At 36.8% G+C, this 115343-nt stretch carries 111 protein-coding genes, 1 tRNA gene, 1 other RNA gene, 3 pseudogenes, 2 riboswitches and 1 other annotated feature (1 of these 119 only partly in view); of the genes and pseudogenes, 22 read left to right on the top strand and 94 right to left on the bottom strand.

All coding sequences use genetic code 11. The annotated features are described in order from the left end of the window. Nucleotides 1-627, bottom strand: the 5' portion of a protein-coding gene (locus tag FDO66_RS06510; protein WP_141431813.1) for an SDR family NAD(P)-dependent oxidoreductase. 168 nt of this gene lie to the left of the window's left edge; only the first 627 of its 795 coding nucleotides appear in the window; it begins with the start codon at nucleotides 625-627; its stop codon lies beyond the left edge, outside the window. Between the two features lie 10 nt (nucleotides 628-637). Next, nucleotides 638-1603, bottom strand: a complete 966-nt coding sequence (locus FDO66_RS06505; protein WP_141431811.1) for an MBL fold metallo-hydrolase — start codon at nucleotides 1601-1603, stop codon at nucleotides 638-640. Between the two features lie 234 nt (nucleotides 1604-1837). Continuing rightward, nucleotides 1838-2066: a binding site (T-box leader), on the top strand. 34 nt (nucleotides 2067-2100) lie between these two features. Between FDO66_RS06505 and proC the strand changes: the two genes are divergently transcribed. From proC to FDO66_RS06480, 4 genes are all read left to right on the top strand, one after another. Continuing rightward, nucleotides 2101-2979, top strand: coding sequence for a pyrroline-5-carboxylate reductase (gene proC / locus FDO66_RS06495; protein WP_141431807.1), 879 nt, complete (start codon nucleotides 2101-2103; stop codon nucleotides 2977-2979). Nucleotides 2980-3110: 131 nt separating this feature from the next. Beyond that, nucleotides 3111-4130 carry an NADPH dehydrogenase NamA gene (namA, locus tag FDO66_RS06490; RefSeq protein WP_141431805.1) on the top strand — a complete coding sequence of 340 codons (1020 nt, stop codon included), beginning with the start codon at nucleotides 3111-3113 and terminating at the stop codon, nucleotides 4128-4130. A gap of 431 nt (nucleotides 4131-4561) precedes the next feature. After that, a complete protein-coding gene (locus tag FDO66_RS06485; protein ID WP_258535635.1) occupies nucleotides 4562-5140 on the top strand; it encodes a helix-turn-helix domain-containing protein in 579 nt (192 codons plus the stop codon). Nucleotides 5141-5276: 136 nt separating this feature from the next. Continuing rightward, nucleotides 5277-6302: an aldo/keto reductase gene (locus tag FDO66_RS06480; RefSeq protein WP_141431801.1), complete on the top strand. Its 1026-nt coding sequence runs from the start codon at nucleotides 5277-5279 to the stop codon at nucleotides 6300-6302. Between the two features lie 617 nt (nucleotides 6303-6919). On the opposite strand, the gene rnz is transcribed toward FDO66_RS06480, so the two are convergent. Continuing rightward, entirely contained in the window at nucleotides 6920-7846 is a 927-nt protein-coding gene (gene rnz / locus FDO66_RS06475) for a ribonuclease Z (protein ID WP_141431799.1), read from the bottom strand. A 407-nt stretch (nucleotides 7847-8253) separates the two neighbouring features. Between rnz and zwf the strand changes: the two genes are divergently transcribed. Then, the gene (zwf, locus tag FDO66_RS06470; RefSeq protein ID WP_141431797.1) at nucleotides 8254-9756 is read left to right on the top strand and encodes a glucose-6-phosphate dehydrogenase; all 1503 of its coding nucleotides are present in this window, start codon (nucleotides 8254-8256) and stop codon (nucleotides 9754-9756) included. 129 nt (nucleotides 9757-9885) lie between these two features. Here zwf and FDO66_RS06465 read toward each other — a convergent pair whose 3' ends face one another. From FDO66_RS06465 to FDO66_RS06440, 5 genes are all read right to left on the bottom strand, one after another. Next, the gene (locus tag FDO66_RS06465) at nucleotides 9886-10401 is read right to left on the bottom strand and encodes an RNA polymerase sigma factor (RefSeq protein WP_181444466.1); all 516 of its coding nucleotides are present in this window, start codon (nucleotides 10399-10401) and stop codon (nucleotides 9886-9888) included. 46 nt (nucleotides 10402-10447) lie between these two features. Next, entirely contained in the window at nucleotides 10448-12643 is a 2196-nt protein-coding gene (locus FDO66_RS06460) for a sensor histidine kinase (protein WP_141431795.1), read from the bottom strand. Next, nucleotides 12621-13313 (bottom strand): response regulator transcription factor, encoded by a 693-nt coding sequence (locus FDO66_RS06455; RefSeq protein ID WP_141431793.1) that lies wholly within the window; start codon nucleotides 13311-13313, stop codon nucleotides 12621-12623. The genes FDO66_RS06460 and FDO66_RS06455 overlap by 23 nt, the downstream gene beginning before the upstream one ends. Nucleotides 13314-13633: 320 nt before the next feature. Then, entirely contained in the window at nucleotides 13634-14176 is a 543-nt protein-coding gene (locus FDO66_RS06450; protein WP_141431791.1) for a GNAT family N-acetyltransferase, read from the bottom strand. A gap of 475 nt (nucleotides 14177-14651) precedes the next feature. After that, entirely contained in the window at nucleotides 14652-15200 is a 549-nt protein-coding gene (locus tag FDO66_RS06440; protein ID WP_395939753.1) for a histidine phosphatase family protein, read from the bottom strand. 183 nt (nucleotides 15201-15383) lie between these two features. Between FDO66_RS06440 and FDO66_RS06435 the strand changes: the two genes are divergently transcribed. Together FDO66_RS06435 and FDO66_RS06430 are read left to right on the top strand one after the other, a co-directional pair. Next, the gene (locus tag FDO66_RS06435) at nucleotides 15384-15884 is read left to right on the top strand and encodes a GNAT family N-acetyltransferase (RefSeq protein WP_141431785.1); all 501 of its coding nucleotides are present in this window, start codon (nucleotides 15384-15386) and stop codon (nucleotides 15882-15884) included. Between the two features lie 319 nt (nucleotides 15885-16203). Next, entirely contained in the window at nucleotides 16204-16659 is a 456-nt protein-coding gene (locus tag FDO66_RS06430; RefSeq protein WP_141431783.1) for a GNAT family N-acetyltransferase, read from the top strand. Between the two features lie 235 nt (nucleotides 16660-16894). Here FDO66_RS06430 and FDO66_RS06425 read toward each other — a convergent pair whose 3' ends face one another. From FDO66_RS06425 to FDO66_RS06405, 5 genes are all read right to left on the bottom strand, one after another. Further along, nucleotides 16895-17149, bottom strand: a complete 255-nt coding sequence (locus FDO66_RS06425) for a DUF2164 domain-containing protein (protein ID WP_141431781.1) — start codon at nucleotides 17147-17149, stop codon at nucleotides 16895-16897. A gap of 105 nt (nucleotides 17150-17254) precedes the next feature. Further along, complete coding sequence (gndA, locus tag FDO66_RS06420; RefSeq protein WP_141431779.1) at nucleotides 17255-18664, bottom strand: NADP-dependent phosphogluconate dehydrogenase; 1410 nt, start codon at nucleotides 18662-18664, stop codon at nucleotides 17255-17257. 162 nt (nucleotides 18665-18826) lie between these two features. Continuing rightward, nucleotides 18827-20095 carry a DNA polymerase IV gene (locus FDO66_RS06415; protein WP_141431777.1) on the bottom strand — a complete coding sequence of 423 codons (1269 nt, stop codon included), beginning with the start codon at nucleotides 20093-20095 and terminating at the stop codon, nucleotides 18827-18829. A gap of 196 nt (nucleotides 20096-20291) precedes the next feature. Then, nucleotides 20292-20762: a chemotaxis protein CheW gene (locus tag FDO66_RS06410; protein WP_141431775.1), complete on the bottom strand. Its 471-nt coding sequence runs from the start codon at nucleotides 20760-20762 to the stop codon at nucleotides 20292-20294. Between the two features lie 81 nt (nucleotides 20763-20843). Next, nucleotides 20844-21959: a tripeptidase T gene (locus FDO66_RS06405; RefSeq protein WP_141431773.1), complete on the bottom strand. Its 1116-nt coding sequence runs from the start codon at nucleotides 21957-21959 to the stop codon at nucleotides 20844-20846. A 151-nt stretch (nucleotides 21960-22110) separates the two neighbouring features. Between FDO66_RS06405 and prli42 the strand changes: the two genes are divergently transcribed. Further along, the gene (gene prli42 / locus FDO66_RS20740) at nucleotides 22111-22215 is read left to right on the top strand and encodes a stressosome-associated protein Prli42 (protein WP_258535630.1); all 105 of its coding nucleotides are present in this window, start codon (nucleotides 22111-22113) and stop codon (nucleotides 22213-22215) included. A gap of 81 nt (nucleotides 22216-22296) precedes the next feature. Here prli42 and FDO66_RS06400 read toward each other — a convergent pair whose 3' ends face one another. The 4 genes from FDO66_RS06400 to FDO66_RS06385 form a co-directional block, all read right to left on the bottom strand. Further along, nucleotides 22297-22770 carry a L,D-transpeptidase gene (locus FDO66_RS06400; protein ID WP_395939752.1) on the bottom strand — a complete coding sequence of 158 codons (474 nt, stop codon included), beginning with the start codon at nucleotides 22768-22770 and terminating at the stop codon, nucleotides 22297-22299. A gap of 127 nt (nucleotides 22771-22897) precedes the next feature. Next, complete coding sequence (locus FDO66_RS06395) at nucleotides 22898-23620, bottom strand: amino acid ABC transporter ATP-binding protein (RefSeq protein ID WP_141431769.1); 723 nt, start codon at nucleotides 23618-23620, stop codon at nucleotides 22898-22900. After that, nucleotides 23613-24272 carry an amino acid ABC transporter permease gene (locus FDO66_RS06390; protein WP_141431767.1) on the bottom strand — a complete coding sequence of 220 codons (660 nt, stop codon included), beginning with the start codon at nucleotides 24270-24272 and terminating at the stop codon, nucleotides 23613-23615. Before FDO66_RS06390 ends, FDO66_RS06395 begins: the two co-directional genes overlap by 8 nt. An 86-nt stretch (nucleotides 24273-24358) precedes the next feature. Beyond that, entirely contained in the window at nucleotides 24359-25132 is a 774-nt protein-coding gene (locus FDO66_RS06385) for a transporter substrate-binding domain-containing protein (RefSeq protein WP_141431765.1), read from the bottom strand. A gap of 351 nt (nucleotides 25133-25483) precedes the next feature. Here FDO66_RS06385 and FDO66_RS06380 point away from each other — a divergent pair, with 351 nt between their 5' ends. The 3 genes from FDO66_RS06380 to FDO66_RS06370 all read left to right on the top strand — a co-directional run bounded on the left by FDO66_RS06380 (nucleotide 25484) and on the right by FDO66_RS06370 (nucleotide 27388). Next, nucleotides 25484-25981, top strand: coding sequence for a GNAT family N-acetyltransferase (locus FDO66_RS06380; protein WP_141431763.1), 498 nt, complete (start codon nucleotides 25484-25486; stop codon nucleotides 25979-25981). Between the two features lie 440 nt (nucleotides 25982-26421). Beyond that, on the top strand, nucleotides 26422-26988 hold the full coding sequence (locus FDO66_RS06375) for a TetR/AcrR family transcriptional regulator (RefSeq protein ID WP_141431761.1): 567 nt from the start codon (nucleotides 26422-26424) through the stop codon (nucleotides 26986-26988). A 16-nt stretch (nucleotides 26989-27004) separates the two neighbouring features. After that, nucleotides 27005-27388, top strand: a complete 384-nt coding sequence (locus FDO66_RS06370) for a nuclear transport factor 2 family protein (RefSeq protein ID WP_141431759.1) — start codon at nucleotides 27005-27007, stop codon at nucleotides 27386-27388. A gap of 224 nt (nucleotides 27389-27612) precedes the next feature. Here FDO66_RS06370 and FDO66_RS06365 read toward each other — a convergent pair whose 3' ends face one another. From FDO66_RS06365 to FDO66_RS06315, 11 genes are all read right to left on the bottom strand, one after another. Further along, the gene (locus FDO66_RS06365) at nucleotides 27613-28458 is read right to left on the bottom strand and encodes a class I SAM-dependent methyltransferase (RefSeq protein ID WP_141431757.1); all 846 of its coding nucleotides are present in this window, start codon (nucleotides 28456-28458) and stop codon (nucleotides 27613-27615) included. Nucleotides 28459-28662: 204 nt separating this feature from the next. Further along, entirely contained in the window at nucleotides 28663-29307 is a 645-nt protein-coding gene (locus tag FDO66_RS06360) for a response regulator transcription factor (protein ID WP_141431755.1), read from the bottom strand. Nucleotides 29308-29324: 17 nt separating this feature from the next. After that, a complete protein-coding gene (locus FDO66_RS06355; protein ID WP_181444464.1) occupies nucleotides 29325-31478 on the bottom strand; it encodes a sensor histidine kinase in 2154 nt (717 codons plus the stop codon). 47 nt (nucleotides 31479-31525) lie between these two features. After that, nucleotides 31526-32308, bottom strand: a complete 783-nt coding sequence (locus FDO66_RS06350; protein ID WP_141431751.1) for a hypothetical protein — start codon at nucleotides 32306-32308, stop codon at nucleotides 31526-31528. A gap of 303 nt (nucleotides 32309-32611) precedes the next feature. Then, nucleotides 32612-33040: a BrxA/BrxB family bacilliredoxin gene (locus FDO66_RS06345; RefSeq protein ID WP_141431749.1), complete on the bottom strand. Its 429-nt coding sequence runs from the start codon at nucleotides 33038-33040 to the stop codon at nucleotides 32612-32614. A 225-nt stretch (nucleotides 33041-33265) separates the two neighbouring features. Next, nucleotides 33266-34537, bottom strand: a complete 1272-nt coding sequence (locus tag FDO66_RS06340) for a dihydrolipoamide acetyltransferase family protein (protein WP_141431747.1) — start codon at nucleotides 34535-34537, stop codon at nucleotides 33266-33268. A gap of 17 nt (nucleotides 34538-34554) precedes the next feature. Beyond that, nucleotides 34555-35538, bottom strand: coding sequence for an alpha-ketoacid dehydrogenase subunit beta (locus FDO66_RS06335; protein WP_141431745.1), 984 nt, complete (start codon nucleotides 35536-35538; stop codon nucleotides 34555-34557). A 12-nt stretch (nucleotides 35539-35550) separates the two neighbouring features. Then, nucleotides 35551-36546: a thiamine pyrophosphate-dependent dehydrogenase E1 component subunit alpha gene (locus FDO66_RS06330; protein WP_141431840.1), complete on the bottom strand. Its 996-nt coding sequence runs from the start codon at nucleotides 36544-36546 to the stop codon at nucleotides 35551-35553. Between the two features lie 74 nt (nucleotides 36547-36620). Next, nucleotides 36621-38042, bottom strand: coding sequence for a dihydrolipoyl dehydrogenase (lpdA, locus tag FDO66_RS06325; protein WP_141431743.1), 1422 nt, complete (start codon nucleotides 38040-38042; stop codon nucleotides 36621-36623). Continuing rightward, nucleotides 38021-39166, bottom strand: a complete 1146-nt coding sequence (buk, locus tag FDO66_RS06320) for a butyrate kinase (protein WP_141431741.1) — start codon at nucleotides 39164-39166, stop codon at nucleotides 38021-38023. The genes lpdA and buk overlap by 22 nt, the downstream gene beginning before the upstream one ends. A 265-nt stretch (nucleotides 39167-39431) precedes the next feature. Continuing rightward, entirely contained in the window at nucleotides 39432-41120 is a 1689-nt protein-coding gene (locus FDO66_RS06315; RefSeq protein WP_181444463.1) for a sigma-54 interaction domain-containing protein, read from the bottom strand. A 243-nt stretch (nucleotides 41121-41363) separates the two neighbouring features. Between FDO66_RS06315 and FDO66_RS06310 the strand changes: the two genes are divergently transcribed. Further along, nucleotides 41364-41597, top strand: coding sequence for a DUF2627 domain-containing protein (locus FDO66_RS06310; protein ID WP_141431737.1), 234 nt, complete (start codon nucleotides 41364-41366; stop codon nucleotides 41595-41597). An 89-nt stretch (nucleotides 41598-41686) separates the two neighbouring features. Here the strand turns inward: FDO66_RS06310 and FDO66_RS06305 are convergent, their stop codons facing one another. Further along, nucleotides 41687-42421, bottom strand: coding sequence for a glycerophosphodiester phosphodiesterase (locus tag FDO66_RS06305; protein WP_141431735.1), 735 nt, complete (start codon nucleotides 42419-42421; stop codon nucleotides 41687-41689). A gap of 41 nt (nucleotides 42422-42462) precedes the next feature. Here FDO66_RS06305 and FDO66_RS06300 point away from each other — a divergent pair, with 41 nt between their 5' ends. Next, complete coding sequence (locus FDO66_RS06300; protein WP_141431733.1) at nucleotides 42463-42603, top strand: YycC family protein; 141 nt, start codon at nucleotides 42463-42465, stop codon at nucleotides 42601-42603. 82 nt (nucleotides 42604-42685) lie between these two features. Here the strand turns inward: FDO66_RS06300 and spo0A are convergent, their stop codons facing one another. From spo0A to spoIIIAA, 22 genes are all read right to left on the bottom strand, one after another. Further along, nucleotides 42686-43477, bottom strand: a complete 792-nt coding sequence (spo0A, locus tag FDO66_RS06295; protein WP_141431731.1) for a sporulation transcription factor Spo0A — start codon at nucleotides 43475-43477, stop codon at nucleotides 42686-42688. 470 nt (nucleotides 43478-43947) lie between these two features. Beyond that, the gene (gene spoIVB, locus FDO66_RS06290; protein WP_395939755.1) at nucleotides 43948-45246 is read right to left on the bottom strand and encodes a SpoIVB peptidase; all 1299 of its coding nucleotides are present in this window, start codon (nucleotides 45244-45246) and stop codon (nucleotides 43948-43950) included. A gap of 257 nt (nucleotides 45247-45503) precedes the next feature. Next, a complete protein-coding gene (gene yunB / locus FDO66_RS06285) occupies nucleotides 45504-46274 on the bottom strand; it encodes a sporulation protein YunB (protein ID WP_141431729.1) in 771 nt (256 codons plus the stop codon). Nucleotides 46275-46635: 361 nt separating this feature from the next. After that, entirely contained in the window at nucleotides 46636-48324 is a 1689-nt protein-coding gene (gene recN / locus FDO66_RS06280; RefSeq protein WP_141431727.1) for a DNA repair protein RecN, read from the bottom strand. A gap of 17 nt (nucleotides 48325-48341) precedes the next feature. Next, nucleotides 48342-48791, bottom strand: coding sequence for a transcriptional regulator AhrC/ArgR (ahrC, locus tag FDO66_RS06275; RefSeq protein WP_141431725.1), 450 nt, complete (start codon nucleotides 48789-48791; stop codon nucleotides 48342-48344). 270 nt (nucleotides 48792-49061) lie between these two features. Then, nucleotides 49062-49907: a TlyA family RNA methyltransferase gene (locus FDO66_RS06270; RefSeq protein ID WP_141431723.1), complete on the bottom strand. Its 846-nt coding sequence runs from the start codon at nucleotides 49905-49907 to the stop codon at nucleotides 49062-49064. A 3-nt stretch (nucleotides 49908-49910) separates the two neighbouring features. Continuing rightward, nucleotides 49911-51803 carry a 1-deoxy-D-xylulose-5-phosphate synthase gene (gene dxs / locus FDO66_RS06265; RefSeq protein ID WP_141431721.1) on the bottom strand — a complete coding sequence of 631 codons (1893 nt, stop codon included), beginning with the start codon at nucleotides 51801-51803 and terminating at the stop codon, nucleotides 49911-49913. A 276-nt stretch (nucleotides 51804-52079) separates the two neighbouring features. Next, nucleotides 52080-52967, bottom strand: coding sequence for a polyprenyl synthetase family protein (locus FDO66_RS06260; RefSeq protein ID WP_141431719.1), 888 nt, complete (start codon nucleotides 52965-52967; stop codon nucleotides 52080-52082). Nucleotides 52968-52969: 2 nt separating this feature from the next. After that, a complete protein-coding gene (locus tag FDO66_RS06255; RefSeq protein ID WP_141431717.1) occupies nucleotides 52970-53203 on the bottom strand; it encodes an exodeoxyribonuclease VII small subunit in 234 nt (77 codons plus the stop codon). 5 nt (nucleotides 53204-53208) lie between these two features. Then, nucleotides 53209-54555, bottom strand: a complete 1347-nt coding sequence (xseA, locus tag FDO66_RS06250; protein ID WP_141431715.1) for an exodeoxyribonuclease VII large subunit — start codon at nucleotides 54553-54555, stop codon at nucleotides 53209-53211. A gap of 69 nt (nucleotides 54556-54624) precedes the next feature. Further along, nucleotides 54625-55017 carry a transcription antitermination factor NusB gene (nusB, locus tag FDO66_RS06245; RefSeq protein ID WP_141431838.1) on the bottom strand — a complete coding sequence of 131 codons (393 nt, stop codon included), beginning with the start codon at nucleotides 55015-55017 and terminating at the stop codon, nucleotides 54625-54627. A 182-nt stretch (nucleotides 55018-55199) separates the two neighbouring features. Continuing rightward, on the bottom strand, nucleotides 55200-55607 hold the full coding sequence (locus tag FDO66_RS06240) for an Asp23/Gls24 family envelope stress response protein (RefSeq protein WP_141431713.1): 408 nt from the start codon (nucleotides 55605-55607) through the stop codon (nucleotides 55200-55202). 16 nt (nucleotides 55608-55623) lie between these two features. Further along, nucleotides 55624-56982, bottom strand: a complete 1359-nt coding sequence (accC, locus tag FDO66_RS06235) for an acetyl-CoA carboxylase biotin carboxylase subunit (protein WP_141431711.1) — start codon at nucleotides 56980-56982, stop codon at nucleotides 55624-55626. A 14-nt stretch (nucleotides 56983-56996) separates the two neighbouring features. Then, complete coding sequence (accB, locus tag FDO66_RS06230) at nucleotides 56997-57482, bottom strand: acetyl-CoA carboxylase biotin carboxyl carrier protein (protein WP_141431709.1); 486 nt, start codon at nucleotides 57480-57482, stop codon at nucleotides 56997-56999. 217 nt (nucleotides 57483-57699) lie between these two features. Continuing rightward, nucleotides 57700-58266: a SpoIIIAH-like family protein gene (locus tag FDO66_RS06225; protein WP_141431707.1), complete on the bottom strand. Its 567-nt coding sequence runs from the start codon at nucleotides 58264-58266 to the stop codon at nucleotides 57700-57702. Then, the gene (gene spoIIIAG, locus FDO66_RS06220) at nucleotides 58267-58947 is read right to left on the bottom strand and encodes a stage III sporulation protein AG (protein ID WP_141431705.1); all 681 of its coding nucleotides are present in this window, start codon (nucleotides 58945-58947) and stop codon (nucleotides 58267-58269) included. It lies immediately after the preceding gene. Beyond that, the gene (spoIIIAF, locus tag FDO66_RS06215; RefSeq protein ID WP_141431703.1) at nucleotides 58940-59572 is read right to left on the bottom strand and encodes a stage III sporulation protein AF; all 633 of its coding nucleotides are present in this window, start codon (nucleotides 59570-59572) and stop codon (nucleotides 58940-58942) included. The genes spoIIIAG and spoIIIAF overlap by 8 nt, the downstream gene beginning before the upstream one ends. Nucleotides 59573-59582: 10 nt before the next feature. After that, nucleotides 59583-60782 carry a stage III sporulation protein AE gene (spoIIIAE, locus tag FDO66_RS06210; protein ID WP_141431701.1) on the bottom strand — a complete coding sequence of 400 codons (1200 nt, stop codon included), beginning with the start codon at nucleotides 60780-60782 and terminating at the stop codon, nucleotides 59583-59585. Between the two features lie 27 nt (nucleotides 60783-60809). Next, on the bottom strand, nucleotides 60810-61259 hold the full coding sequence (gene spoIIIAD, locus FDO66_RS06205) for a stage III sporulation protein AD (RefSeq protein WP_141431699.1): 450 nt from the start codon (nucleotides 61257-61259) through the stop codon (nucleotides 60810-60812). Further along, on the bottom strand, nucleotides 61213-61419 hold the full coding sequence (gene spoIIIAC, locus FDO66_RS06200; protein WP_079509703.1) for a stage III sporulation protein AC: 207 nt from the start codon (nucleotides 61417-61419) through the stop codon (nucleotides 61213-61215). The genes spoIIIAD and spoIIIAC overlap by 47 nt, the downstream gene beginning before the upstream one ends. Nucleotides 61420-61437: 18 nt before the next feature. After that, nucleotides 61438-61953, bottom strand: coding sequence for a stage III sporulation protein SpoIIIAB (gene spoIIIAB, locus FDO66_RS06195; RefSeq protein ID WP_141431698.1), 516 nt, complete (start codon nucleotides 61951-61953; stop codon nucleotides 61438-61440). After that, nucleotides 61954-62877 carry a stage III sporulation protein AA gene (gene spoIIIAA, locus FDO66_RS06190; protein WP_141431696.1) on the bottom strand — a complete coding sequence of 308 codons (924 nt, stop codon included), beginning with the start codon at nucleotides 62875-62877 and terminating at the stop codon, nucleotides 61954-61956. It lies immediately after the preceding gene. A gap of 238 nt (nucleotides 62878-63115) precedes the next feature. Between spoIIIAA and FDO66_RS06185 the strand changes: the two genes are divergently transcribed. Then, entirely contained in the window at nucleotides 63116-64546 is a 1431-nt protein-coding gene (locus FDO66_RS06185; RefSeq protein WP_258535625.1) for an alkaline phosphatase, read from the top strand. Nucleotides 64547-64772: 226 nt separating this feature from the next. Here FDO66_RS06185 and ssrS read toward each other — a convergent pair. The 5 genes from ssrS to FDO66_RS06160 all read right to left on the bottom strand — a co-directional run bounded on the left by ssrS (nucleotide 64773) and on the right by FDO66_RS06160 (nucleotide 67712). Then, nucleotides 64773-64957: non-coding RNA, 6S RNA (gene ssrS / locus FDO66_RS06180), on the bottom strand. A 69-nt stretch (nucleotides 64958-65026) separates the two neighbouring features. Beyond that, nucleotides 65027-65584, bottom strand: coding sequence for an elongation factor P (gene efp, locus FDO66_RS06175; protein ID WP_141431694.1), 558 nt, complete (start codon nucleotides 65582-65584; stop codon nucleotides 65027-65029). Nucleotides 65585-65611: 27 nt separating this feature from the next. Continuing rightward, the gene (locus FDO66_RS06170) at nucleotides 65612-66673 is read right to left on the bottom strand and encodes a M24 family metallopeptidase (protein ID WP_141431692.1); all 1062 of its coding nucleotides are present in this window, start codon (nucleotides 66671-66673) and stop codon (nucleotides 65612-65614) included. A gap of 8 nt (nucleotides 66674-66681) precedes the next feature. Next, nucleotides 66682-67122 (bottom strand): type II 3-dehydroquinate dehydratase, encoded by a 441-nt coding sequence (aroQ, locus tag FDO66_RS06165; RefSeq protein WP_141431690.1) that lies wholly within the window; start codon nucleotides 67120-67122, stop codon nucleotides 66682-66684. Nucleotides 67123-67190: 68 nt separating this feature from the next. After that, on the bottom strand, nucleotides 67191-67712 hold the full coding sequence (locus FDO66_RS06160; RefSeq protein WP_141431688.1) for a YqhR family membrane protein: 522 nt from the start codon (nucleotides 67710-67712) through the stop codon (nucleotides 67191-67193). Between the two features lie 268 nt (nucleotides 67713-67980). Between FDO66_RS06160 and FDO66_RS06155 the strand changes: the two genes are divergently transcribed. Next, the gene (locus FDO66_RS06155; RefSeq protein WP_141431686.1) at nucleotides 67981-68925 is read left to right on the top strand and encodes a DUF1385 domain-containing protein; all 945 of its coding nucleotides are present in this window, start codon (nucleotides 67981-67983) and stop codon (nucleotides 68923-68925) included. A gap of 57 nt (nucleotides 68926-68982) precedes the next feature. Continuing rightward, nucleotides 68983-69372 carry an SA1362 family protein gene (locus FDO66_RS06150; protein WP_309475263.1) on the top strand — a complete coding sequence of 130 codons (390 nt, stop codon included), beginning with the start codon at nucleotides 68983-68985 and terminating at the stop codon, nucleotides 69370-69372. Between the two features lie 21 nt (nucleotides 69373-69393). Here the strand turns inward: FDO66_RS06150 and FDO66_RS06145 are convergent, their stop codons facing one another. The 18 genes and pseudogenes from FDO66_RS06145 to FDO66_RS06060 form a co-directional block, all read right to left on the bottom strand. After that, nucleotides 69394-70284, bottom strand: coding sequence for a patatin-like phospholipase family protein (locus FDO66_RS06145; protein WP_141431682.1), 891 nt, complete (start codon nucleotides 70282-70284; stop codon nucleotides 69394-69396). Between the two features lie 106 nt (nucleotides 70285-70390). Then, the gene (gene splB / locus FDO66_RS06140) at nucleotides 70391-71416 is read right to left on the bottom strand and encodes a spore photoproduct lyase (RefSeq protein ID WP_141431680.1); all 1026 of its coding nucleotides are present in this window, start codon (nucleotides 71414-71416) and stop codon (nucleotides 70391-70393) included. A 599-nt stretch (nucleotides 71417-72015) separates the two neighbouring features. Next, nucleotides 72016-73698, bottom strand: coding sequence for a glycoside hydrolase family 13 protein (locus tag FDO66_RS06135; RefSeq protein WP_141431678.1), 1683 nt, complete (start codon nucleotides 73696-73698; stop codon nucleotides 72016-72018). Between the two features lie 14 nt (nucleotides 73699-73712). Beyond that, entirely contained in the window at nucleotides 73713-76025 is a 2313-nt protein-coding gene (locus FDO66_RS06130; RefSeq protein ID WP_141431676.1) for a glycoside hydrolase family 3 C-terminal domain-containing protein, read from the bottom strand. A 107-nt stretch (nucleotides 76026-76132) separates the two neighbouring features. Then, on the bottom strand, nucleotides 76133-76969 hold the full coding sequence (locus tag FDO66_RS06125) for a sugar ABC transporter permease (protein ID WP_181444462.1): 837 nt from the start codon (nucleotides 76967-76969) through the stop codon (nucleotides 76133-76135). Next, nucleotides 76969-78312, bottom strand: a complete 1344-nt coding sequence (locus FDO66_RS06120; RefSeq protein WP_141431673.1) for a sugar ABC transporter permease — start codon at nucleotides 78310-78312, stop codon at nucleotides 76969-76971. The genes FDO66_RS06125 and FDO66_RS06120 overlap by 1 nt, the downstream gene beginning before the upstream one ends. Before the next feature lie 110 nt (nucleotides 78313-78422). Then, the gene (locus FDO66_RS06115; RefSeq protein WP_141431671.1) at nucleotides 78423-79526 is read right to left on the bottom strand and encodes an ABC transporter ATP-binding protein; all 1104 of its coding nucleotides are present in this window, start codon (nucleotides 79524-79526) and stop codon (nucleotides 78423-78425) included. A 224-nt stretch (nucleotides 79527-79750) separates the two neighbouring features. After that, nucleotides 79751-81034: a sugar ABC transporter substrate-binding protein gene (locus tag FDO66_RS06110; protein WP_141431669.1), complete on the bottom strand. Its 1284-nt coding sequence runs from the start codon at nucleotides 81032-81034 to the stop codon at nucleotides 79751-79753. A 148-nt stretch (nucleotides 81035-81182) separates the two neighbouring features. Then, complete coding sequence (locus tag FDO66_RS06105) at nucleotides 81183-82202, bottom strand: LacI family DNA-binding transcriptional regulator (RefSeq protein ID WP_141431667.1); 1020 nt, start codon at nucleotides 82200-82202, stop codon at nucleotides 81183-81185. Between the two features lie 731 nt (nucleotides 82203-82933). After that, a complete protein-coding gene (locus FDO66_RS06100; protein ID WP_258535623.1) occupies nucleotides 82934-83752 on the bottom strand; it encodes a histidinol-phosphatase in 819 nt (272 codons plus the stop codon). A 166-nt stretch (nucleotides 83753-83918) separates the two neighbouring features. Next, nucleotides 83919-84283: pseudogene (locus FDO66_RS06095) on the bottom strand (vitamin B12-dependent ribonucleotide reductase); the annotation flags it as partial. A 123-nt stretch (nucleotides 84284-84406) separates the two neighbouring features. Further along, nucleotides 84407-85321, bottom strand: a complete 915-nt coding sequence (locus FDO66_RS06090; RefSeq protein WP_141431665.1) for a nucleoside hydrolase — start codon at nucleotides 85319-85321, stop codon at nucleotides 84407-84409. 42 nt (nucleotides 85322-85363) lie between these two features. Next, entirely contained in the window at nucleotides 85364-86293 is a 930-nt protein-coding gene (rbsK, locus tag FDO66_RS06085) for a ribokinase (RefSeq protein WP_141431663.1), read from the bottom strand. 18 nt (nucleotides 86294-86311) lie between these two features. Beyond that, nucleotides 86312-87289, bottom strand: coding sequence for a LacI family DNA-binding transcriptional regulator (locus FDO66_RS06080; protein ID WP_141431661.1), 978 nt, complete (start codon nucleotides 87287-87289; stop codon nucleotides 86312-86314). Nucleotides 87290-87707: 418 nt separating this feature from the next. After that, nucleotides 87708-89444: pseudogene (locus FDO66_RS06075) on the bottom strand (vitamin B12-dependent ribonucleotide reductase); the annotation flags it as partial. A gap of 297 nt (nucleotides 89445-89741) precedes the next feature. Beyond that, nucleotides 89742-90530: an HNH endonuclease signature motif containing protein gene (locus FDO66_RS06070; RefSeq protein WP_220095151.1), complete on the bottom strand. Its 789-nt coding sequence runs from the start codon at nucleotides 90528-90530 to the stop codon at nucleotides 89742-89744. Between the two features lie 411 nt (nucleotides 90531-90941). Further along, nucleotides 90942-91730, bottom strand: a pseudogene (locus tag FDO66_RS06065) (ribonucleotide reductase N-terminal alpha domain-containing protein); the annotation flags it as partial. Between the two features lie 322 nt (nucleotides 91731-92052). After that, nucleotides 92053-92889 carry a lipoate--protein ligase family protein gene (locus FDO66_RS06060; protein ID WP_141431653.1) on the bottom strand — a complete coding sequence of 279 codons (837 nt, stop codon included), beginning with the start codon at nucleotides 92887-92889 and terminating at the stop codon, nucleotides 92053-92055. A gap of 213 nt (nucleotides 92890-93102) precedes the next feature. Between FDO66_RS06060 and FDO66_RS06055 the strand changes: the two genes are divergently transcribed. Further along, complete coding sequence (locus FDO66_RS06055; protein WP_141431651.1) at nucleotides 93103-93486, top strand: rhodanese-like domain-containing protein; 384 nt, start codon at nucleotides 93103-93105, stop codon at nucleotides 93484-93486. A gap of 799 nt (nucleotides 93487-94285) precedes the next feature. Here FDO66_RS06055 and FDO66_RS06050 read toward each other — a convergent pair. From FDO66_RS06050 to FDO66_RS06030, 6 genes are all read right to left on the bottom strand, one after another. Then, a complete protein-coding gene (locus FDO66_RS06050) occupies nucleotides 94286-94684 on the bottom strand; it encodes a peptide-methionine (S)-S-oxide reductase (protein WP_141431649.1) in 399 nt (132 codons plus the stop codon). A gap of 89 nt (nucleotides 94685-94773) precedes the next feature. Beyond that, nucleotides 94774-94889, bottom strand: a riboswitch (SAM riboswitch). 311 nt (nucleotides 94890-95200) lie between these two features. Then, the gene (locus FDO66_RS06045) at nucleotides 95201-95374 is read right to left on the bottom strand and encodes a stage II sporulation protein P (RefSeq protein ID WP_141431647.1); all 174 of its coding nucleotides are present in this window, start codon (nucleotides 95372-95374) and stop codon (nucleotides 95201-95203) included. Between the two features lie 32 nt (nucleotides 95375-95406). Then, nucleotides 95407-95649, bottom strand: coding sequence for an HNH endonuclease (locus FDO66_RS21100; protein ID WP_258535619.1), 243 nt, complete (start codon nucleotides 95647-95649; stop codon nucleotides 95407-95409). Between the two features lie 74 nt (nucleotides 95650-95723). Further along, nucleotides 95724-96080 carry a helix-turn-helix domain-containing protein gene (locus FDO66_RS21095; protein WP_220095150.1) on the bottom strand — a complete coding sequence of 119 codons (357 nt, stop codon included), beginning with the start codon at nucleotides 96078-96080 and terminating at the stop codon, nucleotides 95724-95726. A gap of 246 nt (nucleotides 96081-96326) precedes the next feature. Beyond that, nucleotides 96327-97817 (bottom strand): DHA2 family efflux MFS transporter permease subunit, encoded by a 1491-nt coding sequence (locus tag FDO66_RS06035; protein WP_258535618.1) that lies wholly within the window; start codon nucleotides 97815-97817, stop codon nucleotides 96327-96329. Next, nucleotides 97790-98713 (bottom strand): SDR family NAD(P)-dependent oxidoreductase, encoded by a 924-nt coding sequence (locus FDO66_RS06030; protein ID WP_141431645.1) that lies wholly within the window; start codon nucleotides 98711-98713, stop codon nucleotides 97790-97792. The genes FDO66_RS06035 and FDO66_RS06030 overlap by 28 nt, the downstream gene beginning before the upstream one ends. A 149-nt stretch (nucleotides 98714-98862) precedes the next feature. On the opposite strand from FDO66_RS06030, the gene FDO66_RS06025 reads away from it, so the two are divergent. After that, complete coding sequence (locus FDO66_RS06025; RefSeq protein ID WP_141431643.1) at nucleotides 98863-99339, top strand: MarR family winged helix-turn-helix transcriptional regulator; 477 nt, start codon at nucleotides 98863-98865, stop codon at nucleotides 99337-99339. Between the two features lie 725 nt (nucleotides 99340-100064). On the opposite strand, the gene FDO66_RS06020 is transcribed toward FDO66_RS06025, so the two are convergent. After that, nucleotides 100065-100643 carry a TetR/AcrR family transcriptional regulator gene (locus FDO66_RS06020; RefSeq protein WP_141431640.1) on the bottom strand — a complete coding sequence of 193 codons (579 nt, stop codon included), beginning with the start codon at nucleotides 100641-100643 and terminating at the stop codon, nucleotides 100065-100067. Nucleotides 100644-100853: 210 nt separating this feature from the next. On the opposite strand from FDO66_RS06020, the gene FDO66_RS06015 reads away from it, so the two are divergent. Continuing rightward, complete coding sequence (locus FDO66_RS06015; RefSeq protein WP_141431638.1) at nucleotides 100854-102086, top strand: MFS transporter; 1233 nt, start codon at nucleotides 100854-100856, stop codon at nucleotides 102084-102086. 597 nt (nucleotides 102087-102683) lie between these two features. On the opposite strand, the gene FDO66_RS06005 is transcribed toward FDO66_RS06015, so the two are convergent. Genes FDO66_RS06005 through gcvT form a run of 4 tightly spaced genes read right to left on the bottom strand, consistent with a single transcriptional unit; the run spans nucleotide 102684 to nucleotide 106794 of the window. Continuing rightward, a complete protein-coding gene (locus FDO66_RS06005) occupies nucleotides 102684-102851 on the bottom strand; it encodes a helix-turn-helix domain-containing protein (protein ID WP_395939751.1) in 168 nt (55 codons plus the stop codon). A gap of 15 nt (nucleotides 102852-102866) precedes the next feature. Beyond that, the gene (gene gcvPB, locus FDO66_RS06000; RefSeq protein ID WP_141431636.1) at nucleotides 102867-104327 is read right to left on the bottom strand and encodes an aminomethyl-transferring glycine dehydrogenase subunit GcvPB; all 1461 of its coding nucleotides are present in this window, start codon (nucleotides 104325-104327) and stop codon (nucleotides 102867-102869) included. Further along, complete coding sequence (gene gcvPA / locus FDO66_RS05995; protein WP_141431634.1) at nucleotides 104320-105666, bottom strand: aminomethyl-transferring glycine dehydrogenase subunit GcvPA; 1347 nt, start codon at nucleotides 105664-105666, stop codon at nucleotides 104320-104322. The genes gcvPB and gcvPA overlap by 8 nt, the downstream gene beginning before the upstream one ends. Before the next feature lie 21 nt (nucleotides 105667-105687). Then, nucleotides 105688-106794, bottom strand: coding sequence for a glycine cleavage system aminomethyltransferase GcvT (gene gcvT, locus FDO66_RS05990; RefSeq protein ID WP_141431632.1), 1107 nt, complete (start codon nucleotides 106792-106794; stop codon nucleotides 105688-105690). A 515-nt stretch (nucleotides 106795-107309) separates the two neighbouring features. Then, nucleotides 107310-107399: riboswitch (glycine riboswitch) on the bottom strand. A 171-nt stretch (nucleotides 107400-107570) separates the two neighbouring features. On the opposite strand from gcvT, the gene FDO66_RS05985 reads away from it, so the two are divergent. Next, nucleotides 107571-109262 carry a DEAD/DEAH box helicase gene (locus FDO66_RS05985; protein WP_141431630.1) on the top strand — a complete coding sequence of 564 codons (1692 nt, stop codon included), beginning with the start codon at nucleotides 107571-107573 and terminating at the stop codon, nucleotides 109260-109262. Next, entirely contained in the window at nucleotides 109231-110025 is a 795-nt protein-coding gene (locus FDO66_RS05980; protein ID WP_141431628.1) for a YqhG family protein, read from the top strand. The genes FDO66_RS05985 and FDO66_RS05980 overlap by 32 nt, the downstream gene beginning before the upstream one ends. An 85-nt stretch (nucleotides 110026-110110) precedes the next feature. Here FDO66_RS05980 and FDO66_RS05975 read toward each other — a convergent pair whose 3' ends face one another. From FDO66_RS05975 to comGA, 9 genes are read right to left on the bottom strand one after another with little or no spacing between them, the layout of a single operon-like run. Further along, nucleotides 110111-110290, bottom strand: coding sequence for a YqzE family protein (locus tag FDO66_RS05975; protein ID WP_141431626.1), 180 nt, complete (start codon nucleotides 110288-110290; stop codon nucleotides 110111-110113). A 53-nt stretch (nucleotides 110291-110343) separates the two neighbouring features. Beyond that, nucleotides 110344-110838: a shikimate kinase gene (locus tag FDO66_RS05970; protein ID WP_141431624.1), complete on the bottom strand. Its 495-nt coding sequence runs from the start codon at nucleotides 110836-110838 to the stop codon at nucleotides 110344-110346. 25 nt (nucleotides 110839-110863) lie between these two features. Then, nucleotides 110864-111247: a competence type IV pilus minor pilin ComGG gene (gene comGG, locus FDO66_RS05965; protein WP_141431622.1), complete on the bottom strand. Its 384-nt coding sequence runs from the start codon at nucleotides 111245-111247 to the stop codon at nucleotides 110864-110866. Then, on the bottom strand, nucleotides 111244-111717 hold the full coding sequence (gene comGF / locus FDO66_RS05960; RefSeq protein WP_141431620.1) for a competence type IV pilus minor pilin ComGF: 474 nt from the start codon (nucleotides 111715-111717) through the stop codon (nucleotides 111244-111246). The genes comGG and comGF overlap by 4 nt, the downstream gene beginning before the upstream one ends. Beyond that, entirely contained in the window at nucleotides 111671-111988 is a 318-nt protein-coding gene (locus tag FDO66_RS05955) for a hypothetical protein (RefSeq protein ID WP_141431618.1), read from the bottom strand. The genes comGF and FDO66_RS05955 overlap by 47 nt, the downstream gene beginning before the upstream one ends. After that, nucleotides 111972-112409: a competence type IV pilus minor pilin ComGD gene (gene comGD / locus FDO66_RS05950; protein WP_258535617.1), complete on the bottom strand. Its 438-nt coding sequence runs from the start codon at nucleotides 112407-112409 to the stop codon at nucleotides 111972-111974. The genes FDO66_RS05955 and comGD overlap by 17 nt, the downstream gene beginning before the upstream one ends. Further along, nucleotides 112409-112717: a competence type IV pilus major pilin ComGC gene (gene comGC, locus FDO66_RS05945; protein ID WP_141431614.1), complete on the bottom strand. Its 309-nt coding sequence runs from the start codon at nucleotides 112715-112717 to the stop codon at nucleotides 112409-112411. Before comGC ends, comGD begins: the two co-directional genes overlap by 1 nt. Before the next feature lie 18 nt (nucleotides 112718-112735). Next, the gene (comGB, locus tag FDO66_RS05940) at nucleotides 112736-113788 is read right to left on the bottom strand and encodes a competence type IV pilus assembly protein ComGB (protein ID WP_258535616.1); all 1053 of its coding nucleotides are present in this window, start codon (nucleotides 113786-113788) and stop codon (nucleotides 112736-112738) included. Beyond that, nucleotides 113754-114824 carry a competence type IV pilus ATPase ComGA gene (gene comGA / locus FDO66_RS05935; protein WP_141431610.1) on the bottom strand — a complete coding sequence of 357 codons (1071 nt, stop codon included), beginning with the start codon at nucleotides 114822-114824 and terminating at the stop codon, nucleotides 113754-113756. The genes comGB and comGA overlap by 35 nt, the downstream gene beginning before the upstream one ends. Before the next feature lie 136 nt (nucleotides 114825-114960). Here comGA and FDO66_RS05930 point away from each other — a divergent pair. Then, nucleotides 114961-115032, top strand: a tRNA-Gln gene (locus FDO66_RS05930). Nucleotides 115033-115343: the final 311 nt, after the last annotated feature.

The following is a 115343-nucleotide window of genomic DNA, read 5'->3' as shown; positions in this document are numbered from 1 at the left end:
TTTCACACTATTTACATACGTTCCCTTTTTATCAGCAATTGTAAAGAAGTTTGTCATGATTGGACCGGGATTGACAGCTGTTACAAAAACATTGTGTTCGGCAAGCTCCAATCTGAGACTATTTGTATAACCAAGAACAGCATGTTTTGTCGCGCAATAGGCACTTGATTTTGGTGTAGCCACTTTTCCAGCCATTGATGCGACATTAATGATGTGACCACTTCTTCTCTCCTTCATCCAAGGAAGAACCATGCTTGTACAAGCCATAAGCCCGATCACATTCACATTAAACATTGCTTTAACCTCATCTAAGCTTATGTGATCTGCTTCCTTAAACATTCCAAAGCCTGCATTATTTACAAGAATGTCGACGTGACCAAGCTCATTCTTAATTTCTAAAAATATCCTCTCAATTTCATCCGAGTTGGAAACATCTAACTTATATACGAAGACGGAAACGGAAAAACGATCTTCAAGCTCATGCTTAATTTGCTCTAGTTTTTCAATGCTTCTTGCTAAAAGAACTAAATTAGCTCCCCTATTTGCACAAAGAGAAGCTAATTCTAAGCCTACTCCGAAGGAAGCACCTGTAATAATAATATTTTTATTTTTTAAACGATCAGACATGTTAAGCACCTCATTTTACAGCCGAGTACAGAAAAGGTATTTGATCTTCATTAATATGTAGTTTTCTTAACGATTCTAAGTAATCTAATTGGGCGACCGTTTTTGAAATGGCTAGGTGAAACTCACTTTCATAAGCATTTGGGAAAAGTCTTTGACAAATTTCAAATGCTGTCATGGCTTCTTTTTCGAGCCAGCTATGAACTTTCATCGCTCGGTTATGCTCTCTAGAAAGTCTTTCCTTTACAAGATCAGGAACTTCAAACACCTCTGGCCCATGTCCGCTATATACTTTTCTTATGGAATAGTCTAAAAGCTTTTTAAGTGACTTATTGTAGTCAAGCTGAGACCTAGGACGCTCTTTTTTTCCAGGAAACGGTGGTTCTATAAGTGGATTTGATGAAACATGTGCAAACAAATGGTCTCCACTAATTAAGATCCCGTCTTTTTCTCTAAAAAGGCATATTTGACTTTGAGCATGTCCCGGGGTCTCGATGACTTTCCATTCAGATAAACCTTTTGGAGACTCACCTTCCTTAACCGTTCCTGTCAAAGATCGTTGACAAGAATAAATAAAAGAGTCTTTTAAAAAGTTTACTCTTGGAGCAAAATTAACTGGCACACCCAGCTCTGTAAAAATCTGCTGATGAAAATCATTAAATTGCTGCAAAAAACTTTTTGTCCGAAATATCCATCGTTCATTGTTCGGATGACCATAAACCTTTGTCGTTGCTGGAAGCTTAGCTAAAAGTCCAGAATGGTCTGGATGATGATGGGTTAACACAACCTGGTCAATATCCTCAAGCTGTAGATTTAACGATTTTAACTGATTCTCTAAAGAAAACCAAGCTTCTTTCGTATTTGGACCAACGTCGATCAAAGTTAAAGCTTCATTTTTTACAAGGTAGATATTGACGTCCCCGACTGGAAAAGGGGTAGGTAAAGAAAGTTTCGCTATTCCATTTTCCCAAACTGACATGATATAAAAAAACTCCTTTTTATAAATACATACTCATTCAACCATTATAAAATTTAGTTTAGCTTTCTTTCTACTTATTGTCATTATTTTCACCAAATAAAGCAAAATATGATGATAGATAAGTCATTTATCCCTTGACAGGCAAGCAGTCTATCTTGCATAATTGGGAAAACAATAAAATCAATTAGAGTAGTTCGTCGATAGACTTCAAATATCGCTCCTTTTATAAAAGCATAAATTGCTATGATTAAGACTAGTAAATGGTGTATGACGATAGAGAGTGAAGCCCACTGGCTGAAAGGTTTCACCGTCCTCTTAACCATTGAACCTTCCTTATGAGCTGTTAGGCAAACCTAAACGTCATCCAGCGTTACATGGAACTAGAGCAGCACCTTTTTTAACTTAATGTGTAAAAAAGGTGAATGAAGGTGGTACCACGGAAGCAAGACCTTTCGTCCTTTTTAGGATGAGGGGTCTTTTTTGTTTTTATTTCGGATATGATATCCATAACAAGTGAAAAAGCAACGGAGGAGATAAATATGAACAAAATGACCTTTATCGGAGCCGGTTCAATGGCTGAAGCGCTCATTTCAGGCATTATAGAAAAAAACATGCTGCCTGCCAACCAAATATGGACAACAAACAGAAGTAATCGTGAAAAGCTCATCGACTTGCAAAATAAATATGGAACAAGCTTCTCTTATGATTTGGATGAATTATTTAAGAATACAGATATCGTTATCCTAGCCATGAAACCAAAGGATGCTGCCGAAGCTATTACTAGATTAAAGCATTATTTAACAAAAGAAACACTTTTAATTTCTGTATTGGCTGGTGTATCCATTTCAAGTATTGAGATGCTCGCAGGCCAGCCTTTAGCAGTAGTGAGAGCTATGCCAAATACATCCGCTACCGTAGGAAAATCAGCAACAGGATTGGCACTAAACCAAAACGTATCTGATCAACAAATAAAGCTTGTAACCGAAATGTTTGAAACTGTTGGGCTTACCACCATCGTGAAAGAAGAACAGCTAGATGCCGTCACTGGTTTATCCGGCAGTGGACCAGCCTATATTTATTACCTAATAGAAGCAATGGAAAAAAGCGCAGTAGAAATCGGATTAGATCGTCAGCTTGCAAAGGATTTAATCGTACAAACATTGATTGGTGCTGCAGAGATGGTATCAACATCTTCAAAAGCACCAGAACAGCTTCGTAAAGAAGTAACAAGCCCAGGGGGAACAACAGAAGCTGGTATAAACGTTCTTGAAGCAAATCATGTCAAACAAGCCTTTATCGAATGCATTAAAACAGCAACGAACAAATCAAAGGATTTAGGAAAAGCATTAAGCAAGGAATTCGAACTTTCCTTATAAAATCGAGCATTGATCTAAATAAACAATTTCTTTCAAAAAAACTAGCAATTAAAAGCTAGTTTTTTTCTATTCTTACTAAAAATTGCTATAATTTATTTTGGTTACCGAAATAAATAAAGGAGGCTTTCCAATTGGCAATGAAATTATTTTCCCCTTATACAATCAAAAATACGACCTTCAAGAATAGGATCGTGATGGCTCCTATGTGCATGTATTCTAGTTATCACGAGGACGGAAAGGTGCAAAATTTTCATTTAACACACTATGTATCAAGAGCTTTAGGGCAAGTCGGACTTATTATTTTAGAAGCTACAGCCGTAGCATCCCAAGGACGTATTTCCCCACAAGATTTAGGAATATGGGATGATGATCATATCCCTGGATTAAAGCAGTTGACAACGATGATGAAGGAGCATGGAGCGAAAACAGGGATCCAGCTGGCCCATGCCGGAAGAAAAGCCGTCCTTGAAGGAGACATTTTTGCTCCTTCTGCCATCCCCTTTAATGAGCAAATGAAAATGCCAAAAGAAATGACCTTAGAAGACATTCGCCACACCATTGAAGACTTTAAAAAAGGTGCTGAAAGAGCCAAAAATGCAGGCTTTGACGTGATCGAAATTCATGCAGCTCATGGATATCTAATTAATGAATTTTTGTCCCCATTATCAAATCAACGAACAGATCAATATGGAGGTACGCTAGAAAACAGATATCGGATCTTAAAAGAAGTAATAGATGAAATAAATACCGTCTGGAACGGCCCTCTTTTTGTCAGAGTATCAGCTTTTGACTATCATGAAAATGGTTTAGGGGTGGAAGAATACATTGCCATGAGCAAATGGATGAAGGCACAAGGGGTTGACCTTATTGATGTTAGTTCTGGCGGGTTAGTGCCAGCTGATATCTCGTCATATCCAGGCTATCAAGTGAAATATGCAGAGGAAATAAAGCAGAAAGCAGCAATCCCAACAGGAGCGGTTGGTCTTATTACGACAGGCATTCAAGCAGAAGAAATTTTGCAAAATGAACGTGCTGATCTTATCTTTATTGCCAGAGCGTTATTAAGAGACCCATTCTGGCCTAGAACAGCGGCTAAAGAGCTTGGCATAACCATTGAAGCTCCAAAACAATATAGCCGTGGATGGATCTAATATTTCTTTTTAGACTAGATTAAATAACTCTGTTGATTTTTGAATCATTTAGCACGATTTTCATGAAAATCGTGCTACCTTGAAACTAGGAAATATAGATTTCCGATTTTCCTTTATAATGAAGTGAATATACAATACAAATTCAAGGGGGAATCAACATCGATAACAACGGACTTGTTCTCAACAGCAATCTTCTAGGCTGGAAAGACCTTTCTTTTTCTAAATGGGAAGATGTCACTCCACAAGAAGCATACGAACCCGCCCTGTCGGAGCATCTAATTGTCATTCATGCTACACCTATACCGGTTAAAGTCTTAGAGCGTACAGACGGCTATTTCGGCGAAGGCATAGCACAACCAGGCAACATCAATCTATTTTCTGCTGGTGAGATGAGTTATTGCCGTTGGGAGGATAAACTTTCTTTTTACCGAATGAATTTGTCTCCGTCTTTTCTCCAAGAAGTAGCCTTAAAAACCGATTTCCATATCTCAGGAAATGTGGAACTTCAACACAAATTACAATTGCAGGATCAGAAACTCTTTCAAATCAGCCAGTGGCTTGCTGACGAATTACAGAATGAAGGAGCAAGCGGCCAATTGTATCTCGACTCCCTTGTCAATCTACTGGCTATCCACTTGCTGCAAAACTACACATCGGGACGAAGCAAACCATCTTTATACCTGAACAAATTATCGAACAAGCAAATTTCCCGTGTAATCGAATATATGCACACCAATTTAGCACGCGACATTTCGCTAGATGAACTCGCTGAAGTTGCAAACATGAGTGCTTCCCACCTGGTTCGGCTTTTTAAGCAAATGACCGGATTGACACCACATAAGTATTTCATCCATTTGCGAGTGCAGAAGGCAAAGGTACTAATTCAAAGCCAAAAATATTCCATGGGTGAAATTGCTGTTCAGCTCGGATTTGCAGATCAAAGCCACATGAACCGCCACTTTAAAAAAATTGTAGGGGCAACACCAAGAGAATTTCTCCTTAACCGTTGACCACAACACCTGTCCTTACGGCTTGTTGTGGTTTTTTTGTACAAAAAACTGCTCATTCTGTTCAAGAAAATTTTTCTTCTATTGTTTAAACTGAAATTGTCGAGAGAATAACATTCCCAAAAGGAGGATCTTAAACATGAAATATACGCTTCTAGGAAATACGGGACTGGTGGTTTCAAAACTGGCTTTTGGAACAATGACATTTGGTTCGGGAAACATCCCGAGCGTATACAAAGTAAACCAGAACGATGCCAAAGCAATGGTTGACCGCGCTTTGGCATTGGGTATAAACTTTTTTGATACAGCCGATGCGTATGCTGACGGACAGAGCGAAATCATGTTAGGAAAACTACTTAAAGAACATAGACACGAGGTAATCATTTCTACAAAAGTCGGCATGCGAATAGGCAGAGGGTTGATCCAGACAGGTCTCTCCCGCAAACATCTCATGGACTCCTGTGAAGCGAGCTTAAAGCGTTTGGGTACCGATACGATCGATCTGTACATCGTGCACAAAACCGATCCGCTCACGCCGCTGGAAGAAACGCTTGAAGCGTTAAATGATCTAGTACGCTCTGGAAAAGTACGCTACATCGGGTACTCGAACTGGCCAGCTTGGATGGCTGCAAAAGCGTTGCAAATGCAAAAAGATCACGGTTGGGCGCAGTTCATCACAAGCCAAATGTATTATTCTCTGGTCGGGCGCGACATTGAGCATGAAGTAGCTCCATTTCTAAAAGCAAGTGGAGTTGGACTCATGGTATGGAGCCCTCTAGCGAGCGGCTTTCTGAGCGGAAAATATAACCGTGATAATCTGACCAATCCAAACAATCGGCTCAGCGGCTTTGATTTCATCCCGCTCAATAAAGAGTGGGGATTCCAAGTGGTTGACAAACTGCGTGAGATCGCAGATTCACATGGCGCCTCGCCTGCACAAGTATCCCTGTCCTGGCTGCTGGCCCAGTCCCATGTGTCCACCGTATTGCTCGGTTCTAGCAACATAAAACAGTTGGAAGACAATCTAAAGGCTGTCAACCTTTCACTATGTTCGGAAGAACTCACTGTCTTGGATGATCTCACCCGTCCAGCGGCTTTGTACCCGAACTGGTTCACGGAAGCTCTGTTAGACCCGCAAGTCATGGAAGCGATTCGCCAAAAATAATATAAAATACTATACGAATCAAAATCGAATCATGCTATCGTTTTTTGATCAAAAAATTCAGAAAATTAAGTTTATCAAACACACTCTTTTTTGATAAGGATTTCCCAGTTTATAAAATCAGATCGTTTATCATAAACTTCTGAATGATAATATAAAACGGGAGTTTTCTTTACTTATTTATTTTACAGTTTGTTGAAGAAGTTGTTTTTGAAAATGTTCTTTAATTAATGAAACGGATAAATAATGTTGATAACAATCGGTATAATCAAAGGACCTCTGTTGGAGGTCCTTATTTAATAGTGTACCGGTTTAGTTCAAATGCAAATTGTTATGAATTAATCATTCCTAGATACAAACCTATATCCTTCATTTAGATGCCTCTCTAGAAGGAGAAACTCGTATCCAGCCTTTATTATTTTTCATAGTATTGACAACTTACTGATTACTACCCTCTTCGAATCCTTAACGAATATGATTTCCGAAAAAAACAAAATTTGCTATAGAGGTACTTTCAATGCTTGAAAATGTTCTTCTTTACGTTTTTCAAAATCTTAGAAGTAACATTTGTACGAATCAGATTGAGTAGACAATCTACATAATTTTCTATTTTTCCAACTTCAGTCTTTTGCAGGAATATGTATTTCTTTGAAATCCTCTGCGATCTCCGTTTGTTCAAATATTGTTTTTGCCTCATTTACAAGCTGCACCCATGAACTGCGATCATACCTTGCACTAATATGTGTTAAACATAGCTTTTTTACTTTCGCTTTTTGAGCCGTTTTTGCTGCCTGATAAGTTGTTGAGTGATAGTATTCGTAAGCTAAGTGTTCCTCACCTTTTGAAAAAGTTGCTTCATGAACAAGAATGTCTGCGTCTTTTGCAAGTAAAGAAGCTGCTTCACAAGTGCGTGTATCTCCTAAAACCGTGACGATTCTCCCCTTTTGATCTGGTCCTACAAACTGATTAGCATCAACCACCGTACCATTTTCCAAAGTAACATTTTCACCATTTTTTATTTTTTTATAGACAGGACCAGGCTTAATACCTGCAGCCATTAATTTATCAACCATCAAAGTTCCCGGTCGATCCTTTTCAACGACACGATATCCGTAGGATGGTATCCCATGATCTAGTAAACGAGCTTCAACTAAAAACTGCTCGTCTTCAAAAATGAACCCTTCTTCTATTTCGATTACCTTCAGTGGGTATTTTAGATACGTTTGACTTATTGAAAGGCTTACATGAATATATTCCTTTAATCCTTTAGGACCAAAAACAGTTACCTCTGTTTCTCCTCCTTGAAAGGATCTGCTAGATAAAAGACCTGGGAGTCCATAAAGATGGTCTCCATGAAGATGAGTAATAAAAATTTTTTCAATTCTTCTCGGCTTGATCGATGTATGTAAAATTTGATGTTGTGTAGCTTCACCACAATCAAATAGCCAAATAGCCCCTCGTTCCTCTAATAGCTTTAAAGCAACTGAGGTAACGTTACGTACCTTTGCTGGAACACCTGCTCCAGTACCTAGAAAAAATAAATCCATAATCTCCGATCCCCTTTAAAGCAATTTCATAATTACTATACCACAGTTCTATGAATTCTTGCTCCGTAATTCTTTAAAGAATACTTGTAGTCTCATTCAAACTCAATTTTCTGTTGGATTTTGTTAGTTTTGTCATACTTACTGATTTTTCTAAAAAAAATTTTCACAACAAACACGATTTTTAGTGTATAATAAAAAAAATTTTGTCAAATGAATATTTTGTGAAAATTTGATTCATTTAAAGAAAAAATCATTTTTTTGTTGCATTATATTTGCTAAATAGCTTAGAAACCGATAAAATTCTATATCTGTACAGATGTTTTTAACACTAGACTCTATCAAGTATGAAAAAGGAATTCATTTGCTATTTACAAATACATATTTTGAATGAAAAGAGGTCCATTAAAGTGAAACAGAATGAAAAACCAACTGCACTAATCATGATTTTTGGCGCAACAGGGGATTTAGCAAAACGAAAGCTGTTTCCTTCGATATATCGATTATATAAAAAAGGAAAGCTATCTGAAAACTTTGCTGTTGTTGGAGTAGGTAGAAGAACACTAACAAACGAAGAATTTCAGCAAAATGTACAAAAATCGGTAGCGAATGAAAATGGAGAAGCAACTCAAAGAGAGCAATTCTCTTCTCATTTTTACTACCATTCCCATGATGTAACAGATTCAAGCTCATATGCTGAGCTAAAACAACTAGCAGAAAAGCTTGATCATCAGTACCAATTAGAAGGAAATCGAATTTTCTATCTAGCAATGGCTCCAGAGTTCTTTGGAACGATCGCGATCCACTTAAAAGAAGATGGATTAACCGATGTTTCTGGCTTTAAACGTCTTGTCATTGAAAAACCTTTCGGTCATGATCTAGAATCTGCTAAAGAGCTTAATAAACAAATTAGACAAGCATTTTCCGAAAAGGAAATTTATCGTATTGACCACTATCTTGGAAAAGAAATGGTCCAAAATATTGAAGTTATACGCTTTGCAAATGCTCTTTTTGAACCTTTATGGAACAATCGCTATATTTCAAATATCCAAGTAACATCAAGTGAGGTTCTTGGTGTTGAAGAACGCGGTCGTTATTACGAAACAAGTGGGGCGCTAAGAGATATGGTTCAAAACCACTTGCTTCAAATGGTTGCGTTACTTGCGATGGAGCCTCCTATCCGCCTTACAACAGATGAAATTAGATCTGAGAAGGTTAAAGTATTTAGAGCCTTCAGACCAATCGAAGGTAAAACCGTGCGAGAGTATTTTGTTCGCGGTCAATATGGATCAGGTCAAGTAAATGGAGAAGATCTTCCTGCCTATAATAACGAGCCTATGGTTGACAAAAATTCAAATACAGAAACCTTTGTAGCAGGAAAGCTAATGATTGATAACTTCCGCTGGGCAGGAGTTCCTTTTTATATCCGAACTGGGAAACGAATGGAGTCAAAATCAACGAAAATCGTGATCCAGTTTAAAGATATTCCGATGAATTTATATTACCAAACAGAAGAAACATTAAATCCAAACTTGCTAGTTATTCATATTCAACCTGAAGAAGGCATTACGCTTCATTTAAATGCGAAGAAATCAGGCCAAAATATGGAAACAACTCCAGTTAAGCTTAACTTTGCAAACAAAGGAATTGACGGAATTAACACACCAGAAGCCTATGAGAAGCTTTTATTTGACTGCATGCGCGGTGATGCAACAAACTTCACTCATTGGGATGAAGTAGCTCTTTCATGGAACTTTGTAGATAAGATTTCTGCAGTATGGGAAAGCACGAAAGCAGAATGCTTCCCGAACTACGAATCAAACACAATGGGTCCTAAAGAGGCTGATGAGCTTCTTGAAAAAGACGGATTCTTCTGGTGGCCTGTCTCTGATTTAGATGTAGAAAGCTGCTAGCATATACAAAAAAAGCTCAAATTCACTCTGCTATGAGATGAATTGAGCTTTTTTATATTAAAAAAGTATTACCGAAAAAAGATTTAACTATATAATAAATAACATAAACTTTCATAATGGCTATTAATGTTAAGCACTAATATGCACAAGAAACAATTGTTTTAGTTGTTTCCTTGCTCTGTAAATCCTTGTTTTAACAGTACTAGGCTTTAAGTTAAGGACGTGGGCGATTTCATTTTCCTTTAAACCATGCCCTAGCTTAAGCATAAGTACATCCTGATACTCAAAAGTTAAGCTCTTTATTGCAATATTAACTTGCTCCACCAACATTTCAACTTCTGCTTCCTCTTCCACGTTTTGTTTCATTTCTTTCCCTAGGCTTTCAAGCATATTCTGCTCCATCGGGATTCCTTTCTTTTTTCTTTCTCTACGCACAAAATCAATCGCAGTTCTAGTTGCAATCATGGAGAGCCAAGCACCTATTTTGCTTTCTTCTTCAATCGTTTCAACTTTCTTCAAGGCTTTTATAAACGTTTCGTGGACGACATCCTCTGCAATATAAATATCTCTTGTAATCGAATAACTTATATGAAACAGCCTTTTATAATACATACAATACACTTCTGAAAAATTTATAGTGCTCATAATATCACCGCTCCCCATCCAGTTCATTTAAAATAAAACCGCTCAGTTATTCCTCAAGGGTTAGAGAAATACAAACTTTAAATAAATCGCCATCCGTCTCAATATCAAGCCTGCCTTCATGAAGGTCTACAATAGATTTCGCAATAGCAAGTCCAAGGCCTGACCCTTCCGTATGGCGCGACACGTCACCGCGCTTGAACCGTTCGAATAGCTCATCACTATTTTCACTAAGCTCATATTTTGATACATTCTTAAACGTAATCATCGCTTGGCCATTCTTTGTCGATATTGTTATATAAACGCGTGAATGCTCCAGTGAATACTTAAGAATATTTCCAATTAAGTTATCAAAGACCCGCCATAGCTTTTTTCCATCAACAAGGGAATAAACTGGCTTCTCGGTATTTGTTACCCTAAACTGCAAGCTAGAGTCGTTTATGGTGTTATCATGTTCTGCAAGTGTCTGTTGCAATAGTTGAACGAGATCTACCTTATCTTTTGATAATTCAATATTACCGCTTGCCATTTTCGAAACTTCAAATAAATCATCAATTAATACCTTTAACCGCTTTGATTTCCGGTCTATAATTTCTAGATAGGCAGCTTTATCTTCGCTTGATAAATCTTTCGTTTTTAACAATTCGGTATACGTAATAATGGAGGTTAAAGGTGTACGCAAATCATGGCTTACATTTGTTATTAGCTCCGTTTTGAGCCGTTCGCTCTTTGCTTGTTCGCTTTGCGACGCTTTTACTCCTTGTTTTAATATGTTAATATTTCCAGCAAGCGTTGCCAGTACAGACTTCCCTGAAACCGGCAGATCCTGTCCTAAATTTCCAACAGACAGTTCATTCGTTTTTTCAAGGATTCGGTTAAAATACCCGATGTTCTTGACCAAGATGATCAAAATTGGAAGTCCTACAATTGCAAGCAAAATCAAATAAAAAAATTGAAAAATGGGATCAAAGATACTCATCGTGGCGGCTAATCCCAGCCCAAATACCGTGATCAAAACAAGAAACAGCTGCGTGCCTGTTCTTCGATTCAAAAAAGCTTCTTTAAGGCTGTGAATGGCTCTATTTATAATAGCCTCTTCCCATTCTTTTTTTGCATTTTTCCAATCCTTTGCTTCAGAAGTAAGGAATTTTCCCTGTATAAAAGTTAAGCCCCAAAGACAGGATGAAATAATCAAAAGGATACACGATTCAAAAGCATCATAAGAAATATCAATTACATATACTATTTGGGTAGATACAATATAAATAGAGATTATGGCTCCAATGCTTGTTAGGATGACAAAGAGTACTCTTAAGTCTATTGGAAGCTTGTTATAATAATGTCTCCATTTTTCAAATTCAGCAGGAATAAATTTCGATTTTTTTGCCAGATAAAAACATAAAATAAGAGCAATTATACTTGCCAAAGTAGAGACCAATAATATGACTTGAACCTGCTTATAGCTTTTATACGTGATCATGAATGAGTTGGATGATGATAAGGCTTTAGGAACTGCAATCTGGCCTACGATTTCTTCTGTCGTTTTTGAAAATAATGAATCGATTACCTCTTCATATCCGGTTATACTTATTGAATAATTCGGCAATGTATAATCTGTTACAAATAGCATGTTTTTTTCGTTTATTTTGTTTTTTGCTGCTTCATCCTCCGATAAATTTGTATAAACTTCACCGGTTTCGCTATTTTCAAAATAAAAACGGAATGCTTTTTTGTATCTCGAATAATCAGCGCGATACTGTTCCCGCACCTTATAGTAATCTTCCATTCTTTTTTCTTTTTCTTTTACAACCTTTGGTCTGACATACTCATCACTTTGAAAATTTTTCGTAATATCATCTATTTTCGAGTCTCTTTCGGCTAAAAAGGCTGCCTCTGCCTCTTTATTTCCCGAATCCAGAGCACCCTTGATTCGGTCTTCATACTGAGCTTTTATATTTGCAACCTGCGCTGACAGACCTCCATACCGATAACGATGCTCCTTAATGTCTTCATCTGTAACCGTTATTGATTTTTTCGCTTCCTCCAATGTTAGACTATTAATTTCAAACATGGTTATATAGGAGGCGAATTGATCGAGCTCGCTTTGAAATTCAGGCGTGTGGAAATAGTCTTGATGAGCATAATAACTGCCATGAGTAAAAAGAGATAAGAGCCCGCTTATTCCAAAAGTAAACAATATAGTCCACACAACAAAGATGGTTTTATTTTTCCATTTTGTATCCAATTCCCCATACCACCTTTAAATATCTTGGATTTTTTGCGTCAATTTCAATTTTTTCACGTATTTTTCGAATATGAACCGCGACTGTGTTCTCTGCGTTATAGCCATGCTCTTTCCATACTCTTTCGTAGATTTCGTTGATCGAGAACACCCTGCCTGCATTTGTCATAAGCAAGTCAACAATTTTATACTCAATTGGCGTCAGTTTCACAGACTCTCCATGAACTTTCACTTCTTTTGCCGCTTGATCTAACGTAAGACCATTTAGGTCAATCACTTTTTGTATTCCTTCAAATGTACCGAATGTTACATACCTTCTAAGCTGGGATTTTATACGAGCAACAAGTTCCATCGGATTGAACGGTTTTGTGACATAATCATCCGCTCCCACCTGAAGGCCTAATATTTTATCAGTGTCCTCACTTTTGGCACTTAAAATAATGATAGGAATGTTTTTCTCCTCGCGAATTTTATATGTAGCGGAAATCCCATCAAGCTTGGGCATCATAATATCTAAAATGATGAGATGGACTTGGTTCTCATTTAAAATCTCTAGAGCTTCAATCCCATCCTTTGCTTTTAACACCTTAACTCCTTCATTTTTTAAGTAAATTTCAATAGCATCCCGTATTTCTTTTTCGTCATCTACAACGAGTACACTATATTGATCCATTATTCCCCCTACTTTCTAACAATCATCTTTCATTATTTTAATAGTAAACGGAAAATCTTAACATTCCATTATTATAATTCTTAAGAATTTCTTAATATTTTTTATGTTGTACTTGATTGAAGTTTGGAAGGTCATCTCTATTGAAAAAGCGTTTTCTTCAATTGATCAGTCCTCAATTCCTTATAAAGTGTTAAAATGCAAAAAAGCTCAATCCTATCCTATGAGATGAATTGAGCTTTCTATTATAAACTGTATAAAGGTTTCTAAATAAGAATTGGGGAATTCCTTCCTAAATCCACCGTTAAGCCATAAGAGATTTTCTATTTATTCCATTCATCAGCTAGCATTCCATAAACAACATGATCAACATAATAGTCATATAACCATTCAGCTTGTCTAATTCTTCCTTCATTCACAAACCCTAATCTTTCTGGAATCCCTCTACTTTTTTTATTTTCTAACGCCACCCTAATTTCCACTCGATTTAGTTCTAAATCATTAATGGCATAATCAGTCAAAGTCTTCACTACTTTAGTCATAATCCCTTTACCTTGATATCTTTCGTCCAGCCAATATCCGATTGATGTATACTTATGAGACCAATTTATATTGTGGTATCCTGCCGTTCCTACAATTTCACCATTATATAGGATAACAGAGGTTAAACTTTGGTTATCAGCGTAACCTTTTAATGACAATTTAATAAAGTCTATAGTATCCTCAATTTTTGTTGTAACATCCAACCAAGGAAGCCATTCTCTTAAATATTCTCTTGAATGATTTGTTAACTCAAAAAGCCGATTTGCATCTTTTAATTCGATTAACTTTAATGAAAGCTCTTCATCAACTTTATGTATAAACATGTATTTCCCCTTTATTTTTATGTTTTGTTATTAATATATTAACATAATGAAATTGAATAAATTTACTTTTTAATAAATGTTACTTGAATAGAAAGCGTGAAGAAGGAAAGTCTTTTAAAGTAGCAGTAATTGCTGGAAGTAAGTTCTTTCATTGGGTTTTTATCCTTATGAACACCAGATCTACGCATTTCACATTCTTGAAGAAGGGGACTTCTAAGCTAATGTTAAAGCACGTTACTTTAGCTATATGCTAACTAGTATTGAATGGACAAATAATGATGCCAAAACAATCCCTATAACATATTTAGAAAAACATTTAAGTCTATCACTTTCAAATGTTTTATTTAACAAATAAAAAAAGCCGATTACCCAAATTCCATTTTGAAAAAAAGTAGAAATTATATTTCTAAACATATTGAAAATAAAAAATAAGTCCATAAAAAATCCCTCCTGCTCAAATGTTATTTTACTCAATTCATTTCCATAAACGTTCATATGTTACTATATTACTTTCTTTTTTTAAAAGAAATACGTCAGGGTTACTAAGATTTTGCCAATCATCAAATCCGAAATCTTTATTAATATAATTTAATAGTAATGACAATAAATTTCCATGTGTAACAATGATTGTATTTTCAATATCACTGTTAAACACTTTCTCAACTACTTTGACAATTCGTTTCATTGCCTCTTGGCTAGATTCTCCACCTTCAAATTTCAGTTTGGTATCCTCAAATGTTGCTCTTAGTTTTTCAAACCAATCAGGAAGATTTTTAGTGCTTAGTATACGTTCTGTTAATTGTCTATCAACCTCTATCTCAACATTTAATCGCTTTGCAAGTGGCTGAATAGATTGAATAGCACGCTTATATGGACTTGAAATAATACGGTCAATTTTAATATCAGAAAAAAATCCAGATAAATCTATCGCTTGTTTTAAACCAATATCAGTAAGCTGAGCTTCAGATGGCTGTCCTTCAGCCTCACAATGCCTTATAATATAAATTTTCTTCAAACAAACCACTCCAATAACTAGTTCTACGTCTACTGATTTCCCACAGTGTTTTAATCTTCTTTGTGCTAACTTGCCTTTTTTTCTGAATCAAAATATCAAAAATGTTTGACGGAATTTCTTACAAATATAATGAACCGCAACGCTTTTACATGTAAAATTAATATGATACTTGTTAAGAAAGGTGGAAGCCTTATGCTAAAAATAAGAGATGCGATCCTTAGTGATTTACCTTCAATGTTAGATATTTATAATGATGCTATCCGAAATCTTACGGCTACATTTGATTTAGAAGAACAAACTCTTGATGAACGTAAAAAATGGTTTAACAAATACGGTGGAAATTATCCACTTATTGTTGCTGAGCTGGAGGGAATTATTGTAGGATACAGTTGTTTGAGTAAATTTAGGGAAAAGCCAGCCTATTCCTATTCAACAGAATTGTCAGTGTATATATCATCAAAACATCAAGGTCAAGGAATTGGAAGTGCCTTGATGAACGAGATTCTAGGGCGTGCAGCCAAACTAGGTTACCACACTGTAATCGGTGGTATTACTGGCGGCAATGAAGCTAGTGTAAAACTTCATGAAAAGTTCGGCTTCGAATATGTAGGATGTTTCAAAGAAGTTGGCTTAAAGTTTGGAAAATGGCAGGATGTCCACTTTTATCAAGTTATGATTAATGAACAATCGTAAAACTGTTGAGGAAATTTCCCAACAGTCTTTCTCTTTACTTTATTTCATAACACTATCCAATTACATAATTTTACACTATTATAACATAAGGCTTATGGAATATTTTACATTAACCTTATTATAAAATTCAAATTGAATAAACCTGCTTGAGCACAATAAGAAGCCGGAGATTTCGCAACAACCTTATTTCGATGTCAACAGCCGTTAAACTGTGAAACCTTAAATTTAGGGGATAAATATTAATCTAATATTATGAAGTTATGGGAGTAAACTGAATCCACTAGTAATAAAAAAAATAGAGAGAAAGGAAAGGGTTTTTATGGAGATAAAAAAAGATGATTTAACTGGTCCTGAAGTAGCTGAATTGTTGATGGATCATCTACATAGTATGGCACAGCATTCTCCTCCAGAAAGTATACATGCACTTGATTTAGAAGGATTGCGAAAACCAGAAATTACATTCTGGAGTGCATGGGAAGGAGAAGATTTGGTTGGCTGCGGCGCACTTAAAGAACTTGATGATCAACATGGCGAAATCAAATCAATGAAAACTTCGCCATTACATCTGAGAAAGGGGGTTGCAAAGCGACTCCTTCAACATTTAATCGAAGAAGCCAGACGACGCGGCTATCTTAGGTTAAGTTTAGAAACAGGCTCAATGGCTGCTTTCGAACCAGCTAGAAGGTTATATGCAAATGTAGGTTTCCAATATTGCAAGCCGTTTTCAGATTACATAGAGGACCCAAATAGCGTGTTTATGACAATGGAATTATAAAGTGAAACTTCAATCAGTGGGGTTTTTTTCATCCCCCACTGATTGTTAGTTGAACCAATCGGGCTTTTACGGGCAGTTATCCCCCACCTAGGAAACCTCGTTTACACTCATTACTTTGAGGAGGGGGTCTTACTGCCCGTTAATGCGGGATAAGATCATTAAGACCGGTCTGTTCGACCGGTTGAACGTCATAATTAAATATTCTCTATAAAGCCACCACAGCTACATAAGGACTTTAATCTCTTCTGTGTAAAATAGGTCTTTCTAGAGACTGTATATCCTCTTCTAAACTCATCATTTTCTGCTCACACACCTCTTTTGCGTCTTTTACACCTTGGTTATAAAAGTAAGGACCAATATTTTTAATCACAAAATCAAGAAGATTTTCTGCTGCCAGATCACCAATTTCTTCTGACCGTTCATTATAAAAAAAGACTTTCAAATTATCGATAATAAGATCTTTATTTTCCTTTGGAAGCTTTATATACATTTCATCCTCCCCTTTACATTTATAGCTACAGAAAGCTCAAACAAGGCTTCAAAAAGCATCTATTAAAAAACAGCGCTCTTAAATAGAACGCTGTTTTTCTTATGATTATTTCATCCAGTTTGTATGGAATACGCCTTCTTTGTCAACACGTTGGTATGTGTGAGCACCGAAGTAGTCTCTTTGTGCTTGTAAAAGATTCGCAGGTAATGTTTCTGTACGGTAGCTGTCAAAGTAAGATAATGCCGCAGAGAAGCAAGGTACAGGGATACCATTTTGAACAGCAACTCCAATGATGTTGCGAAGTGCATCCTGGTAGCTTTCTACGATTTCTTTAAAGTATGGATCAAGCAATAAGTTTTTCAAGCCAGGGTCAAGATCATACGCATCTTTAATTTTTTGTAGGAATTGCGCACGAATGATACATCCTCCACGGAAGATCATCGCGATTTCACCGTATTGCAGATCCCAATTGTACTCTTCAGATGCTGCTCTCATTTGTGCAAAACCTTGCGCATATGAACAAATTTTACTCATGTATAAAGCTTTGCGAACAGATTCAATGAAAGCTCCTTTGTCGCCTGTGAATTCTTTCACTGCAGGTCCTTGTAGAAGCTTGCTTGCATGTACACGCTCTTCTTTCATCGCTGAAATAAAGCGAGCAAATACAGATTCAGTAATAATTGGAAGTGGAACGCCTAAATCTAATGCGCTTTGGCTCGTCCATTTACCAGTTCCTTTTTGACCAGCTGTATCTAAAATAAGATCCACTAAAGGTTTTCCAGTTTCTTCATCTTTCTTTGTAAAGATATCAGCAGTAATTTCGATTAAGTAGCTGTCAAGCTCACCTTTATTCCAGTCTGCAAACACTTCGTGGAACTCATCTGAGCTTAATCCTAAAACGTTCTTTAAGATAAAATAAGCTTCTGAAATTAATTGCATATCGCCATATTCGATACCATTGTGAACCATTTTCACATAATGGCCAGCACCATCTGGACCGATATATGTTGTACAAGGCTCTTCATCTACTTTAGCAGAGATATCCTTGAAAATAGGGGCAACTAGCTCATATGCTTCTTTTTGTCCACCAGGCATGATAGAAGGACCTTTTAATGCGCCTTCTTCACCACCCGATACACCTGTTCCGATAAAGTGAATGCCTAACTCACTTAATTCTTTGTTACGGCGCTGTGTATCAACGAAGAATGTATTTCCGCCATCAATTAGAATATCACCTTTATCTAGATGAGGTTTTAATTGTTCAATTGTTGCGTCAGTCGGAACGCCCGCTTTAACCATTAACATAATTTTGCGAGGTTTTTCTAATGAATCAACAAACTCTTCAATAGAATATGTACCTACAATGTTCTTACCTTCTGTTTCACTTAACACTTCTTCTGTTTTTTCTTTTGAACGGTTATAAACAGAAACAGTATATCCTCTGCTCTCGATATTCATAGCAAGGTTTTTCCCCATAACCGCTAATCCAATAACACCAAACTGTTGTTTCGTCATTTGCTTTACGTCCTTTCTAAACTTGTATATCTTATATTTGAACGACTACCACTTTATATTGATAGAAGAGCCCACTTTACTTTATCAAGATTCTAAATCATATGCAACTGATCAAACTTCTATCTATATTATTTATTTTAACTCTTTTTAACTTGTTTATCATCAATTATTGTCGAATTCATGAAAATTTTTTTGAACATTTGCTTCCGAGGAAGAAATTTTCACATCATTTTTATTTGCATCTAAATGGGAGCCCGCAGTTTCAATGATCAATTCACCATATTTTTTTCGAAGCTGATCAAGCGTTTGAAGTAGTGGTTCTTTTTTTGCATCACCTTCATATGAAAAAAGATCCAGCTGCTTCACAGCATGATCATGATCCATTACATCTGTTCCAGTAATTCCGAGTAATCGAACAGGATTCCCATTCCAATTCTTTATAAAAAGCTCTTTCCCATACAAAAAAATCTCGTCTTCTTGATGGATTGGATTTACAAGCTTTTTACTTCTTGTAATAGTTTTACGATCCTTATAGCGAATCACTATTCCGATCCCTGTTGCAAAAACTCTTTTTCTTTTTAAACGAGCAGACACTTTTATAGCAAGCTCTTCTAATACTTGAAGAAGCTCCTTTTGGTTAGCTATGTCTTTTGGTAGGGTTGTAGAATGGCCAATGCTTTTAAACTCTTGTGCAGCTTCAGGATCAACTAATCGTGCATCAACGCCATTTGCTCGTTCCTTTAATTTTAAACCATTGATTCCAAGCAAGCTTTTTATTTGAAACTCACTTGTTTTTGCTAAATCCTCAATGGTTCGGATTTGAGCTGCTCTTAATTTTTCTCCCGTTTTCTTTCCGATCCCATGCATCTCTTCAACATCCAACGGCCAAAGGACTTGAGAGATATCTCTTTTTCGTAAAACGGTGATTCCCATTGGTTTTTTCATATCTGAGGCCATTTTGGCTAAAAATTTGTTTGGAGCAATTCCAATACTACAAGGTAAATCAAGTTGTTCAAGAATTCTCTTTTGAATTGTATTCGCTATATATAAAGGTGAGCCAAAAGACTTGCATTCTGTAATATCTACATACCCTTCATCAATCGAAACAGGTTCAACTAGTTTTGTATATTGTCTAAGAATCTCAAACATCCCTATAGAGGCAGCTCGATAACGCTCAAAATTAGGTTTTTTTACTATGAGGTGAGGACAAAGCTTTTTTGCTTCCCATAATGGCATCGTTGTTTTCACGCCGAAGCGACGTGCTTCATAGCTGCATGTAACAATGATCCCCCGCCGCTCAGATGCGTCTCCGGCGATGGCTAAAGGCTTTCCCTTTAAGGAAGGATCATAAGCCATTTCAACTGACGCAAAAAAACTATTCATATCAACATGTAAAATGACTCGCCCTTTTTTTGGATACATTTCATCCATGCCGACACTTCCTTTTTCAATCTCGCTTTTTAGCAGAAATCGGTTGCTTTTATCCTATATGTTCACATTTGAACAAACTGTACAAAAAAATGCCTTACTTTATTATAGCATAAAAAAAGAGTGTCCCACTTGAAACAGACACACCCAAAACTTTGAGATTGGCAATCGTCTATTGCTTAATGGAACACCTTTTGTTCTATACATATTCTTGTATATATTCTTCGATCTGCTTCATATCTTCTAATGACGTAAGAAGCTTTAAAGGATCAATGATTGTAATAAGTCTTGAACCTAAATTAGCAATGCCGGAAATATATGGCGTTTGTATATTTACGATCAAGCTTACCTGATTAATTTGCTCTGAAGAAATTTCTAAAATCTCTTTCGCTTCATTAACAGCAATGCTCGCTTTCATTGCTTCTTGATCTGTTTGAATCACAATTAGCTTTGTTGTATCACTCACTTCAATTCTTTTGTGATAAAGAATGCTTTCAAAATCTAGAACAGGAATGAGCGTTTCACGTACCTTTACAATTCCCATAATCGATTGTGGTAATTGAGGAATCGTGTTAATCTTTTCAGCTTTTTCAATTGAAACAACCCAACGAATCGGAAAAGCATATTCTGCATTTCCAATTGAAAACACAACAAATTTATTCATTTCCATCTGCGCTCTCCCCTCATTGGACAAGAAGTAACGTACATCGCTTCCTTCCCCAGTTCTACATTTGCTATTTTTTTAAAAAAATTAATGAACTACTTCCTCTATTATAGCTAAAACCATTTCAGCCAGTTTATTTAATTCTTCAATTGGCATTTTTTCATTTGTCGTATGTATTCCTTCATAGCCTACTCCTAGAACAATCGTAGGAACTCCAAATCCAGAGATAACATTTCCATCACTGCCTCCCCCACTTTGAATGAGTTCACAGCTTCGGCCAATTTTTTTTGATGCTTTTTGAGCAATCTCTACAACTTGATCTTTTTCAGAGAATTTAAATCCAGGATAGACAACCTCCACTTCAACCTTTGCTTGCCCACCCATTTCACTTGCTGCTCCTTCAAAGGCTTCTTTCATTTTTTGAACCTGTTTTTCCATTTTATCAGGTACAAGTGATCGAGCCTCAGCTAAAATATCTACTTGATCACAAACGATATTTGTTTGACTTCCTCCTTCAAACCGGCCAATATTTGCTGTCGTCTCTTTGTCAATACGTCCAAGCGGCATTCTTGAAATTGCTTTTGAAGCAATGGTAATGGCAGAAATGCCTTTTTCTGGTTCAACTCCTGCATGAGCTGTTTTGCCTAAGAGCGTCGCTTTAATTTTCGCTTGAGTTGGGGCAGCAACCACAACAGTACCGACTTTTCCATCACTATCTAACGCATAGCCGTATTTCGCTTTAACTAAACCAGGATCAAGCGCTTTTGCACCAACAAGCCCTGACTCCTCCCCAACGGTAATGATAAATTGAATCGTACCATGAGAAAGTTTTTGCTCTTTTAATACTTTTATCGATTCAAGAATGACAGCAAGGCCTGCCTTATCATCCGCACCTAGAATCGTGGTTCCATCGGTTACAACATAACCATCCTTTATTTCAGGCTTTACACTTTTCCCTGGAACAACCGTATCCATATGCGATGTAAAGTAAATTGGATCAGCTTCAACTGTCCCTTCTAAAGTGCATATTAAATTTCCAGCACCGTGTCCTGTTTTTACAGCGGCATCATCTTCATAAACGTCTAAGCCTAATTCCGTTAGCTTTTGTTTCAATACTTTGGAAATTTCTTGCTCAAATTTTGTTTCAGAATCAATTTTGACTAGCTCAAGAAATTCATTTAATAATCGTTCTTGATTGATCATCCTATTGACCTCCTATTTTTCCCTCACTATTTCAGTATACCTTCCAATGATTTCAACTTCAATGAAAGGAAATATCATTTTTTCTTGCCAGTCATCGGTTGTTCAAAAGACATTTTCTTAGTAAAATAAAGGAGTGCAATTTGTTTAAGGAGTGAAAACATTGAAAAATAAAAAAGGACAAAAAATCGTCGTTTATTTAATGATATTTATTATGCTTGTCTCTACGCTTCTTATTGGAGCTTCTATGTTTTTTTAAAAAAGAATGAGGATGTCCCATATAAATGTTTGACATCCTCTACAATCAACAATTATCACTATTCATTGGTTCATCCTCAATTTATTGAATCGCTCCATATTCCTTCCCTAAATCCTGAAAAGCTTCTGAAGAAGATATGATTAATATTTTTGTACCTAATGGGATTAAATCGTACAATGACTCAACAGCCTCATTTTGCATTCGAATACAGCCTTGTGATACATAGCTTCCGATTGATGCTGGGTTGTTCGTCCCATGGATACCGTAAATTCTTCCATCTGTTCTTTCTGCATCAAACCCAATCCATCTCGTTCCTAACGGATTTTTCGGGTCACCGCCTGGAATATTCTTTTTGCGATAATAAGGATTTATTGCCTTCACGGTCACTGTAAAAAGTCCTTCAGGTGTCATTTCCTTTGTTTTTCCCGTTGCGACACTAACAATCGTTTGAACTCTATTTTCATGAATAAAGGCCACTTGATTAAGTTGTTTATTGACAATAATAAAAGGGTCGCCTTCGATTGGATTTGGACCTAAAGGCCAAATGGGTGACATTGTAAAGACGAATAACATAGAAAGAAAATATTTTAACATAAGAACACCATCTGTTATTGATCTAATTTTTCTGTCAGTTAAAGATAAGGTGTCCTAAGTTTTCTAGATTATGCTAATTTCTAATACTTTACAGAATTTTTTCCAAGAACTCTTTTGCCCTATCACTTTTCGGATTAGAAAAAAATGATTCAGGACTTGCATCCTCTACGATCTTTCCCCCATCTAAGAAGAGCACCCGATCCGCTACCTCACGCGCAAATCCCATTTCATGAGTAACAATGGCCATTGTCATCCCAGTATGGGCAAGTGATTTCATAACATCTAATACTTCCTTTACCATTTCCGGATCAAGAGCTGAAGTTGGTTCATCAAATAACATTACTTTTGGATCCATCGCTAATGCTCTTGCAATAGCGACCCGCTGCTTTTGTCCGCCAGATAAACGATTCGGATATTGCTTTGCTTTTTCTGATAAGCCTACTTTTTGAAGAAGTTCCATTGCCATTTTTTCTGCTTCAGCTTTCGGCATTTTCTTCACCTTTATCGGTGCATACGTTATATTTTGCAATACCGTTTTATGAGGAAATAGATAAAAATGCTGAAAAACCATGCCAACATTCTGCCTGATTTTCATGATATTTGTGTTTGGATTGGTTATTTCTGTGTTACCAATATATATAACTCCCTTGGTTGGTGCCTCTAATAAATTTAAACAACGTAGAAAAGTAGATTTACCAGATCCCGAAGGGCCAATAATAGCAACTACCTCTCCTTCGTTTATTTGAGTACTAATTCCATTTAAAACTTCTAATTTACCGTATGATTTATACAGTTCTTCAACTTTAATCACTTTTTCTCATTCTCCTTTCAAGAGATTTTCCTAAAAGGGTTAAGATAGAAACGAGTATATAATAAACAAGCCCGGCGATAAGCAAAGGTTCAAAATAAGAATACTTGTCTCCACCTACGATATACGCTCTTCTCATTACATCGGTTACTCCTATAACTGTTACAATCGCTGATTCCTTCGTTAAGGAAATAAACTCATTTAAGAGAGCAGGCAAAATATTTTTTAATGCTTGAGGTAAAATGATATCCAGCATTGTGAACCTGGAAGGAACACCAAGCGCCATTGCTGCTTCACTTTGACCTTTATCAACCGCAAGAATACCCGCTCGAATAATTTCAGAAATATACGCAGCTGAATTTAGCCCAAAAGAGAGGATGGCCGCTGTTGCTGGTTCTATTTGATAACCGATTACTTGTGGCAATCCGTAATAAATGATCATCAGCTGCAAGACAAGGGGAGTTCCACGAAAAATAGACGTATAAGCATCCGCCAAAAATGTTAAAACTTTGATCTGACTAATTTTTAATATGGATAATATTATTCCAAAGATAAAACCAATTACCCCAGCTAAAGAAACAATTTTTAGCGTAACTCCAAGTCCTTTTAATATGTAAGGAATCGTTGGAATAATCGGTTGAAAATCTAAACTCATATCGATATTCAATCCTTTCTTTCAATACTCATTTACATATGGGCAAAAACGCTCAGGGGATTTCCCGCTGAACGCTTTACATTTCATTATTTTCCAAACCATTTAACGATTAACTTATCAAGCTCACCGTTTTCTTTCATTTTCTTTAATTCATTATTAAAATCTTCGGTTAGCTTACTGCCTTTAGGAAAAGCCATTGCAGAGCCTGCTTCCTCTTCAGATCCCGCAATCGTAACGCCAGTAAGATCTTTATTTTTCTCTAAAAATCCTTTTGCGACTAAATCTTCAATAATAGCTGCATCAAAACGACCTGTTTTAATATCTTGAATTAACTCAGGAATTCGGTTGCGATTTTCAATTTTCAAATTGATGGATTTAGCAAGCTCTTTTGCTTTATCTTCTTGAATAGAGGTTAATTGCACACCGACCGTTTTCCCATTCAGATCTTCAACACTTTTAATATTGCTCTCTTTTTTCGATACGATCATATGATGAGCTGTATAATAAACTTCACTGAAATCAACACTTTGTTTTCGTTTTTCAGTTGGAGTCATTCCTGCTAAAACAAAATCGATTTTTTTTGCTTCTAAAGCTGGGATCAATCCGTTAAAATCCATATCTTGAACCTTAACCTCATAGCCTAACTTCGAAGCAATCGCTTTTGCTAAGTCGATATCAAATCCAATGATATCTTCTCCTTTAGAGGTATCTACATACTCAAATGGCGGATACTCAGCTGAGGTTCCCATTGTTAAAACTTTTTTATCACTTTTATCTGCTGATTGATCTTTTGTTCCACATGCAGTTAACACACCAAACAGGAAACAAACGATCAGAGAAATCGATACTATTTTTTTCATTTATTTTCCTCCAATAATATAAATATAGTTAGTTTCTTCTAATATAAAAGAAAAGATACAAGCAAAGTTGGTTGAATTTCTATACAACAAGTCGTATTTTAACACAACCACTTTGTAATACAATAGATTTCGGACAATATACGACAAAGTTCTACTTTTCTGAAGAATAGCTTTATTTGCAAAAATTTAATATAATAAAATAGTTTATTTTTTCATAAGAATTGAATATTCTAATTCTTTTGATAGAATAGAAAATACCAACTTTTATATGTAGGAGTCTATTGAAAAAAGGACAATAAAGAACTAAGGATAAAAATCATATCGATGAGAGTATGAGGTGAAAATACATAAATGTTGGATATAAAAACTTTTGAGTCTAAAATCAAAATAGATTTTTATCGACCAGAACATAAGCTGCTTCTAAAAAATTATTTCTTACCTCTAGAACAAGTACAATATACTTCACTACCATTAGCAGCCATTGCAGATTGTGAAGCAGACAATGATCGCTATCCATTTGTAATACTTATAAACGATGAAATTGCAGGATTTTTTATCCTTCACGGCTGGGAAGGAGTAAAAGAATATTATCACAATCGAAAAGCAATTTTATTAAGAGCTTACTCTATTAATACTCTCTTTCAAGGGAAAGGGATTGCTACGAAGTCATTAAAATTGCTCCCCTCATTTGTAAGAGAACACTTTCCAGACAAAAACGAAATCATTCTAGCTGTAAATGCAAGGAATAAGGCCGCCCAGCATGTTTATCAAAAATGCGGGTTTATAGACAAGGGAATACGAGCTATGGGGAAAAAAGGTGAGATGTTTATTTATCATTTGGAGTTATAAAAATGGGTTCTATAATCTGGATCACTATAGCCAACCACCGCCTAGGTCTTAATGCTTTCCCTTATAACAATTGGGTTTTCATATGAATTTTCATCTTACTTTGTATGAGTTGTTTCTACTAATAAAGAACATAATATGATACCCTTTCGTTCTTATATTTTTTTGAAGTAATTTTCTTTCGAGAGGCTGATAGTCTTCCACATCACTAAACAAAAAACGTCCTAAAGTTCTCTTTTAATCTTTCAACCATAAAACAAATTTTCTTTTTATACATTTCACATAATCTCTTAGCAAACAACAAATCTAATATCTTAAAATATCCGCAAGGAAACCTACCATGTATATGTTATACCTAGGTAGGCATTTCTTTAATACCCTTGCCATTCTTTAGATTTTTATATATAATCAAACTGACGAACGTTCGTCAGGGAGGTGACGAAATGAAAATTAACCAAATCAAACAAGCGGCGTTATTGCACTTTGTTGAAAAGGGCTATGAAGGAACTTCTCTTTCAGATATTGCAGAAGAAGTGGGCATAAAAAAGCAATCTATTTATTCCCATTTCAAAAATAAAGATGATCTTTTCCTTGCGATTATGAATCAAGTTATCGAAAAAGAGACTCAATTTTTAAATCAGTTTTTTACCCATTCTCATCCTGACTTGCAAGAGCATCTGAAAATAATGGTGTTGTATTTGAAAGAGCGGTTTCTTCGAAACGAGGAAGGAAATATGAAATTTGTACTTCGTATGGCTTTCATGCCACCTTTACATTTAAAAGAAGAGGTTGTTACAAGTTTCAATCTATACTTCTTAGGACTTGAAAATATGGTAAAGCAGTCATTTTTAAACACCACCAAGTTTTCGCATAAAGCTAGCGAAGGAACTCTAGCTTTTATGACCCTACTGGATGGGCTATTTGTAGCATTACTTTACGGTGGTATTGAGCGGTTTGAACAAAAGTTCCCTGTATCTTGGGAAATCTTTTGGAACGGATTAAGAAAATAATAAGGAGTTAGATGAAATGAGTACAAAAGAATTGATTGAACAATACTTACATGCCTTAGAGCAAGGAAATCTTGATGAAATGTTATCACTTTTTGATGAACAGGCTATCGTTGTATCACCTTTATATGGAAAAGTTTCCGCAAATCACTTTTATAAAGAATTGTTTAGTGATACAAGCCAATCTCAAATCACATTACTGAATACATTTCCTAGTAATGAAAACGAAAACGTATGTGCCGGACATTTCCGTTATGATTGGACAATGAAGGATGGGACCTTAGTATCATTTGAGTGTGTGGATATATTCCAGACAACAAATGAAAATAAATTTGAACAACTAACAATTATCTATGATACACAGACAGTAAGAGGTGAATTTTACAAGTTAAAGGCAAATTAAATAGTACTAAAGAGATACATCGACTTCGCCTTTATCGGATGTTTGTCAACCTAAAGACCCAGACTGTCTTGTTTCTTAGCATACGTATCGTTGTCCGAATCTTGTCGATGGAATCCCATATTAAAAAGATAATCACATTTAAGTCATGTCTGATATGTGATTGTCTTTTATTTTTATCGTTCTATTTATTCAAAAAATATACTATTTGCATGAAAAGAGTAAATTTATTTCCTACATATCGCCAGCATATGAGGGCTCACCCCCATTAAGCTTTCTTGTTCTTCTACCAGTCTGCTTATTTTTAATAAATTTCTTTTACTTACTTCTTGTTCCCATTTTTCTTCAAAAGTTGGAACAATCCATACGGGACCTTCAACGGCTATTGTTTTTTCGTGATAAAAGCCTGCTAATTCTATTTCTTCCTTCAATTCATTCGGAGTATGAAAAAAAGCCCGCGGAATGTGAATATCGTATTTTTTATTATTTGGTCTTATATGTTGACCATCGGTTAATTCTCTTTCAAGCATTTTCATAAAATCAGCTTCATTTATATACTCGTTATTTTGCCCAAAAACGGACAGCCCCCAAAGAGTAGAACCAAATCTAGAAATAGCAGAAACGATTAAAAAACCATCTTTTTTAAGGATTCTGGACGCTTCCATTAAGGATTTAATTCTTTCCTCTTTTTCTGTCAAATGATATAAAGGCCCCATTAAGAGCACTACATCCGCACTCTCGTCTGGTCTGTTAATATCCCTTGCATCAGCAACTTCTATTTTATATATTGTTTGATTATTCCTGTTATTTACATCTTTTGCGTATTGAACGGCATTTGGTGCTAGTTCAAACATATGAACTTCATGCCCCAGATTTGCAAGCCAGTTTGAATAGACACCTATTCCTCCTCCAATATCATATATCACTTTTCTCTCATCTGTTATATACCTTAATACTATTTCTTTTGTTCTCTCGAACTCAATTTTTCCGATCCCTCTGTATAATCTACCTATTTCAGCTCCATCATTATAATATTTTAAAATTTGGTCTTTTTCATAACTGGCATTAAACATAATTCTCCGCCCTTTTTAATAATTTAACTTATTTTAACAGATTAATCCATATTTAACCATTGAATTTATGAATGTTTATTTAATTTTCAAATTATTTATTCTTAAATACCCCGCCAAATTATTTGAAATTTCACCCTTTTTAATTTTTGAAATAAAAAAATACGCATTGTATCAAAAGAGAGGCAGGAGAGTTGTATGAAATCATTACAACCTCCTAGCCTCTCGTGCCAACCGAATCGCTTCATCCCGATCCTGAACCTGAAGCTTATTCATAATAACAGTTATATAATTAGCCACCGTCTTTTTACTCAAGTTTAAGCTCTCAGCAATCTTAACATTATTCGCACCGTCAGCTATCATATATAATACTTCACGCTCTCTAGCAGATAAATCGGGAAAAGCTTCTTCCCTTGTTGCAGGATTAGCGGTTGAAAAATACTCAATGAGTCTTGAGGCAATTTCAGGGCTGAAAATGGCTTCTCCTTCACCTACCGCTCGAATGGCTCTTAATATCTCATCCCGATCGGCATCTTTTAAAATATAACCCCTCGCTCCGACTCTCATAGCAGTAAAGACAGAAGAATCATCTTCAAACATGGTGACGATTAAAACTTTTATGTTTAATTGTAGGCTAGTAATCTGACGAGTGGCTTCAATGCCATTTAGTCCTGGCATTCTGATGTCCATTAATACCACATCAGGTTGAAGAGTTTTAGCAAGTTTAACAGCTTCTTCACCATTTGTTGCTTCTCCTACAACTTCAAATCCTAGTTTACTTTCAAGCAATGTTTTGACACCGTGACAAAACATCGGGTGATCGTCAACAATTAATATCCTCAAATTTTTCATCTTCTCACAACCTATCATCAATAGTCCGTAATTGGTAATGAGGCACATACTCGTGTCCCATTCTCTAGTCGTTCAATTTTCCATTCTCCACCTAGTTCATATGCTCGCTCTTTCATGGAATGTAAGCCAATTCCATTTTTTAATGTGACGGACGAAACTGGTATTCCAATGCCATTATCAATAATTTCAAGTTCAAGTGTTTCATGCTGTTCATTCACATATATGATGATTTGACACTTCGTCCCTTGGGAGTGTTTCACGACATTAACGAGTGCCTCTGTTACAATTCGAAAGGCAGCGACCTCGACAGCTGCAGGCAGGATAGGTAGCTCAGCTGGAAAAAACTCAAACTCTATTCTATGCTCATGGGCGATGTTCTTTGGTTTAATGTCATTGATTCGTTCCTTAATTGCCCCTACAATCCCAAGCTCATCTAATGCTGGAGGTCTGAGATCATGAACAAGTCGGCGTATATCTGAAACCGATTTACGAATGACATTTCTTACATCTGAAAGCATTGCCACAGCTTTTTCAGGATTCTCCTTAATCAAGTCTTCGGCAGTACCTGCATTCAGTGCAAGTGCTGCGAGTCTGGGTGCTAAATCATCGTGAAGGTTTCTCCTTAATCTTCGCCGTTCTTCCTCTCTTGCAATGACGAGTCGTTCGCGTGATTCTTGTAAACTCTCATTCAGCATTCGTACTTCTAAATCATGTTTCAAGCTTTTAATAATAACCACCGCTTGGCGGATTAGTAGCTGCAGAAGATTTTGATCAGCTTTAGAGAATGTTTCTTGTGGATATCTAGGGGAAATCACTAATACTGCTAACTCTTCACCCTTATGGATGACAGGATATGTCAACTTCTCGTCTTGATCCACTCCCGTTTCAATCGTAAAAAATTCGCCGTTTTGATGATGAACGGTAATGGATACAAAAGGCAGCCTCATCGAATCTTTTATCGTTTGAGCAACCATTTTCATGGCCTCATTTGATTCCATTGTTTGTTCATAATGCTTTACTAATTGTTCAAGTGCCTTATATGGACTTTCTATTTCCCCAAATAAATATCTGTTTGCTGTCTTTTGTAACTTTTCTTTAATTGGTCCAAAAGAGACAGCAACGATTGCAGTCGCAATGAGAGAAAATAAAAGACTTCCTTGCTGCCAGAAAAATAATCCTAAGTACCATACGACTAAAATGTATACCGCGACAATAAATAAGGATAAAACACCATATATAAATGTCCGTTTTAAAATGAGATCAATATCCCATAATCGATTTCGTAAAATGGCAATCGTTATAGTGATTGGCAGAAGCATAAATACAGAATGGATTCCTAGATTCATAAACGCAAATTTTATCGGTCCACCTTCAGTAATATAGCGTTCGTCAATGAAAACAGGGATAACACCAATTGATAGAAATCCAATGGTCACGACCCCAAATCCATATACCACCCATTTGGTCTGTTGCTGTTCAGCAGGGCTGGAAATTTTACGAAACCGGTAAATTTGAGAGATAAGCTGCGCAGTCAGCCAAACTACTAACCATAACGCAATCGTCAAAATGTTGTCATTCAGCGACCAACCTAAGGATGGGATGATAAATTCAATGCATCTACTCATCACTAAAAACGCAACAATCCAACCTGACCATTTCGGAACAAACTTGCCGTTAGGAAAAAGAAAAAAGAACATAACAATGCTAATGACACTTGCCACATATATCAAGTTAATGAAAAAATCCATCAAGACATGGTTTCCTTCCAAAACACTAGTCGTCGCAGGGAAAGTAACGCCAAAGGTACATAGTGTTAGGATTGAAAACAAGCTCATTCGATTATTCGGTTTTTTGATAAATATAAGAAATGCTGCTCCTATGAATACCAATGCAAACAAACTATACATTCCTGTGTAAAAGGCTGCATAAGTTGTATTGCTCCAACCAATGGCTTCTAATTGTGCACGTCCAGGCGGGACTGCTCCAACCTCATTACAAGTCTTTTCAATGCAGTTTGTTTGGATAGAATGAAAAAGAGTAGGGAGGCTAAGTAAAAATAAACAAATGGCAATAAAACAAAGTGATAAAATACTATATTTATAAATGAGGAAACGAGGGGTTAAACGCTCAAGTCTTTTCCCCTCCAATTGAATATTTTTTAGACCAGTCATTGTGAACCCCTCCATTTCTTATCTTATTTATAAAACGGAGTTTATGATCAATTGAGTTTTTTCACTTTTCTTACAAATCCAAAGTAGACGAAGCTGCAGCTTATTAATAGGGATACTACGCCGCCAACATAGCCCCAGCTTCCAGGAAGATCAGGAATGGAGAAGGATAGGATAGCTAGATAAAGATAGGAAATACTTGCTACTATGCTTAAGACCTTCGCTCCACCTTTTCCAAGTGCAGCCCCATATCCGGTGATCAGTAATACTACGTACATCACTGCCATTTCACCCCAACGGAATTCCCCGCCAACTTGATTCCATTGTTGAGATAAACCATTCCAAATTTGAGGAAGAAGGAACAGTGTTGCAGCAAACGTGATGTATAGCAACGGTTTGTTTATTATTTCTGCTTTATGAATCTTAAACAGTTGTTTTGGACGAATATATGTCAGAATTAATATAAGATTTACCGTAGTAAACATAATAAGAACAAATGGCATCGTTAACATTTGATCATACGTAATAATCCCAACCAAAATAAAAATAATATGCCCAACTGTATAAAATTGAAGGACAAGAGGCTTCTCTTCAGCTTTCCACAGTAATGAAACTAAACTTCCTCCGAATAAAATGCCAACTAATACACCATGTGCCCCATAATGCCACAGCATAGAAGGTTTAAACCACTTTTCATCTAAGTAACGAGCATGAAACCATGGAATTAACCCTTCATCCACGCTTTGTAAAACGACAAAGCTTCCAAGTGCAAATAATAATGCAAAGAAAGGGAACACATAATTTCTCCAGCTTTTTTTATTCGATATTTCCATAAAAAAATCCTCCTTGTTTTGCTGTGCGTTACAGCAATTTGTTATTTACACATTTATCTTAACAAGGAGGGTATTCCCAACAGATAGAGTATAACTGTTCCTTTTTTTAGGATGTTGGTCAGGAACGTACAATCGTACATTGAGTTGATCAAAGAAAGTTTATTAAGCTACGGCTGAAAAGATACTAATAGAAAATTATCAAAATTATTTAAAGAAAACTACATTCGAATATAGAAAGAGCGTGTTTTGAAACAAGATTGATCAAAACACGCTCTTTCTATTAATTCATTTTTGAAGATTATATTAACAATACTCCTCGAATGCTTTTTGAAGCTTGGCTACAACTGTTACTGGGTCATGGCCTTCTATTTCGTGACGCTCGATCATCGTGCAGATTTTCCCATCTTTTAATAGCGCAAAGGATGGAGAAGACGGCGGATATCCTGTAAAGTAAGATCGTACCTTCTCTGTCGCCTCTTTATCTTGTCCTGCAAATACAGTTACTAAATGATCTGGTCTTTGATCATAATGCACAGAATGACCTGCTGCAGGACGAGCAATTCCTCCTGCACAACCACAAACGGAATTAACCATCACAAGTGTTGTACCAGGCTGTTTCATTGCTTGATCTACATCTTCAGGTGTAGTCAACTCCTGATACCCAGCAGAAACGATTTCCTGACGGGCTTGGCGAACTACATCGTTCATAAATAAATTAAAGTCAATATTCATCGAATCGCTCCTTTATATTCTTGCTAATCCAATTTTAGTTTAAATAATGGCAATTAGATACCATAAGAATCATACTAATATGATAATAGTATGATCAAAAGAAAGAAAAAATCAAGAAATAAGTTTAGGTCTTTTTAAAAACGGGAAAAATAATGCTACACCCTAAACTCCATAGATGTGGCTAGTGAATCATCACTAGTCCTTTTTTCTTTTTAAAGATAAGCCTTAATAAATGGATGTATTCTCTTTTGAAAAATTTTCAATGATTTCTTTTACACGCTGCAAGAATCGGCCGCAAACGAGTCCATCCAATACTCTATGATCTAAGGAAAGACAAAGATTTACCATATCTCGAATCGCAATCATACCATTGATAACAACTGGGCGTTTCACGATCGATTCTACCTGTAGGATGGCTGCTTGCGGATAATTAATAATCCCAACAGATTGAATAGATCCAAATGAACCCGTATTATTAATCGTAAACGTACCACCCTGCATGTCCTCGACTGATAGCCCGCTCCCTCTTGCCTTTTTTGCAAGATGAACGATATCCTTGCCGATGCCTTTAATCGTCTTTTCATCTACATTTTTAATAACAGGGACAAATAAAGCATCATCCGTTGCAACAGCTATTGAAATATTGATGTCCTTTTTCTGAATAATTTTATCCCCAGCCCATGTAGAATTTAGTTGTGGAAATTCTCTAAGAGCCTGAGAAACAGCTTTAACAAAAAACGGGAAAAAGGTTAAATTAAAGCCTTCCGTTTTCTTAAATTCATTTTTCATTTCATTTCGATAGTTCACTAAATTGGTTGCATCTACCTCGATCATCGTCCAAGCATGCGGAATCTCATGCTTACTTCTAAGCATATTGCCTGCAATCGCTTTTCGCACTCCTGAAATCGGAATTTCCACATCTCCAGGTGCTGAAACGATATTTTCTGCGTTCCTTTCGATAACTGTGTCAAAAGTTTGAGAAGCTTTACTTGATTTAACAGTTTGCAACGGCGGCTCCACATTCACTTTAGTTGCAGTTGGTATATTCCCAGAGTCCACAAGAAGCAGTAAATCTTTACGAGTAATACGTCCCCCTGCACCTGTTCCTTTTACTTGCTGTAAATCAATTCCATGCTCCTGTGACAGCTTTAATACAGCAGGTGAGAATCGTGCTCCTTTTCCTGCCGGCGTTAATTCAGCTTTTTGTTGAATTTGCTCAGCCTCATTTTGTACAGTTTTGGTCGTGGCAGCATTTCCACCCTCCACTTCTAGGGTACAAATAACTTCTCCAACTAATAATGTTTCCCCTTCAGGTGCAATCAACTCCTTGATTATTCCTGAGAAGGAAGAAGGGATTTCTGCACTGACTTTATCCGTCATGACTTCAGCTAGCGGCTCATACTTATTCACTCGATCCCCAACTGTAACTAGCCATTTACTTATCGTGCCCTCTGTCACACTCTCACCAAGCTGAGGCATTTTTATTTGTTCTATCATTGAAAAAGGGCCCTCCTTTAAAATTCTGCAAGCTCGCGCATTGCTTTCTCTACTTTGTCAGGATTCATCATAAAGAATTTTTCCATAGTCGGCGCATATGGCATGGATGGTACGTCTGGACCTGCAAGGCGCTTAATCGGTGCATCTAAATCAAATAAACAGTTTTCAGCAATAATAGCTGAAACTTCACTGATAATGCTGCCTTCTTTATTATCCTCAGTTATTAGCAGAACCTTCCCTGTTTTAGAGGCTGCTTCAATGATTGCTTCTTTATCTAATGGATATACTGTTCTTAAATCCAAAACGTGTACAGAAATACCATCAGCCGCAAGCTTTTCAGCTGCTTGAAGAGCAAAATGAACACAAAGACCATATGTAATTACCGTAAGATCTTCGCCCTCTCTTTTTACATCCGCTTTTCCAATTGGCAATACATAATCGTCCTCAGGTACCTCACCTTTAATTAAACGATAAGCTCTTTTATGCTCAAAAAATAAGACAGGATCCTCATCCCGAATGGCGGCCTTTAATAAACCTTTCACATCGTATGGAGTAGATGGCATGACAATTTTCAGCCCGGGTTGGTTTGCAAACACTGCTTCAACAGACTGGGAATGATAGAGAGCACCGTGAATACCGCCGCCATAAGGTGCACGAATGACAATCGGACAACTCCAATCATTATTTGATCGGTAACGAATTTTTGCTGCCTCTGAGATGATTTGATTCACAGCTGGCATGATAAAATCCGCAAATTGCATTTCTGCAATCGGGCGCATTCCATACATCGCTGCTCCAATTCCGACTCCTGCAATTGCAGACTCAGCAAGCGGCGTATCTAACACACGATCCTCCCCAAACTGTTCAAACAGTCCAGCTGTAGCTTTAAATACGCCTCCTTTTCGACCTACATCCTCTCCTAACACAAACACTTTAGGATCTCTTTCCATTTCCTCTCTGATTGCCATCGTCACCGAATCGATATAAGATATAACAGCCACTTTTGTTCCCCCTTAGTTCTCTTCGAATACATATTTCAAAGCATCTTCTGGATTTGCATACGGAGCATTCTCTGCATAATCCGTTGCTTCATTAATTGTGTTCATAATCTGATCATTCATTTCTTTTTCAATCTCATCATTTAAGAGACCTGTTTCTCTTAAATACGTAGCAAATGTTAAAAGCGGATCCTTCGTTTTAGCCGTTTCTACTTCTTCTCTCGCTCGATATGATCTATCATCATCATCAGAAGAGTGTGGCGTTAGGCGATACGAAACGGTTTCAATTAACGTTGGTCCTTCTCCTCTTCTAGCTCGGTCAGCTGCTTCCTTGACAGCCTTGTACACCTCAAGAGGATCGTTTCCATCGACTGTGATTCCTGGGATCCCATAGCCGATAGCACGATCAGATATATTTTTACAAGCATACTGTTTTTCTGCTGGAACAGAAATTGCATACAGATTGTTCTCACACATAAAAATGACAGGGAGCTTATGTACACTAGCAAAATTGATCCCTTCATGGAAATCTCCTTGGTTCGAGGAGCCTTCACCAAATGTAACAAAGGATACAATATTCTTTCCTTCCATTTTAGCTCCAAGTGCAATCCCAACCGCATGGGGCACCTGTGTAGTAACCGGTGAAGAGCCTGTTACAATTCGATTTATCTTTTGTCCGAAATGACCTGGCATTTGCCGACCGCCTGAATTTGGGTCCTCTGCTTTAGCAAATCCAGATAACATTAAATCCTTCGCTGTCATCCCAAATGATAAGACAACCCCTAAGTCCCGATAATAGGGGAGAATATAATCTTTTTCACGATCTAACGCAAAAGAAGCACCTATCTGAGCAGCTTCCTGCCCTTGACAAGAAATTACAAAGGGGATTTTCCCCGCACGATTTAGAAGCCACATTCTTTCATCTATACGACGTGCTAACAGCATCATTTCATACATCGCAAGTGCTTTTTCATCACTTATCCCTAAAGCAGCATGGCGATTTTTTTCCATTTTATTTCCTCCAACATTTTCTTGTAAAATCAGCTTTTCCATAAAACCTCTCCTTCAACCCTTTATTCATCCCGTTACATATGCAAAGCTTTTCCATCGACCGCTAACGCCGCCTCACCAATGGCTTCAGATAAGGTTGGATGAGGATGGATTGTATTTCCTATTTCCCATGGTGTAGCATCTAAAACCTTGGCTAATCCTGCTTCTGAAATCAAATCTGTCACATGAGGACCAATCATATGAACGCCAAGTAGATCATCTGTCTCTTCATTAGCAATGATTTTAACAAATCCATCATGCTCCCCATATACAAGTGCTTTACCAATAGCTCGAAAGGAGAATTTCCCTTTTTTTATCTTGTACCCTTTTTCAATTGCTTCTTTTTCTGTTAATCCAACACTTGCAATCTCAGGTCTACTGTAAATACATTTTGAAATGAGGGTATAATCAATTTTTTTCGGAACCATTCCTGCTAAATGTTCTACAGCAGAAATCCCTTCACTTGAGGCAACATGAGCTAACTGTAGACCACCAATCACATCGCCAATCGCATAAATATGGGATTCCTTCGTTTGGAAATATTCGTTTACTTGGATATACCCTTTTTCGATAGAAATATCGGTATTTTCTATTCCAATCCCTTCAATATTAGCTTGTCTGCCGACTGATACTAACAGTTTATCAGCTGTGAATACTTTTTCAGTTCCTTTCACATTTGCCGAAATAGAAATGCCATTTTTAATTTGTAGATTACCAGGCAAGACCTGCGCGTTTGTTACAATCTCTACACCCTTCTTTTTCATCAAGCGCCTCATTTCTTTTGAAATTTCTTCATCCTCTGTTGGTACTATTTGATCAGCAAATTCAAGCACTGTTACCTTAACATCAAAATCAGATAGCATCGACGCCCACTCAATGCCGATGACACCTCCACCTACAATGACAATGGAAGAAGGAAGTTCCTCCATCGCTAAGGCTTCTTCTGAGCTGAGGACCATTTGGCCATCTATCTTTAATCCATCTAGATTTCGTGGCCTTGATCCAGAAGCAATAATCACATTTTTAGGGATTAGCATGACATTTTCTTCTCCATTTTGCATTTCGACTGAAATGGTGCCTGGAAGTGGTGAGAAAATGGAAGGGCCTAAAATTCTTCCTGTCCCATGAAATACATCAATTTTTCCCTGTTTCATTAAATGCTGAACACCTTTATGCAATTGATCGATAATAGAATTCTTTCGTTCCTGGACCTTTGAGAAATTAACGGAAGCTCCACCAATTTCTATACCAAACTTTATACTTTCTTTAGCAGTCGCATATACCTCCGCACTCCTAAGCAACGCTTTACTTGGAATACAGCCTTTGTGCAGGCAGGTACCCCCAAGCTTTTCCTTTTCAACAATCGCTGTTTTCAATCCCAATTGCGATGCTCGGATGGCTGCTACATAGCCTCCCGTGCCACCGCCAAGTATTACTAAATCATACTCTTCTGCCACTTTTCTTTCCTCCTATAGCTTTGCAAATTCCCTTTAGCTGCTTTTTTTGAATATTCTTTTTCCTGCTCTTCTCCTCGCAGAACACGCATGGCACCTTCAGATAGAGCTTGTAATTCATTCTCCCCAGGCATCACAATGACATCAGCAATCCAATGAATTCGATTGATAATTTCATGCATAAAAGCTTTTGAATCGGCTAGATTCCCAGTTAAAATGATAGCATCCACATTTCCGGATAAAACGGTACTGGCAGCTCCAATTTCTTTGGCGACCTGATATGCCATCGCTAAAAAAATGATTTTTGCCTTCTCATCGTTATTTCCCATCATTTGTTCCACATCGCTTATTTCTCTTGTCTTTAAATAGCCAGAAAGTCCACCTTTTGCAATCATCAACTGCATGACTTCTTCCTTTGAGTATTCTCCAGAAAAGCATAAATCCACTAAATCACCGACTGGTAGTGTTCCTGTCCGTTCAGGGCTAAAGGAACCTTCTCCATCTAATCCATTATTCACATCGATGACTTTTCCTTTTCGATGGGCACCTACCGTAATGCCGCCACCCATATGAGCAACGATTAAGTTAAGCTCTTCATATTTTTTCCCAAGTTCCCGTGCATAGTTTTTCGCAACTGCTTTTTGATTTAATGCGTGAAACACACTTGTTCTTTCAATCAATGGACACCCAGATATTCTGGCTATCGGTTCTAGTTCATCAACAACAACTGGATCGACAATATAAGAGGGAATATTTAAGGATGCAGCAATTTCAAAGGCTAGTATTCCTCCTAAATTTGATACATGCTGACCGGCAAATCCGTTCCTTAAATCCATGAGCATGTCTTCATTAACAGAATAAGTGCCACCTTCAATTGGTCTTAGCAAGCCTCCACGGCCACAGACAGCACTGATCCTAGAAAGATTAATCCCATCTTTATCTAAAGTTTCCAATATGGCCTTTTTTCGATATTCGTATTGGTCAGAGATCGTTTGAAAGGACATTAAGATGTGCGAATCATGTTCAATCGTTTCTTCTAAAACAGAAATTTCATTATCGAAAACACCAATCCTAGTAGCAGTTAAGCCCGGATTAATTGCAAGAACTCGAAACTCTTGTTTTCGCAAAGCGATCCCTCCTTTCTTCACCATTTTGATGAAGGCTGTTTTCTCAAAGTTTGTTGCTTTTGACATAAAAAACATTGGGAGAAACGTTTCGGAGCAGCCTGCATACACGTAGACTCCTGTGGGAATGCGACGAGGAGGCTTGACGCTCGCCCACGGAAAGGGAAGTGTATGCAGGCTGCGCGTTTAAAAGCAACAATCTATACGAAAACAGCCTTGATGAAATAGGGTTCTTAAAGTTTGTCCAAATGATGTATTCATGAACGAATTACGAAAATTCATTCTGATTAATTCCATATTTATCTAATTTATAATATAGGTTTCTTAAGGATAGACCTAGCGCCTTTGCTGTTAACGTTTTATTGCCTTCCATTTTTTCTAACGTACTAATAATCATCTTTTGTTCAAAGCTTTCTACCATTTGAGCCAAATTTTGACCTACAGAGGGGCCTTCGTTTTGAAAAGAATTTACGTTTTTTAGATCAGGTAAATGATGAATATCGATATACTCTTCATCTATTTTCATAAAGATCATAGCACGTTCTAAAACATTTTTAAGCTCCCTTACATTGCCTGGCCAATGATATTTCATCAGCTGATCCATCGCATTTGGTTTAAGGCCTTTTGTATGGCGACCGATATCATGGTTTAATTGATTGATGATCCATTCTGCAAGCGGAAGTATATCTTCTTTTCTTTTTCTTATTGGAGCAAGCTGAATCGGCATATGATTGAGCTGGTCGTATAGATCCTCACTAAATGTACCATTTAATACTCCTTGCTCAAGATGACCGTTTGCGGAGGCAATAACTCTTATATTTACAGGTATTATGTTGCTGCTCCCAAGTCTAATTGTTTCATGGTTATGTAATACATGAGAAATTTTTTCCTGAATAGCTAAAGGCAAAGAATTCACCCCGTCAAGAAAAAGAGTTCCATTATTTGCGTCCTCGATAAGCCCAGTATTGCCCTTGTCCAACCCTTCACAGCCAAAAAGCTCTTGTTCTAACAAATCAGCACTTTTTCCAGTACAGCACACACGTACAAACTTATGATACTTTCGATTACTTTCATGATGAATCGCGTGTGCAAATAGCTCCTTACCTGCCCCTGACTCTCCTTTCAATAAAACAGCAGCAGATGTCTTGGCAGCTAATTTCGCTTGTTCCACCGCAAGTGACCATTCCTCAGATTGTCCAACAATGTCTTCAAATGTGAATTTATTCTCCAAAGTTCGAATGATTTGTCTTGCTTTCTTTAATTCTCTAGCAACGGATTGAAGTTCAGACTGATCATGAACAATTCCGACACTTCCTTTTAATTTTCCTTCTACAATGATAGGAGCTGCATCAACGATGACTTCCTTTTGTTTTATCCCCAACTGCATGTTGAATCCTAGAACGGCTCTTCTTGAGTCCAATACTTTTTGATGGACTACTTTTTCTAATTGTTTTTCTTGATCCTTCTCGTCTATCTCTGTTGAATTTTTCATGCTATCAAACACAGAATTTGTTTTAATCAATTGTCCTTGATCATCCGTGATTGAAATAGCTTCATTTGTTAACTGAAGAACTGTATCTAACATAGCTTGAATTTCTTGTACATTTGTCAATTTTTCTGCTATTGATTTTGCCTTTTTCAGCTCTCTAAATATTGAAATTGCCCCTAATAATTGATTCCGATCATCGATCATTGGCATTCTCTCAGCCATCATGGTCTTGCCATTTGGTAAAGAAAAATGTTCATCCCATTCTTTCCTTCGTGATTTCAATACGTTTGGCAGTTTACTTTCAGGAAAAAAAAGATTTATATTTTTTCCTAGTACTGCTTCATGTGTAAGTCCAGTCATTTTCTCAGCACTTGAATTAAGGAAAATGATCTTCGATTCTTTATCGATTGCAATTAAACCATCTTCGATTGAATGAACAATTAATTCGTGCTGATTTTCATTCTTCATATTAGAGCAAACCCTTTCTTTTAAATAAGAAATTCTTTTCATACTTTTCATGCTAGTCACGTGCAATTTATTTCATGCTTGTATTGTATCCTTTCTTGCCAATCTTGACAAATTTATTCTCTAATTATTTTTCACTTCATTTAGAGATAGAAGAAAACATACAATTCGATCGTACGAAATAAATTATGCTATGATGGTATCATAGAACAGTATTCTCGATCTTTTCATGAAATGAGGTGCTTTATGAGTAGAGTCATGGCTCTTATCATATTATTAATTCCAGTTTTATTATCTTCTTATGGAATAAAGCTCATGCGAGATATGGTTTTTGGCATCCTCCTCTTCCCATTTCCTTATCTATGGCTTCAATTTATATCTGGAATATTGTTATTTTTAAGTGGTTTAGGCTTTGTAGCAGGTTTTATTTTATACAAAGATCGAAAGCATAATAAAGTACAGGATCGATTTAAAAAGTAAATTTTTCAGGTGAGTTTTTTTAAATAAAAAAAGAACTGTGATGTCATTGCATCAAAGTCCATTTTTAATCTTTGTTTTATTATAATCTTTTATGAAAAACGATACTGTTGTTTAATCCGGAGAGCTTTAACTGGATCATCAGTTATGATAGCTGAACAATTAAGCGCAAACAAACGTCTCATATCCGCATCTTTATTTACTGTATATGGTCGAACTGCTATTCCATTTTTTATGGATTCTACAATAATTTCATCAGTTAATGACAAATATTTAGGGTGAATCCCTTTCGATCGAATCGAGTTAGCATACACCCATGGCATATATAATCTTTCAGAGAAAAGGGGAGCTGTCTCAATCGTTGGATCAATTCGATAGCTATAAACGATGCTGTAATGATTAAAAGACGAAATGACAATTCGATCCGTTAGCTGAAATCGTCTGATCATGTCAATGACCTTTTCTTCCATCCCTTCATATGGAAGGCGGTTGTTTTTTAATTCAACATTGCATATCATGCGATTATTGGATAACCATTCAAACACTTCCTGTAATGTAGGAATTGGACCCTTTTTAGCGAAGATTTTTCTCGAAAAAGACGTATCTAGCTTTCTTAGCTCTTTCAAGGTAAAATCTTTTACATATCCAGAACCGTTTGTTGTTCGATCGACTTTTTCATCATGAATGACGACAAGTTCTTGATCTTTTGTTAATTGAACATCAAGCTCAATCCCATCCGCACCTGCTTTCTCAGCTTCTATAAATGCTTTCATTGTGTTTTCAGGATAAGCAGCGGAAAACCCGCGATGAGCAAAAATTTGGGTCATAAAAAAACACACCTTTATATTAGAAATGGAGTGACGATATAATGAAACCTTTACAGCTATCCCCTGAAACAGCCATTAAGCTGGCTGAAAAGTTAAATGTAAAACTTGAACAGCTTATGCATATGCCTCAGCATATATTAATACAAAAATTAATGCTGCTAGACGACGATAAAAAAGAATAGTTTATCAAACAAAAAATGGAAGCTGCACGCTTATTTATGCTGCAGCTTCCATTTCTTATTTTACTTAAGGTTCCTGCTACTCTCAAGAGGCCTTATGTTCAAGCCTTAACTTATCGGCCACCATGGCGATAAATTCGCTATTTGTCGGCTTTGCTTTTGACATGCTTACCGTGTAGCCGAATAAGGAAGAAATGGATTCGATATTACCTCGGCTCCAAGCAACTTCAATCGCATGTCTAATGGCTCTTTCTACTCTGCTGGCAGTCGTATTATATTTCTTAGCTATATCAGGGTATAGTACTTTTGTAATTGAACCAAGCAGTTCGATATCGTTATAAACCATAGAAATGGCTTCCCTTAAGTACATATAGCCTTTAATATGTGCGGGCACCCCAATTTCATGGATAATACTCGTAATACTTGATTCCAAATTTTTTGGCTTTGAATCATTAGACGAACGTTGCGAGGAAGATGTCACTTGTTTTCTAACAGTAAAGCTTGAGCCGCCGCTTACTTGACGAATATGATTAGATAAATGCTCCATATCAAATGGTTTTAATATAAAATAAGAAGCACCTAATTCAACGGCTTTTTTCGTTACATCTTCTTGACCAAATGCTGTCAGCATAATGACACTTGGCATAGATGATTTACTTTCGCGAATTCTTTCTAATACAGCTAGGCCATCTAAATGAGGCATTATAATATCTAAGACCAAAACATCAGTCTCAACCTGATCTAATAATTCGAGGCAATCTTGCCCATTATGAGCAACTCCAACCACTTCCATATCCTCTTGAGAATCTATATATTCTTCAAGTAGACCAACTAATTCACGGTTATCGTCCACAACACATACCTTTATTTTCTTCAATGAATGCTGCCCCCTTATTCCAAAATAATTCTTCATTAAAAATAAGAAAGTTATACCTACGAAGCCTTCTGACATGAAAGAACGGAAAAATAAATAATTTTAACTGTACCCCTTCGTTCAATATATAAGTACTCATTCCTTAGAAGTAAGAAGCTAAAACGGTTTAAATAACTTCGTGCTCAAACCCATCAAGCGGATATCCCTATTTCTAAGAATACAAAGCGCTTTCTTTGAAAGAGGAATATTCGCATGATGGGTCTATCCATATGCTAGCATTTTTCTTTTTTTAAAAGTATATTCTAACAAAACAGATTCGACATTACCTCTAAAAATCCTTTTCCTTTTTAAAAATTTCTTTTTTATGTAATTTTATCCTACACTTTTTGTTCATTCTTCTATTTTTCGTCTAAATTCAATCATATTTTTTTAGGAACAGGAAAGAGACGGTATTTCCGTCTCTCATTTTGAAGCTATGATGCTTTTTCTTCTGCTTTCCCGTAAATATCAATCCCTGCTTCATTTAACATCCATTCAATATGAACTCCATAACCTGATGTTGGGTCATTTACAAAAACATGGGTAACAGCACCAATTAATTTACCATCTTGTATGATTGGGCTTCCACTCATACCCTGTACAATTCCTCCCGTTTTCTTAAGAAGCTCTTCATCGGTAACCTTCAGAACCATCCCTTTCGTTGCTGGAAATTTCTGTGGAATTGTACTTACAATTTCAATATCAAAGCTTTTTACTTCATCATTTTCGACGACAGTTAATATTTGAGCTGGTCCTTCTTTTACTTGATTGGAAAGTGCAATTGGCATTGCTTGGTCCATAACTCCATTGTGTATTTCCTTTTTCAACTTACCAAAAATCCCATATGGACTATTCGTTCTGATGTCTCCGATAATTTCTCTATCGTCAGAAAACTGAGCAAGTTTTTCACCAGGATTACCATTACTTCCTTTTTCGATAGAAGTTACGGTCGATCGTAGAACTTGTCCATCATCCACAACAATTGGCTTTTTTGTGTCCATATCTGAGATAACATGACCTAATGCTCCATATTTTTTTGAATCAGGATGATAAAAGGTTAGCGTTCCGATTCCTGCTGCCGAATCTCTAATATATAGGCCTAATTTATAGGATCCTTCTCCTTCTTCCTTTTGAGGTGTTAACTGTGTTGTTATTTTTCCACTATCTCTAGTTATTTCTATGTTTAAAGGTTTTCCGCTTTCACCAGATTCTTGTACAAAAGGAGCTACATCTTCCATTTTTTCTATTTCTGTTTCATTAATTTTCGTTATCATATCTCCTGTTTTGATCCCAGCCAACTCACCTGGAGACACCTTGCCCTTCTCTGTATTTACTTGGTGATGTCCTACCACTAGAACTCCAACTGTGTTTAACTTAACACCAATTGACTGCCCGCCTGGGATAACTTTAAAATCCTTAATAACATTAACATTTACTTTTTTTATAGGCAAACCTGCCAATTCTAATAGCATTTCACTTTTTCCATTTTTCATCGCATGCACTGCAACTGTATCTTGATCTTGATTTATAGAAATACTTGCATTATCAGATGATAATAAAGCTGCTACCGGCAAAGCTTTATTGATTGTTTGCTTTTGACCTTCAAAAAGTGTTATATTTTTAGGAATTTGTAGGTATTCCTGAAAAGGTTTAAAAAATCCAATAGCAATTAATGAAACAAGGAGAATTCCACCAATTATTTTTCTAAGGTATTCAAATTTCAATATTTTCACTCTCCTCGCTTCTAGTCCATGAAAACGTCTAATGGCTACATCTTTAATTTTGCCTCCTTCAAGAGCATTTATAACCTTTGGCTGCATAAAAAAAGCTGCCCAGAATGGATAGGAATAACAATTTGTAAAAAAAGGCGGAAGCGAGCTTGCTCATCGACGTAAAGTGTTGGATTGAATCGAGTGAGATTCTGAAGACTTTACTTTCCTAATAAAAAAGCATTCATTTCTTTTTATAAAGAAAATGAACGCTTTTATTCTTATTTCTTATCTTGTTTTTTTGTTGGATGAATGGACGCTGGATTTGGAAGGCCATTTTCTTTACTATAATAATCAGGTACTTGACCTGGGATAAACAAGTCTCCAACCTTTACTTGCTGCGAAATCGGTGCAGTATTTTCTGAGTGAAAAGGAATAACAACCTGAATATTGATCTTAAATTCAACAAATAATTCAAGCCAAGAATTATTAATTCCAACATCTGAGAATTTTGTAAGAAACTTTGATTCAACATCTCGTACAAGAGCTAGTTTTACGGGTATTTTTGGTCCGAGGTTGGCTAACAGAGTGTTTTTTGTCGCAACTCCTAACGGAATATAATAAATAACAGATCCAAGCTGGGCATCCTCAATATTGTTTAAATTACGGTTTACAATTTCATCTGAATGTACAATCCCTAACCTTTTTTCAATATCCTTTGTTGTAATGGACATGATTCGATTGTATTCGTTTGGATTAAAGCTGTATGTAGGAGGAAACCCATCTTCTCTTTTATGAAAGACGATTAATTTTTCTAGATCAACCTTATTTGTAATATTCTCATTAATCGAATCATTTATCGCATCTGTCGCAATACGATTAATTTCAATTTTTGAGATATCTTGTATGATCGGTTTAATCGAATGATCAATCACCCATAGAGAAAACATATTAAAAATGATAAATACAATAAGTGTAATGAGCATGACCTTAGGAAACCCTAGAGGACGCTTGTGATGCCTTCGTCTAATCCATCTGTATTTTTTCCACATTGGCCACACCCCCTTTGTCTAATTAATATGATTGGGCGAGAAGAAAAATCACTGAATTATTTTTCTTGAACACATAAAAAGAACGCGTACTTAAAATACCAAAACCGACTAGGTTGTCCGGCATTTTAAGTACGCGTTCTTTTTGCTTAAGAAAATATCATAAGTTTTTAAATCTTCGATCAGTGTCTAGTTCCGACGTTCAGGATGTACGAGTGCCGATGTTGCCACAGGAGGTGGCGCCTTTAATCGGCCAGCGCCTAGCCGCTCGGATCATAAGCCGCAATACTCCAGAAATCAGGATTTCCTGCATATTGCGGCTTATGTCTGTCGCGGCTGATCAAGGCGCTTCCACTTTTCTAATTTAAGATTCCTTTATATTTCGGGCTAGCTGCAGTAATTCATCAGCATGCTTTTTCGTTAGATCGGTTATTTCCACCCCTGAGATCATTCTTCCGATTTCATTTATTTTTTCTTCCAATGATAATGGCTTGACGGTTGTCGTTGTTCTTCCATCAGAAGTTGATTTTGCAATAAATAAATGTGTATCAGCCATCGCTGCTACCTGAGGCAAATGAGAGATGCAAAGAACTTGTGAGTCAATAGAAACATTGTGTATTTTTTCAGCGATGGCTTGTGCTACTCTACCACTCACACCAGTGTCTACTTCATCAAAAATGATCGATGTTACACCCTGATGCTTTGAAAAGATGCTTTTTAAAGCAAGCATAATTCTGGAAAGCTCTCCACCTGAAGCAATTTTTGACAATGGCTTTAATGGTTCACCTGGATTTGTTGAAAGATAAAATTCAGCAACATCCATGCCATTATGAAAAAATACGTTTTCATCCGAACTGAGCCTTACTTCAAAGACTGTCTTGTCCATATAAAGCTCCTTAAGCTCCTTATGAATAAGATCTGATAGCACATCAGCAGCATTTTTACGTATGCGGCTTAACTCATTTCCTTCAACAATTAAATCCTTCTTGATTACTTCAAGTTCCTGTTCAATTTGTTGAATATGTGTTTCTTTATTCAAAAGAGTTTCCATTTCTTCTTCAATTTTTGCCGCATACTCCAGAATTTCATCAATTGTTTTTCCATATTTTCTTTTTAATTGATGAATTTCATTTAATCTGTCTTCGATTTCAATTAATCGCTGTGGATCATATTCAAGATTTTCAAGTTCATTTCTTAAAGAGGTTGAAACATCTTCTAGAATATAATAGCTATTTGAAACAGCGTCTGCCCATTCCTTATAGACTGGATCCAGGTCGGCAGCATTTTCCAAATGACCCATAACAAGCCCAATCCAATCAAGCCCTTTTTGTTCATCTTTTAACGCAGAATAGCTTGTTTGAACAGATTCATGAATACGCTCGAAATTGGAAAGCTTCTTTTTTTCTTCATTTAAATCTTCATCTTCATTTATTTTTAAATTAGCGGATTGAATTTCTTGTAGCTGAAATTGGATAAGATCAAGACGATGAGCTGTTTGTTGCTCATTTTCTGTTAAATTCTTTAATTTTTTTTTCGTTTGTTCAAATGATCGATATAATCGACTATATTCTTCTATAGAAGGCATGATTTCAGCTGATCTAAATTGATCAAGCAGGGAAAGATGCATGGTTTCATCCATTAGCTCCTGATGTTCATGTTGTCCATGAATATCAATAAGTGTAGCCCCGATTTCTCTTAAAACGGAGATCGTAACTAGCTTCCCATTGATGCGACATACACTTTTGCCATTTTTGTATATATCACGCTTTAAAATAATCGTTCCATCTTCCATTTCAATACCGAACTCTTTTGCTTTTTCCAAACAAGGATGCTCTTTTCCATCTAACAGAAATAAACCTTCAATTTCTGTCTTATCTTCACCGTGACGTACGAATTCAGAAGAGCCTCTTCCCCCGGTTAGTAAATGAATGGCATCAATAATAATGGATTTCCCAGCACCGGTTTCTCCAGTCAATACAGTCAAACCCTTTTCAAAAGTTATGGAAAGGGCCTCTATGATTGCAAAGTTTTTTATACTTACTTCATGTAGCAAGGTTACTTCACCCCAGATTATAGCATGTCAAGAAAACGATCTGATATTCCCTCAGTATCTTCTGGATTTCTACAGATGATTAGAATTGTATCATCTCCGCCAATCGTGCCGATGATTTCTTCCCATTCTAAGTGGTCAATTAAAGATGCAATAGCCATCGCGTTACCTGGCAATGTCTTCATCACTAAGAAATGTCCTGCAGAGTCCAATTTTACAAAGGCATCCATTAGGTTTCTCTTCAGTTTTTGCGATGGATTAAATCTTTGATCTGCTGGTAAGCTATATTTGTAGCGACCATCTGATAAAGGAACCTTCACCAAGTGTAATTCTTTAATATCTCTGGACACAGTTGCTTGGGTTACATTAAAACCCGCATTTTTCAACTCATCCACTAAGTCATCTTGCGTTTCAATTTCATTATTGGTAATAATTTCTCTTATTTTAATATGTCGTTGTCCTTTATTCATCTCTATCACCTCTTACCAATCAAAACCCGATGGCTTCAGATTGCCTTTTTATTTTCTAGTCTTTTTTTCATGGATTGAAAAGCATCATCCAACGTACAGGATGTACGAGTGCCGATGTTGCCACAGGACATGGCGTTTTTAATCGGCCGCTTTTCTTAATCATTTCGATTTTTTTTGACAAATTCCTTCTTTAGATGGATGTAAATTCTTTTTATGTTTGTGATTTCTTTTTTTTCATATGTATAGTAGAAAAGAGGAATAAGTGCTTCCTTATTCCTCTGATTTACTTTGCTTTGTTTTTAACTCCGCATGAGCCTCTGCTACAATTTGACTATTAGTTGTCGAAAGAAAATTTTGACCTGTTTCTTTGTCTTTTTCCCAAAAAAAGTGTGCTAAAAATTCAATATTGCCATCTCCGCCCGTTATGGGTGAGTAGGAAAGGTTTTTCACATCTAATCCTAGTTCAAGAGCAAAGGAAAGAATCGTATTTATCACCTGCTCATGGGTTTTAGGATCTCTTACAATCCCTTTTTTCCCGACCTGGTCTCTTCCAGCTTCAAATTGAGGCTTAATGAGTGCGATAATGTCACTTCCCTGTTCAAGTAACGTTATTAAAACAGGGAGTATAAGCTTTAAAGAAATAAATGAGACGTCAATGGAAGCAAAATTAGGTTTTTCCCGGACTAAATCGTTAGGTGTAACATAGCGGAAATTCGTTCGTTCCATCACGACGACACGATCATCTTGTCGCAGTTTCCAAGCAAGCTGATTATAGCCAACATCAAGTGCATACGATAATTTGGCACCATTTTGAAGAGCACAATCCGTAAAGCCTCCTGTTGATGCACCGATATCGAGCAAAACCTTATCTTGAATATCAACATGAAAGACCTTTAAGGCTTTCTCCAATTTAAGACCTCCACGACTTACATATGGAAGCTTTTTTCCTTTAACCGTTAAGAGAGTATCACGATCAATTTTTTCACCTGGCTTTTCAAGTCTTGTTTCATTTGCAAAGACTAACCCTGCCATTACCGCTCTTTTTGCTTTTTCTCTCGTTTCAAACAATCCATTTTCAACCAATAAAATATCTAATCGTTCTTTCTGATTTTTCATTCTTTAAGCCCTTTTTTGTTTTTTTCTCGAAATGGTTTTTATTTTTTGAACAACATGTTCTGTTGTTAAACCAATTTCTCTTAATAGCTCATCTACGCTTCCATGTTCGATAAATCGATCTGGTATGCCCATTCTTTCAATTACAGCATGATGAAAGCCATTATCATGAGCAAATTCTAACACCGAGCTTCCAAAGCCTCCAAGAAGAACAGCTTCTTCTATTGTTAAAATAGGCATATTTTGCTCTAAAAGCTGCTTAAGTAATTCTTTATCTAATGGTTTGATAAATCTTGCATTAACGACCTGAATGGAGTAACCTTGTTTTTCTAATTGTCGACTAGCTTCCATAGCCATCGGAATCGTTGTACCAAACGTTACAATGGAGGCATCTTTTCCCTCTCTAAGAACCTCCCATTCCCCAATAGGAATGGTTTTTAGAGTTTCATCCATCGGCACCCCTAGGCCGTTTCCACGTGGAAATCTCAATGCAATGGGACCATCATTGTATTCCAAAGCTGTGTATACCATATGCTGGCCTTCATTTTCATCCTTTGGCATCATGATTACCATATTTGGTAAATGTCTAAGAAAAGCAATATCAAAAACACCTTGATGAGTTTCTCCATCAGCTCCAACTAAACCTGCACGATCAATTCCAATAAAGACGTTTAAATTTTGTCTGCTAATATCATGGACGAGTTGATCATATGCCCGTTGTAGAAAGGTAGAATAGATCGCCAAAAAAGGCTTCATATTTTGTGTGGCTAATCCAGCAGCAACGGTTGCTGCATGCTGTTCTGCTATTCCAACATCATACATCCGATCTGGAAATTCACTTGTAAAGCCTTCTAGCTTAGAGCCAACGGCCATTGCAGGAGTAATCGCAACAATTCGATCATCTTTTCTTGCAAGCTTTCGTACTGTTTCACTTACAAGCTTACTCCATGCCGGTGCTGTAATAGCTGGTTTTACGAAGTCCCCTGTTTCAATTTTATAAGGTCCAGTACCATGCCATGTCCCAATTTTATCTCTTTCAGCTGGTTTATACCCTTTCCCCTTTTTCGTAATTACATGAAGAAGGACTGGCCCATCAATTTTTTTCGCGTACATAAGGTGATCAAATAAATTTTCATAGCTATGGCCATCGACTGGGCCAATATAAGTAAATCCTAGTTCCTCAAAAAATATTCCGGACACTAATAAATATTTTAAGCTATCCTTGATTCTTTCAGCTGTTGCAGCTAGTTTTCCACCAACAGCAGGGATTTTCTTCAATAGCTGCTCAAGCTCATCCTTAGCCCAATTATATTTTCCAGCTGTACGAAGCCTTGTCAAAACATTATGAAGAGCTCCAACATTTGGAGCGATGGACATCTCATTATCATTGAGAATAACAAGTATATTTTTTCTTTCATGACCAATATGGTTTAAAGCTTCTAATGCCATCCCGCCTGTTAAAGCACCATCACCAATAATAGGAATGATATGGGATTTTTCTTTTTTTAAGTCTCTTGCTATAGCCATCCCCATTGCTGCAGATAATGAAGTAGAACTATGCCCAGTCTCCCAAACATCATGTTCGCTCTCATTTCTTTTTGGGAAACCACAAAGTCCTTCATATTGTCTTAACGTATCAAATTCGCTTGCCCGTCCTGTTAGGATTTTATGAACATATGATTGATGACCGACATCCCAAATCAATTTATCCTTAGGACTATCGAAACATTTATGAAGAGCAACCGTCAATTCTACAACACCTAGATTAGGTCCTATATGTCCTCCTGTAACAGAGAGCTTCTCAATTAAAAATTGTCGGATATCCTGACTAAGCGCTTCCAACTCTTTGATAGAAAGCTCTTTTAAAAAAGATGGGTCTTTTATTGATAACAGATCCATAGAAGGATCACTCACTTTCATGTGTAATTCAATTGTACTTTTTTGTATAAAATTCAATCTTAAAAAAGTAGATCATAGGTTGTATATAAAATAGCATAACATATTCACTGATTCTCTAAAATAGCCTTGTTCATACCCTATTAAATGTTTTGTGAAAAAAGAGCCGCTAGCACAAATGTGATAACGGCAACTGGATTCCCTTTATATATGCACATACATGTCTAAGGTAAATTGTAACATACAACCTCTTTTCTCTCAAATACAGCATGTGCTGACTTAATGATTGCGTGATGCAACTAAATAAGTAATTTCTTCAAGAAGGGATGTATCAAGATCCAATTGCTTTAAACAATGCAAAGCATGTTCTATCGTTGCTGATAAAGTTTCTTTCGCTCCTTGCATCGTTAAAATAGATGGGTAAGTATTCTTGTGGTTGCTTTCATCACTGCCTACTGGTTTTCCGATCAAGCTCTGATCACCTTCCAAGTCTAAAATATCATCTCTTATTTGAAACGCAAGACCAAGATGATAAGCGAACTCTGAAAGGATGTCTTTTTGCTTTTCATTTGCCTTTGCAAGAAGAGCTCCTATTTTAACACTTCCTATTAATAGTTTGCCCGTTTTATGCACATGAATGTATTCTAACTCTTTTAAGGTTAGCTGCTTTCCTTCCCCTTGCATATCTGCAATTTGACCACCTACCATCCCTTCAGCTCCAGCTGCTTTTGCTAGCTCTAATACAATTGCTAGTCTTCTTTCAATAGGAATTGTTTCGTCTGAGGCAATTAATTGAAAGCTGTATGTTAATAAGGCGTCGCCTGATAAGATCGCAGTGGCTTCCCCAAATACCTTATGGTTGGTAGGAATTCCTCGTCGCAAATCATCGTTGTCCATACTTGGCAAATCATCATGGATTAATGAATAAGTATGAATCATTTCGATTGCACAAGCTGGCATTAAGCCTTTCCTCGGATCATGTCCAAATGCTTTTAAAACAGCAAAAACTAATAAGGGGCGAATTCTCTTTCCGCCGGCATCCAGAGAATAATGCATAGCTTCTTTTATTAAAGCCGGTGCTTGAAGCTCCTCGATGCTTTTTGCTAATTGTTCTTCTATCACATTTTTGTATTTCAAAGAAAAAGACTGGAGTATGGCATTCTGCATGCTTACTCCTCCTCTTGGATGGAAAAGATTTCTGTCTGTCCATCTTCAGTTAATATTTGTGTTAACTGTTCTTCAACGTTTTTTAGTTTGTCATGACACAGTTTTGACAATTCCATTCCTTTTTTATAAAAGCTGATGGCTTCTTCTAAAGGAACATCTCCTTCTTCAAGCTTTTCAACAATTTCTTCAAGCCTTTCCATTGCTTCTTCAAAGGATATTTCTTCTTGAATCGCCAATTTCTTCACTCCTCTATCTGGACTACTTTACAAATTAATTTCCCATCAACCATCGTAATTTTCACACGATCTTCTATATTTACTTGTTGAATGCTTTTTATTAACTTTCCGTCTTCTGTATAGGAAAGGGTATACCCTCGCTCCATTATCTTTAACGGACTTAACGCGGATAAGGTAGATACGATGCTTTGAAAATCCTTTTCTTTTTTAGAAAGGATTTCTGTCATCGCCCTCATTAATCCTTTTGTTTGCTTTTGATAACGAAGCTTAGCTTCCTCTAATGCTTTTTGAGGATGATTTCGTAAGATCCGTTTCTCTAATACAAGAAATTGATCTTGCTTAACATTTTTTAGCTTTTTTGAAAGTCGTAGTAGCTGTTCTGTTTTTTTGTCTACCTGTTCAAGCTTCTGCTCATATAAACGCTTTGGATAGCGGAAGGCATATGAACTTTGGATTCTTTTTAATCGGTTTTGCTGTAAAACCAATTTTTCATTCATAGCACGGCCTATTCTAGCTTGTCTTGTTAAAACCTTTTCCATAAGTTCATTGATATGAGGAACAGCTAATTCTGCTGCACCAGTCGGAGTCGGTGCTCTTAAATCAGCAACAAAATCAGCAATGGTAAAATCTGTTTCATGTCCGACCGCAGAAATAATGGGTATACGTGAAGTAAAAATAGCTCGCGCAACTGCTTCTTCATTAAATGCCCAAAGCTCTTCAATCGAACCGCCTCCACGGCCAACAATAATGACATCAACCTGGATAGGGGCTGATTGTTCATTTGCTTTTTTCAATGCCTGAACGATAGAGGGAGCTGCTTGCTCTCCTTGAACGAGAGCTGGAAAAATGAGAATGTTTGCAACTGGGTATCTTCTTTTTATCGTTATGATAATATCTCTGACGGCAGCTCCAGTTGGAGATGTTATGACCCCAACCGTCTTAGGATAAAGCGGGATTGCCTTTTTAGATTTCGGGTCAAATAGCCCTTCCTCTTCTAGTTTTGTTTTTAATTGTTCATAGGCAAGATAAAGTGCCCCAATCCCATCTGGCTGCATGTCTTTTATATAAATTTGATATTGTCCGCTTGGCTCATATACAGTGATATCCCCTTTTATTAGTACCTTCATTCCATTTTCTGGTTGAAATTTCATGGAACGATTAAAGCTAGAAAACATGACAGCAAGTACTCGAGCCTTCTCGTCTTTCAATGTAAAGTACATATGTCCACTAGAATGCTGCTTAAAGTTTGAAATTTCTCCTTTAACATGAACATCTTGCAAGTGAGGATCAGCATCAAATTTCCTTTTTATGTACTTTGTTAACGCATTAACAGATAAAAAGCGCTGCTCCATCTTACATGACTCCCTTTTGCTATTAAGTATAAACAAGCTTTTTGAATTGATAAGCTAGATACTTGTTATTTAAGATAATGTTTGTTTTACTTTTGAAAGGACCCCATTGATAAATTTACCTGATTGGTCATCTCCATATATTTTGGCAATTTCAATTGCTTCATTTAAAACCACATTTGGCGGTACTTCATTTTTGCAATAAAGCAATTCATATACAGCTAATCTTAAAAGGCTGCGATCGACATTTGCTAACCGCTCCAATGTCCATTTTTCTAAATTTCCTTTTAAAATATCATCAATATGTTCTTTATGCTCCAACACACCAATAACAAGCTCATCTAAATACTTGTCTCTCTGTACACCTTCTAAAACATGATCAATCGCATCAACAGGCTCGATTTGGCTAACATCTATTTGAAATAAAGCTTGCAAAGCTTTCTCTCTCGCTGTTCTTCTTTTCATCATTCTTAACTCCTTTAATACAATCATTCATTATTTTTTGTCTTAACCATTAATTACGCCGAAAAAATACATAACAAGATCTTAACATAATTATAACTCATTCGCATTGAAACTTACTAATACACAAAAAAAAGAACCAAAGACAAAGCATGTCTTTGGCATTTTTCAAATGACTTCTTCTTTTAAACTTCTTCCTCGATTTCTGGTTCGTGTTTTTGTGATTCGAATTGGATTCCAACGATATGGATATTCACTTCGTCTGCCTCTAGTGCAGTCATATTCAATAAAGCTTGGCGAATGTTGTCTTGAATTTTCTGTGCTACAGTAGGGATAGAAACACCAAAGTTCATGGAACAATAGACATCAACTTTTATCCCTTCTTCAGTTAATTCTACTTTAACACCTTTGCCATGATTTTTTTTGCCCAACTTTTCAACCACACCTGAAGCAAAGTTTCCGCGCATTTGTGCAACACCTTCAACTTCTGATGCAGCAATCCCAGCAATTACTTCAATGACTTCAGGAGCAATTTCAACCTTACCGTAGCCATTGTTTTCTTGATTCATTTCCAAGATGTTAGATTCACTCATCGTTTGGCACCTCCAGTTATTCTTCTGATTTCATCAAATCATACTGTTCTAAAAACTTTGTATTGAAGTTCCCTTCCACAAACTTTTCATGATCAAGGAGCCTCAAATGGAAAGGGATTGTTGTATGAACCCCTTCGACTACAAACTCACTTAGTGCTCGTTTCATTCGTGAAATCGCTTCTTCCCTCGTTTTGCCATAAGTAATGACTTTCGCAATCATCGAATCATAGTAAGGCGGGATCATATATCCAGGATATGCAGCAGAATCAACCCTTACACCGAAGCCACCTGGAGGAAGATACATATTCATTCTTCCTGGGGAAGGCATAAAATTCTTTGCGGGATTTTCTGCGTTAATTCTACATTCAATGGACCAGCCAGAAAATGTTACATCTTTTTGTTCTAATTCAAGCGGATACCCAGATGCCACTTTTATTTGTGCTTTGATTAAATCCACACCCGTTACCATTTCTGTTACTGGATGTTCAACTTGGATTCTCGTATTCATTTCCATGAAGTAAAATTGACGATTACGATAATCATATATAAATTCTACCGTTCCTGCACCTGAATAATCAACTGCTTTGGCTGCTTTAACTGCCGCATTCCCCATTTCAGCCCGGATATCTGGGTCTAATACAGGTGAAGGTGTTTCTTCTAATAGCTTTTGGAGGCGTCTTTGAATCGAACAATCCCTTTCGCCTAGATGAATGGTATTCCCATCATTATCTGCCAAAACTTGGATTTCTACATGACGAAAATCCTCAATATATTTTTCGATATAAACACCAGGATTGCCGAATGCTGTTAATGCCTCTTGCTGTGTGATATTGATTCCTTTTATTAATTCCTTTTCGGAACGAGCAACACGAATCCCTTTTCCACCGCCCCCAGCAGTTGCTTTTATTATGACTGGGTAGCCAATTTCTTTTGCTAGTGTTATTCCTTCGTCAATATCTTTAATAATCCCTTTTGATCCAGGTACTATAGGAACACCTGCTTGTCTCATTGTTTCCCTTGCAATATCCTTCGTCCCCATCTTTGTTATGGCTTCAGGACTTGGACCGACAAAAATAATATTACAATCCCTGCAAAGCTCTGCAAAATCAGCATTCTCTGCCAAAAATCCATATCCAGGATGGATCGCATCACATCCTGTTAATTTTGCAACACTAACAATGTTGGTAAAGTTTAAATAACTATCCTTTGAAGCTGTAGGACCTATGCAATACGCTTCATCTGCTAGCTGTACATGCAACGATTCTTTATCTGCTTCAGAGTAGACCGCTACAGTTTCAATTTCAAGCTCTCGGCAAGCTCGAATAATTCGAACTGCGATTTCTCCTCGGTTGGCTATTAATAATTTTGTAATCATTTTTTAAACCCTTTCTATTCAGGCTTCACCAAAAATAATGGCTGCCCATATTCAACCAGCTGTCCATCTTTTACTAAGATTTCTACAATTTCTCCTTCTACCTCTGCTTCAATTTCATTAAACAGCTTCATAGCCTCAACGATACAAACAACGGAATCCTTTGTTACTTTTGATCCAGTTTTTACGTATGCTTCTACTTCAGGTGAAGAAGATTGGTAGAATGTTCCAACCATTGGAGAAGTAATTGTATGTAAATTTGAAACATCCTCGCTTTTTTCTTCAGCTTGAACAGGTGCTTTTGGTACAGCTTGAACAGCTGCCGCAGCTACTTGTTGTTGTCTTTCCATTACTGCAACATCAGGAATTGGCTTAGAAACTACTTCAACTGGTAGATTTTTTTTCATTTGAATTTTCGAGCCTTCATGCTCATATACAAATTCATCAATAGTGGATTGATCAATTAGCTTTATTATCTCACGAATTTCTTGTATTTTTAACATTGCTTTGGCACTCCTTATTTTTACATAAATTATGACTAACTACTATAATCATACGATAAGATCTTATCAAAATACAACCAAGGATGAAAGAGGAAGATTCAATCAAACCCATTTAAACACATGAAAGGAAAAAAGGACCTCATCCAAATTACATCATTGTTGTCATTTGGATGGTCCTCTTCCTTCTTTTATCATATCATATTGCATTGTTCTTATCCTATTTTATTGGGATCGTTTCGACTGTTACTAGCTGTGAGGCACCAAGCTCTGTTCGAACAGTTTGAATAATGTTATTAGCTTCTGCTTTTGAAATAACTTCCTTCGATTTTACAGTAACTAGAACTTTATCCCCGTCTGCACGGACGAGTACATCATCAAACTTCATTGCTTTTATAAGGGTTTCTAATACTTCTTCTTCATGAGAGAGTTGATTCAATTGATTAATTTCATCTTTTGCTTTACTTTTTTCGACTGCTGATAAATCTGTTGACCCGATTTTAGTTTCTAGGTCTTCCTTCATTTTGCTCCTATCATCTTGTATTTGCATGCGTAATACTTCAAATGCATCATCCCCTGCTTGCTTAACTGTGACTGTACTTCCATCTGTATTTTTTTTCGTCATTGTCTCTTGCTTTCCTACTGTTTGAGATTCATCTGCAGCTTTTTGTTCTACAGCCTTTAAATCATTACTCTTTGGTTCTGGCGAGGTAATATAATAAACCGATAAAACAACCACTAAGCTTAACATGGTAAGTAACCAAACCGTTTGTTTTTTCAATAGCATTTAGGAATCCCCCTTTGATTTTTTCGGCATGACCGCTACACGATGACTTGGAACATCAAGCACTCTTGTTACGGCTTCAACAATCCATTTCTTTACTTGAATATTGTCTGCTCCTTTTGCTACAACCAAAACACCGCGTATTTCAGGCTTTTTTTTCTCCACTACAATTGGAACTTCCTTCTCTCCATTTTGAATAATCACAACCTGCTCCTCATTTGATTGGTCCTCTACGGTCCGTTTTCCCCCTTGAGGATCGGTTTCATTTGTCGTTTGCGATTGTGTTTTTGTGTTTTTTTCCATAATATTTTTTTCTGTCCCATCTACATTGACAATGACGGAGACATCTTCAACCCCAAGCATTTTATCAAGTGCATCCTTTAATGCAGCCTCATAAGCCCTTTCATAATCTGAAATATATTTATTTTCATTTTTCGAGTTTGAACCGAAAGTTTCTGCTGCATCTTGTGAACCTTGATTGTTTTGATTAAAAACAGAAATATCAGAGGAAGTGGGCTGTTGTTTCATAAAAAGATTACTAATAAGCATAAAAGCTGCACCAACTATAAGTACAAGCAGGAAGTATTGATATTTCCCAAATTTACGATCTGAATGTTCTTTTTTTGAAAAAAATTTTTTAAGCCATTGAATTGGGCCTTTTTCATCTTTTTTATCTTTATCCATTGTAATCGTTGTTCCCCCCTTCAATCTGAACTTGGATGGATTTTGCTTGAACATCCCATTTTTTTGATAGAAGTGTTATGATTTTTTTTGTATTCTCTTGATTTTCTGTTGTTGGAGGAAGAGGCTCATTAAGATTAATTTCAACTTTTTTGACAACTTCAACAGCATTTGCTTCCGCTTTGTAATCCTTTACATGAACAATAACCTTTTGAAGATTTTGCGGGAAAGCACGCTGATCGTTTTGATTCAACAAGATATTTATATTTGTAATCTCTAATCCGTATTGGTCTTTTAATTCCTCCTCTGCATCCTTTTTTAATTGGACAGTCATTTGTTCTAAAATATATGCATCATGTGAGGCTTGTATTTCTTTTTTCTGCATTTCTATCGATTTTTCCAACTTTTTTTCTTCATTTGCTGGAAAAAGAGAAGCAGCAGCTAGTGTTTGTTCAAAATCCTTGGTCATAAATTTTAATATTGGAGTTAAAATAATCGCTATTAAAAGTAATCCAGCAACCATTTTTGTATATTTTTGAAATTGAGAATTTGGAAGGAGCATGTCCATTAAGGTTGCGAGTAAGACAAAGAGAATAATATTGGTGACCCATTCCGTAATAACACCCATACGTCTCCTCCTACCTTACCATCATGGTTAAGTTACCAGCTGCAATAATGACGGTGATACACAAAAAGAACATAAATGAAACAATAGCTAACGCAGCAAATACATAAATGACACTTTTACTAATAATATCTAAACAATCAATGACAGGCCCTCCGCCAAGCGGCTGTAAAATAGCGGCGGCAAATTTATAAATAAAAGCAATCATTAAAATCTTAATTGCTGGAAATGCAACGATCATTAATAAAATAGCGACTCCTGCAATCCCGACTGTATTCTTCAATAAAACAGAGGCCGTGATAACAGTATCTGTCGCATCGGTAAACATTCTGCCAATAACAGGAATAAAATTCCCTGTAATAAACTTGGCTGTTCGTACCGCAATTCCGTCAGCCACTGCTGTTGAAGCTCCCTGCACGGAAATTACTCCTAAAAAAACGGTAATAAATAGACCTAATAAACCAATGCTCCAGTTTCGGATTAAATTGGCAAGCTGAGTGACCTTATACTGCTCAGAAAGTGTGCTGACAATGCTTAAAACTACTGCTAAAAACAATAGTGGCAAAATAATATATTGAATCATTAATCCGCTCGTATTCATTAAAAATAAAATAATAGGATGAAAAAACGCTGCTGAAATAAGCCCCCCAGAAGAAGCAATTAAAGCTAAGAGTAAAGGGATAAGCGCTAATATAAACGCTATCATTGTACTGATCGCATCATTTGAATAAGTGACAGCAACATGAAAGCTATTTAATGCAATAATGATTAACACCATAAACACAATAAAATAAGCAACTTTGCTTACTGAACTCTTTTCAAAAGCATTTTGAATGGACTGTAAAAACATACTAAAAATGGTAAGTATAATAAGAGATCCCAACAGCTTTCCATTTACAAGAAATTCATGAAAAGTATATTTAAGAGCCCCTATCATCCATTCCTTAAATGAAAATTTCTTATCCCCTTTAATAAAGTCATACAAGCTCCCTTTTTGACTTTCCGGTAAGTATCCTCCATATTTATTGATAATATCCTGCCAAAACCCCTTCAGTTCATCGATATTTAATGCTTCTAGCTGCTGATCAACGAGCGCTTGAGGAGTTTCCATCGGCTTGCTTTCTTCATTTTGAGGTGAAGCTTGTACACTTGGAATGAATAAGAAGTAGACGAGTAAGCTGATGATAAGAATGAATTGTAACTTGGACTTCATCTCTCTCACCTCTATCAAGAATTTAGTTTAATTAGGAATTAGATTGATAATCGTTTCGATTAAAACCGTTAAAATTGGAATAGCCATGGCTAATATTAATATTTTTCCAGCTAGCTCGATTTTAGAGGCAATAGCACCTTGACCTGCATCCTTTGTGACTTGAGCAGCAAATTCAGCTATATAAGCAATCCCGATAATTTTTAATATCGTCTCGACATAGACAAGATTCACCTTGGCATTTACCGCTATTTCTTCAATCATATGAATGATCAGGTAGATTTGATCGACTAAATAAAGAAAAATTGAACATCCAACAAATACGACGAGAAGAAAAGCAAAATTTGGTTTTTGTTCTTTAATGATTAAAGCTAAAAAAGTTGAAACAAGAGCTACACCAACAATCTGAATAATTTCAATGGGTAAAACCCCCTTACCCTTGGAATAGGAATACAGATTTAATTTTCTGGAAAAGATCATCTACTATTGATGCCACCATAAAAAGGATATAAATAAATCCAAAGAGGGTTACCCATTGGGCATATTCTTTTTTCCCTACTTGATCAAGAATGGTATGCAAAAAGGCCACAACAATCCCAACACCCGCAATTTTAAAAATAATATCTACGTCTAAGCCCATTCTTTTTCCTCCTAGACACTACATAAGTAAAATAATTAATAATAATCCTGATAATAGGCCTAAGCTTTTCACCATTTTTTCATATTTAGCTTGCCTATCTCTTGCATCTGCTTCCTCTCTTTCTAAATGGGAGAGTGTTAGCATAATTTGCTTTTGTTGAGAGATTCGATCATGACGCCCCAGTGTTTCTCCAAATTGCTTCATAATCTCTCTTTCACTTTGCTTTAATGCAGTTATTTTCCATATCTCCTTTAAGCTTTCAGCCCATGCTTCTTTTACAGTTGTATCTGAATTCAATAGTTTTTTTGAAAATGCATCAAATAACAGAGAGATTGGTTTTGATAATTGTGTTGATAATCGCCTTGAAGCTTCATGCAATGGAGTATGTCCAAACATTATTTCTGCTTCTAACGATTGCAGCGCTGACTTTAATTGCCTTAATTGTTTCGGTCGTTCGGCTAAATGTCTTGCCGCTTCAAATCCCGTCCAAGTGGTTGCGACCATGATGAAAACTGCACCAATTACTTTCATCATTTATTTCACACTCGCTTTATGAAACATTTCATGTCCGTGTTGGTCTTTTATAGAGACAATCGTTCCAGGTCCATTCCTTCTCGCTAATTCAATATAGCGTTTGAAAATCCCCTGCTCGATAAGAGGTCTTAATGCTGGTCTCTTCTTGATATCATCTAATGAATGCCCATGAATGGTCGTAATTAGTTTTATACCAGCATGAACAGCCTCCAAAATAGCTTCAACATCTTCCGTACTTCCTATTTCATCGACAACAAGAACATCAGGGCTCATGGATCGAATCATCATCATCATTCCTTCAGCTTTTGGACAAGCATCTAGCACATCCACTCTTGGTCCAAACGTCAACTGTGGAATCCCATTCACACTGCCCGCTATTTCTGAACGCTCATCTATAATGCCAACCTTATAGGCTTCTTTAACACCTTTCGCGCCTCCTGTTGAAATCATTCTGGCAATATCACGAAGAAAGGTCGTTTTTCCTGCTTGTGGTGGACCAATGATCATCGTATGATGCCACCTGCCTTCAAATAAAAAAGAAATATACTTTTCTGCAATTCCTTTTTGTTCTTTTGCAATACGAAAATTAAAGGATGAGACATCTCTAATTGCTTTTACTTTCCCATTTTCAAGGATTACTTTGCCTGCTAATCCCACTCGATGCCCACCTTCAATCGTGATATATCCTCTTTTTAATTCTTCTTCTAGAGCATAGATCGAAAAATGACTAATCTTATTCATTAAATGAATAGCATCTTCTGATTGAACGATATATGACAAGAAGTGCGGAACCCCTCTAATAGATACCTCAAGAGGTCGATTTATTCGAATGCGTATTTCCTCAAGTTCATGTAATTGTGAGGACGGGAATTGTTTTAGTAGGTCATAAATATTTTTTGGCAGAAATGTTAGATGCGCATTCACAATTAAATCCTCCTATTTAAATAAGCTCTTTCTTTTAAAATGTATGCTTGTCAGCTTTTAATATGACTTTGATTCCATTTCGACAAGAGTAAAATTCCTCGTTTTATCAAAAACTACACAGTGAGTTCTAAATAAGGTGAAACTTCCATCATGAGGGTTTTTGCCTGTTAATGCCGGATAAAGTCTGTTAGCTAAGGTAAAGGATCTTAAGTGTGAAATGTATGTTGAGGTGTTGAAAATGAAAGTATTAAAGTTCTGCGGAATTCTAATTTGTATCATAACTTTGTATGGAGCTGCCAATATTGAAGCTGATTCTTTTAGTGAATGGTCAGCATTCACATATAATGGAAATCAAGATGTGAGGAATACAAGCGGGACCACGCAGCAAAAGAAACCTAAAAACGTTATCATCATGATTGGGGATGGAATGGGTGCTGGTCAAATGGAGATTGCTAGACTGTTTGAACACGGGAAGGAAGGGCGACTATTTATTGAATCTTTGCCTTATACTGCTTTCGTCCATACTTATTCCTATAATCGTATTGTTACGGATTCAGCTGCAGCAGGAACCGCTCTAGCAACTGGACATAAAACAAATAATGGAATGATTGGTGTAACTCCTGACGGTGAAGAAGTAGAAAGCCTCCTTGATTTATTTAAAAAAAATGAGAAAAAAACCGGGATCGTTACAACGAATTCTGTTACAGACGCAACACCTGCTGCTTTTACAGCTAGTGTAAAAAACCGTTGGTCCGACCAACGAGCGATCGCGAAACAGCTTCTGTCAAATCAAGTAGATGTCATTTTAGGAGGAGGAAGACAAAAATTTATACAAAAAAATGAGAATGGAGAAATGCTGATCGATCAATTTAAGAAAGACCGGTATGCCTATGTTGCCAATCAAGATGAACTTAAACAGTCTAAGGAAAAAAAACTTCTAGGACTTTTTAATTCTGGTCATTTGAGCTTTAAAATCGACCGTGAGGAATTGAAAAGCCGTGAACCAAGCCTAACAGATATGTCTGAAAAAGCTATTGAAGCCTTATCAAAGGATAATGAAAAAGGATTTTTTCTAATGATTGAAGGAGCTCGCATTGACCATGCTTCTCATGCAGCTGATTTGACGAGTGTTTGGAAGGAAACGATTGAATTTGATCATGCCGTTGAAAAAGTGGTTCAGTGGGCAAATAGAATGGATGATACGCTGGTGTTAGTGTTAGCGGACCATGAAACAATGGGGATATCAGCTTCAGATGCCATGAATATCGAAGCTTTAAAAAACATACAGGTTTCACCGCATTTTATGGGTAAATTGCTAAAGAAACAAGGAACTTTTGATCGTGCTGAGATTAAGCATATATTTAAAACCTATGCCAATATCGATTTAACGAATCATGAGGTTGAAGCCTTTCAAGCTCATTTAAAAATGAAAGGGCATAGTGGATATTCAAAGCAGCATATTTCTTGGGAAATCGGCAGCCTTATTGCGGAGCATTATCATGCAGGCTTATTAAATCGACATTCACGCGCGTTAAGCGGGACAGGCGGCCACACTGCTAATATGATACCGTTATTCGCAACAGGACAAGGTGCTGAACGTTTCCATGGAGTGTTAGATAACACGGAAGTTCCGGCATATATTGCAGAGCTAATGGGGTATAAGCTGTAAGAAAGAAAAGCGGAAGCGCCCGTTTAGCGACGTATGGACTGGAGCTCTTCGTATGAGATAAAGGAAACACGAAGAGCGTGAGCGATTCGATGTTGACTTATCGTAAGGAGGAGAGTGAAGTACATTAGTCGCTGGGCGCTGGAGCTAGACAGTAAGAAAAGCGGAAGGCAAAAAAAGACTGACTGGTAAAGAGGGTATTCCTACCATCTTTGCAGTCAGTCTTTTTTCATTAGCCACATTTGCCGTTTCAGAAGTATGAAGTTTCTTAACCTGCTTCACCAGGTGGGTGTTCGCAAAAGCTTGTTCAGATGTCCTCCAAAAAAGAGGCTTGCTGTCCGTACTTTAATGTAGAACTCCCTTATTTAAATCAAAGGTTGAAACTTCATACGATTACGTACAACGCAGCATCAATATTTACGATTGTACAAAAGTTTAGGAGAATAATCAAGAAATCGATTCTTTACTCCTGATATTTACCAATTAAGCACGAGAAACGTATGAACTATCTGTCGTATTAATGATTAGACGGTCGCCTTGATTAATAAAAAATGGAACTTGAACAATTAGTCCAGTTTCAACTGTCGCTGGTTTTGTGCCACCAGAGGCTGTATCTCCTTTAATACCAGGTTCTGTTTCAGTCACTTCTAGTTCAACTGTATTTGGAAGCTCAACTCCAAGTGTCTCACCTTGATACATCATAATAGATACTTCCATATTTTCTTTTAAAAATTTTAATTCATACTCAATCGTATTCGATGGTAGCTCAATTTGTTCATAGGATTCGTTATCCATAAAGATATGTAAATCTCCACTAGCATATAAATACTGCATTCTGCGGTTATCAATTTGAGCTTTTGCCACTTTTTCACCAGCACGGAATGTTTTCTCTTGAACAGCGCCAGTGCGCAGGTTGCGAAGCTTTGAACGAACAAAAGCTGCACCCTTTCCAGGCTTCACGTGTTGGAAATCAATGACGCGCCAAATACCATTATCTACTTCAATGGTCAATCCTGTACGAAAATCATTAACAGAAATCATGCAAAAAAATCCTCCTAAATATGAAACTTAAAGTACTATAAGTTCTTTCGTTGAATGAGTTAATGCCTCATTGCCTTCTTGTGTAATGATCGTATCATCTTCTATACGAACACCACCAAGACCTGGAATATAAATTCCTGGTTCTACTGTTACAATCATACCCGGTTCAAGAATGAGGTCAGACTTTAATGACAAAGTAGGTCCTTCATGTATTTCCAAACCAATCCCATGCCCTGTGGAATGTCCAAAATATTCTCCATAGCCTTGTTCTGTTATATAGTCTCTCGTTAATGCGTCTGCATCTTTGCCTTTTAATCCTGGCTTTATTCCTGCCATGCCTTTTAATTGTGCATCAAGAACAACTTGATAAATCTCCTTTAGCTTCGCTTCAGGCTCACCTACAGCTACTGTTCGTGTAATATCTGAACAGTACCCATTGTAATAAGCTCCATAATCAAGCGTAACAAAATCGCCAATTTCAATCGTTTTGTCAGATGCAACACCATGAGGTAAAGCAGAACGATAGCCAGATGCAACGATTGTATCAAAGGAAGAAGACGTTGCTCCTAATTTTCTCATAAAGAACTCTAATTCATTGGATACCTCAGACTCAAGTCTTCCTGGTCGAATATAATCAAGAATATGTGTAAAAGCAGCATCTGCAATGTTCGCAGCTTCCTTTAATATCTTAATCTCTAAGTCAGTCTTTATCAAGCGTAACTTTTCAACCACACCTGATACAGGAACTAATTCGCAATTAAAGGCATTTTTATAAGCACTAAAAGTTGAAAAAGTTACAAAGTCCTGCTCAAAACCAAGTCTTTTAATACCTAAAGCTGTGATTTGTTTTGCTATCTCCTCTGTTATAGCACCTTTATGCTGAACAATATCAAAGCCTTCACATTGCTTTGCTGCTTGCTCCACATAACGAAAATCTGTAATAAATAATGCTTTTTCTCCGCTAATTAGCAGGATTCCTGCTGACCCTGTAAAATTAGATACGTATCTGCGATTATATGGACTTGTAATTAGGATTCCATCTATATCCAAATCCTTAAATGCCGAACGCAGCTGATCAATTTTCCCCATTATTATTCTCACTCCTTTACAATTTCCAACAAAGCATGTAATCCTAATTCGTAGCCTTTAAATCCAAGACCTACAATTTGACCCTTTGTTACAGGAGCCGTTACAGATGTGTGGCGAAATGATTCACGAGCGTGAATATTTGAAATATGTACTTCAATAACAGGAACTTGAATGCTGGCAATGGCATCTCTAATTGCATAGCTGTAATGCGTAAATGCTCCTGGATTAAAAATAATTCCATCCATTTGCTGTTCATTTGCCTCATGCAACTGATCAATCAAGGCTCCTTCATGATTTGATTGAAAACAAATCATTTCTACTCCAAGCTCATTTCCAAGTTTGACGATTCGCTCTTCTAATTGCTCTAGTGTGTCAGCTCCATAAATTCCGGGCTCTCGCTTCCCAAGCATATTTAAATTTGGGCCATTTAATAAAAGAAATTTTGTCATATTGATACTCCTGTGAAAAAATTATCCAACAAGAATATTCTATCATATTTATTTTTTCTTTCACTACTCTAAGACGAAGCATTCTTGTTTTCTTTTTCTCGCATGCTTTGATACTCACTTTCCTCATAGGAGATTGAATATCCTACAAAAACACCATATAAAAGATATAAACAGATAGATGTAATCATGGTATCTCTTCCTATCTCTCGAAAAGGCGGGATGCTGGGAAACATTGGATTCAAAACTAAAAAAACAAGAAGAAACAGCAATAATCCAAATAAAATTCCTCCCCACATGTTTTTGATTCTTCTTAAGCTTACATAATATAGGAAGGCTGATACGATCGATAATATCCCTATAAGCAGTATGGAGATGATCACACCAAGCCATCCTTTTTTCCATCCTCCAATCGCCCAAGGCTCAAGAATAATAGTTGGACTAATTTCAGTAAAATGAAAATAATATGCAAAATAAGCAATACCACTCCATATAATTCCTCCAACAAAACCTATAACAAGAGCCATCGCTAATAAAGATGGCTGCACCTTTCTTAAATGATTTTGTTCTGAATCTTTTTTTTCATCCTTCATTTATATACACCTCCAATAATATTATGTCCTCGTGCATTTATACACTTGCATTCCCATATAAATAAATTAATTAGAATGCTGTTTTTTCTTTCGAAATCATCTTCTTTAAATGGATTAAGCAAATATTTTTGAAATTACGACTCATTCCTAGAGGTTTTTATCAAATTTTAGTAGAATAAAGGTAGGTACTCACAGCATAGAGATTTTTTTACTTAAATGATGTTCTAGCTGTTTCGTGCGAATTTTAATTAGGTTGGTGTTTTCATACATGTCAAACAAACAAAAACCCATATATGGAGGGCAAGCCGTTGTAGAAGGTGTTATGTTCGGAGGCAAACATCACTATGTTACTGCTATTCGTAGAAAGGATCAATCAATCGAATACTTTCATCTTACGAGACAATCAAGCTCTGCTTATTCCATTTTTAAAAAAATCCCTTTTTTAAGAGGAATTATTGCCATCATTGAAGCAAGCGGAAATGGCGCCAAGCATTTAAATTTTTCAACGGAACGATATGAAACCGACCCGAACGAAGAAATCGAAAAAAAAGAAAAGAAGCCTTCTAAGCTAGCCATGATGCTAGGGGTCGCAACGATTGGGATCATTTCCTTCTTATTTGGAAAATTTGTTTTTACTCTTGTTCCCATCTTTCTAGCTAATCTAACAAAGCCCATTTTCCCAAGTGATTTAGAGCAAATATTAATAGAGGGCTTGTTTAAGCTGTTGCTTTTACTATCTTATATTTATTTTATTTCTTTCACTCCTTTAATCAAAAGAGTGTTTCAATATCATGGTGCAGAGCATAAAGTAATAAATACCTACGAAAATGGAAAAGACTTAACCATTGAAAATGTTCAAGCTCAATCAAGACTTCACTATCGATGTGGAAGCAGTTTCATTCTTTTCACAGTGATCATTGGTGTATTTGTTTATCTTTTTGTTCCGACGAATCCTCTTTGGCTAAGAGTCGTCGATCGATTAGCCTTAATTCCTGTAGTGCTTGGGATTTCGTTTGAGGTACTACAATTAACGAATAAAGTCCGTGACATTCCTTTATTAAAATATTTAGGATACCCTGGACTATGGCTTCAGTTACTGACAACAAAAGAACCGAGCGATGATCAGGTTGAAGTAGCGATTTGTTCATTTAAAGAGCTGCTTAAAAAAGAAAAAGAAACAATCGAACTGTTAAAACAACAAGAAATTGTTTAATCATGAGCAATTTTACGTTTAAATGCTGTTAAAGTTGCTCATCATGCTCTTAGGGAGGTGGCGTTCTTGAAAAATCGGATCTCATTTTATGTCGTGTGCGGGCTTATTGCTCTTGGGATATTTGGAATTGTTTCAACATTCATTTCAGATCCAGCTGGTTTTTTAAAAAGTCTTGCTGTAATTATAGTAGTGGGTGTCATCCTTTTTCTCATCTTTCGTCGATTTTACCAACCCAACCCTGAAAGAAAAGAGCAGCGAGCTTTTGTAAAGGCCGCAAAGAGATCGAAGAAAAGGTACCAGCATCGTGAACCTGGAATTAGCCAAAAATCCAATTCCAGTTCTATTTCTTCTATTAAAAAAAGGAAACCAAAGAAAAAACAATCCTCAACTCATCTAACGGTCATAGACGGAAAAAAAGGGAAAAAGAAAAATCGAGCCTCTTTTTAAGAGACTCGATTTTTTGTGAAATTAATAGCTCCACTGCTTAAAAAATTGATTCGCACATGTTCTTCCTACTTCTAATAAAGCTTTTTTCTTCTTATTGGTTAAGATAAATTCAGTCGCCAAGACTCCTTCCGTTGGAATAAAAATAATGTTTCTTATATGCTTTCTCGAAATAAATCGTGCGTCGTGGGCATCCTTCATCGTAGTAAATAAGGCTTCGTACATTTGAATGGCATTATTAATTTTATTTTTAGGTCGATCCATTATTCGATGACTAAGCTTCACCCCTAAAACCGGCCTCACCTTTTTTATATTATCCTTATCAAATAACCAAATAGGGAAATTACTTAACACCCCTCCATCTACAAAAATACTTGTTTCTGAATTTGATTTTAATTTAACGGGTTCAAAAAAATAAGGTAAACTGCAGCTCATACGAATCGCTTTTGCGATAGAGAAGGAAAGGGGATCAATATCGTAATGGATTAAATCATCAGGCAATATAACCATTCTTCCATTCGTTAAATCCGATGCCACGACTCTGAGCGTCTGAGGAGGTAAATCAGAAAAGGTCTTTAACCCCTTTACTCGCAGCTTTTCCTCCATCCATCTTTCTAATTCATTTCCTTTATATAATCCAAGTCTCCAATAGAGGAACAACCACTTGGTAAGTGGCGAAGGAAGCGGTAGAAACCCCCTTCGCTCATCAAGAAACTTTTCAAGATTTAATTCATCGAGCATATGATAAATCTCTTCACTTGTATACTGTGCTGCAATTAAAGCAGCAATTATTGCCCCTGCACTTGTACCTGCCACTCTTTTAAATTGAAATCCTTTTTCTTCTATGACCTGATACGCACCAACTAACGCAAATCCCTTAATACCTCCTCCTGAAAAAACGCCATCGATATACATACAAGTCACTCTCCCGACTATGAACTGACTTGATACATCTTTAGTCAGCTTGCGGGAGAAATAGTACGAGGGACAAGAAGATTATTAAATTAATTTCGATCATCAATTAAGTAAAGTAGGAGATTTCAGCTTCGGGGAAAAATTGATTAATATATGAACGAAGCGTTTGCTCTAAATCATTAGCTGTTTCAGTTGGATAGACATATTTTCCTATCCCATACCTGCCCCATTTATACTTTCTTTTTTCCTCATCCATTTCAAGCTTTGTTTTTGGATATCTTTTTTGAATGACTTTTTTTGCTGGTTTTGTAAATCGATGCTGAATCAATTCAAAAGTGAGATTGTGTAAAGTTACATCTTTAAGTGCGGTTTGTAAGCGCTCAAATAATTCATAATACCCTACCCTCCAGCCATCATGTAAATAAATCGGAGCTACTATAAAGCCTAAGGGATATCCTGCATGAGCGACTTTTTTTGCAGCTTCAAGCCTTTCATCAAAAGAAGAAGTGCCCGGTTCAAAGTTTTTAATTACATATCTGGAATTCACACTAAAACGAAATCTCGTATGTCCATTATGCTTTGCATCTAGCAAATGATCCACGTAATGAAACTTTGTTACAAATCGCAATCGCCCTAACTCGGTTTGTCCAATAAACTCAATCGCTTTTTTTAAAGAATGTGTTAAGTGATCAATTCCGACAATATCAGAAGTACACGCAGCTTCAAAACGCGTTATTTCAGGCTTTCTTTCGTCAATATACTTTTTAGCCTGATCAAATATTTCTTCTAAATTGACATATGTGCGTATGTAAGGCTTACTGCCAAGTGTTGTATTTAAATAGCAGTAATGGCAATGCCCCATGCAGCCTGTGGCTAAAGGAATCGCATATTCCGCTGAGGGCTTCGACGTGTCAAACTTTAACGTTCTTCTAACCCCGACAACGAGCGTCGATTTCGCATTTCGATACTGCTGCAATTCATTATCTCCTGGAATACCTCTTACTTGATTGTGGGAGGTAGTTTCTCTAATTTCTATGCCCATTTTGGTAAATTTCTCTTTCAATTCTCTCCCTAATGAGTACTCTAAAGCTTGAGGCTCTATATAGACTAGCTGAGGTACAAAGGGTTTCATTTTTTCTTGCCCCATTTCCTTAAATAATTTGACGATTATTTTGTAGTATGAGCAAAAAAATAAAAAAGAAAGTGGGATAATGTTGCCAGACAAAATCTATGATACAATTCACCATTCGAAACCTAGTAATAAAAGATTTGGTTAATTGTTTTTGCAGCTATACCTATCACAAACAGCGATAAAATAAGTAACATAATTTTCAAATATTGATACCAAGCCAAAAAATGTTAATATTTAGTAAATAAATACCTTTGTTAAAAAGCCTATCACGTATAGACTGCTAAGAACCTTCGAAAATACAATGAACGCAGTTCAAAAACTTGGAGAAAAAATCTTTAAATGTCAAATAGAAGTGGAAAGTGTAAATGCATATATATTAAGAAAATACAGCAAGATAATGTCTATTATTAGCTGTCCTTAATCACTTTTAAATTAATACAAGTTCTCAATTTCAATTTGTCGAATCCCTTTTATTTCAAAAACACTCTAGATTATTCATTGCTCCCTCCCTTCTGCCGGTAAATCGATATTCGAGAAAATTATTTGGAAAAAATTACTCACAGTTGTAAAATTACTTAAATTGTGAAATCGATTCATTTTCATTTAACTAAAAGATAAACTCTTGCCTCATATGGCTTTAATTGAAAGGAGGAATGAAAAGGATTATTAACAGGAACTTCATAATTGTTAATCAGTATAACCGAAGCTTCAAAAGTAAGATCTTCCGGAACTTCAAACAGCGCTGCTTCTTCTGAGAAGTTACACATTACTAGTAATATTTCGTTGCCTAACTTACGAGTGTAGGCGTAAATGGTTGGATGATTTTCCAGAATAAGATCATAAGTTCCATAGACGATAATGTCATATTCTTTACGAAGTTGGATTAGTTTATGATAATAATAAAAAATAGAATCTGGATCTTGCAGAGCTTGCTTTGCATTAATCTTAGTATAATTTGGATTCACTTTTAACCATGGGGTTCCTTTAGTAAATCCACTGTTTTCACTCTCATCCCACTGCATTGGTGTTCTTGCATTGTCACGACCTACCGCGTAGATTGCTTCCATCACTTTATCATGATCTTCGGATCCTTCTGTCACTTTTTCACGGTACATATTGTGAATCTCTAAATCATTATAATCCTCTAATGACTCGAAACGAACATTAGTCATTCCAATCTCTTCTCCTTGATAAATATATGGAGTCCCTTTCATCATATGTAGAAAAGTGCCAAGCATTTTTGCCGATTTAACCCGATACTGAATATCATTTCCGAAACGAGAAACCATTCTTGGCTGATCATGATTATTTAAGTAAAGACTGTTCCAACCTTTTCCTTCTAAATCCTTTTGCCACTTCGTCATCACATGCTTTAAATCAACAAGCTTCCAAGGTGTTATATCCCATTTCCCCTTTGGACCAGAATCTAGGGAAACATGTTCAAAAGTGAAGATCATATTTAATTCGGTTCCTTCACAATTTGAAAATTGTTTAGCATCCATAGTTGATGCTCCAGGGCACTCTCCAACTGTCATAATGTCATACTTGGAGAGCACTTCACGATTCATTTCTTGTAGATACTCGTGTACACGGGGACCGTTCATAAAGAACTCTCCTCCCCAGTCATACCTTTTTCCACTAGCGGTACTAGGTAAGCCATCAACCTTAGAGATCATATCAATAACATCCATACGGAATCCATCGATGCCTTTCTCAAGCCACCATGTCATCATATCATAGACTTCTTTTCTTAATTTTGGGTTTTCCCAATTTAAATCAGGTTGTTTTTTACTAAATAAATGCAAATAATATTCCTCTGTTTGTTCATCATACTGCCAAGCTGATCCACTAAAAACGGATACCCAGTTGTTAGGTTCTTGTCCATCCTCACCTGGTCGCCAAATATAATAATCTCTATACGGATTATCCTTTGATTTATGAGATTCAATAAACCATTGATGTTCATCTGAAGTATGGTTTACAACAAGATCCATCATTAGTTTCATACCACGACTATGCAGTTCTGCCAACAATTCATCCCAATCTTCCATTGTTCCAAACTCATCCATAATATCCTGATAGTTGCTAATATCATAACCATTATCGTCATTTGGAGATTTATACACTGGTGATAACCAAACGACATCAATACCTAATTCCTTCAAATAGTCAAGCTTTGATGTAATGCCTTTTATATCACCAATTCCATCTCCATTACTATCCATAAAGCTTCTTGGATAAATTTGATAGACAACACTTTCTTTCCACCATTGTTTCTCCATTTTGTATCTCCTCGTCACAATTGACCAATATATTTATTATCCCTTGTTAAAACGTCATTTAATTGCTTAATCATATCCTCTAGCATTTCCTCTGTAAAAAAACCTGCGCTAAAACTAACTAATGCACGCAATGGCAAATATTTATTTAAAGAAGCCATCATTTCAGCATTTTCGCTTTCATCATCTACTTCTGCTGCTAACGGATTATTTTCATTTGCTTTCACTAGAAACTTTTGTGTTAATGGGGCTAATGTGGGATTAGCCAGTAAATCTCCAACTAGGGAATTTCTATGGATTGGATTGTTTATGGAGCTTGTCGATTGAACATGGATTTTATCTTTAAGAACAATTTCTCTAGAAGATTTACCAACCAGAATAGCAAACTCACCCGTTTCTACATGCCAATCTTTTATTCCAACATGATAATAAGCAAATGCTCGTTTATCTAATTGAAAAGTGACGTTTTTTTCCTCGCCTGGCTGGAGTTCTAATTTTTCAAAACCTTTCAGCTCTTTTTCAGGTCTAACCACATTGCTTTCTATGTCTTTTACATAAAGCTGTACTACTTCTTTACCAGCTCTATCACCAGTATTTTTCACCTTTAATCTAACGGTTACTTGATCTGTATCCTGAACTTCTTTGTTACTTATTGAAAGATCGCTATATTCAAAGGTTGTATAGCTTAAGCCATAACCGAATGGAAATAATGGTTCTACTTCTTTTGTATCGTAGTAGCGGTAGCCGATAAAAATGCCTTCTCTATATTCCACTTGGTCTCCTTCACCAGGAAAATATAAATAAGATGGATTATCACTTAATTGCTTAGGGAAAGTTTCTGCTAATTTCCCACTTGGATTTGCCTCTCCAAATAGCAATTCAGCAATCGCGCCACCAAGGGCTTGTCCTCCTAGATAACCTTCAAGCACTCCCTTTACGTTGTCGATCCAAGGCATTTCAATGGGTGAGCCATTACTTAAAATAACTACAATGTTACTGTTAACTTCTGCTACAGCTTCAATCAATTTATGGTGATTTTCAGGCATACGCAAATGTTCTCGATCATATCCTTCTGATTCGTAACGATCGGGTAGCCCAGCAAAAAGAATCACTTTATCTGCTTTAGCAGCTGTTTCTTTTGCCTCATTAATTTTTGCTTCTTCAATAGCATCATTTTTAAGGTTGTAGCCGTCAGCATATAATACATTTGTATTATTGCCTGCAATACTATAAATTTCATCTAGAATATTTTCTAGCTTTGTTGGCTTTATATTAGAACTTCCGCCCCCTTGGAATCTTGGTTTTTTTGCAAATTCTCCAATCACAGCTATAGAGCCTTCTTTTTTCAACGGCAGAATGCAATCTTCATTTTTTAATAGCACCATACACTCTTTTGCAGATTCCCGTGCAATCTGGTGGTGAGCTTCTATATCATAGACAGCACCTTCTTTTTTATGCTCCATTGCTTTAAATATAATTCGTAACATTCTCTCTACAGCAAGGTTCAATTTTTCTTCCGATAGTTTGCCACTCTTTACAGCATCCACAATCTTTTGTTCACCAATTCCACCACTTGATGGCATTTCAAGCTCCAAACCAGCAGCTATTCCGTCAACAAGCTCATTAACAGCTCCCCAATCGGAAATAACAAACCCTTCAAAGCCCCATTCCTCTTTCAAAATATCATTTAATAATGTTTTATTTTCCGAAGCGAATGTTCCGTTTACCTTATTATATGCCGACATAACCGTCCATGGCTGAGACTGCTTAACAGCTCCTTCAAAACTAGCTAAATAAATTTCCCTCAATGTTCTTTCATCTACAACTGCATCCGTTGACATTCTTCGGTGCTCCTGATTATTCACTGCAAAGTGTTTCAATGACGTCCCAACACCCTGACTTTGAACACCTTTAATATGATGTGCCGCCATTTCAGATGATAGATAAGGATCTTCTGAAAAGTATTCAAAATTTCTTCCACAAAGAGGGGATCGTTTAATATTTACTCCTGGTCCAAGAAGGACAGCTACATTTTCTGCTTGAGCTTCCTGTCCTAATGCCATTCCTACTTTTTCAATCAAATCTCTGTTCCAAGAACTTGCCAGTCCAACAGCAGATGGGAAACAAGTTGCAGGAACACTATCAAATAAACCTAAATGATCTGCTCCTTCTTTCTGCTTTCGAAGTCCATGGGGCCCATCTGTGACCATAATCGAAGGAATTCCTAATCGCTCTATTCCTTTCAATTTCCAAAAATCTAATCCAGAGCATAAACTCGCTTTTTCTTCCATCGTCATTTGTAAAATAAGTTTTTTGATATCTTGTTGCATAGTAATCCCCCAGATAGAAAAATTTATAAATTTATTCGTCATTTTATAACTAATTTATTCTCTAACTCTCACTATTTAGTAGAATATAAAAATGTCATCCTATTTGTTTATCCCTTATCTGCTCCTGCTGTTAGACCATCAATTAAGTAACGTTGCATAAACATAAACAATAATGTTACAGGCAAGGCAACCATAACACAGCCTGCCGCAAATAATGTAAAGGGGTGCTGACTTGCAACTTTATCATTTATCATCTCAAACAAACCAACAGCAAGCGTTTGTTGTTCGGGTGAACGTAAAATTAACTTTGAAAAAATAAAATCAGTAAATGCTAAATTAAATGTCATTAGGGAGGTAAATACAATTAATGGTTTTGACATTGGTAAAATAATTTGAGTAAAAATCCTTAAATGACCTGCTCCATCTATTCTTGCAGCTTCAATAACACTTTTTGGCATTGTGTCAAAATAAGTTTTCGAGAATAGAAACCAAAGGGGTGCTCCTGCCACATAAACACATATGAGTGCAGTATGGGTATTCAGAAGATTCATCTGGCTAAGCAATATATAGATAGCAATCATACTCATAAACCCTGGAAACACGTGTAAAACAAGCAAAGTATTCATTAAGTTTTTCCGTCCAGTAAAACGAAAAACCGAAAATATATAACCTGTTATCAATGTAAAAAGGGTACCGAAAAATGTGCTTATTAACGAAATCTTAATTGTATTGTAATACCATTGTCCAAATGGATATTTTTTAAAAAGTGTTGCATAATGATCAAACGTAAATTGAGCAGGAATCAAAGTATCACTGAACAATGACGTTCCTGGACGAAAAGAAGACATTATAACCCATAAGGCAGGATAAATACAAATGACAGCAACGATGATTAAAGTTAAATAGCTAAAAGTTAAATCGAGAAATGTTTTCGTTTTTTTCATCAGTGTATATCCTCCTCTTTGAAAGATTTTGTTTGCTTTATTCTATAAATAGTAAAAATTGATAATATGATAAAAATAAATATTCCAATAACGGAAGCAAAATTATATTGCCCCTGCTCCATGGAAAGCTTGTAAAGCCATGTTAGTAAGATATCTGTCCCCCCTGCAAATTTATAATCTCCAATAGCTGGATCTCCATTTGTTAATAAATAAATAACGTTGAAATTATTTATATTCTGGGCAAAGGAAATAACAAGTAAAGGAGCCATTGTTTTCATAACTATAGGATACGTAATTAAACGAAGCTTTTGAAATCCACTTGCACCATCTATATCTGCTGCTTCATATAAATCTGCTGAAATAGTCGTCAAAACCCCTATTATCATTAACATGCTGATCGGAAAGGTCAACCAAAAATTCACTAAAATAACGGTACACTTTGCCCACATAACATCGGTTAACCAAGGTACTTTCGAAATACCCAAATACCCTAAATACTGATTGATCGGACCAAATTGTCCGTTAAACATATTTCGGAAAATGAGCACAGATACAAACATAGGAATAGCAAATGGAAGGATAAAAATTGTGCGCCACACCTTTTTAAACTTGATCTTCTTTTTCTGAACTAACAATGCAATCCCAAACCCACCGATGAAAGGAAAAAGAGTCGCAAAAACAGCCCAAATAAACGTCCAGATTGTCACACCGTAGAATGTATGACTCCATGCTTTTATTTTAAAAATATCGAGAAAAGTCTTAAATCCATGCCAATCAACCAAATGAGCAGGAGGCATATTTTCCCTTGTATAATTGGTAAATGCGAGTAAAATCATAAAAATGATTGGCAATATAGTAAAGAAAAATATACCAAGCATAGGAACCGATAAGATAATTTGCGGAAATCTGTATTCTGTTATATATCTTATTGTTTGAACAAACGTATTTGGCTTTATTCCCTCTTCCCGACTTTTTCCAACTATATATGCATCTTTAATATTTAGAACATATATACTCACGATAATACATAAAATAAAGAGAGTAATAAGGCCTTCAACTAATAACAAAATGGAATGATCTCCCATCACACTTTGATAGATCCCTCCAACTTTTTCTAGGTGCATCTTTTTTTCTCCCAGGGTTATTAAACCCCATAGTGCATAAGGAAGACGATATATGGCTGTATATATACTAAAGGCATGAATGGCAAGAAGAAATATTCCTTTTATATACTGCTTGTTATATATTTGGCCTAGTCCCATCATTAAAATGGATAAAATCGAAGCAATCCTTCTATAGGAGTTATTAGATAGTTTGATAAACTTAATTACATTTTCAAGCATGAAGATTCAACTCCTGTTTTTCTATATTAGAAAAGTACTGTTATTCCCTAATAGATTTTGATTTTAAAAATCCCAAATTTTTTTTAAATGTAGTACACAGAGTGCTTTCTTTATCTTATTGCTTTTTCCGTTTCCTTATCGAAGTAATGGCATTTATTCATATCAATGGCCAATGTGATATGATCACCGCTGCTATATTCCCCCTTATTTTTCACCTTCGCAGTTAGAGGAATAGAGTTATTTTTTACATATAAATACAGCTCTGATCCCATATTTTCCACTACTTCAATTTCAGCCGATAACTCTTCAAAAGTATCCTTATTAATTGCTTCAATATAGAAGTCTTCAGGTCTGATTCCTAGGATCACTTCTTGGCCAACATATCCTTTCGAGCGAAGGACAGAGTCATCTCTTTTAGAAACCTGGACCTTGACTCCCTTCGTACAAAAATAAAGATTCGAGCCCTCTTCGATAATCGTTCCTTCTATAAAGTTCATTGCAGGTGATCCTATAAAACCTGCAACATATTTATTAACTGGGAAATCATATATTTCAGTTGGTGTTGCTACTTGTTGAATTTCTCCATCGTACATCACGACAATTCTGTCTCCCATAGTCATTGCTTCCGTTTGGTCATGTGTCACATATACAAATGTCGTTTCCAAACGCTTATGCAGCTTGCTTATTTCTGAACGCATTTGCACACGAAGCTTGGCATCTAGATTGGATAAAGGCTCATCCATTAAGAAAACTTGCGGATTACGAACGATAGCGCGTCCTAAAGCAACCCGCTGTCTTTGCCCACCTGAAAGAGCTTTAGGCTTCCGTTTTAAAAGATGCTCTAAATCTAAGATTTTTGCTGCTTCCTGTACTTGCTTTTCAATTTCTTTCTTTGGCACTTTTCGCAGTTTTAAGCTAAATGCCATATTTTCAAATACAGTCATATGAGGATATAAAGCATAATTTTGAAATACCATCGCAATGTCACGATCTTTTGGAGCAAGTTCATTCACTAGTTTATCTCCAATATAAAAATCTCCCTCTGTTATATCCTCCAACCCAGCTATCATTCGAAGGGTTGTTGACTTTCCACAGCCAGAAGGGCCTACAAGTACCAAAAATTCTTTATCTTTCACTTCTAAATGAAAATCCTTAACTGTATAGGCATCATTTTTATACTTTTTCTTCACATGCTCAAAACGCAATCTTGCCATGGTCTATAACCCCCATTAATGATAAATAGTGAAGCTCCCCATAAGTTGGCATTTTTCACTCCAACTTATAGCAAGTTCACAAACTATTTAATAATTTATTAAAAGTAAAATGCTGTTACATTTGCTAAAGCTAAAGTACCCATTTTAATTTAATGAATATCATTTATCCCGTATTAACTAGCAGTAAAACCCCGACTGATTGAAGTTTCACTTTATTCAAGCTATTAATCCTTACTTGTCTTAATTCCGCTTTTCATATCTTCTGCAGCCTTATCCAACGTCTTTTTAATGTCTGCATCATTATTCCAAATATTTTGAGTAGCTGATTCTAGACTCTTCCAATAATTACTCATTTCTGGAACATTTGGTAGTGCAGCACCATTCTTAATTTGCGCTAAAAAGCCCTGCAGCATTTGGTCATCTTTAAACTTTTCCTCATTCTCAAATCCATTAAGTGCTGGAATTCTTCCTGTGGATTCATACAGCTTGCCAAGCATGTCCTTAGAAGTTAAATAATTTGCAAATATTCTTGAAGCGTTCGGATATTTTGTATAAGAGGTCACATAATAACCTGTGCTGCCTACTAGGGCTATTGGAGATTTATCACCTGGCATCTTTGGCATAGGGAGGACTTCGACCTCAAAAGGCATCTTTTTATTGTTGCCGAGATTCCAAGTAGCATCCATATTTATCGCTAATTTCCCTTGTTCCCACAGATGTAATCTGACATCGTTACTGATATCTTGCAACTTAAGTGGCAGGATATCTTTTAGAGAATGATAGAACTCCATCCCCTTGACTGCACCAGCACTATTTATGCCGATATCATTTATGTCTGTACCATTTTTCCCAAAAATATAACCATCATATCCTAAAATAAAAGCAGAATTAAAGTACCAACTCTTTGCATCATACATAAATCCAAACTTATTTTCCGAAGGATTATTATATTGCTTAGCAAATGTTTTAACATCATCCCATGTTTCAAATTTTGCATCTTTCACCAAATCTTTGTTTACGTATAGGGCGTACGTATAGATATCTCGAGGGTACCCATAAAGAACTCCCTTATAAGAAGAAGCATCTAACGCAATTTTATTACTATTTTTTCTAGTTTCTTTTTCAAAATAATCGTTAGGCAATAAAACGCCAGAGTTCACAGTAGTTCCTAAATTGTCGGATACCATACCAATTACATCAGCTGCTATTCCCGCAGGGCCATCTGTTTTCACTCGGTCAGCAGTATCCCAAGTTTGTACTTCTTCCACTTTTACTTTTATGTTGTATTTCTCTTCAAATTCTTTCACCGCTGCCTCAACTAAAGGATCTTTCATCGTCCAAAAAAGCAATTCAGCACCAGGCTCTGGCTTTAATTCCGTTGATGTTGCTGTGTCTTTTCCGTCGTTTGTCTTTGTCCCCGATTGATCAGATGAGTTAGGTTTATTACAAGCCACAAGTAAAAGCAGAAGCATCATTGTTATTGTCAACATTTTTAGTATTTTTTTCATTTTTATCCTACTCCTTTAATTTTTTTCAGATTTAATGGAACAATGAATAGTACAAACGGATAAATAAACTTTAGTGAACACCTCCTTTTTAAAATCTATTTATTTTGAATATTAAGAATATATTGACCGAAGAATGACTAGTCATTCTTTATTCACCGTTTTCAATATTTTTACAACTACCTCGCATTATTATTTCGTGCGGAAGAATTCTAGCTTCTTTTTTATAGCTTTCTTTTTCCTTAATTTGTTGTAATAGCATTTGAGCTGCATTGATTCCTAAATCATAAACCGGCTGACGAACTGTTGCTATACCTGGCCTATAAGCACTCGCAAAGGGAATATCGTCAAATCCCATAATAGAAATATCTTCTGGTACTCGAAGTCCACATTTATCTGCTGCTTGAATAGCTCCAATTGCAATCATATCGCTAATGCATAATACAGCCGTCGGTCGGTTTTTCTTACTGAAAATCTCCATCCCTTTTTCAAGTCCATATTGAATCGTGTATTCTTCGCTTTCAAAAAACGAGTCTTCAAAATAAGCAATCCCATTATCTTTCAAGGCTTGTTTAAAGCCTTCAAATCTTTGAAGAGCATGGTCGGATAATAACGAGCCTCCTAGCCAAGCAATTTCCTTATGTCCTAATTGGATAAGTTTTAGGGTTGCATCGTAAGCAGCTTGATAATCATCAATATTTATGGATGAAAAACGTTTACTTTTGTCTGTAAGACTCGCTAATAATACTGGAATGGAATTCTCTTCGAAAAACTCGATATGTTTTTGTTGAAAATTAGAGGTTAATAACACCACACCATCCACATATTTTTCTTTCAACAATTTTAAATAGTGAAACTCAATATCCGTATCTAGGTTAGTATTACAAAGGAGAGTTGTATAATTATGTTTAAAAAGCTCTTTTTCTATTACTCTTACAAAAATAGAAGTAAACGGATTTTCAATACCTGGAATAAGTACACCGATTAATAAACTTTCCTTCTTAATTAAACTTCGTGCAATTGCATTAGGGATAAAACCAAGCTCTTTAACTACTTCTAGCACTCTTTCGCTTACCTCAGGGCTGACCCATTTGCTTTTGTTAATTACATTTGAAACAGTAGAAATGGACACATTTGCTTTCTTCGCAACATCCTTAATTGTTATATTCATTCCCTCACCCTTTTCCTGTTTAAAAACAACTTGCTTTACCTATGCTTAATTATACTTAGAAAAACGTTTTTCTATTGAAAAAAATTTGGCTCCTCCGTTTGGTTGAAACCCTTTTTTGCTATTTTCACGGCAGAAAAACGTTTTTCTGTTTTAAAAAAACTTTAGCTCCTCTGTTAGCTCGAAGCCTTTATTACTATTTTCATGGTGGAAAAAGGTTTTTCTGTTGAAAAAAATTTGGCTCCTCCGTTTGGTTGAAACCCTTTTTTGCTATTTTCACGGCAGAAAAACGTTTTTCTGTTTTAAAAAAACTTTAGCTCCTCTGTTAGCTCGAAGCATTTATTACTATTTTCATGGTGGAAAAAGGTTTTTCTGTTGAAAAAAATTTGGCTCCTCCGTTTGGTTAAAACCCTTTTTACGATTTTCACGGTAGAAAAACGTTTTTCTGTTTTAAAAAAATTCGGCTCCTTCACTTGCCTGAAACCTTTATTACTATTTTCATGACGGAAAAACGTTTTTCTTCATAAAGATTATGAACTTAACTAATTTTCTTAATAATAATTCGGCTTATTATTTTTGTCTATGATTTTGTCATAAAACCTGACAATATTTATTTCAATGTTAGATAAAATGATTAATTTGTTATAGCTATTAAGATGCATCAGGAAAAATTATAGCTTCACTATTAGACATGAAAATAGCTAATTTATAAAATTTATACACCAACTATTTTATTATAGAGTAACCACCTGCTTTTTCTTTTCTACATAAAACACCATTTCTTTAAAGCCGATTTCTTTTAGTTTCTTCTGAACATCATGATAATCTTCTCCAATTCGCTCCGTAATATGGGCATCTGATCCAAAAGAAATATCAACCCCATAATATAAGGCACGTTCTAAAATTTCATTTGAAGGATACCATCCTCCACAATCTTTCGTTTTACCAGATGTATTAACCTCAATTGCAACACCTTCTTCACTAATAACTTTAAGTGTTTCGTCAATAATTGGTGTATCTATCTTCGAAAATTCTGGGTAGTATCCTTTCATCGCATCAATGTGGGCAAGCACTTGAAACAGACCGCATCTTGCTGATTCTTGAATAAGCTTGTAATAGTTATCCTTCAGTTTAATACGTTCTTCTTCATTTAAACCATCCCATTGCTTCCGATCAAATATGCTTACTCCATTTATAAAATGGACAGAACCTATTAAATAATCAAAAGAATAATTTTGATAGCTTTTTCGATATAATTCGAAGTGCTCTGGAATATAATCGCTTTCCATGCTGAGCAATACATGAATTTTATCTTTGTAAGCCTCTTTAAGTTTTAAAACTTCCTTCACATAATTTCCAAGCTCACTTTTAGCCATTGAATAGCCTGGCCACATTTGGTCTTTATCGCTGTAAAAAAGCGGAGAATGATCAGAAATTCCGATATAATGAAGCCCCTTATCGATTGCTGCCTTTATATAATCCTCAATCTTTCCAGTGGCATGACCACACCTATCATGGTGTGTATGTAAATCAAAAAAAATATTATTGGCCACAGAAATCCCTCCATTTTTTATTCGAAATATATTATATATTGAAACCTTAATCCCTGGATAGAAGAAAAATAGAAATTCTCTTGATTATTCGCAAAAAATCAACCCATTTATTACCAACAACCCCCAAAAAGAGGACAGAAATATATTTCTATCCTCTTGAATATTCTTAAAGACCGCATTTCAGCTGTGCATTACAACCACCGGTTTCGATCACTTTTCCTTTTCGGCAAACTGGACATGTATTTCCTACTTCTGATCCTATTGTCACATCCGTCGAACGGAGATCACTAATCGTATTAACTAGAACCACATGTTGTTTCTCATGCACATGTTCGGGCTGTTCTTCAAAGCTGTTTTCTTCCGCTTTTAACGTTAACACTTATGTATCAGGTGACCCATTACATAAATGGTTCCCCCTTTGGCACCATCGCGGTATAAGCGCTCGTATACTTTTTCAACTTGTTCCACACTATATCCTTTAGGTGTATTAACCGTTTTACTGATGGAACTGTCAATCCATCTTTGAATCACATGCTCTGGTCGAAGTGATGATAGCTACCTTTTTACTGGTGGGCTCTTAAATACCATGCTTTTTAATATCGAATAGTGTTTTGTGAACTGTCTATTGAATTTAAAAAACAGGTATTTTTATAATCATATTACCCTACTAAGAAAGTGATCTAAAAACCGATCCGCTTCTACTTTAGTACAAACATGAATCTTCGGCTCTGCCACAAAGTTGCCTACTGTTCTTCCAACCTCTTCCCCTTCTAGAACAACCTTCACGTTCATTGCTTCTGTCTCAACAAAGCTTGAATCTATTGCAACACCTACTGCGAGTGGATCATGAAGAGCACAGCCGCCGATGCCTGGATAAAAAGCTTCATATTTGTCCATATAAAACTTGGTTATATCTGCAAAAAAGTGAGCAGATTCTAGCCCAGTTGCACGCCATTCACCGAGCTTCGATACTGGCAATAATGTCTTCATGGTTACATCTAGTCCCACAATGGTAACCCGTAAACCTGAAGAGAAAACATAATCGGCTGCATCAGGATCAGATTTGATATTTGCTTCACTATATGGAGTTACGTTCCCAGGTACATTTACAGCACCACCCATAATGACAACCTCTTTAATAAGTGGTAATATTTCCGGTGCTTTTTCTATTGCCAGAGCAAGGTTAGTCAGCGGGCCAACTGAAATAATTGTTATTTCTTCAGGACGATTTTTTACCTGTTCAATAATAAAGTCCGGTGCAAATCCAATTTCAGCTTTTACAATTGGATCACTCTTCAGGGTATTGCCTAAACCATCTTCTCCATGGACATGTTTTGCTGAATGTTTTTTCTCTCCACGCCTGAATGTTTGTTCTGCTCCTTGGTAAACTGGAATCCGTTTCCCCACTTTTTCTAAAACGACCAGCGTATTACGTGTAGCTTCTTCTACCGACACGTTACCAAAACAAGTCGTAAAACCAAGCAGCTCTAGTTCTGGGGAGTTCAAGGCATATGCCATCGCTAAGGCATCATCAATCCCAGTATCAACATCGAAAATAATTGGCTTCAATTTCTATCACTCCATATTCAATCGTTCGAATTCACTATATTTCTATAACTGTGTAAAACGTTTCATAAATTGCAGTGTCTCTTCCATATCAGGCATAGAACTTTGAGCTCCTGAACGTGTCACTGTTATTGCTCCAACTGCATTTGCGAATTGAGTTGCTGACCAAATATCTTTGCCGCTGACAAGCGCTGTTGCCAGTGCACCTGCAAATGCGTCTCCTGCAGCAGTCGTATCAACAACTTGTGTGGCATATCCGTCAATCGTAAAAGTTCTATTCGCATTTGTGACCACAACACCTTTGGCCCCTAGCTTTGAAAATACAGTATTGACTCCTTTTCTTAACAGTTCTACACTAGCTATTTTTGCTGAACGAACATCAGAAACTTTAATATTCGTAATCTCAGATATTTCACTTTCGTTTGGTATAATATAATCTACCATTCCGTATAACTCGTCTGGTAAAACTCTAGCTGGAGCAGGATCAAGCATGAATGGAATGTTATTTATTTTTGCTATTTTCGCAACTTCTATCACTGATTCTAATGGTATTTCAAGTTGAACGATGACAAGCTTTGCTTGGCAAATTACTTGCTTATGTTCTCTTATGTATTCAGGAGTTACTAAATTATTGGCACCTGGAGCTACAATAATGCTATTATCAGCATCATTATTAAGAGTTATAAACGCCACTCCTGTGGGCTCATTTTCAACGCGACCAATAGAAGATGCATCTACACCAACTTTCTTCAAATTTTGCATAAGCTGACTGCCAAACACATCATTTCCAACCTGGCCGATCATTGCTACTGATGCCCCGAGTTTACCTGCAGCGTATGCTTGGTTTCCACCTTTTCCTCCAGGACTCATAAAAAAGTTACTGCCAAGGACGGTTTCTCCCCAATCAGGTTTTCGCTTAACTTTAACTACCATGTCCATGTTTAAACTACCTACAACAACAATGTCTGGACTCATCCCTTTTGATCCTCCCTTTTAAGTTTCTCTTTGGACAAATTCGTGCCCTAAAACCAAGCTCTTGGCTGTGAACCTTTCCCCCTTTATACGTTCAAAAAGCATCTCAACAGCTGTTACACCAATTTGATATGCGGGAACAGAAATGGTGCTTAACTTCGGAGTACTCATTTGTGCAAATAAAATATCATCACAGCCTATGATCGAAATATCTTGAGGAATCCTTAATCCCTTTTCTTGAATAGCATGCATAGCTCCTAATGCAATTAAATCGTTTGCTGCAAATAATGCAGTTGGTGTTGATTCCTCTAAAATCGATTTCATAAGATTAAAACCAGACTCATAACTAAAAATCCCAACCCTAATAGAAGGTATAAGATTATGCTCACGCATTGCGTCTATATACGCCTTCCTTCGCATTTCCGCTGACTGAACGAGGCTAGGTCCTGATATATGACATATATCTTGATGTCCTTTCAGGATTAAGTTGACAACTGCTTCATACGAAGCCTTATAATGATCAATCGATACGGTATCAAATACAGTCTCTGTTAGTAATCTATCGCACAATACAAATGGGATTTTAAATTCACTTAATTTGTTTACCTTATGCTCGTCCAAAATGGAAGAAATTAAAATAATTCCACCTACTTGCTGGCTGATCATTTTCTCGATATATTCTTGTTCAATATTAGGATTATTATCTGTATTACTAATAAACAGTGAAAATCCTTCCCGATGTGCTTCATCCTCAACTCCTCTTGCAATGATTGGAAAGTATGGATTCGTAATATCAGGCAAAATCAAACCGATAACATTGGAAGAATTGTTAGCCAAATTTCTGGCAAAGGCATTGGGATGATACCCTAATTCCTCAATTGATTGGAGAACTCGCTGCCTAATTTGATCATTAACTTTTGGATTATGATTAAGAACTCGAGATACAGTTGCTTTGGAAACATTAGCATGGTTAGCAACATCCATAATTGTTACCTTCATATTTTCCTGCTCCTTTTATTCGAGAAATCGGTTTCTCATATAACCAAAGATCAAGAAACCGGTTTCTTAAATGAGTTTAGTTTGCAACTGTTTTTTCACTACGCATAACTTGTTTTCAATAATATAATCAATAAAAAAAGATATCTACTCTTATGTTAGAATATCTTACAAATTTTTTATTTAATTATGATTTTTCCAATTTTTCTTTCAGCGTATTTTCCTTTAAAAGATCAAAATTTGTTCAGTGTATAAGTTATTTTTTTTAATACTTCATTTAATTGCATAATCATCTCTTCTAGCATTTATCTGAAAAAACTCCGTGCTAAAATTAACTAATGCAAGTTTAGATATGTTAAATATTGAAAATCATAAAAAAAGAGGATAGAAAATTTATTTCCATCCCTCTTTTTTGTCTGTCTTAAAGACCACATTTCAACTGTGCATTGCAATTTGTACAAGTATTGCAGCCGCCCGTTTCAATTACTTTTCCTTTTCGGCAGACAGGACAAGTATTTCCAACCTCTGAACCAATTGTTACATCGGTTGAACGAAGATCACTGATTGTATCAATTAATACCACATGCTGCTTTTCATGTACGTGTTCAGTTGGTTCTTCGAAGCTATTTTCTTCTGCTTTTAACGTTAATACTTGAGTATCACGTGATCCATCTACATAAACGGTTCCACCTTTGGCACCGCCGCGGTATAAACGTTCGTACACTTTTTCAACCTGTTCCACACTATATCCTTTTGGTGCATTAACTGTTTTACTAATAGAACTGTCAATCCATCTTTGAATCACACATTGGACATCAGCATGTGCCTCCGCAGGAAGTTCCATTGCTGTGACAAACCAATGTGGCAGATGATCCGAATCTGCTTCAGGATGCTGATCTAAATATTCTTGAACAATATCTGCTTTCACTTCAATGAATTTTCCTAAACGTCCACTTCTATAATATGAGAATGAGAAGTATGGTTCTAGCCCCGTTGACACGCCAACCATTGTACCTGTAGATCCTGTAGGCGCAACTGTTAATAAGTGCGAGTTTCGAATTCCGTTTTCGACGATAGCCTGTCTTACGTCCTCAGGCATTTTTTTCATATAGCCTGTTTGAATAAAGGCTTGGCGCAGTCGGTTAGTTTCTTCATTTGACTTTCCAGTTAGAAATGGAAAGCTTCCTTTTTCCTTGGCCAATTCAACTGAAGTACGGTAAGCAGTTGTCGCAATCGTTTCAAAAATTTGATCAATCAGTTGATTGCCTTCTTCTGAACCATACTCTGTTTCACAATAAATAAGTAGATCATGAAGTCCCATAACACCTAAACCGACACGGCGTTCGCCAAGTGCCTGCTTTTTATTTTCCTCAAGGAAATATGGTGTTGCATCAATGACGTTATCCTGCATCCTTACGCCCACTTCAACCGTTTGTTTTAGCTTTTCAAAATTAACCGTTTTGCTTTCTTTATCTGCCATTTCAGCCAAATTAACCGCTGCTAGATTACAAACGCTAAATGGCGCGAGCGGCTGCTCTCCACACGGATTTGTGGCAACAACCTTTTGACCATAGCTTTTCGCATTTGTCATGTCATTAGCATTATCGATAAAGAAAATACCTGGCTCTGCAGAATAAGTAGCGCATATATTAATTAAATTCCATAGATCTTTCGCTTTCATTTTTCTGTAAACACGTACTTTATTGCCAAGCTTTTCCCACTCGCGAACATCGCCAATCTTATGCCATTCTTCATTATAATGCTTCATTTCTTCTTGGCTATAGCTTTCAACATCAGGGAAGCGCAGCTCGTATTCTTTATCCTTATCAACGGCATCCATAAATTCTTTTGTTAAACAAATAGAAATATTGGCACCAGTTAAAAATTCTGAGTTATGAACTGAAAAATTACCTCCAGCAGCTAATTTTTCTTCAGCCTCTTTAAAAATATTCTCGCTAAATCCACCTAACCCAGGAATGTTTTTGTAATTAATAATTCCTTGGTACATGGCCTTTTCTTGCTCTGTAAGCGGTGTGAACTTTAATTTTTCCTGTGCATATTTTTGAATCGTTTTGTCATTTGTATTTTCAATTAAAAAGCGCAAAATGCGTGGATTTTGCATTTTAGAAATAATAAATTCAATAATATCAGGATGCCACGTTTACTACCGTCCTTTTCAGGATACTTTAACTCTGTTTAAAACAGACGGACTAGACTATATCTTCACCCTCAGCCAGAACTGTTAGGGGTTGGGCACTTCGGGAATTAATCCCTACTCTACTTTTTTGCAAAAAGCAAATTTTCGATAGTCGTTGAACCTTCACCTAAAAAGGTGCTTGGCTGCGAATTGTCCAATTCAATCAATTTTTAAGCATTCACGCTCACCGTTTCCAGTCACGTTGTAGCTTGATTGACTCTAAGGAGTTCCTCGCAATTCACCCAATTTTCTTGTTATTCATTTCTGAACAACGCGGACTAACATTTCAATAAATTGAGATTCTTTTCCGTAAGTTTTTTCATGACATTTCCTACAAAGAGTTATTCCATTAGTGATTTCAAATTGCTTATCAGGAAACTGATTCTTAGGATATATATGGTGAGCAGCAATGTCTCTTGAATTTGAATTACAGCCGGGCATTTTACATCGATAACCATCACGTCTATAAACTGACTTTCTCCACTCTTTATACTGTGCTGAATCAGTTATGTTCACTGTTTCCACTCTATGTTTCACTAAATAATTGTGAAAACAAGCAACATTACAGAAGTGTCGATTACTTATGAAAAACTTTGACTGTACTACTTCAAGACTTTTATTACAGTAACTACAAGTACTTATTACTCTTTTTTTATTTCTTGTACTTTTGATTTTTTTTATAGACTCTTCAGTATGTTTCTTTCCTCGTCTTGGAGCTCCTTTATCAATCTCTTTATGCCCCCGTAAGGGCCACCCAAAATAAAGGATTCTATCACGAATGACTGTATAACTTACCCTACACTCATCCGCAATTACTGTATAGCCTTTTTGCTTTACCATATATTCTTCATATAACCAATCACGATTATCGTAAGGTTTTTTTCCTAACATCAGTTCTGTTTTTCTTATTCCCAATCTTCTAAGGTATGATTTAACTGTTGTTTTTGGAATCCCAATTATTTCAGCAATTTGAGATGCACTATATTGATTTTTCAAATATAAATTTTCTAATAACTCTTTGGTGATGTTCACTAAATCACCTACCAAAATTCAATTCTGTTTGTTTTTAATCCGCTAACATAATCATTTGTGCGCCCCGCTTATTGTTACTCACTCAACTTAAGTGGGCTAGGTCATTTCTGCCTAGCTCTCATGCTTTCACATGAGTTCAGACTATATCATCAAAGAAAATATATTTCTTTGTCTCGCGCCCCATTGCCTCGTTACCGAAAGGCGAAGGTTTACTCCTTCCTTATCCTCATGTATGATTTAGGAAGTTTCAATAGTCGTTGAACGTTCTTCTTCGTTTCCAAAGAAGCTTCGCTGCTGATTGCCCATTGTTTTATCCTTCTAATTTTTAAGCTTTCACATTTACCATTACTGGTTCCGTTGTAGCTTAGAAGGCTTTAGGGGGTTCCAGCAATTCACGAGATTTTAATCCCGCCGATGGGCTGTTTAACGGGATCCACCCTGTTCAACCAGGTGAGTCAGTTTTGCAATATCATCCAGCCATGAAACTGAACCAGAGGATTTGCCATTTACCCCTTTTGCAAGCGTGTTGCGAGGTCTTAAAGTAGATCCGTTTGTTCCGACTCCACCACCGCGACTCATGATCTCCATCACTTGCTTACGATGTTCAGAAATACCCTCTCTTGAATCCTGCACAAAAGGCATCACGTAACAATTAAAATAGGTTACGTCTGTTTCAGCACCCGCTCCATAAAGCACTCGTCCTGCGGGAATGAAGTTTAGTTGTACCAATTCTTGATAAAACTTTTCAAACCATTCTTTTTTCTTTTCGTCTGTTTTTTCTACAGAGGCTAATCCTGCAGCATTACGTTTCGCAATTTGCTCATAAAAAAGCTCGAGTGGTTTCTCAATCACATCTAAGGATTTGGTAATAATACCTGTTTTAGCCTCTTCTTCATGATCAAGTACGCCTCGAAACTCTTCTTCCACTAGAACTTTTGCTAATTTACGTTCCCAATCGATCTCGAGTATATAGCCTAGCCCTCTTGCTGGAAATTTTGGATCTTCTTTGATAGTGAGAACAACAAAGTCACCCGCTGTTAATGTAATTTTTTCAGTATCCTTGAACGTGTATCGATCAAGCATAACTAACCGGGAAACCCCTTTATGTGTAATTTTCATATCAGGAGTAATCGGATGAACTTGGGGAAATAAACTTATATCCTTGTTTAAACGTTCTACATCAATGTTCATTTTTTGTCCTAGTGTAACTGACATATATACATCTCCTTTAAATCTACAAGTAGCTCTACTTTATAAATCCTACTATTTGTTAAACCTTGTTGTTTTAGTAAAGTAATATTAAAGTAACATAACACGAGATCAAAATCAACATATTGTGCTTGCTTTACACAAATACATACTATATATTGATATTGATGCAAATAATGATAATTTTGTCAAACGTAAAAAACACAATATGCATAAGATAAATCGAGGTTTTTATATGAAAAATCCATTTTTTCATCAATTTCTGCCTATTTTCGCCCTTGCTTTTTTCGTCAAATGCATAAAAAACAGCGACTTGATAAAGTCGCCGTTATCTTTTATAATTCCATTCCTCTTTTTCGTATCTTTCCTTTGCCAGATGATGAATAAACTCTAGCTCCTGCTCAGAAAATTGATATGGTTCAAGTTCAATGTTTAAGCCTTCTTCAAAGCCTTTTTTAAACGCTGCTTTTGCCATTTCAATCGTCACTTTTTCAGCACTAATATCATTAATAGCTACAGCCTTCTTTTTAAAAGCTTTTTGCATTCTCTCCTTTACCCTTTCATTAGGGTAATTAAATAGACTAAAAAGCTTATCTTCTTCTATATCTAAAAGAATTGAACCATGCTGAAGGATGACGCCTTTTTGTCTAGTTTGGGCACTTCCCGCTACTTTTCTACCTTCTACAACAAGCTCATACCAGCTCGGAGCATCAAAGCAAACAGCCGAATGTGGGTTTTTTAATGCTTCTTTCTCTTCATCCGTTTTAGGAACAGCAAAATAAGCTTCTAAATCTAAATTTTGAAAGCCTCTTAATAATCCTTCAGAAATCACTCGGTAAGCTTCAGTAACCGTTTTTGGCATATTCGGATGATCTTCTGGCACAATCACACTGTAGGTTAACTCATGCTCGTGAAGAACGGCTCTTCCCCCAGTCGGTCTGCGAACGAAGCCAAGCTGATGTTGATTTACAGCATCCAGATTAATTTCCTTTTGAACTCTCTGAAAGTACCCGACAGACAAGGTAGCAGGGTTCCACCCATAAAATCGAATGATAGGCGGTATTTTCCCTTCACTATTCCATTCAAGAAGTGCTTCATCTACCGCCATATTAAAGGAAGGAGATCCGTAGCCTGTATCTAGAAATTTCCATACTTCTTTTTCCATATGTAACCCTCATTTTTATTGATGATAGTAATAGAATTTCAGCCTTTAGTCTATCAAAAATGACTTCAAAAACAAAGCATCTAATCTTAACCCTTTCCTATTCTTAAATAAAAAGAGGAAACGTATCTATATTCTTTTTCAATTTTCTTTACCCACCTCAGAAAGACTTATATAATATAAGTTGGCTTAACGAAGTTGAAGGGAGTAAGAACATTGGATAACTTATATTTTATACTAGTTATTACAGGGGCCGTTATCGTATATACTCTTGTAAGATGGCTGACACAAAGAAGAATACTTAAAACGCTAACAGAAGAGCAATTTCGTGAAGGTTATCGGAAGGCACAGCTTATTGATGTCCGTGAACCAAACGAATTTGATGCAGGGCATATATTAGGAGCAAGAAACATTCCTCTTACTCAAATGAAGATGCGTTTGCAAGAAATCCGTCCAGATAAGCCAGTTTATTTATATTGCCAATCTGGCATGAGAAGCAGCCGTGCAGCACAGCTTTTGTACCGTAAAGGCATTAAAGACCTTTACCACCTACAAGGCGGCTTTAAAAAATGGTCTGGAAAAATTAAAACAAAAAAATAATGCTCACAAAGAAATCCCTCTGAAACTAATTCAGGGGGTTTGCTATTTCTAATCTAGTGATTACACTAATTAAAAGACAAAAATGTTAAGTTTCTAAAAATTCTAATTTTAGGCGACTCTCATTTTTTCATTCATGTATTGCCAATTTCTTATGCTTAATTAGTTCAATACAAAATTCTAGTTCCGATTTTCTACTGTGTTAACCTTATTCAGGCTTTCCTTCTTAATTATTTCTAACTCAATTACATTAAAAATATTTTAAAAAACTTCCTTTATATTCTTTTTAGAATCTTTATTGTCCTTTAAGCTAAATTCCCAAGAAACATCATTTTGAAGTTGCTGGGAACTCCTTTCAGCGCTGGAAAGTTACCGTAGATATCATAGAGCGTAGCAATTTTCATTTTTATATACCCCATTGTGCATTAATATTATTAAACGAATATTTTTTTAGATAGTTACATAATTCAAAAATGCAGATCTATATTCTTGATTTACATTTTTTGATTAAGGTACTTGTTTTACTTAGCAAAAACATAATTAAATAACTTTATTGTTAAGCAACAAAAACTGCCATCTAGATTGTTTCCAATTATTTCAAATTCATAACATTTCTGCAATTCTTTATTAAACAATCATGACCCAATACAGAAATAAAGAGCACAATTCTTACTGCAGAATTGCACCCTATCGTTTAAGTTACTCGTCTAAAAATTCGTTAATATACTCTATCAATTCTTCCTTAATTTCATCAAAAGATTCATCAAGTAATTCACCGATGTTGAAGAAACTATTTTACTTATTACACTGTTCTCAAGTTATAATGTGAAACTTTTATTATTTCTTCTAGACCATTAATATGTTCACATGCTGGTGTAATTTTTGTAATAATTTTATCTTTAAAAATATGTTTTAGCTCGCTTTTCTTTTGTTTAGCTAATGTTAATTGATTTTTATCAGAGAAGAAAATCAATGATTGATTTTTAAATGGCTGACATTCTCTAGATGTTGGGTCATGTAAGTCAAAAAACAATTCTAATAATTCATTATAGGATACTTTCCAGGGGTTAAACCATATTTCTACTATATCTAGATTTGTCCTTCTTAGATGTCCTATTCGAACATTTTCAATACCACGAAAACCTGTAATAAAAGCTTTTTGACTAAAAAACTCGCTTGCACCAAACACTGCTCTTTCCATTTAATTTCGCTCCTCCTGAGCGATAAGCTTCTTTCCATTCAAAAAACCTCTCTTTGTTTAAAGAGAGGTTCGTATTTTTACATACATTCCTCTCATCTTTCAAAGGTTAACACCTTTGCAGGAATTAGCACCGTTCAAGACAATATTTTGACTTGATGGTTGCCGGGTTTCATAGGGCCTGTCCCTCCACCACTCTGGATAAGAAGTTATCGCTATTTATTTTTGTTTAAGTACTTTATTGTTATTGATACTATCATTCAGTTTTCTAAAATTCAAGTAATATTATGAAAATAAATAAATTAAATTTACATATCATTCTCTTTCAACGATTCTTACTCCACAATTTTGGACCTAAACATAAAAGAGCGCAATCCTTTACTACGGAAATACACCCGAAATAAGTGGAAGTATCAACAAGAACTATTTAGGAAATATTTTTAGAAAAAAAGGCATGATAAAAAGCAATGCACTAAAAAAACGTTGTTTTGTTAAGTTCTTGCACTTTTGTTAATTTATTCATTCCTCATCCTTAAGGATGTCTTTAATAATCTCTGCAAGGACATTTACCGTTCTATATTCCTCCTGCAATGTGTTTTCAACTCCACCAATTTCCAGCATCACGGAGTTATCTAAAAGGTCTTGGTTATAGGTATTTTGTCCATTAATGGTCAATAGCAGTATATTTTGCAATCGAAAAAATCCAAGTCTTTAAGTTACCAGTATTAATATTTTTCAATCGTTTCTTGTTGGGTGCTATGAACTAGTTTATGGGCTTTATAACGTAACCATACAAGGTTTTTATATTCATCCGTCCCACCTTGACTTTTGGGTTTTATATGATGACATTCCATATTCCCTATTTCCAGTTTATTTCCTGTAACATAACATTTTCCTTGTTGACCTGCAATAAGAGATATTTTGTTATCATTGAATTCAACTGATTGGTTTTCGAAGTTATTTTTCAATAAATATTCTATTAAGTAGTTAAATCCGCCTAATTTTTTGTGAATAAGTAATCTTCCATTAACTGTGTAGTTGTTTAAGTCTTGACTAAATACATGGGTGGTTTGGTTTTACACCCATAGATAGGAAATAGAGTGATGTTTTGGATGGCCGTCGAATCTACTTCTTTTAACCACGAAGTGGTTTTCTTAAACTCAGTGCTATCTTTCATCGAAGCATTAGCACTAAATCTTGTCCCTTTCCATTCATTTGAAAGAAGTTGTCCATTTTGGAACATTTCTTCTGTGATCCACCACAAGAGATCTTTTTCTTTTTGTTTAGCTAATGCCAAATTAAATGAAAACCGACAACAACCTATCGTTTTATTCATTTGAGTCGCTTGTTCAGTTGTAGGATATAGGCGAAATTTAAACCCTTTATGATAAGTCTCCAATGTATACCCCTCTTCCGAACATTCGTTTCTATTATTATATAATTTTGAAAATAAAAAAGACAAGAGGAATACTCTTATCTGCCAATATTTTCAGATACTTGAAGCACCATAAACCTTCGGTCTTTACGGTACTCCGTATCTGATCTCACTTTCATCCCACCCCTAAAGGGGGGGTTAACGTACCGCAGTGGGCTTTCCCGTTCGAAAAATCTGTAAATTCACTTTATTTCCGCATATTTTTGCAATTTAGGCATTCTTGCTGGTTCCAACCTGTATCAAATCACCGCGCAGAGTGACTTCAGGCTGCTTTGTTTTCTTAATGAAGATAGACATCACCAGCCCGATTGCTCCAAAAATAATAACGGCTAAATATGCATCGTTCATCCCTTCTATAGAGGCCTTCTGCAACAATTGCGACTGATCGCTAACCACTCCTTCGGCAATCATCCTAACCGCATGAAACTGTGTACGGTTGGTCAGGATAGTGACAAGAAGCGCTGTGCCGATGGCTCCCGACACTTGCTTGACCGTATTGGAAATGGCGGTGCCGTGAGCATGTAACGCAGCCGGAAGTTGGTTGAGACCCGCGGTTGTAATCGGCATCATGAACATTGCCATTCCTATTCGTCTGCCAGTGGACATTAGCAGAAGATAAATATAGCTTGTGGAGTCCGTTAACGAAGTAAAGCCGATGGTTGTCACAATCGTAATGGCGATGCCGATAAGTGAAAGCCATCTTGCTCCAAACCTGTCGAACAGTCTACCCGCAATGGGCATAACCAAGCCCATAATCAAGGCGCCCGGCAGCATCAAAATTCCGGCATCGAATGCCGTGTAGTGCCTCATATTCTGCAAATAGATCGGAAGCAGCATCATATCCGCATACATGACCACCGTCACAACAACATTAATAAGGGTGGTCAGCGTAAACATGCTGTATCGGAATGCTTTCAATTCCAGCAAGGGGGTTCTGCTTTTAAGCTGGATTATTGAAAATAGAAGCAATGAGATCACGCCAACGAGCAAGGTTACAATAACTTCGATCGTTGCCCAGCCGATTGCTCCTGCTCTGCTGAATCCGTATAATAAAGTGCCGAATCCAACAGTGGACAATATCATGCCGGCAATATCCAGCTTGGGATAGGCTCGCTCCGTTACATTTTTCAAGTAAAATAAGGCCAGAAGGATAACTAGCGCTGCAAGCGGAATAATGACATAGAACAGGGAGCGCCAAACGTAATGGTCCAGCATATACCCGGCATAGGCTGGACCGATTGCAGGGGCAAAGATAATGGCTACTCCAATGAGCCCCATTGCGCCTCCACGCTTCTCCGGAGGATAGATGGCAAGCACAACATTCATCAACAATGGGATAATGATGCCTGCTCCCGCGGCCTGCAAAAGACGCCCGATGAGCAGCAGTTCAAAGCCAGGAGCTACTCCAGATACAACAGATCCGGCAAGAAACGCAAGCATAGCTGAAAGGAATAATTCCCGTGTCGTAAAACGCTGCATAAGATAGGCTGTTATAGGAATAAAAACTCCATTTACCAGCATGTACCCTGTTGTCAGCCATTGAGCCGTTGTGGCCTCGATGTTAAAATTTGTTATTAATTCTGGAATAGCCACACTCATAATAGTCTGATTCAAAACTGCTATGAAAGCGCCCAATATCATGATGAACAACAGAGGTCCTTTTTTAATCGTGTTCATTTTCTGTTCCTTGCCCATATCCATCTATCCTCTCCGCTTATGCCTTTTAAATTCAGCACCCCTTTTTGTTCCAAAAGATCTGTGGTTGCCCTCCATAGCTTGTTCTGCATTTCGGTATCCCCGCCTGGGTGCACAGGTTGAATGGAATCCCCGGTGCCAACGTTAAAATATCCTCCCGTCACCTTTTGGTACTTCGGGTCCACAACCAGCTGGGTGATGATTTCAGCTCCTTTGCACGGATCGCCAATATGGAGTAATTTTAAGAGACGTTCAAGGAAGGGCGCGAACCAAAGCTCACGTCCAAGTCCTGTAACATTGAACCCAGGGTTCAATGCATTTACACTGATTCCGGTTCCGGTTAACCGGCGGCCTAGTTCAGCTGTGAACATAATATTGAAGAGCTTGGTTTTTCCGTAGATTGCAGATGAGCCTCTGGATGTAAATGGAGTGGTATCGGTTAAATCTTCGGGTAACTTTAAAATCCCGTGGCTGCGTGCAGCTTCAGAAGCAACATTTACAATTCTGGCTGTTCCCGCGTTTCTTAAGGATTGGTCCAGTACTTGCGACAATAACCACGGTGCCAAGTAATTCACCGCAATCATTTCAGGAAATCCCTCAGATGTGATCCGCTGTTCAAAAGCATGGAGTCCCGCATTGTTCACAAGCACATCGATCTTGGGAAAAGCAGCTGAAATTTCCTGGCCGATTCGTTTCACATCCTTCATCAGGGACAAGTCCCCGTAGACGAAATCAACTTTTGCGGAAGGGGAGCTAATCTTGATCAGAGTTCGTGTTGCTTCAGCCCGCTCCTTGCTTCTGGCCGTCATGACAAGGTGAGCGCCGATCTTAGCCAAATTCATGGCGACAATTTGCCCCAGCCCGCTTGTTGCTCCAGTGATGACAACGATGGGTTTTGTCATAATAAGCCTCCTCTGTGTGGTATACTTTTTTTATTGATAAATGTCAGCCACAACGATATCGTTGACATATATCAACTATATGGATTTGATTGATATATGTCAACTATTAAAACAGTTTTATTCTTTTCGGCAAAGGATGGGGTACTATAATGAAATACGATCCACACCATGATCAATACCAAAAAGAGGCAAGAGAGCAACTGGAACTTAAGCTTGGCGAACAGCTAAATGCGCTTATGAGCGCCTCGCATGCGCTAAATGTCAAGGCTGCAGTACGATTCGATCCCGCCATACAGCCTGCAGCCTTCCATATTATTCGTCGGCTCTATTCCTACGGCCCAACTAGCGCTGCCGCTTTAGCAGAATTCACAGCCATGGATCGCAGTTCTGTCAGCCGCCTTGTCAAACAGCTAGAACTCTCGGGTTATGTGAGTAGAGAGACCTCTCCCGATGATGGACGGGGGTTCCTTCTTTCCCTAACAGAGATCGGTCAACAAAAGATGATTAACGCCCTTAAAGAGAAAGAGGCCATATTTTATGGACGAATTTCCAACTGGAGCAATGATCAGCTTGAAGCTTTCATTATTATGCTCAGAAAATTTAATGGATTTGATCAACCTCTGTAAAAAACTTATACAAGTATCAAATTGCAAACAAGATTGCATGCCCCTCCCGGTGAGGAGGATCGATTGAGTTACGATTAAGAAGAGCATTGGGACTGCTTGAGTAAAGAGTTAAGTAAAGCCTGGACGAGATATTGGAGAGGTTCAAGAGGGGTGCTTGGGAAATCGATTGGGAAAAGAAAAACCGAGGAAAAACGGGCTGAATCCCGGTTCTCACTCGACTCTTAGCAGTCCGATTTTTTTCGATAATTTCTTTCTTATTTTAACATCCAAATGGGGCTTCCCCAAAAGCCTATTTTTGATTTTTCAGCCCCATTCGGTTATGGTTTTGTGCCATAAAAAGAACCTTTATTTCCACTTAATGGGTGGATTTGAAGGTTCTTTTGCTTAATAAATGGGACTTTCTTACTGTTCCATCCTCCATAAACTCAGCCTCCCAATGTTGCCTTGGAACTGCAATTTCAATCATAATAGTTTTATTTCTTACTTTATTTAGCTTATAAAATATATTACTTTCTTCCAATTTATTAATGAAATTAATTAATTCCTGAATTATTGCAACAACGAAGTTTACTTGATGATTTTTGGAGAAGTGAAACCAACTAATCTGGAAGATCGCATCGCGGCCGGCGGGAGCACGGCATCGAGTCTACCCTAGCGATCTGCTTCCTTGAATTCGCCTCGTCAGTAAAGCAAAGGGACACTCTTCGTAAGATTAGGGTATCTATTCAATCAGATTTAATTCCTGTAAATGAATATTTTACTAATTTTTCAACATAAACATCATCTAAATTTTCACCTATCACTAGCAATCTATAGAAAATTGGCCCGTAAATAAGGTCAATGCTTAAATCGAGATCGAGATTTTCCCTCAATTCCCCGCGCTGAACCCCCCGTTCCATAAGATGCCTAGCCTCAAGCCGGCGAGGATGGAAGTATCTGGTCCGGTATGCCTCCGCCAGCCCTGAATCAAATTGCCCTTCACCAATCAGCTCCTTAATACTTTTACCCTCCCGACTGGTCAAAAACCGAGCTAAATTAGTGGCATGGATGAGTATGTCATTAAATACTGAACCCGTGTCGGGCACCGGCAGTCTTGCCGCAGCAGCAGATAGAAAACCATCCATAACAACGGCTGCTTTGTTGGGCCACCATTTATAAATGGTAGCTTTACTAACCCCGGCCCGCTCAGCAATTTTCTCTACAGTGACCGTTCCAAATCCATTTTCCAACAACAAATCATATGAAGCAGAAAGAATAGACTTTTGTGTTTCAACATTACGTGGACGTCCTCTTTTGGCATTCACACGAATCCTCCCCTTTACAATTAAAACTATACGTTCATTATACTAAATATTAAATAAAAAGAAAAAATAGGGATTTACAAAACCAAACGTTCAGTATATTATTTAAGTATGAATTACTAAACTATACGTTCATTATTTAATTTGCGATGAGAGTACTAAACAGTTTTAGCCCTGCCGCACACACAAAAAATGAACATGGGGAGGATTACAATGCAAACGAATCAAGTAATCGAAGGTAAACACATTTCAAGCTGGATTATGTTTCTGTTAGCGTCCGCATGCGGTCTTATCGTTGCCAATCTTTATTATGCACAAACCCTGGTAGGACCTATTAGTGCCTCTACGGGTCTTTCTTCCGCAGCAGCAGGATTAATAGTCACCTTAACACAAATTGGTTATGTTGCAGGGCTGCTGTTTATCGTACCGCTTAGTGACATAATTGAAAATCGACGCCTTGTGGCAGTATCACTAATTGTTGTAGTAGGTGCATTGCTTGCGGCAACATTTGCCCCCAATGCTCCATTTTTCCTGACTGCGTCCTTGTTTATTGGACTGGGATCTGTGGTAACCCAAATACTCGTTCCTTATGCCGCCCATTTATCCTCTGAAGAGCAGCGAGGCCGCGTAGTCGGAAACGTGATGAGCGGACTCTTACTCGGCATTATGTTTGCCAGGCCGGTGGCAAGCTTTATAACCAGCATTTGGGGATGGCAAGCAGTATTTGCTTTGTCGGCGATTGTTATCGCTCTATTGATGGTTCTGTTGTCACGTATTCTCCCTGAGCGTAGACCTTCACCTACGTTGAACTACGGTAAATTAATTGTCTCTTTAGGCGCCCTCTTAAAACAAACGCCTATATTGCGCCGCAGGGCCATTTATCAAGCTTGTTTATTTGGGGCATTTAGCCTGTTTTGGACTGTGGTTCCTTTACGATTAGCGGATGATTTCGGAATGTCCCAACAAGGCATCGCATTGTTTGCGTTGGCAGGTGTGGGGGGCGCGATAGCAGCGCCGATAGCTGGAAGACTTGCGGATAAAGGCTGGACCGGATTTTTGACCGGACTGGCAATGATTATTGCCACCTTGTCTTTTTTGCTGGCATATCTTTTTCAAGGCAATTCAACAACGGCTCTAGCACTGCTCATTCTTGCCGCTATTATGCTGGATGCGGCCGTATCGGGAAATCTTGTCCTTGGACAGCGTGCCATTTATTCATTGGGGAGTGAAGCAAGAGGCCGACTAAACGGGCTTTTCATGTCTATATTCTTCATTGGCGGAGCAATTGGCTCATCTTTGGGCGGCTGGTCTTATGCCCATGGCGGCTGGAGTTTCACATCTCTAATTGGAGTTGTTATGCCGATTCTAGCCTTACTATACTTTCTTACTGAAAAAAGAACCTTAGCAAAGGACGTTGAAACCCTTGCAGATGGTTCAGGGCAGTGAAACTCCCCAAAGCGGGAGAGCGCATTACAGGCAGCGATGAGGTAAGGGGTTCGATCCCCTTGGCTCTGTAAACAAAACACCGACTATAGCAGGTCGGTGTTTTTCGTTTTTGGAGCTAGAGTGAATGAACCAGCATCGGAGGGACTTCATTGTGGACAAGCACAGTGTTGAAATCTACCGCCGCGATAATATTTTCTGGTAGTATAAACCGACCACACCATTCCTATAAGTTTTGCTGCTTCGTAATTGCAGTGTGTACTGTTTTTCGGATACATCAAACAGTTTCTCACCTTCAGAAGCGATTGCAGGATGAACGAACACCCAAAGATCGTCGAAAAGTTCATATTTGATAAAGAATTGCCAAGTTTTCAATCCGCTCTCAACAGATATTGTTCCTGATTTATTCTTTAAGCATGTTTAGCGTAAAATAAAGTTTGATTAAATTAATACAAAAAAACCTTGATAAATGGACAAATAAAAAGAGCGCGTTTTGAAAAAAGATTGATCAAAACATGCTCTTATTTCTTTCTATTAGGAAAATTCTTTTAAAAATGTTTAATCATTTCTGAAGCACCCGTTGAAGAAATTTGTTGTCTATTATTCTTGAGTGTCTTCATCACTTTTGTATTCTAAAGTTTCTCCAGGTTGGCATTCTAATACTTTACAAATTGCCTCTAAAGTTGAAAGCCTAATTGCTTTTGCCTTTCCATTTTTCAATATAGAAAGGTTAGTTTTTAACAGAGCCATAAAAAAAGCTTCGCTCATCGCGAAGCTTTCTGTTTATCCTTTTTGATAACGCAAAACAGGCTTTCTAGCTGCCAATGTTTCATCTAAGCGACCAACTACGGTTGTATGAGGTGCGTCTTGGACAATCTCAGGGTTTTCTTCTGCTTCTTTTGCAATTTGAATCATCGCATCAATAAAAGCATCGAGCGTTTCTTTTGATTCTGTTTCTGTTGGTTCAATCATGATACATTCTTCCACATTTAATGGGAAGTAAATTGTAGGTGGATGATAGCCGAAATCCAACAGACGTTTTGCGATATCAAGCGTACGAACTCCTAGTTTCTTTTGGCGCTTTCCACTTAATACGAACTCATGCTTACAATGACGATCGAATGGAAGATCATAATATTCCGCTAAGCGTCTCATCATATAGTTTGCATTTAAGACTGCATTTTCTGTTACTGCCTTTAATCCATCTGGACCCATTGAACGGATGTACGTATAGGCTCTCACATTAATGCCGAAGTTGCCATAATAAGGTTTTACGCGGCCGATTGATTGCGGACGATCATAATCAAAGAAGTACGTATCTCCTTTTTTAGCTAAAACCGGCTTCGGTAAAAACGGAATTAAATCAGCCTTCACTCCGACTGGACCTGAACCAGGACCTCCTCCGCCATGCGGACCTGTGAACGTTTTATGAAGATTCAAGTGAACGACATCGAATCCCATATCACCAGGACGCGCTTTAGATAGAACCGCATTTAAGTTGGCTCCATCGTAATAAAGCTTGCCGCCAGCTTTGTGTACAATATCAGCTACTTCCAAAATGTTTTCTTCAAATAAACCAAGGGTATTTGGATTTGTAAGCATAAGGGCAGCCGTATCATCACCAACAACTCGCTTTAAATCCTCTAAATCAACAAGTCCATCCTCATTTGACTTAACTGTGATTGTTTCAAGCCCCGCGACGGTTGCTGAAGCAGGATTTGTTCCATGAGCTGAATCTGGGACAATTACCTTTGTACGCTTTAAATCGCCGTTTGCTTCATGATATGCACGAATAAGCATCAAGCCGGTCCATTCACCATGAGCACCAGCAGCCGGCTGAAGCGTCACTTCATCCATGCCTGTAATTTCAATTAAATGCTCTTGAAGATCGTACATTAGTTCAAGAGCCCCTTGTACAGAGCTTTCATCCTGCAATGGGTGTAGGTGGGCAAAACCATTGAAACGAGCCACATTTTCATTGATTTTCGGATTGTATTTCATCGTACAAGATCCTAATGGGTAAAAACCAGAGTCCACACCATGATTTCTTCGCGATAATGCTGTGTAATGCCTCATAATATCAAGCTCGAACACCTCAGGAAGCTCTGCATCCTCCGTACGTAAATAGTCATTTGGTATAAGCTCATTTATATCAACTTCAGGTATATCTAATTCAGGTAAACTGTAGCCTGTTCTCCCTGTCTTGCTTAATTCAAAAATGAGTGGCTGATTTTCTTTATGCATGGAAATCCCCCAATTCTTTTGCAAATGTATCGATTTCTTCTTTTGTTCTTAATTCTGTCACAGCTATTAACATATGGCCTTGTAAATCAGGGTAATCTCTGCCAAGATCATAACCACCAATAATGTCTTTTTCTAAAAGTGCTTGGTTAACTGATTGAACCGGCTTATTTAATTTAACAACAAATTCGTTGAAGCTTGGTCCGTCAAAAACAATTTCTACTCTATTGTTTTTTAACACATTTTTTGCATAATGTGCCTTTTGAATATTGGCAACAGCCATATCCTTCACACCTTGGCGCCCAAGAGCTGTCATCGCAACAGAGGCTGCTAAAGCATTTAACGCTTGATTGGAGCAAATATTTGAAGTTGCTTTGTCACGACGAATATGCTGTTCACGTGCTTGAAGGGTTAAAACAAATCCGCGGCGTCCTTGCTCATCCACCGTTTGCCCAACTAAACGACCCGGAACCTTTCTCATGAGCTTATTTGTTACAGCAAAATAGCCGCAATGTGGTCCGCCAAACGCAGTTGGAATTCCAAATGGCTGTGCATCACCCACAACAATATCAGCACCGAATTTTCCTGGCGGTGTTAATGCTCCAAGTGATAAAGGATTACTAGACACAACAAACATCGCTTTATTGGCATGAATAATTTCCTCTAATTCTTTTAAAGGCTCAACTCTTCCAAAAAAGTTTGGATATTGAATCATAACAGCAGCAACATCCGCATCAATTAAATCAGACAGCGCTTCAGCATCGGTTACGCCATCCTTTGAAGGAATTTCGATCACTTCAATGTATTGACCTTTTGCGTATGTTTTCACAACCTCTTTCGATTCTGGATGAACAGCACTCGAAATTAAGATTTTTTTGCGGCGCGTTTGTCCTGCACTAAGCATCCCTGCTTCTGCCAAAGAGGTTCCGCCATCATACATAGATGAATTTGCTACATCCATACCCGTTAATTCGCAAATCATCGTTTGGAATTCGAAAATTGCTTGCAGTTCACCTTGTGAAATTTCTGGCTGATAAGGAGTATAGGCAGTATAAAACTCGGAACGTGATAATACATGATCAACAATGACTGGCATATAGTGATCATATACACCCGCACCTAAGAAAGATATGTTCGATTTTAAATCAGCATTCTTTTGTGCCAAGCGAGTTAGCTCTTTTAATAAAGCAGGTTCAGACTTTGCTGGTTTTATGTTATATTCACCCTTAAATTGAACTTTTTCAGGGATGTCTTCAAAAAGTGAATCGACAGAATCAACTCCGATTGCTTCTAGCATTCCAGCTTTATCTTCTTCTGTCATTGGTAAGTAACGATGCTTCATTATTTTCCCTCTCTTCGTATCCTATTTCTTTTCTCTTTTATAAAAAGGTGTAGCAATGACCTTTGCTTTTAAACGTTTGCCGCGAATTTCAACTTCAACAGTATCTTCAATTTCTGAATGTTCTTTTGACAGTAAAGCCAAACCAATATTTTTCTTTAGAGTTGGGGACTGGGTTCCAGTAGTGACCTCTCCAATTTGTTCTTCACCAATAAATACAGGATAACCATGACGAGGAATCCCGCGATCAATCATTTCAATCCCGACAAGCTTTCGTGAAAGACCCTTTTCCTTTTGGTTCTTTAATGCTTCTTTGCCGATAAAATCAGCTTCTTTATTTACTTTTACAGCAAAGCCGATTCCTGCTTCTAGAGGTGAAATCCCTTTTGAGAGCTCCTGACCATATAGAGGCAAAGTAGCTTCAAAGCGAAGCGTATCACGACACCCTAATCCACATGGCAAAATCCCTTCCTCTTTCCCTGCTTCTAAGATTGCATCCCATAGAAAGACTGCATCTTCACTTTGACAATAAACTTCAAAGCCATCTTCTCCTGTATAGCCAGTTCGTGAAACGAGAGCCGTTTTATCCAAAACCTTCACTTCATTAAGAAATTTAAAATAACCAATTTCTTTTAAAGTAGTTTCCCCCACAAGCTTTTGCAAAATGGTTTCAGCTAAAGGGCCTTGGATGGCTAATTGAGCTGTTTTAGCAGAGATATTATTTAATGTGACATTTCCTTCAACGTGACTTTGAAGCCATTCATAATCCTTTTCAATATTGGACGCATTGACAATCAATAAGTAATCTTCATCTGCCAATTTATAGACGAGTAAATCATCAACAGTCCCGCCATCTTCATAACACATTGCAGTATATTGAGCGCCACCGTTTTGGATTTTTGATACATCATTTGTCATCAATTTTTGAAGAAATAAAAGGCTGTCTTCTCCTTTTACTTCAATCTCACCCATATGGGATACATCAAACAAACCGGCTTTTGTACGAACGGCTTCATGCTCTTCTTTAATACTTGAAAATTGAACAGGCAGCTCCCATCCACCAAAATCAATCGTTTTTCCACCATATTTTTTATACACTTCAAATAAAGGTGTGCGTTTTAATAGCGACATTCAATGTCCTCCTTGAAATCGTTATCGGTGTTTAATAAGAAAGCGCAAGCGCCTTGGTCAGCCCTGCAGAAAAATGTTCATTTGGCTTAAAAAGTGTTTTTTACTTATAGAGACAAAGGGTTATTTTTCACAAGGGCTAGGTGCTGGCCGATTAAAGACGCCACGTCCTGTGGCAACATCGGCACTTGTACATCCTGTACATCGGAGCTAGGCACCAGTCTAGCTTCAAAAAAGTTATGCTTTCTTAATATCTACAAAAAAAGGACAGAGAACCCCCTCAAATAAATTGAGAAGGTCTCTGTCCTGGCACCTGAAAGTTTACCTAAACGGTTGTCATCTTGGGTGGCTTATAAGAAAAGCGGTATCCCGACGAGCATAAGATGCTACTGAATAGAAGGTGTTCTTTACCTTCCATTTAGTAGTAGCTTATGACCTCGAGGGGCTAGGCGCTGAAGCTGGACACCTGTCTAACTTCATAAAACTTATGCTTTTCTTAATAGCACTCTCCAGAGCTGCGTCAAACAAGAGTTCTTTTGCCTGAGAGATTCACAAAAAATTGCTTGCTCCTTCGGCGCTACAAATGTAGTCTCTCCCCTCGTTCTCATCCGCAATTATATTTTTCTAAATTTTGGTCATACTAAAATGAATCATATTAATATAATTATAAATTTCCGATATTGTGACAAATTTCAAAACTTTATTAACATCCTACCATTAAGAATTAAAATCGGCAATAACCTTTCTTAACAATTCTTCTTTTTTAGGAGGCATTTCATATGAATGTTCCCATTGAATTTGAGACAACCTGGGAGGACGAATTTCTCCAGCGAATGATGGACGATGGACCATGGAGCAGTTATGAATTATATAAGCTTGTCGTAGAAATAGAAAAACAAACCGTTATTCCGGAGTTCGAAGGTCTTCAAGCACCTAAACATTTGCATCAGCTTACCCCTTTCCCTCACCAGCTAGAAGTTGCAAAGCAGGTCATTGAAAATATGAATGGAAAAGCGATATTAGCTGATGAAGTCGGTCTAGGCAAAACGATTGAAGCAGGACTCATCTTAAAGGAATATATGATTCGTGGCTTAGTAAAAAAGGCACTTATCCTCGTACCCGCTTCCTTAGTCACCCAATGGGCGATGGAGTTAAACATGAAATTTTTTATCCCGGCTCAGGTTCAGAGAAAAAGCTATATTTGGGAACAATGTGATGTGGTCGTGTCTTCCATTGATACTGCCAAGCGGGAGCCTCATCGTGAGATTATCAACAAGATAGATTATGATTTAATTATTATTGATGAAGCACATAAACTAAAAAATAATAAAACAAAAAACTATGAATTTGTTCAGCATTTAAAAAAGAAGTTTTGTTTACTTCTTACTGCAACTCCTATTCAAAATCGTATAAGTGAAATATTCAATCTTGTATCGTTATTAAAGCCTGGGCATTTAGGCAATGAAACTTCTTTTTATGAAAAATATCATAAGGATGCTCGCTCCTTAAATGAAGAGGAGCATTTAAAAGTGCTTGTAAACAAAGTGATGATACGCAATCGTAGAGCAGATACAGGGATTGAATGGACAAAAAGACAGGTTGAAACAGTGCCTATTGAATTTTCAAAAGAAGAAAGAGCCTTATATGAGGCTATTTCGGAAATGCGAGGAGAAGGAATCATTAGCAGCTCATTCTCTGTTATGACATTGCAAAGAGAAGCTTGCAGCAGTAGAGAGTCCGTGTACTCTACACTAAAAAATATGCTTCAAAAAGAAGAGGAGCCCTCAAGATGGCTCAGAGAAAAAGTTGATGATTTAATTAAAAAAGTAGAGGCAGTACAATCTAATTCAAAAGCCGAAAAAGCTCTGCAGCTGATCAAAAGCATTCAGGATAAAGTCATTATTTTTACCGAATATCGAGCAACTCAGCTTTATCTGCAGTGGTTTCTGAAGCAGCATGGAATTACTTCCGTCCCTTTTCGCGGCGGCTTTAAACGCGGGAAAAAGGACTGGATGCGTGATTTATTTAAAAATCACGCACAAGTATTAATTGCAACGGAAGCTGGTGGCGAGGGAATTAATTTGCAATTTTGCCACCATATCATTAATTTTGATCTCCCTTGGAACCCGATGAGACTTGAGCAAAGAATTGGACGTATTCATCGCCTCGGACAAGAAAAAGATGTAATAATTTATAATTTTGCCACGAAGAATACGGTTGAAGAGCATATATTAAAGCTTCTTTATGAAAAAATTGATTTGTTTGAAAAAGTAATTGGAGAGCTTGATGATATCTTAACTCGTCTTGAATTTGGCAGCTTTGAAGACCATTTAGTTGATATCTTTACTCATTCAAGCTCAGAACGAGAAATGAGAATCAAAATGGATAATTTGACTTCGATGATACAGTTTGCAGAAGAAGTGAAGGAAGGAGAAGCACATGCAGCAGCACGAAATCAATCAATTTCTTGAGCGCTATTTTATGGCAACAGGGTGTGAGATAACCGAGAATGGGCCAGGATATATGACGGTACAGTTAACCAATGAGATGGATAAAGAGCTTATGAATCGCCCCTTCTATTGGCACTATCTAGAAAAAACTGGTGGGACGCCAAATCCGATGATGCTGACACTAATCACAAATCCCGGGCAGGCTCCAGAACATATTAAAGGGGAAGTCATTCATTTTGGATCTCCACGTCTTCATCAAATTTTCCAATCTACGAAAAGGCTTGGCGGATATATTCGACTTTATGAAGATCATCCATTCAAAAAAGGGCAAAACACGCCCTTAAAACCATGGCTTGGATTAAATATGAAAATATCGTATCAATGTGACAGAAAAAAAGATGTATTTAAATCATTGGGGCTGCAATTAATTAATGGGCAAATAGTAGAAGATTTTTTTGACAAGCTGCAGCTTATCAAATTAACTCCAAAAATACCGGATTTTTCATTTACTTTAACACCACTTATTATGCCCAAAAGCGGAATTACAAGAATGAAAAGACAACTAACAATCGAGCTTGATCAGGAAGATCATCAATGGGCAGAGGACGCAAGAATGCGATGGAAGCAGGATTTAGAACTACTTGAGAAATTCTATGAGGATACAGAAGAAAAAGGAGGAAGCTATGAAAATGAGAAAACAGCACTTAAAGACCAATATGAACCAAAAATAACGATGTCAGTCTTGAATGGAGGCATGTTCTACTTAACAGAGAATGCCATTTAACATAAAATGCCCTAAACAAAAAGAATAAGGGTGCCCAAAAGGGTCGGAATGCTGCCATAACACTTGGGTACCCTCTTATGCGAGCTTATCGCTTCTTTTTTGTTCTGTACATAAAAAGATATGGGAGAATTCCAAACCATCTAAATAAAAAAGGACCTTTATTACCTTTTCTTATTTGCTTTTGTTTCTTTCGTTCATCACGAGGCTGATCCATGTACTTCACTAAGTTTTCAGTCATATACTTTACATAATCATTTGTTTTCATTTTAGACACACCTGCCTTTTTATTGACAGTAAAAGTATGCCCAAAATACAGTATTACAAACGTTCTTTTATTTCCCTGACGATCTGCGCTATCTCCTTGCCCGTTGTATCTATTGTAAAATGTGAGGCATCCTTGTATAAAGGGTAACGTTCGCTATATAGATCTTGAATCTTTTCTTTATTTGCGCCTTTTATTAAAGGTCTCGTTTGATCATTTTCCAATCGTTTGATCACTTCATCAATCGAAACTTCTAAAAACACAACAGTTCCATGCTGTTTTAAAAATTGACGATTCTCTAGTTTTTTTATAATGCCTCCACCTGTCATGATAATGGCATTTTCTTTTGGCAAACCTTGAAGCGCTTCCGTTTCAAGCTGTCTAAAATGCTCTTCTCCCGATTCTGCAAAAATCTCGTTGATAGTTTTCTCGGCTTTATTTACTATTTCTTGATCGACATCATATATAGAAAGCCCTGTGGTAGAACCTAGCTCCTCTCCAACAGTTGTTTTGCCGGCTCCCATAAAGCCGATTAGGTAGATCGATTTCATCTGTAAAAAATCCTCCGTTGTCAAATCACGTTTTTTCTATCCATTTTATCATTTTTTTAAGATTTTTGTCATACAAACTATAACCAACGATCTTAATATTTTCTTTATCTGTTAAAGTGAAATCGATTTTTAGCATGGAGTCTGAAAGTGAAGATATTTGATAATGAACCACTCCAGATGAGAAGGTAAAGTCACTTTCCGAAGCATACTCTAAATCTGTCGAAAGAATGACTTCTACTTCTTTGACAGATTTCATTAAATAATAGTCTTGTTTTAAAATTCTCGTTGTTTCCAAAAGAAGCCTTTTTTCTGCTAAATATTGCTCAAGCTGCACCACTAAAAACGTCGATGCGAGAATAAGAATACAATAGGTCAATGGATAAATGAACCCAGATTCATTTCGAATCATTCCTCTTTACCTACATCAAGAAATAAACGAACGGGTGCAGAATGTGTTTGATCAAATAGATCGGTCACTGTTAAATCTACTCCATTTTTTATTCTTTTAATACTTAAACTCTTAACCTTTTGCAATACGATTTCATGACCTGCTTGGTCGACTCTTCTTCTAAGATTTGTCCCGTATTTCTCATAGCTTATCAATTGGTTATTTTTTTGGAGCACGATTTTTTCGTTGATTACATTTATATCATCTGATGTACGGAGTTCTTTTTTAAATTGACTTAGAAAAACTTCCCACTCCATGCTTTGTACTCTTTTTTCGATCGGTTTCGATTGAAATAAATACTGAAAGCTTAACGGAATAAAAGCTACAATAACACAAAAGATCGAAAAGGCAAGGAGCATCTCTAAAAGAGTAAAGCCCCTTTCATTAAAAAGATTCGCAAATGGTTTTGGTTTGATCGCTAGTATTATCATATTGAACACAAACCTCCGTAGATTGATTCCCGCTTATTACATAAGGAATGTTTTTAACGATAATTGTCGTATTTTCCGTTTCTCTTTTTTCAGTTTCCAACGCTTGTAAATATTCATATAAGAGATGACTAGCCACTTTTTCTCTATCTAACAGAGTAAATTGCCGATTTAGCTGCATAAAGATTGGAAAGAAAATACCGGATATTAATATCCACACCGAGAACGCAAGAAATAATTCAGCTAAAATAAACCCTTCATTCTTTCGTAACATAAAATCTTCCTCTTCCGATTTGAATCGTAAACTTATAGCGGTTCTTTCCAATTTGAACAAAAAATGCACCAAATTTGTTTACATTCCCATTAGCCTCGAATTCAAAATTTAAGTTTAAGGAACCTTGATAAACGTATACTTTTTCAGAATAGTTCCGTTCTATTAACAATACTCCACGCCCCCTTTCATTTATTAGATATCGATGTTCATTTGGAATAATATGGACTGTAACAATCTGTTGATGAGAAATGGCATATTGCTGAGCATAAAATAGATCTGACGTTAATTGAGAAAAGAAGCGCTGTTTTTCGAGAAATAAAGCTTGAGGTTTGAGGATGATGGCAGTTGTGGTGGAAAGGATGAGGAAAATACTAAAAACAAATAACATTTCCATCATGGTAAAACCGTGCTGATTTTTCATCATGTTTCACTTACCGTTACGTCTCCATCACTTTCAATGACAATCGTTTTTCCATTAGGGGCATTCCTTTGATTTTCATTTAAGTACCCATCATTAATTAAGTCATCGACATTTTCAGGTAATTCATTGTGATCCATTTCATAAGCTTGAACCTGTGCTTCGACCATTTTTAAATACGCTTCCGTGCCTTTATCATTAATTCTTGCATTATGCTTCGTGACATTTGGAATTGTTATAATAAGCAATACAGAAATGATAAGTAAGACAATCATCATTTCGATTAGGGTAAAACCTTTTTCATTTTTCATTAATTTTCTTTTTCCTTTCTAAAATCCATCAAGTAGATGAAACATTGGCAGGAGAACAGCTAAATACATAGAAATAATCAATATGCCAACAATTCCATATAAACATGGATGGATCGTTTTGATTGTTTTCTCTATTCGATCTTCAAGTACGTTTAAACAATGGTTGCTATAAAAAAATAGTTCCTGATCTAGCTTTCCGTTTTCTTGTCCATGTTTCACAATTTGAACAAGCTCTTGATCAAAAATAGATAAGCTTCTTAACACCTCGTCTAATTTTTCACCTGTTCTAAGCATTGTAATTAAATAGTTTCCAACTTCTTGATAAAAGGGCTGATGGATATTTTTTTCAAATAACATTAAAGATTCAAAGATTGATATACCACTAGTTATTAAATAGCTCAATTGGACTGTAAAGTAATGGGTATAAACGAGGCAGAAAAACCTTCCAATAAGAGGGATTTTCACAATTATCTTTCGTTGGGAAAGAAGAGGTAATTTTCTAAACTTCAAAAAATAGTAGATGACAAAAGAACTGATGATGACTACGCCAACATAAAATAATATAGGAGCTACATCACTAAATAACATAATTACATGCACAAAAAAATTCGTTTTTAAATTCATCGTTTGAAACAATGAAATAAACCTTGGCAATAGAACACGCTCGACAAATAAAAATAAAAATCCCGTAATCAGTATCAATAATATTGGGTAAAAAAAGATCTTTTGTATTTTTTGCATATCCTTATTCCGTTTTAGCATCATTTCGCTTCCTGCTTGAAAAGAAGCAGCTAGACCTCCATGCTGTTCAGCGAAAAATACATACCCTATTAATTGTTGATTGAACTTTAAATCCTTTAATATTTTATAGAAGGGATATCCTTCTCGCAATTCAGAAAGAGTATGAATGATTTCTTGTTTTTTACGCGGTGACAAATATAAGGCCAGCGATTCAACTGCTTCTGCTAATGGATAGCCTCTTGAAAGCAGTTCCCCTACTCTTTTTAAGAAATATGCTTGATCTTGTACGGACCATTTACTCATCTTCATTTTCGTATACCCATCGATCATATTCTTCTTTTTTAATAAAGCCTAGTGCAATCCCCTTTCGGATTACCTTTTTTAACGTTTCATAATGGCTTTTCGATTGATCATTTTTTGTCTCGTTCAACACCGCAGACAGAGCTTTACCAGTTAATAATTCAAATACACTAGCTCTACTTCTTTTGGAATAGCTTGCACAGTAGGGTGAACAAGCTCCATTGCAGAACGGACAGGACAATTCAACTAATCTTTGCCCAGTTATGGCGACTAAGGTTTGTTCAATCTCTGTCCAATTAACCCCAAATTCTTTTAACCGAAAAATCGCCCCTCTTGCATCCCTCGTATGCATTGTTGTTAAAACGAGATGACCTGTAAGGGCCGCTCGAACAGCAATTTTTGCAGTTTCCGAATCACGAATTTCCCCAACCATTATAATATCAGGGTCATGACGTAAAATAGCTTTCAAACCAGTCGAATACGAAATACCAGCTTTTTCATTAACTTGTACTTGAAGTGCAAAATCATGATCTTTTTCAATAGGGTCTTCAAGGGTAATAACGTTTCGATTGTAGACATAGGACGTTTCATGAAGAAGGGAATATAAGGTAGTCGTCTTTCCGCTACCGGTTGGACCAGTAAAAATGATAAGTCCGTGAGAATGCTTTAAAAGAGCTAAAAGCTTTCGGGTTGCTGATGGGAATAACGAGATTTGTAAGAGTGGTATTTGGCTCTGCTGAGGGAGGATTCTAATGACGAGACTTTCATTATGACTTGAGGGAAGAGTTGAGAGCCTAAGGCCAATAACTTGATTGTCAACAATGCTTGAATACGATCCGCTTTGTGGTCGCCTCCTCTCCCCTATATCCATTGAGGCTGAAAATTTAAAATGGGAGATTAGCCTGTCACATTCTTCATTTGGAAGATAATACTTTGGCATTAATCGGTTGGAAATTCTAACTTGAATGATCGCATCCTGCTTGCGAGGAATGATGTGAATATCTGAGGCTTGATTACGGACAGCTTCTTTGATAATTCGATCCGCTAATAATTCAATCGAACTCACACTAATATAACCACCTTTCTATTTGTATAACCTACCATTTCGACTTTTTTCCTGTTTATCCTTCTAATTTTCAAAGAAAAATTATGTATATTTTGTGGCAATTGTTAAAAAATAAAAAGCAAATAGAATTCACCTTTGGGCTATAGCCAAGCGGTAAGGCAACGGACTTTGACTCCGTCATGCGCTGGTTCGAATCCAGCTAGCCCAGTCAGAAATGCGGAATCGGCTTGTTTAGCCCCGACAAGCATAAGATGAACAGGTGATGAGGCTGTGTTTTCAAGTCTCTTCACCTGGTTAGCTTATGACCTCGAGGGGCTAGCCGATGCAGCTGGACAATCGAAATGCGGAATCGGCTTGATCAGTCCCGACAAGCATAAGATAGCCTGTTGAAGGAGGCTGCTTTTCAAGTCTCATTAACAAGTTAGCGTATGACCTCGAGGGGCTACCCTATATAGATGGACAATCGAAATGCAGAATCAGCACATTCAACTCCGACAAGCATAAGTTAGCCTATATACA

This window comes from Bacillus sp. 03113 (assembly GCF_006546985.1).
Lineage (GTDB): Bacteria > Bacillota > Bacilli > Bacillales > Cytobacillaceae > VATK01.
The sequence above is the reverse complement of the archived record's forward strand: the minus strand, read 5'-3'. Positions and strand labels throughout refer to the sequence as shown.

What these genes read in the sequence shown, in the direction of transcription:
- FDO66_RS06370 (WP_141431759.1), top strand. Translation starts at nt 27,005, where the DNA reads ATGAGTACAAAAGAATTGATTGAACAATACTTACATGCCTTAGAGCAA.
- FDO66_RS06330 (WP_141431840.1), bottom strand. Translation starts at nt 36,546, where the DNA reads ATGGAAAAAAATCGCCATGCTGCTTTAGGGATAAGTGATGAAAAAGCA.
- FDO66_RS06300 (WP_141431733.1), top strand. Translation starts at nt 42,463, where the DNA reads ATGAAACCTTTACAGCTATCCCCTGAAACAGCCATTAAGCTGGCTGAA.
- FDO66_RS06405 (WP_141431773.1), bottom strand. Translation starts at nt 21,959, where the DNA reads ATGATCAATCAAGAACGATTATTAAATGAATTTCTTGAGCTAGTCAAA.
- spoIIIAE (WP_141431701.1), bottom strand. Translation starts at nt 60,782, where the DNA reads ATGAAGTCCAAGTTACAATTCATTCTTATCATCAGCTTACTCGTCTAC.
- spoIIIAB (WP_141431698.1), bottom strand. Translation starts at nt 61,953, where the DNA reads ATGATGAAAGTAATTGGTGCAGTTTTCATCATGGTCGCAACCACTTGG.
- spoIIIAG (WP_141431705.1), bottom strand. Translation starts at nt 58,947, where the DNA reads ATGGATAAAGATAAAAAAGATGAAAAAGGCCCAATTCAATGGCTTAAA.
- FDO66_RS06170 (WP_141431692.1), bottom strand. Translation starts at nt 66,673, where the DNA reads ATGGGGAAAATTGATCAGCTGCGTTCGGCATTTAAGGATTTGGATATA.
- FDO66_RS06120 (WP_141431673.1), bottom strand. Translation starts at nt 78,312, where the DNA reads ATGCTTGAAAATGTAATTAAGTTTATCAAACTATCTAATAACTCCTAT.
- ahrC (WP_141431725.1), bottom strand. Translation starts at nt 48,791, where the DNA reads ATGAATAAAGGACAACGACATATTAAAATAAGAGAAATTATTACCAAT.
- FDO66_RS06485 (WP_258535635.1), top strand. Translation starts at nt 4,562, where the DNA reads ATGAATTTGTCTCCGTCTTTTCTCCAAGAAGTAGCCTTAAAAACCGAT.
- FDO66_RS05975 (WP_141431626.1), bottom strand. Translation starts at nt 110,290, where the DNA reads ATGAAAACAAATGATTATGTAAAGTATATGACTGAAAACTTAGTGAAG.
- FDO66_RS06225 (WP_141431707.1), bottom strand. Translation starts at nt 58,266, where the DNA reads ATGCTATTGAAAAAACAAACGGTTTGGTTACTTACCATGTTAAGCTTA.
- FDO66_RS06270 (WP_141431723.1), bottom strand. Translation starts at nt 49,907, where the DNA reads ATGAAAAATCAGAAAGAACGATTAGATATTTTATTGGTTGAAAATGGA.
- FDO66_RS06035 (WP_258535618.1), bottom strand. Translation starts at nt 97,817, where the DNA reads ATGGATATGGGCAAGGAACAGAAAATGAACACGATTAAAAAAGGACCT.
- comGB (WP_258535616.1), bottom strand. Translation starts at nt 113,788, where the DNA reads ATGATCGATGGGTATACGAAAATGAAGATGAGTAAATGGTCCGTACAA.
- FDO66_RS06400 (WP_395939752.1), bottom strand. Translation starts at nt 22,770, where the DNA reads ATGTCACCCATTTGGCCTTTAGGTCCAAATCCAATCGAAGGCGACCCT.
- splB (WP_141431680.1), bottom strand. Translation starts at nt 71,416, where the DNA reads ATGAAACCCTTTGTACCTCAGCTAGTCTATATAGAGCCTCAAGCTTTA.
- FDO66_RS06310 (WP_141431737.1), top strand. Translation starts at nt 41,364, where the DNA reads ATGAGTAGAGTCATGGCTCTTATCATATTATTAATTCCAGTTTTATTA.
- FDO66_RS06350 (WP_141431751.1), bottom strand. Translation starts at nt 32,308, where the DNA reads ATGGAAATATCGAATAAAAAAAGCTGGAGAAATTATGTGTTCCCTTTC.
- FDO66_RS06450 (WP_141431791.1), bottom strand. Translation starts at nt 14,176, where the DNA reads ATGTTTATACATAAAGTTGATGAAGAGCTTTCATTAAAGTTAATCGAA.
- FDO66_RS05970 (WP_141431624.1), bottom strand. Translation starts at nt 110,838, where the DNA reads ATGAAATCGATCTACCTAATCGGCTTTATGGGAGCCGGCAAAACAACT.
- FDO66_RS06375 (WP_141431761.1), top strand. Translation starts at nt 26,422, where the DNA reads ATGAAAATTAACCAAATCAAACAAGCGGCGTTATTGCACTTTGTTGAA.
- FDO66_RS06315 (WP_181444463.1), bottom strand. Translation starts at nt 41,120, where the DNA reads ATGAAGAATGAAAATCAGCACGAATTAATTGTTCATTCAATCGAAGAT.
- FDO66_RS06380 (WP_141431763.1), top strand. Translation starts at nt 25,484, where the DNA reads ATGTTGGATATAAAAACTTTTGAGTCTAAAATCAAAATAGATTTTTAT.
- FDO66_RS06160 (WP_141431688.1), bottom strand. Translation starts at nt 67,712, where the DNA reads ATGAAGGATGAAAAAAAAGATTCAGAACAAAATCATTTAAGAAAGGTG.
- FDO66_RS06365 (WP_141431757.1), bottom strand. Translation starts at nt 28,458, where the DNA reads ATGTTTAATGCCAGTTATGAAAAAGACCAAATTTTAAAATATTATAAT.
- FDO66_RS06115 (WP_141431671.1), bottom strand. Translation starts at nt 79,526, where the DNA reads ATGGCAAGATTGCGTTTTGAGCATGTGAAGAAAAAGTATAAAAATGAT.
- FDO66_RS06130 (WP_141431676.1), bottom strand. Translation starts at nt 76,025, where the DNA reads ATGCAACAAGATATCAAAAAACTTATTTTACAAATGACGATGGAAGAA.
- comGG (WP_141431622.1), bottom strand. Translation starts at nt 111,247, where the DNA reads ATGATTCGAAATGAATCTGGGTTCATTTATCCATTGACCTATTGTATT.
- FDO66_RS06425 (WP_141431781.1), bottom strand. Translation starts at nt 17,149, where the DNA reads ATGTATATAAAGCTTCCAAAGGAAAATAAAGATCTTATTATCGATAAT.
- gcvPA (WP_141431634.1), bottom strand. Translation starts at nt 105,666, where the DNA reads ATGAAGCATCGTTACTTACCAATGACAGAAGAAGATAAAGCTGGAATG.
- FDO66_RS06410 (WP_141431775.1), bottom strand. Translation starts at nt 20,762, where the DNA reads ATGGAAATGAATAAATTTGTTGTGTTTTCAATTGGAAATGCAGAATAT.
- gcvT (WP_141431632.1), bottom strand. Translation starts at nt 106,794, where the DNA reads ATGTCGCTATTAAAACGCACACCTTTATTTGAAGTGTATAAAAAATAT.
- FDO66_RS06080 (WP_141431661.1), bottom strand. Translation starts at nt 87,289, where the DNA reads ATGAAGGTAACAATTATGGATGTTGCTAACCATGCTAATGTTTCCAAA.
- FDO66_RS06305 (WP_141431735.1), bottom strand. Translation starts at nt 42,421, where the DNA reads ATGACCCAAATTTTTGCTCATCGCGGGTTTTCCGCTGCTTATCCTGAA.
- FDO66_RS06110 (WP_141431669.1), bottom strand. Translation starts at nt 81,034, where the DNA reads ATGAAAAAAATACTAAAAATGTTGACAATAACAATGATGCTTCTGCTT.
- xseA (WP_141431715.1), bottom strand. Translation starts at nt 54,555, where the DNA reads ATGGAGCAGCGCTTTTTATCTGTTAATGCGTTAACAAAGTACATAAAA.
- spoIIIAF (WP_141431703.1), bottom strand. Translation starts at nt 59,572, where the DNA reads ATGGGTGTTATTACGGAATGGGTCACCAATATTATTCTCTTTGTCTTA.
- FDO66_RS06385 (WP_141431765.1), bottom strand. Translation starts at nt 25,132, where the DNA reads ATGAAAAAAATAGTATCGATTTCTCTGATCGTTTGTTTCCTGTTTGGT.
- FDO66_RS05985 (WP_141431630.1), top strand. Translation starts at nt 107,571, where the DNA reads ATGAATGTTCCCATTGAATTTGAGACAACCTGGGAGGACGAATTTCTC.
- FDO66_RS06015 (WP_141431638.1), top strand. Translation starts at nt 100,854, where the DNA reads ATGCAAACGAATCAAGTAATCGAAGGTAAACACATTTCAAGCTGGATT.
- FDO66_RS06135 (WP_141431678.1), bottom strand. Translation starts at nt 73,698, where the DNA reads ATGGAGAAACAATGGTGGAAAGAAAGTGTTGTCTATCAAATTTATCCA.
- FDO66_RS06390 (WP_141431767.1), bottom strand. Translation starts at nt 24,272, where the DNA reads ATGAGTTTAGATTTTCAACCGATTATTCCAACGATTCCTTACATATTA.
- comGF (WP_141431620.1), bottom strand. Translation starts at nt 111,717, where the DNA reads ATGATAATACTAGCGATCAAACCAAAACCATTTGCGAATCTTTTTAAT.
- accB (WP_141431709.1), bottom strand. Translation starts at nt 57,482, where the DNA reads ATGTTAAAAATACAAGAAATTCGTGAGATAATAAAGCTAATTGATCAA.
- FDO66_RS06005 (WP_395939751.1), bottom strand. Translation starts at nt 102,851, where the DNA reads ATGAGCGAAGCTTTTTTTATGGCTCTGTTAAAAACTAACCTTTCTATA.
- comGC (WP_141431614.1), bottom strand. Translation starts at nt 112,717, where the DNA reads ATGAAAAATGAAAAAGGTTTTACCCTAATCGAAATGATGATTGTCTTA.
- FDO66_RS06185 (WP_258535625.1), top strand. Translation starts at nt 63,116, where the DNA reads ATGAAAGTATTAAAGTTCTGCGGAATTCTAATTTGTATCATAACTTTG.
- efp (WP_141431694.1), bottom strand. Translation starts at nt 65,584, where the DNA reads ATGATTTCTGTTAATGATTTTCGTACAGGATTGACCATTGAAGTAGAT.
- FDO66_RS06340 (WP_141431747.1), bottom strand. Translation starts at nt 34,537, where the DNA reads ATGATAGAACAAATAAAAATGCCTCAGCTTGGTGAGAGTGTGACAGAG.
- FDO66_RS06505 (WP_141431811.1), bottom strand. Translation starts at nt 1,603, where the DNA reads ATGTCAGTTTGGGAAAATGGAATAGCGAAACTTTCTTTACCTACCCCT.
- rnz (WP_141431799.1), bottom strand. Translation starts at nt 7,846, where the DNA reads ATGGATTTATTTTTTCTAGGTACTGGAGCAGGTGTTCCAGCAAAGGTA.
- FDO66_RS06030 (WP_141431645.1), bottom strand. Translation starts at nt 98,713, where the DNA reads ATGACAAAACCCATCGTTGTCATCACTGGAGCAACAAGCGGGCTGGGG.
- dxs (WP_141431721.1), bottom strand. Translation starts at nt 51,803, where the DNA reads ATGGATCTGTTATCAATAAAAGACCCATCTTTTTTAAAAGAGCTTTCT.
- FDO66_RS06025 (WP_141431643.1), top strand. Translation starts at nt 98,863, where the DNA reads ATGAAATACGATCCACACCATGATCAATACCAAAAAGAGGCAAGAGAG.
- FDO66_RS06455 (WP_141431793.1), bottom strand. Translation starts at nt 13,313, where the DNA reads ATGGATCAATATAGTGTACTCGTTGTAGATGACGAAAAAGAAATACGG.
- FDO66_RS05955 (WP_141431618.1), bottom strand. Translation starts at nt 111,988, where the DNA reads ATGTTACGAAAGAATGAAGGGTTTATTTTAGCTGAATTATTTCTTGCG.
- FDO66_RS06355 (WP_181444464.1), bottom strand. Translation starts at nt 31,478, where the DNA reads ATGACTGGTCTAAAAAATATTCAATTGGAGGGGAAAAGACTTGAGCGT.
- comGD (WP_258535617.1), bottom strand. Translation starts at nt 112,409, where the DNA reads ATGAAAAATCAGCACGGTTTTACCATGATGGAAATGTTATTTGTTTTT.
- FDO66_RS06155 (WP_141431686.1), top strand. Translation starts at nt 67,981, where the DNA reads ATGTCAAACAAACAAAAACCCATATATGGAGGGCAAGCCGTTGTAGAA.
- nusB (WP_141431838.1), bottom strand. Translation starts at nt 55,017, where the DNA reads ATGAAAAGAAGAACAGCGAGAGAGAAAGCTTTGCAAGCTTTATTTCAA.
- FDO66_RS06260 (WP_141431719.1), bottom strand. Translation starts at nt 52,967, where the DNA reads ATGCAGAATGCCATACTCCAGTCTTTTTCTTTGAAATACAAAAATGTG.
- FDO66_RS06465 (WP_181444466.1), bottom strand. Translation starts at nt 10,401, where the DNA reads ATGAGCACTATAAATTTTTCAGAAGTGTATTGTATGTATTATAAAAGG.
- FDO66_RS06125 (WP_181444462.1), bottom strand. Translation starts at nt 76,969, where the DNA reads ATGAAAAAAACGAAAACATTTCTCGATTTAACTTTTAGCTATTTAACT.
- gcvPB (WP_141431636.1), bottom strand. Translation starts at nt 104,327, where the DNA reads ATGCATAAAGAAAATCAGCCACTCATTTTTGAATTAAGCAAGACAGGG.
- FDO66_RS06345 (WP_141431749.1), bottom strand. Translation starts at nt 33,040, where the DNA reads ATGAATATTGACTTTAATTTATTTATGAACGATGTAGTTCGCCAAGCC.
- spoIIIAD (WP_141431699.1), bottom strand. Translation starts at nt 61,259, where the DNA reads ATGATCTTTTCCAGAAAATTAAATCTGTATTCCTATTCCAAGGGTAAG.
- gndA (WP_141431779.1), bottom strand. Translation starts at nt 18,664, where the DNA reads ATGACGAAACAACAGTTTGGTGTTATTGGATTAGCGGTTATGGGGAAA.
- FDO66_RS06240 (WP_141431713.1), bottom strand. Translation starts at nt 55,607, where the DNA reads ATGAGTGAATCTAACATCTTGGAAATGAATCAAGAAAACAATGGCTAC.
- FDO66_RS06145 (WP_141431682.1), bottom strand. Translation starts at nt 70,284, where the DNA reads ATGTATATCGATGGCGTTTTTTCAGGAGGAGGTATTAAGGGATTTGCG.
- spoIIIAC (WP_079509703.1), bottom strand. Translation starts at nt 61,419, where the DNA reads ATGGGCTTAGACGTAGATATTATTTTTAAAATTGCGGGTGTTGGGATT.
- FDO66_RS06360 (WP_141431755.1), bottom strand. Translation starts at nt 29,307, where the DNA reads ATGAAAAATTTGAGGATATTAATTGTTGACGATCACCCGATGTTTTGT.
- proC (WP_141431807.1), top strand. Translation starts at nt 2,101, where the DNA reads ATGATATCCATAACAAGTGAAAAAGCAACGGAGGAGATAAATATGAAC.
- FDO66_RS06480 (WP_141431801.1), top strand. Translation starts at nt 5,277, where the DNA reads ATGAAATATACGCTTCTAGGAAATACGGGACTGGTGGTTTCAAAACTG.
- FDO66_RS06105 (WP_141431667.1), bottom strand. Translation starts at nt 82,202, where the DNA reads ATGAATATAACAATTAAGGATGTTGCGAAGAAAGCAAATGTGTCCATT.
- yunB (WP_141431729.1), bottom strand. Translation starts at nt 46,274, where the DNA reads ATGTGGAAAAAATACAGATGGATTAGACGAAGGCATCACAAGCGTCCT.
- FDO66_RS05980 (WP_141431628.1), top strand. Translation starts at nt 109,231, where the DNA reads ATGCAGCAGCACGAAATCAATCAATTTCTTGAGCGCTATTTTATGGCA.
- FDO66_RS06415 (WP_141431777.1), bottom strand. Translation starts at nt 20,095, where the DNA reads ATGGATGAAATGTATCCAAAAAAAGGGCGAGTCATTTTACATGTTGAT.
- rbsK (WP_141431663.1), bottom strand. Translation starts at nt 86,293, where the DNA reads ATGAGTCCAGACATTGTTGTTGTAGGTAGTTTAAACATGGACATGGTA.
- FDO66_RS06060 (WP_141431653.1), bottom strand. Translation starts at nt 92,889, where the DNA reads ATGGAAAAAGAAGTATGGAAATTTCTAGATACAGGCTACGGATCTCCT.
- accC (WP_141431711.1), bottom strand. Translation starts at nt 56,982, where the DNA reads ATGATTACAAAATTATTAATAGCCAACCGAGGAGAAATCGCAGTTCGA.
- FDO66_RS06435 (WP_141431785.1), top strand. Translation starts at nt 15,384, where the DNA reads ATGCTAAAAATAAGAGATGCGATCCTTAGTGATTTACCTTCAATGTTA.
- FDO66_RS06430 (WP_141431783.1), top strand. Translation starts at nt 16,204, where the DNA reads ATGGAGATAAAAAAAGATGATTTAACTGGTCCTGAAGTAGCTGAATTG.
- FDO66_RS06050 (WP_141431649.1), bottom strand. Translation starts at nt 94,684, where the DNA reads ATGGAAAGAGCAGTGTTTGGTGCAAGCGAGTTTTTTAGTCAAAAAGCT.
- aroQ (WP_141431690.1), bottom strand. Translation starts at nt 67,122, where the DNA reads ATGACAAAATTTCTTTTATTAAATGGCCCAAATTTAAATATGCTTGGG.